The 113500-nt window shown below is 70.8% G+C and carries 107 protein-coding genes and 2 tRNA genes (2 of these 109 cut by a window edge); 50 read left to right on the top strand and 59 right to left on the bottom strand.

Annotation, left to right across the window (positions count from 1 at the left end):
* The 4 genes from BAY60_RS06300 to BAY60_RS06285 form a co-directional block, all read right to left on the bottom strand.
* Positions 1 to 447 carry the 5' portion of a hypothetical protein gene (locus BAY60_RS06300; protein WP_112279832.1) on the bottom strand. It extends 390 nt beyond the left edge of the window, so 447 of the gene's 837 nt are visible here — the first part of the coding sequence; the start codon lies at positions 445 to 447; its stop codon lies beyond the left edge, outside the window.
* Positions 444 to 995: a SigE family RNA polymerase sigma factor gene (locus BAY60_RS06295; protein ID WP_112279831.1), complete on the bottom strand. Its 552-nt coding sequence runs from the start codon at positions 993 to 995 to the stop codon at positions 444 to 446. Before BAY60_RS06295 ends, BAY60_RS06300 begins: the two co-directional genes overlap by 4 nt.
* A 114-nt stretch (positions 996 to 1109) precedes the next feature.
* Positions 1110 to 1469, bottom strand: a complete 360-nt coding sequence (locus tag BAY60_RS06290) for a DUF952 domain-containing protein (RefSeq protein ID WP_112279830.1) — start codon at positions 1467 to 1469, stop codon at positions 1110 to 1112.
* Positions 1470 to 1482: 13 nt separating this feature from the next.
* Complete coding sequence (locus BAY60_RS06285) at positions 1483 to 2358, bottom strand: DUF5926 family protein (protein ID WP_112279829.1); 876 nt, start codon at positions 2356 to 2358, stop codon at positions 1483 to 1485.
* 209 nt (positions 2359 to 2567) lie between these two features.
* Between BAY60_RS06285 and BAY60_RS06280 the strand changes: the two genes are divergently transcribed.
* Positions 2568 to 3746 carry a cytochrome P450 gene (locus BAY60_RS06280; RefSeq protein WP_112280754.1) on the top strand — a complete coding sequence of 393 codons (1179 nt, stop codon included), beginning with the start codon at positions 2568 to 2570 and terminating at the stop codon, positions 3744 to 3746.
* Here the strand turns inward: BAY60_RS06280 and BAY60_RS06275 are convergent.
* The 10 genes from BAY60_RS06275 to BAY60_RS06230 form a co-directional block, all read right to left on the bottom strand.
* Positions 3727 to 4608: a DUF4328 domain-containing protein gene (locus tag BAY60_RS06275; RefSeq protein WP_211330271.1), complete on the bottom strand. Its 882-nt coding sequence runs from the start codon at positions 4606 to 4608 to the stop codon at positions 3727 to 3729. The two genes, BAY60_RS06280 and BAY60_RS06275, sit on opposite strands and share 20 nt — an antisense overlap.
* A 30-nt stretch (positions 4609 to 4638) precedes the next feature.
* Complete coding sequence (locus BAY60_RS06270) at positions 4639 to 4992, bottom strand: rhodanese-like domain-containing protein (protein WP_112280752.1); 354 nt, start codon at positions 4990 to 4992, stop codon at positions 4639 to 4641.
* Between the two features lie 41 nt (positions 4993 to 5033).
* Positions 5034 to 6809, bottom strand: a complete 1776-nt coding sequence (locus BAY60_RS06265; protein WP_112279828.1) for a sodium/solute symporter — start codon at positions 6807 to 6809, stop codon at positions 5034 to 5036.
* On the bottom strand, positions 6810 to 7313 hold the full coding sequence (locus BAY60_RS06260) for a hypothetical protein (protein ID WP_112279827.1): 504 nt from the start codon (positions 7311 to 7313) through the stop codon (positions 6810 to 6812). It lies immediately after the preceding gene.
* Between the two features lie 6 nt (positions 7314 to 7319).
* On the bottom strand, positions 7320 to 8150 hold the full coding sequence (locus BAY60_RS06255; protein WP_112279826.1) for a LytR/AlgR family response regulator transcription factor: 831 nt from the start codon (positions 8148 to 8150) through the stop codon (positions 7320 to 7322).
* A gap of 62 nt (positions 8151 to 8212) precedes the next feature.
* Positions 8213 to 9061 (bottom strand): S49 family peptidase, encoded by an 849-nt coding sequence (locus BAY60_RS06250; RefSeq protein ID WP_112279825.1) that lies wholly within the window; start codon positions 9059 to 9061, stop codon positions 8213 to 8215.
* 9 nt (positions 9062 to 9070) lie between these two features.
* Entirely contained in the window at positions 9071 to 10363 is a 1293-nt protein-coding gene (locus tag BAY60_RS06245; protein WP_112279824.1) for a sensor histidine kinase, read from the bottom strand.
* Positions 10364 to 10452: 89 nt separating this feature from the next.
* Complete coding sequence (locus BAY60_RS06240) at positions 10453 to 11307, bottom strand: Fpg/Nei family DNA glycosylase (protein WP_112279823.1); 855 nt, start codon at positions 11305 to 11307, stop codon at positions 10453 to 10455.
* Positions 11308 to 11318: 11 nt separating this feature from the next.
* Entirely contained in the window at positions 11319 to 11759 is a 441-nt protein-coding gene (locus BAY60_RS06235) for a DUF983 domain-containing protein (protein WP_112279822.1), read from the bottom strand.
* A gap of 55 nt (positions 11760 to 11814) precedes the next feature.
* Positions 11815 to 13569 carry a sigma-70 family RNA polymerase sigma factor gene (locus BAY60_RS06230; RefSeq protein ID WP_112279821.1) on the bottom strand — a complete coding sequence of 585 codons (1755 nt, stop codon included), beginning with the start codon at positions 13567 to 13569 and terminating at the stop codon, positions 11815 to 11817.
* 185 nt (positions 13570 to 13754) lie between these two features.
* On the opposite strand from BAY60_RS06230, the gene BAY60_RS06225 reads away from it, so the two are divergent.
* Positions 13755 to 13827: transfer RNA gene (locus tag BAY60_RS06225), tRNA-Gly, on the top strand.
* Between the two features lie 209 nt (positions 13828 to 14036).
* The gene (locus BAY60_RS06220; RefSeq protein ID WP_112279820.1) at positions 14037 to 14642 is read left to right on the top strand and encodes a lytic polysaccharide monooxygenase auxiliary activity family 9 protein; all 606 of its coding nucleotides are present in this window, start codon (positions 14037 to 14039) and stop codon (positions 14640 to 14642) included.
* 16 nt (positions 14643 to 14658) lie between these two features.
* Here the strand turns inward: BAY60_RS06220 and BAY60_RS06215 are convergent, their stop codons facing one another.
* The 3 genes from BAY60_RS06215 to msrA all read right to left on the bottom strand — a co-directional run bounded on the left by BAY60_RS06215 (position 14659) and on the right by msrA (position 16517).
* Entirely contained in the window at positions 14659 to 14955 is a 297-nt protein-coding gene (locus tag BAY60_RS06215; protein ID WP_112279819.1) for a YiaA/YiaB family inner membrane protein, read from the bottom strand.
* An 84-nt stretch (positions 14956 to 15039) separates the two neighbouring features.
* Positions 15040 to 15600 (bottom strand): hypothetical protein, encoded by a 561-nt coding sequence (locus BAY60_RS06210; protein WP_146770976.1) that lies wholly within the window; start codon positions 15598 to 15600, stop codon positions 15040 to 15042.
* 257 nt (positions 15601 to 15857) lie between these two features.
* Positions 15858 to 16517, bottom strand: a complete 660-nt coding sequence (msrA, locus tag BAY60_RS06205; protein ID WP_112279817.1) for a peptide-methionine (S)-S-oxide reductase MsrA — start codon at positions 16515 to 16517, stop codon at positions 15858 to 15860.
* Between the two features lie 81 nt (positions 16518 to 16598).
* Here msrA and BAY60_RS06200 point away from each other — a divergent pair, with 81 nt between their 5' ends.
* The 3 genes from BAY60_RS06200 (at position 16599) to BAY60_RS06190 (ending at position 22910) form a co-directional block, all read left to right on the top strand.
* Complete coding sequence (locus tag BAY60_RS06200; RefSeq protein WP_146770975.1) at positions 16599 to 17777, top strand: hypothetical protein; 1179 nt, start codon at positions 16599 to 16601, stop codon at positions 17775 to 17777.
* A 152-nt stretch (positions 17778 to 17929) separates the two neighbouring features.
* Positions 17930 to 19213, top strand: coding sequence for a flagellar basal body protein FliL (locus tag BAY60_RS06195; RefSeq protein WP_112279815.1), 1284 nt, complete (start codon positions 17930 to 17932; stop codon positions 19211 to 19213).
* A complete protein-coding gene (locus tag BAY60_RS06190; RefSeq protein WP_245992347.1) occupies positions 19206 to 22910 on the top strand; it encodes an FkbM family methyltransferase in 3705 nt (1234 codons plus the stop codon). The genes BAY60_RS06195 and BAY60_RS06190 overlap by 8 nt, the downstream gene beginning before the upstream one ends.
* A 4-nt stretch (positions 22911 to 22914) precedes the next feature.
* On the opposite strand, the gene BAY60_RS06185 is transcribed toward BAY60_RS06190, so the two are convergent.
* Positions 22915 to 24060 (bottom strand): hypothetical protein, encoded by a 1146-nt coding sequence (locus tag BAY60_RS06185; RefSeq protein ID WP_112279813.1) that lies wholly within the window; start codon positions 24058 to 24060, stop codon positions 22915 to 22917.
* A 102-nt stretch (positions 24061 to 24162) separates the two neighbouring features.
* On the opposite strand from BAY60_RS06185, the gene BAY60_RS06180 reads away from it, so the two are divergent.
* Positions 24163 to 25635, top strand: a complete 1473-nt coding sequence (locus tag BAY60_RS06180) for an acyltransferase family protein (protein ID WP_112279812.1) — start codon at positions 24163 to 24165, stop codon at positions 25633 to 25635.
* 181 nt (positions 25636 to 25816) lie between these two features.
* Here BAY60_RS06180 and BAY60_RS06175 read toward each other — a convergent pair whose 3' ends face one another.
* The 4 genes from BAY60_RS06175 to BAY60_RS06160 all read right to left on the bottom strand — a co-directional run bounded on the left by BAY60_RS06175 (position 25817) and on the right by BAY60_RS06160 (position 30780).
* Positions 25817 to 26482 carry a response regulator gene (locus tag BAY60_RS06175; protein WP_112279811.1) on the bottom strand — a complete coding sequence of 222 codons (666 nt, stop codon included), beginning with the start codon at positions 26480 to 26482 and terminating at the stop codon, positions 25817 to 25819.
* Positions 26483 to 27595 (bottom strand): sensor histidine kinase, encoded by a 1113-nt coding sequence (locus tag BAY60_RS06170; RefSeq protein WP_112279810.1) that lies wholly within the window; start codon positions 27593 to 27595, stop codon positions 26483 to 26485.
* A gap of 9 nt (positions 27596 to 27604) precedes the next feature.
* Positions 27605 to 28498: a hypothetical protein gene (locus BAY60_RS06165; RefSeq protein ID WP_146770974.1), complete on the bottom strand. Its 894-nt coding sequence runs from the start codon at positions 28496 to 28498 to the stop codon at positions 27605 to 27607.
* A 161-nt stretch (positions 28499 to 28659) separates the two neighbouring features.
* A complete protein-coding gene (locus tag BAY60_RS06160; RefSeq protein WP_112279808.1) occupies positions 28660 to 30780 on the bottom strand; it encodes a molybdopterin oxidoreductase family protein in 2121 nt (706 codons plus the stop codon).
* Between the two features lie 74 nt (positions 30781 to 30854).
* On the opposite strand from BAY60_RS06160, the gene BAY60_RS06155 reads away from it, so the two are divergent.
* From BAY60_RS06155 to BAY60_RS06145, 3 genes are read left to right on the top strand one after another with little or no spacing between them, the layout of a single operon-like run.
* Positions 30855 to 31391: an RNA polymerase sigma factor gene (locus BAY60_RS06155; protein ID WP_112279807.1), complete on the top strand. Its 537-nt coding sequence runs from the start codon at positions 30855 to 30857 to the stop codon at positions 31389 to 31391.
* Complete coding sequence (locus tag BAY60_RS06150; protein ID WP_112279806.1) at positions 31384 to 32265, top strand: VOC family protein; 882 nt, start codon at positions 31384 to 31386, stop codon at positions 32263 to 32265. Before BAY60_RS06155 ends, BAY60_RS06150 begins: the two co-directional genes overlap by 8 nt.
* Positions 32266 to 32643 carry an ester cyclase gene (locus BAY60_RS06145; protein WP_112279805.1) on the top strand — a complete coding sequence of 126 codons (378 nt, stop codon included), beginning with the start codon at positions 32266 to 32268 and terminating at the stop codon, positions 32641 to 32643. It abuts the gene before it with no gap.
* On the opposite strand, the gene BAY60_RS06140 is transcribed toward BAY60_RS06145, so the two are convergent.
* Entirely contained in the window at positions 32625 to 34406 is a 1782-nt protein-coding gene (locus tag BAY60_RS06140) for a gamma-glutamyltransferase family protein (RefSeq protein WP_112279804.1), read from the bottom strand. The genes BAY60_RS06145 and BAY60_RS06140 overlap by 19 nt on opposite strands.
* 33 nt (positions 34407 to 34439) lie before the next feature.
* On the bottom strand, positions 34440 to 35762 hold the full coding sequence (locus BAY60_RS06135) for a UDP-glucose dehydrogenase family protein (RefSeq protein ID WP_112279803.1): 1323 nt from the start codon (positions 35760 to 35762) through the stop codon (positions 34440 to 34442).
* A 143-nt stretch (positions 35763 to 35905) separates the two neighbouring features.
* On the opposite strand from BAY60_RS06135, the gene BAY60_RS06130 reads away from it, so the two are divergent.
* Positions 35906 to 36664, top strand: a complete 759-nt coding sequence (locus BAY60_RS06130) for an SDR family NAD(P)-dependent oxidoreductase (RefSeq protein WP_112279802.1) — start codon at positions 35906 to 35908, stop codon at positions 36662 to 36664.
* Positions 36665 to 36698: 34 nt separating this feature from the next.
* Here BAY60_RS06130 and BAY60_RS06125 read toward each other — a convergent pair whose 3' ends face one another.
* Complete coding sequence (locus BAY60_RS06125) at positions 36699 to 38336, bottom strand: TM0106 family RecB-like putative nuclease (RefSeq protein WP_112279801.1); 1638 nt, start codon at positions 38334 to 38336, stop codon at positions 36699 to 36701.
* Positions 38337 to 38442: 106 nt separating this feature from the next.
* On the opposite strand from BAY60_RS06125, the gene BAY60_RS06120 reads away from it, so the two are divergent.
* Positions 38443 to 38934 (top strand): DUF6474 family protein, encoded by a 492-nt coding sequence (locus BAY60_RS06120; RefSeq protein ID WP_112279800.1) that lies wholly within the window; start codon positions 38443 to 38445, stop codon positions 38932 to 38934.
* A gap of 61 nt (positions 38935 to 38995) precedes the next feature.
* Here BAY60_RS06120 and BAY60_RS06115 read toward each other — a convergent pair whose 3' ends face one another.
* From BAY60_RS06115 to BAY60_RS06090, 6 genes are all read right to left on the bottom strand, one after another.
* Positions 38996 to 39928, bottom strand: a complete 933-nt coding sequence (locus tag BAY60_RS06115; RefSeq protein ID WP_112279799.1) for a TauD/TfdA dioxygenase family protein — start codon at positions 39926 to 39928, stop codon at positions 38996 to 38998.
* Positions 39929 to 40071: 143 nt separating this feature from the next.
* Positions 40072 to 41034, bottom strand: a complete 963-nt coding sequence (locus BAY60_RS06110; protein ID WP_112279798.1) for a glycine betaine ABC transporter substrate-binding protein — start codon at positions 41032 to 41034, stop codon at positions 40072 to 40074.
* Positions 41031 to 41747, bottom strand: coding sequence for an ABC transporter permease (locus tag BAY60_RS06105; RefSeq protein ID WP_112280751.1), 717 nt, complete (start codon positions 41745 to 41747; stop codon positions 41031 to 41033). The genes BAY60_RS06110 and BAY60_RS06105 overlap by 4 nt, the downstream gene beginning before the upstream one ends.
* A gap of 59 nt (positions 41748 to 41806) precedes the next feature.
* On the bottom strand, positions 41807 to 42973 hold the full coding sequence (locus BAY60_RS06100; RefSeq protein ID WP_112279797.1) for an ABC transporter ATP-binding protein: 1167 nt from the start codon (positions 42971 to 42973) through the stop codon (positions 41807 to 41809).
* Positions 42966 to 43613 carry an ABC transporter permease gene (locus tag BAY60_RS06095; RefSeq protein WP_112279796.1) on the bottom strand — a complete coding sequence of 216 codons (648 nt, stop codon included), beginning with the start codon at positions 43611 to 43613 and terminating at the stop codon, positions 42966 to 42968. The genes BAY60_RS06100 and BAY60_RS06095 overlap by 8 nt, the downstream gene beginning before the upstream one ends.
* On the bottom strand, positions 43610 to 45352 hold the full coding sequence (locus BAY60_RS06090) for a BCCT family transporter (RefSeq protein ID WP_112279795.1): 1743 nt from the start codon (positions 45350 to 45352) through the stop codon (positions 43610 to 43612). Before BAY60_RS06090 ends, BAY60_RS06095 begins: the two co-directional genes overlap by 4 nt.
* 247 nt (positions 45353 to 45599) lie before the next feature.
* Between BAY60_RS06090 and BAY60_RS06085 the strand changes: the two genes are divergently transcribed.
* The 5 genes from BAY60_RS06085 (at position 45600) to BAY60_RS06065 (ending at position 50688) form a co-directional block, all read left to right on the top strand.
* The gene (locus BAY60_RS06085; protein ID WP_245992346.1) at positions 45600 to 46124 is read left to right on the top strand and encodes a hypothetical protein; all 525 of its coding nucleotides are present in this window, start codon (positions 45600 to 45602) and stop codon (positions 46122 to 46124) included.
* Between the two features lie 47 nt (positions 46125 to 46171).
* On the top strand, positions 46172 to 46867 hold the full coding sequence (locus tag BAY60_RS06080; protein ID WP_112279794.1) for a YcnI family copper-binding membrane protein: 696 nt from the start codon (positions 46172 to 46174) through the stop codon (positions 46865 to 46867).
* Positions 46864 to 47448: a copper resistance CopC family protein gene (locus BAY60_RS06075; protein WP_112279793.1), complete on the top strand. Its 585-nt coding sequence runs from the start codon at positions 46864 to 46866 to the stop codon at positions 47446 to 47448. The genes BAY60_RS06080 and BAY60_RS06075 overlap by 4 nt, the downstream gene beginning before the upstream one ends.
* A complete protein-coding gene (locus tag BAY60_RS06070) occupies positions 47445 to 48467 on the top strand; it encodes a copper resistance D family protein (protein WP_112279792.1) in 1023 nt (340 codons plus the stop codon). Before BAY60_RS06075 ends, BAY60_RS06070 begins: the two co-directional genes overlap by 4 nt.
* A gap of 121 nt (positions 48468 to 48588) precedes the next feature.
* Entirely contained in the window at positions 48589 to 50688 is a 2100-nt protein-coding gene (locus tag BAY60_RS06065; protein WP_245992345.1) for an ATP-binding protein, read from the top strand.
* Positions 50689 to 50901: 213 nt separating this feature from the next.
* Here BAY60_RS06065 and BAY60_RS06060 read toward each other — a convergent pair whose 3' ends face one another.
* Both BAY60_RS06060 and BAY60_RS06055 read right to left on the bottom strand, forming a co-directional pair.
* The gene (locus tag BAY60_RS06060; RefSeq protein WP_112279791.1) at positions 50902 to 51789 is read right to left on the bottom strand and encodes a phosphotransferase enzyme family protein; all 888 of its coding nucleotides are present in this window, start codon (positions 51787 to 51789) and stop codon (positions 50902 to 50904) included.
* Positions 51790 to 51850: 61 nt separating this feature from the next.
* Positions 51851 to 53218 carry a helix-turn-helix transcriptional regulator gene (locus BAY60_RS06055; protein ID WP_112279790.1) on the bottom strand — a complete coding sequence of 456 codons (1368 nt, stop codon included), beginning with the start codon at positions 53216 to 53218 and terminating at the stop codon, positions 51851 to 51853.
* A 321-nt stretch (positions 53219 to 53539) separates the two neighbouring features.
* Between BAY60_RS06055 and BAY60_RS06050 the strand changes: the two genes are divergently transcribed.
* From BAY60_RS06050 to BAY60_RS06040, 3 genes are all read left to right on the top strand, one after another.
* Complete coding sequence (locus BAY60_RS06050; protein ID WP_112279789.1) at positions 53540 to 53875, top strand: hypothetical protein; 336 nt, start codon at positions 53540 to 53542, stop codon at positions 53873 to 53875.
* A 13-nt stretch (positions 53876 to 53888) separates the two neighbouring features.
* Entirely contained in the window at positions 53889 to 54317 is a 429-nt protein-coding gene (locus tag BAY60_RS06045) for a hypothetical protein (protein WP_112279788.1), read from the top strand.
* Positions 54318 to 54746: 429 nt separating this feature from the next.
* Positions 54747 to 55385, top strand: coding sequence for a TetR/AcrR family transcriptional regulator (locus BAY60_RS06040; RefSeq protein ID WP_112279787.1), 639 nt, complete (start codon positions 54747 to 54749; stop codon positions 55383 to 55385).
* Between the two features lie 73 nt (positions 55386 to 55458).
* Here BAY60_RS06040 and BAY60_RS06035 read toward each other — a convergent pair whose 3' ends face one another.
* Positions 55459 to 56646, bottom strand: coding sequence for an amino acid deaminase/aldolase (locus BAY60_RS06035; RefSeq protein ID WP_170160311.1), 1188 nt, complete (start codon positions 56644 to 56646; stop codon positions 55459 to 55461).
* 85 nt (positions 56647 to 56731) lie between these two features.
* Between BAY60_RS06035 and BAY60_RS06030 the strand changes: the two genes are divergently transcribed.
* Complete coding sequence (locus tag BAY60_RS06030; protein ID WP_112279786.1) at positions 56732 to 58042, top strand: D-arabinono-1,4-lactone oxidase; 1311 nt, start codon at positions 56732 to 56734, stop codon at positions 58040 to 58042.
* On the opposite strand, the gene BAY60_RS06025 is transcribed toward BAY60_RS06030, so the two are convergent.
* Positions 58039 to 58692, bottom strand: coding sequence for an NAD(P)H-binding protein (locus BAY60_RS06025; RefSeq protein ID WP_112279785.1), 654 nt, complete (start codon positions 58690 to 58692; stop codon positions 58039 to 58041). The genes BAY60_RS06030 and BAY60_RS06025 overlap by 4 nt on opposite strands.
* A gap of 20 nt (positions 58693 to 58712) precedes the next feature.
* On the bottom strand, positions 58713 to 59354 hold the full coding sequence (locus BAY60_RS06020) for a hypothetical protein (protein ID WP_112279784.1): 642 nt from the start codon (positions 59352 to 59354) through the stop codon (positions 58713 to 58715).
* Positions 59355 to 59667: 313 nt separating this feature from the next.
* Here BAY60_RS06020 and BAY60_RS06015 point away from each other — a divergent pair, with 313 nt between their 5' ends.
* From BAY60_RS06015 to BAY60_RS05995, 4 genes are all read left to right on the top strand, one after another.
* On the top strand, positions 59668 to 60738 hold the full coding sequence (locus BAY60_RS06015; RefSeq protein WP_112279783.1) for an HpcH/HpaI aldolase/citrate lyase family protein: 1071 nt from the start codon (positions 59668 to 59670) through the stop codon (positions 60736 to 60738).
* Positions 60735 to 61592, top strand: coding sequence for an HpcH/HpaI aldolase/citrate lyase family protein (locus BAY60_RS06010; protein ID WP_170160310.1), 858 nt, complete (start codon positions 60735 to 60737; stop codon positions 61590 to 61592). The genes BAY60_RS06015 and BAY60_RS06010 overlap by 4 nt, the downstream gene beginning before the upstream one ends.
* A 54-nt stretch (positions 61593 to 61646) precedes the next feature.
* Positions 61647 to 62879 carry an MFS transporter gene (locus BAY60_RS06005; protein ID WP_112279782.1) on the top strand — a complete coding sequence of 411 codons (1233 nt, stop codon included), beginning with the start codon at positions 61647 to 61649 and terminating at the stop codon, positions 62877 to 62879.
* A 304-nt stretch (positions 62880 to 63183) separates the two neighbouring features.
* Positions 63184 to 64221 carry an LLM class flavin-dependent oxidoreductase gene (locus BAY60_RS05995; RefSeq protein ID WP_112279781.1) on the top strand — a complete coding sequence of 346 codons (1038 nt, stop codon included), beginning with the start codon at positions 63184 to 63186 and terminating at the stop codon, positions 64219 to 64221.
* A 37-nt stretch (positions 64222 to 64258) separates the two neighbouring features.
* Here BAY60_RS05995 and BAY60_RS05990 read toward each other — a convergent pair whose 3' ends face one another.
* The 7 genes from BAY60_RS05990 to BAY60_RS05960 form a co-directional block, all read right to left on the bottom strand.
* On the bottom strand, positions 64259 to 65641 hold the full coding sequence (locus tag BAY60_RS05990) for an amidase (protein WP_112279780.1): 1383 nt from the start codon (positions 65639 to 65641) through the stop codon (positions 64259 to 64261).
* A gap of 13 nt (positions 65642 to 65654) precedes the next feature.
* Entirely contained in the window at positions 65655 to 66428 is a 774-nt protein-coding gene (locus BAY60_RS05985; protein WP_112279779.1) for an SDR family NAD(P)-dependent oxidoreductase, read from the bottom strand.
* Positions 66429 to 66431: 3 nt separating this feature from the next.
* Positions 66432 to 67223: an ABC transporter ATP-binding protein gene (locus BAY60_RS05980; RefSeq protein ID WP_112280746.1), complete on the bottom strand. Its 792-nt coding sequence runs from the start codon at positions 67221 to 67223 to the stop codon at positions 66432 to 66434.
* A gap of 98 nt (positions 67224 to 67321) precedes the next feature.
* Positions 67322 to 68098 carry an ATP-binding cassette domain-containing protein gene (locus BAY60_RS05975; protein ID WP_112279778.1) on the bottom strand — a complete coding sequence of 259 codons (777 nt, stop codon included), beginning with the start codon at positions 68096 to 68098 and terminating at the stop codon, positions 67322 to 67324.
* Positions 68095 to 68910, bottom strand: coding sequence for an ABC transporter permease (locus BAY60_RS05970; RefSeq protein ID WP_112279777.1), 816 nt, complete (start codon positions 68908 to 68910; stop codon positions 68095 to 68097). Before BAY60_RS05970 ends, BAY60_RS05975 begins: the two co-directional genes overlap by 4 nt.
* The gene (locus BAY60_RS05965) at positions 68910 to 69854 is read right to left on the bottom strand and encodes an ABC transporter permease (protein WP_112279776.1); all 945 of its coding nucleotides are present in this window, start codon (positions 69852 to 69854) and stop codon (positions 68910 to 68912) included. Before BAY60_RS05965 ends, BAY60_RS05970 begins: the two co-directional genes overlap by 1 nt.
* The gene (locus tag BAY60_RS05960; RefSeq protein WP_112279775.1) at positions 69851 to 71356 is read right to left on the bottom strand and encodes an ABC transporter substrate-binding protein; all 1506 of its coding nucleotides are present in this window, start codon (positions 71354 to 71356) and stop codon (positions 69851 to 69853) included. Before BAY60_RS05960 ends, BAY60_RS05965 begins: the two co-directional genes overlap by 4 nt.
* Positions 71357 to 71447: 91 nt before the next feature.
* On the opposite strand from BAY60_RS05960, the gene BAY60_RS05955 reads away from it, so the two are divergent.
* Positions 71448 to 72206, top strand: coding sequence for a FadR/GntR family transcriptional regulator (locus BAY60_RS05955; RefSeq protein ID WP_112279774.1), 759 nt, complete (start codon positions 71448 to 71450; stop codon positions 72204 to 72206).
* Positions 72207 to 72330: 124 nt separating this feature from the next.
* On the opposite strand, the gene BAY60_RS05950 is transcribed toward BAY60_RS05955, so the two are convergent.
* The 3 genes from BAY60_RS05950 to BAY60_RS05940 form a co-directional block, all read right to left on the bottom strand.
* Positions 72331 to 73545, bottom strand: coding sequence for a thioester domain-containing protein (locus BAY60_RS05950; protein ID WP_112279773.1), 1215 nt, complete (start codon positions 73543 to 73545; stop codon positions 72331 to 72333).
* A 154-nt stretch (positions 73546 to 73699) separates the two neighbouring features.
* Positions 73700 to 74677 carry a trans-sulfuration enzyme family protein gene (locus tag BAY60_RS05945; RefSeq protein ID WP_112280745.1) on the bottom strand — a complete coding sequence of 326 codons (978 nt, stop codon included), beginning with the start codon at positions 74675 to 74677 and terminating at the stop codon, positions 73700 to 73702.
* A gap of 243 nt (positions 74678 to 74920) precedes the next feature.
* A tRNA-Leu gene (locus tag BAY60_RS05940) sits at positions 74921 to 75003 on the bottom strand.
* 127 nt (positions 75004 to 75130) lie between these two features.
* On the opposite strand from BAY60_RS05940, the gene BAY60_RS05935 reads away from it, so the two are divergent.
* From BAY60_RS05935 to pknB, 7 genes are all read left to right on the top strand, one after another.
* Positions 75131 to 76339, top strand: a complete 1209-nt coding sequence (locus BAY60_RS05935) for an FHA domain-containing protein (RefSeq protein ID WP_112279772.1) — start codon at positions 75131 to 75133, stop codon at positions 76337 to 76339.
* Between the two features lie 191 nt (positions 76340 to 76530).
* On the top strand, positions 76531 to 76992 hold the full coding sequence (locus BAY60_RS05930) for an FHA domain-containing protein FhaB/FipA (RefSeq protein ID WP_112279771.1): 462 nt from the start codon (positions 76531 to 76533) through the stop codon (positions 76990 to 76992).
* Positions 76989 to 78371, top strand: a complete 1383-nt coding sequence (locus BAY60_RS05925; RefSeq protein WP_112279770.1) for a PP2C family protein-serine/threonine phosphatase — start codon at positions 76989 to 76991, stop codon at positions 78369 to 78371. Before BAY60_RS05930 ends, BAY60_RS05925 begins: the two co-directional genes overlap by 4 nt.
* Entirely contained in the window at positions 78371 to 79870 is a 1500-nt protein-coding gene (locus BAY60_RS05920; protein WP_112279769.1) for an FtsW/RodA/SpoVE family cell cycle protein, read from the top strand. The genes BAY60_RS05925 and BAY60_RS05920 overlap by 1 nt, the downstream gene beginning before the upstream one ends.
* Entirely contained in the window at positions 79867 to 81333 is a 1467-nt protein-coding gene (locus BAY60_RS05915; protein ID WP_112279768.1) for a peptidoglycan D,D-transpeptidase FtsI family protein, read from the top strand. The genes BAY60_RS05920 and BAY60_RS05915 overlap by 4 nt, the downstream gene beginning before the upstream one ends.
* 3 nt (positions 81334 to 81336) lie before the next feature.
* Positions 81337 to 82560 carry a protein kinase domain-containing protein gene (locus BAY60_RS05910; protein WP_112279767.1) on the top strand — a complete coding sequence of 408 codons (1224 nt, stop codon included), beginning with the start codon at positions 81337 to 81339 and terminating at the stop codon, positions 82558 to 82560.
* A gap of 88 nt (positions 82561 to 82648) precedes the next feature.
* Positions 82649 to 84643: a Stk1 family PASTA domain-containing Ser/Thr kinase gene (gene pknB, locus BAY60_RS05905; protein WP_112279766.1), complete on the top strand. Its 1995-nt coding sequence runs from the start codon at positions 82649 to 82651 to the stop codon at positions 84641 to 84643.
* 80 nt (positions 84644 to 84723) lie between these two features.
* On the opposite strand, the gene BAY60_RS05900 is transcribed toward pknB, so the two are convergent.
* From BAY60_RS05900 to BAY60_RS05890, 3 genes are read right to left on the bottom strand one after another with little or no spacing between them, the layout of a single operon-like run.
* Positions 84724 to 85365 (bottom strand): aminodeoxychorismate/anthranilate synthase component II, encoded by a 642-nt coding sequence (locus BAY60_RS05900; protein ID WP_112279765.1) that lies wholly within the window; start codon positions 85363 to 85365, stop codon positions 84724 to 84726.
* 17 nt (positions 85366 to 85382) lie between these two features.
* Positions 85383 to 85544, bottom strand: a complete 162-nt coding sequence (locus BAY60_RS05895; protein WP_112279764.1) for a hypothetical protein — start codon at positions 85542 to 85544, stop codon at positions 85383 to 85385.
* Positions 85545 to 86588 carry a class E sortase gene (locus tag BAY60_RS05890; RefSeq protein WP_112279763.1) on the bottom strand — a complete coding sequence of 348 codons (1044 nt, stop codon included), beginning with the start codon at positions 86586 to 86588 and terminating at the stop codon, positions 85545 to 85547.
* A 159-nt stretch (positions 86589 to 86747) separates the two neighbouring features.
* Here BAY60_RS05890 and crgA point away from each other — a divergent pair, with 159 nt between their 5' ends.
* On the top strand, positions 86748 to 87014 hold the full coding sequence (gene crgA / locus BAY60_RS05885) for a cell division protein CrgA (protein ID WP_112279762.1): 267 nt from the start codon (positions 86748 to 86750) through the stop codon (positions 87012 to 87014).
* A gap of 80 nt (positions 87015 to 87094) precedes the next feature.
* Positions 87095 to 87508, top strand: a complete 414-nt coding sequence (locus BAY60_RS05880; RefSeq protein ID WP_112279761.1) for a PH domain-containing protein — start codon at positions 87095 to 87097, stop codon at positions 87506 to 87508.
* On the opposite strand, the gene BAY60_RS05875 is transcribed toward BAY60_RS05880, so the two are convergent.
* Positions 87505 to 88449, bottom strand: a complete 945-nt coding sequence (locus BAY60_RS05875; RefSeq protein WP_112279760.1) for a rhomboid family intramembrane serine protease — start codon at positions 88447 to 88449, stop codon at positions 87505 to 87507. The genes BAY60_RS05880 and BAY60_RS05875 overlap by 4 nt on opposite strands.
* Before the next feature lie 32 nt (positions 88450 to 88481).
* On the bottom strand, positions 88482 to 89039 hold the full coding sequence (locus BAY60_RS05870; RefSeq protein WP_112279759.1) for a peptidylprolyl isomerase: 558 nt from the start codon (positions 89037 to 89039) through the stop codon (positions 88482 to 88484).
* A gap of 89 nt (positions 89040 to 89128) precedes the next feature.
* Here BAY60_RS05870 and BAY60_RS05865 point away from each other — a divergent pair, with 89 nt between their 5' ends.
* Positions 89129 to 89872, top strand: coding sequence for a hypothetical protein (locus BAY60_RS05865; RefSeq protein ID WP_245992344.1), 744 nt, complete (start codon positions 89129 to 89131; stop codon positions 89870 to 89872).
* 76 nt (positions 89873 to 89948) lie between these two features.
* Here BAY60_RS05865 and BAY60_RS05860 read toward each other — a convergent pair whose 3' ends face one another.
* Together BAY60_RS05860 and BAY60_RS05855 are read right to left on the bottom strand one after the other, a co-directional pair.
* Positions 89949 to 90395, bottom strand: coding sequence for a DUF6918 family protein (locus BAY60_RS05860; RefSeq protein ID WP_112279757.1), 447 nt, complete (start codon positions 90393 to 90395; stop codon positions 89949 to 89951).
* 186 nt (positions 90396 to 90581) lie between these two features.
* Positions 90582 to 91115 (bottom strand): DUF2020 domain-containing protein, encoded by a 534-nt coding sequence (locus tag BAY60_RS05855; protein WP_112279756.1) that lies wholly within the window; start codon positions 91113 to 91115, stop codon positions 90582 to 90584.
* Between the two features lie 83 nt (positions 91116 to 91198).
* On the opposite strand from BAY60_RS05855, the gene BAY60_RS05850 reads away from it, so the two are divergent.
* The 5 genes from BAY60_RS05850 to BAY60_RS05830 all read left to right on the top strand — a co-directional run bounded on the left by BAY60_RS05850 (position 91199) and on the right by BAY60_RS05830 (position 96233).
* The gene (locus BAY60_RS05850) at positions 91199 to 91981 is read left to right on the top strand and encodes a hypothetical protein (RefSeq protein WP_112279755.1); all 783 of its coding nucleotides are present in this window, start codon (positions 91199 to 91201) and stop codon (positions 91979 to 91981) included.
* Between the two features lie 122 nt (positions 91982 to 92103).
* Entirely contained in the window at positions 92104 to 92493 is a 390-nt protein-coding gene (locus BAY60_RS05845) for an STAS domain-containing protein (protein ID WP_170160309.1), read from the top strand.
* Between the two features lie 74 nt (positions 92494 to 92567).
* A complete protein-coding gene (locus BAY60_RS05840) occupies positions 92568 to 93584 on the top strand; it encodes a chemotaxis protein CheB (RefSeq protein WP_112279753.1) in 1017 nt (338 codons plus the stop codon).
* 2 nt (positions 93585 to 93586) lie between these two features.
* The gene (locus BAY60_RS05835; RefSeq protein ID WP_112279752.1) at positions 93587 to 94354 is read left to right on the top strand and encodes an STAS domain-containing protein; all 768 of its coding nucleotides are present in this window, start codon (positions 93587 to 93589) and stop codon (positions 94352 to 94354) included.
* Positions 94355 to 94364: 10 nt separating this feature from the next.
* Complete coding sequence (locus tag BAY60_RS05830; protein ID WP_112279751.1) at positions 94365 to 96233, top strand: CheR family methyltransferase; 1869 nt, start codon at positions 94365 to 94367, stop codon at positions 96231 to 96233.
* Here the strand turns inward: BAY60_RS05830 and BAY60_RS05825 are convergent.
* Positions 96208 to 97167, bottom strand: coding sequence for a helix-turn-helix transcriptional regulator (locus tag BAY60_RS05825; protein ID WP_112279750.1), 960 nt, complete (start codon positions 97165 to 97167; stop codon positions 96208 to 96210). The genes BAY60_RS05830 and BAY60_RS05825 overlap by 26 nt on opposite strands.
* Before the next feature lie 63 nt (positions 97168 to 97230).
* Here BAY60_RS05825 and BAY60_RS05820 point away from each other — a divergent pair, with 63 nt between their 5' ends.
* Positions 97231 to 98358 (top strand): epoxide hydrolase family protein, encoded by a 1128-nt coding sequence (locus BAY60_RS05820; protein ID WP_112279749.1) that lies wholly within the window; start codon positions 97231 to 97233, stop codon positions 98356 to 98358.
* 58 nt (positions 98359 to 98416) lie between these two features.
* Here BAY60_RS05820 and BAY60_RS38470 read toward each other — a convergent pair whose 3' ends face one another.
* A complete protein-coding gene (locus BAY60_RS38470; protein ID WP_112279748.1) occupies positions 98417 to 99574 on the bottom strand; it encodes a GyrI-like domain-containing protein in 1158 nt (385 codons plus the stop codon).
* A 307-nt stretch (positions 99575 to 99881) separates the two neighbouring features.
* Positions 99882 to 100172, bottom strand: coding sequence for a DinB family protein (locus BAY60_RS37785; protein ID WP_245992343.1), 291 nt, complete (start codon positions 100170 to 100172; stop codon positions 99882 to 99884).
* On the opposite strand from BAY60_RS37785, the gene BAY60_RS05810 reads away from it, so the two are divergent.
* The 3 genes from BAY60_RS05810 (at position 100155) to BAY60_RS05795 (ending at position 102122) form a co-directional block, all read left to right on the top strand.
* Complete coding sequence (locus tag BAY60_RS05810; protein ID WP_245992342.1) at positions 100155 to 100892, top strand: esterase/lipase family protein; 738 nt, start codon at positions 100155 to 100157, stop codon at positions 100890 to 100892. The genes BAY60_RS37785 and BAY60_RS05810 overlap by 18 nt on opposite strands.
* Before the next feature lie 310 nt (positions 100893 to 101202).
* Entirely contained in the window at positions 101203 to 101403 is a 201-nt protein-coding gene (locus BAY60_RS05800) for a hypothetical protein (protein WP_112279746.1), read from the top strand.
* On the top strand, positions 101400 to 102122 hold the full coding sequence (locus tag BAY60_RS05795) for a DUF2637 domain-containing protein (protein ID WP_112279745.1): 723 nt from the start codon (positions 101400 to 101402) through the stop codon (positions 102120 to 102122). Before BAY60_RS05800 ends, BAY60_RS05795 begins: the two co-directional genes overlap by 4 nt.
* Before the next feature lie 34 nt (positions 102123 to 102156).
* On the opposite strand, the gene BAY60_RS05790 is transcribed toward BAY60_RS05795, so the two are convergent.
* Positions 102157 to 102654, bottom strand: coding sequence for a DUF6933 domain-containing protein (locus BAY60_RS05790; protein WP_112279744.1), 498 nt, complete (start codon positions 102652 to 102654; stop codon positions 102157 to 102159).
* 100 nt (positions 102655 to 102754) lie between these two features.
* Positions 102755 to 104185, bottom strand: coding sequence for a Fis family transcriptional regulator (locus tag BAY60_RS05785; protein WP_112279743.1), 1431 nt, complete (start codon positions 104183 to 104185; stop codon positions 102755 to 102757).
* Between the two features lie 258 nt (positions 104186 to 104443).
* Between BAY60_RS05785 and BAY60_RS05780 the strand changes: the two genes are divergently transcribed.
* The 5 genes from BAY60_RS05780 to BAY60_RS05760 all read left to right on the top strand — a co-directional run bounded on the left by BAY60_RS05780 (position 104444) and on the right by BAY60_RS05760 (position 112884).
* On the top strand, positions 104444 to 106258 hold the full coding sequence (locus BAY60_RS05780; protein ID WP_112280743.1) for a hypothetical protein: 1815 nt from the start codon (positions 104444 to 104446) through the stop codon (positions 106256 to 106258).
* A 56-nt stretch (positions 106259 to 106314) separates the two neighbouring features.
* Positions 106315 to 107898 (top strand): class I SAM-dependent DNA methyltransferase, encoded by a 1584-nt coding sequence (locus BAY60_RS05775; RefSeq protein ID WP_245992341.1) that lies wholly within the window; start codon positions 106315 to 106317, stop codon positions 107896 to 107898.
* Positions 107840 to 109105, top strand: coding sequence for a restriction endonuclease subunit S (locus tag BAY60_RS05770; RefSeq protein WP_342769750.1), 1266 nt, complete (start codon positions 107840 to 107842; stop codon positions 109103 to 109105). Before BAY60_RS05775 ends, BAY60_RS05770 begins: the two co-directional genes overlap by 59 nt.
* Positions 109105 to 112323 (top strand): type I restriction endonuclease subunit R, encoded by a 3219-nt coding sequence (locus BAY60_RS05765; protein WP_112279740.1) that lies wholly within the window; start codon positions 109105 to 109107, stop codon positions 112321 to 112323. The genes BAY60_RS05770 and BAY60_RS05765 overlap by 1 nt, the downstream gene beginning before the upstream one ends.
* Positions 112324 to 112419: 96 nt before the next feature.
* A complete protein-coding gene (locus BAY60_RS05760; protein ID WP_112279739.1) occupies positions 112420 to 112884 on the top strand; it encodes an NUDIX domain-containing protein in 465 nt (154 codons plus the stop codon).
* Positions 112885 to 112891: 7 nt separating this feature from the next.
* Here the strand turns inward: BAY60_RS05760 and BAY60_RS05755 are convergent, their stop codons facing one another.
* Positions 112892 to 113500, bottom strand: the 3' portion of a protein-coding gene (locus BAY60_RS05755) for a TylF/MycF/NovP-related O-methyltransferase (RefSeq protein WP_112280742.1). Its footprint extends 159 nt past the window's final position; 609 of the gene's 768 nt are visible here — the last part of the coding sequence; the start codon falls outside the window, past its right edge; it ends in the stop codon at positions 112892 to 112894.

Below are 113500 nucleotides of genomic sequence, written 5' to 3'. Positions count from 1 at the left end.
CGGTGCCGCGCGCAGCGTGCTCGCGTCGGGCGGCAGCGAACTGGTGGTCCGCGCGGTGGACTGCCGGGACGACGTGGCCGGTGACTCGCTCTCGGACGAACTGTCCACGGGCGGCGTCCCCGGCAGGGAACGGACCTGCGGCGGGGAGGTCGGCTGGGCGGTGGTGGTCACGGACGAGGTGCCGCCGGTGCCGGCAGGTGGTGCGGCGATGTGCGCGTCGGGTGTTTCCATCGGCTGCCGCTGCCCGCCCAGCAGGAGGCCACCGCCGACCAGAGCCAGCACCACCAGCGCGCCTCCACTGCCCGCCATGGCCGCCCGGCGGCGCCGGATCCGCCGGGCCCCGGCAACCACGGACTGGGCCGCGTCGGGCTTGGGGAGCAGGCCGAGCCGCTCGTCGTCGAACAACCTCCGCAGCTCGGCGTCGAGCTGATCGTCGCGGTCGGTCACACCACTTCCCTCCCTTCGCGTTCCTCACCGCCGCGCAGCTTGCCGCGCAGCGAAGCGATCGCCTTGCTGGCCTGGCTCTTCACCGTCCCGGGGCTGACCCCGAGCGACGCGGCGATCTCGGCCTCGGACAATCCCTCGTAGTAACGCAGCACGATGACCGCACGTTGCCTCGGCGGTAACTCCCGCAGCGCCTGCCACAGCGGCTCGTGCTCGAACGGGTCGGCGTGCGTGAAGGCCCGCGACTCCGGGACGTCCGCGACCAGGTTCTCCTTGCGGCGCCGCCGCCACCTGCTGATGTGCGCGTTGGCCATCGAGCGGCGGATGTAGGCGAGGGGGTCGTCGGTCTTGCGCAGCACGTGGGCCCACCGCGAGCCGATCTTCTCCAGCACGGTCTGCACGAGGTCGGCGGCGTCGTGCGGGTTGCCGGTCAGCGCGTGGCCGTAGCGCAGCAGTCCGGGCAGGCTGGCCTCCACGAACTCGCCGAAGTCCGTGAGGTCGCCAGGCACGACCGATCCCCCTCTCGTGGCAGGCGGTGGCCGCCCGGCCATCTCCCGATGGATGGCAGGCACGAATGCGGTCACCGTAACGCCTCCAGCGGGGCTGCCCTTACCTGGCTGAGCGGTGGACGCGCGAGCGGTGGCCGGAGGTTGCCCCGCCGTTCGTCAGGTGCCGGGTTCGGCCAGCTCGGCAGGCAGCCGGAAGGAGCCGTCCGGCTCGGGAGGGAACCGGTGGACCGAGACCACCGCCGAGCGCGGGATCGGGCCGTAGACGTGCGGGAACCACGGCGCGCCGGGCTCCGGCGGCACCGCGGGCTCCCAGCGCAGCGGCACGTCCAGCAGGGCGGGATCGATGCGCAGTAACAGCAGGTCCCTACGGCCCGCGTAGAGCCTGCCCGCGGGAAGGTGCACGGTGCCGGGGTCGGAACAGTGCACGAATCCGGCGTCGTCGAGCGACGCCGCGCGGTATGCGCCGCCCTCGTCGACGGCGGCCCAGTCGGCCTCAGGGCAGATGTGCAGGATCATGCGCGCCTGCCGGTCAGCGCAGGGTCAGCTGGCGGCCGATCAGGCCGTCGCGCGAGCGACGCTCGGCGGCGTTGAGCGGCTCGTCGTCCAGCGACGTCAGGGCCGTCTGCAACCGCTCGCCGAGCTGCTCGGCGGGTTCGGCCCACTCGCGCGCGTGGGCCTCGGGGTCGAGGTCCCACACCGGGACGAGCAGACCGTGGGCCCGGAAGGATCCCGCGTACCGGGAGTCCTCGCCGAGGCCCAGCTCCCCCGCCGCCGACAGCCGCGCCAGCGCCTGCAGCAGGCGGTTCTCGTCGGCGGGCCACACCCAGCGCAGGTGCGCCTTCTCACCGGCGAGCACCCAGTAGGCACCGGTGCTGAGCCGCTCGGTCGGCATGATCGCGGCGTTGGCGCGTTCCAGGGACATCGCCACGTCGCCGGTGGCCTCGGTGTCCTCCGGCAGCCACCACGAGAAGTCCTCGTGCAGCTCGACCTCCAGCTCGGCGTCCGGCACGAGCAGGTCCTGCAGCCGCTCGCCCTCCTCGGGCGGGCTCGTGGTGTCGGGCACCGACAGCACGTCGCCGGGCTCGGCCCGCAGCGCCCAGCGCAGCGAGCGGCCCAGGTCGCGGCTGATGTCGGAGGAGCGGGTCTGCACCTGCATGCCGACGAAGACCTCGCCGTCGGAGCGCACGAAGGCGGCGGCCGCCATGGGCAGCACGGTGCCCAGGGTCACCGTCCTGCCGGTCTCGCCGGCCAGGGTCAGCCGGGCGGTGGCGGACGGCACGAACTCGCGCAACGCGATCAGCTCCGGCTCGGCGGCCAGCCCCTCGAACGGCCGGGCGACGAAGACGTCCCTGACCTTCGGCTTCCTGTCCTTCTTGGGGCCCTTCTTGCGCGCGCCCTTGCCCACGTTGTGCCTCCTGCGATCGGTTCGATTCGACGCTACTCGACTCTCGTCAAGGCTAGAGTCAGCGGGTTCCCGGGCTCTCGGCGCCGTGCCCGGCCTGCGATGCGGTTCGGACGCGTGGCGGACACGCGTCCGGCGCACGTGGAAGGGTCGACGTGGGCCGCGGTCCGAAGGATCGCCGGCGTGATCGCGTGCGGGCTAGGCTCACCGGCGTGTTCGACCCCGATGACCCCGCCTTCCTCGCCGATCCCTATCCCGCGTTCGCACGGTTGCGCGCACACGCGGAGGTGCACCGGCACGACGGCCTGGGGTTGCACATCGCGGTGTCGCACGCCGCCGCGTCGGCGGTGCTGCGGCACCGATCGCTCGGCCGGATCTGGAGCGACGCCACCCCGCTCGAGCAGTTCGCCTCGTTCAACCTGCTGCACCGCAACTCCCTGCTGGAGAACGAGCCGCCCGCCCACACGCGCCTGCGCAGGCTGGTCTCGTCGGCGTTCTCGCGCGGCCACGTCGAGCGGCTGCGACCGACGGTCGAGGCACTGGCGGCAGGCATGGTCGACCGGCTCGCCGACGCGATCGCCGCCGATGGCGAAGCCGACCTGCTGACCCACCTGGCCCAGCCGTTGCCGGTCGCCGTGATCGCCGAACTGCTGGGGGTGCCCACCGGAGACGGGCCGCAGCTGGTGGAGTGGAGCAACGCCATCGTCAAGATGTACGAGTACGGACTGCCGCAGGACCGGCAACGCGCCGCCGAGCAGGCCGCCGCGGCGTTCGCGGACTACCTGCGCTCGCTCGCCGCCGAACGGGCCCGCACACCCGGCGCCGACCTGCTGAGCCATCTCGTGGCGAGCGACCTCACGGGCGACGAGGTGGTGGCCACCGCCGTGCTGCTGCTCATGGCTGGCCACGAGGCGACGGTCAACGTCATCGGCAACGGCACCTACGCCCTGCTCACCCATCGCGACCAGTGGGATCGTCTGGTCGCCGACCGGGCACTGCTCGAACCGGCCACCGACGAGCTGATCCGCTACGACTCGCCGCTGCAGCTATTCGAGCGCACGGCCACGGCCGACGTCGAGATCGCCGGCGTCCGCATCCGGGAGGGCCAGAAGGTGGCCGCCCTGCTCGGGGCCGCCGCGCGCGACCCCGACGTGTTCGCCGATCCGGACGTGCTCGATGTGGGCCGAAGCCCCAACCCGCACCTCGGCTTCGGGGGCGGAATCCACTACTGCCTCGGTGCCCCGCTGGCTCGCATCGAGATCGCCGCCGCGCTCGGCGCGCTCACGGCCCGCCTGCCCGGGCTGCGCCTGGCGCGCGAACCACAGCGCCGCGGTGAGTTCGTGATCCGCGGGCTGCGCACCCTGCCGGTGGTCAGCGAGCGGCCGTCCTAGGCCGTGGCCTGCGGCCGACCGCGGGCGCGCCGCTCACCCGCACCACCCGCAGCATGCGGACCTCCGCGTCGTCGAGCGGCGCGACGAGCCTCGTGATGCGGCGCACGATCAGCGCGGTCAACCCGGCGACCGTGGCCGCCGCCAGGTCGGTCAGGCCGCTGAGCACCACACCGTCGGCGTCGGCCTGCACGCCGTCACGCATGCGCCACACCACGGTGAGCGCCAGGAGCACACCGTTGCCGACCCACGCGGCCCACCAGCCGAACACCAGCCGCGACGGCCGTGGCCGCACGTCCGCGGGGCGGCGTAGCGCCGCGTGTTCCAGCTCGGCCAGGATCGACCCGGCGAGCACCAGGTTCGGGCCCGGCACGAGCGTGCCCAGGACCACCTGCCACGCAGGGCGGGGCGGCTCGAGCCCGGAGTCCTCGGCCGCGGCCGAGCGGGCGACGAACAACCACCACAGGGTCACCGCGAACGCGAACAGCGCCAGCACGAACGTCAGCAGCGAGAACGACAGCACCAGCGCGTCGGAGGTGCCCACCACGCCGGGGCGCAGCGCCGAGTCGCGGCTGTCGACCAGCAGCGCGTACCGCCAGAACTCTCCGATGGCGGCGATGGTGGCCAGCACCGCGAGCGTCCACAGCACGGTCGTGGCGTTGCGGGCGATCATCCGCAGCCGCTGCGCCGGCGCCTGCGCGCCGGTGGGGGTGCCCGGCACCGCGGTCGGCCAGCGCCACGTCAGGTGCGGAAACCCCCAGCGCGGCGGTGCCGGATACGACGGCGGCCCCAGGTAGGGCCGGGGCTGGGCACGGCGGGGCCGCGGCGCGCCGGCCGGGGTCGTCGCCACCCAGCGCACCCTCATCCGCTCCCGCGGCTGCCCCGGCTGCACGGCTCAGAGCACCTCGGGCGGCGTGCGTTCGTCGTCACTGACCAGCGCGCGTCCTTCGGTCTGCCACGACTTCATGCCGCCGGCGACGTTCACGGCGTCGACCACACCGGCCGCGTTCAGCCAGGCGGCGGCTCTCGCGGAACGGCCGCCGGTGCGGCACACGACGTACACCGGCCGGTCGTCGGGCAGCTCGGCCAGCTCCGCGGCGCGCGAGGGCAGTTCACCGAGGGGGATGTGCAGCGCTTCGGGGGCGTGCCCCGCGGACCACTCGTCGGGCTCACGGACATCGAGCAGCACGAGCCCCTCCGACGGCAGGTCGGAGACGGAGGCCGTGGGCACTTCGGCAGGGTTCACCACGGCCACATCGTCGCATGTCGGACCGTGGAACGCGCGTGAACCTACTTGCGATGCCTGCCGCCGCCGCGCGAGGACCGGGGCCGCTCGTCGAGCCTTCCGAACCGGGCGACGGCCCTGTCCCGCATGAAGCCGAGCGGGTCGGGTGCGTGCAGGCGCAGCATCACGGCGTTGACGTCGTCGGGCACGCGGCGCGCCGTGCCCAGGCTGACGACGACGGTCACGAGGAACGCGGCCGGCACGGTGAACAGCGCGGGTTGCTGCAGAAACCACGGCGCCCAGCTGCCGGTGCGCTCGCTGATGGCGTTGAGCGCGACGGCGAGCAGCACCAGCCCGCCCCCGACGCACATGCCCAGCATCGCGCCTGTCCAGGTGAGCCGTCGCCACCAGATGCCGAGCACCAGCAGCGGGCAGAACGTCGACGCCGCGAGCGCGAAGGACATGCCGACGCTCAGCGACAGGTCCTCGACCGGCAGCGACAAGGCCAGCCCCGCGGGAACCAGGGCCGTGAGCACGGCGGCGAGGCGGAAGTCCCTGACCTTGCCCGCGAGCAGGTCCGTCGCGATCACGCCGGCCACGCTCACCAGCAGCCCCGACGAGGTGGACAGGAAGGCGGCGAAGGCGCCCGCCGCCGTGATGGCCACCAGGATCTGACCCGCCACGCCGGGCAGCATCTGCGAGGGCACGAGCAGCACCGCCGCGTCGGTGTTGCCGGTGACCAGCAGTTGCGGCACGTACATCCGCGAAAGGGCCCCGATCATCACGGGGAACAGGTAGAACAGCCCGAGCAGCAGCAGCACCTGCACGGTGGTACGGCGCGCCGCCTTGCCGTCGGGGTTGGTGTAGAAGCGCACGAGGACGTGCGGAAGGCCCATCGTGCCGAGGAACGTCGCGAGGATCAGCGAGTACGTGCCGAGCATGTCCTCGGCCGTCTTGGCCGGGCGCAGCCAGTCCGCGTTCTGCAGCGCGCCGTCGCTGACCACGGGCACGTCGGAGCGGGCGGGAAACCACAGGGTCGTGCCCTCGGCCACCGGGTACTCGGTGCCGGGGCTCCAGACGGTGACGTTCGGCGAGTCCGCAGGAACACGCACCGACGTCGGCTCGTCCACGCGCAGCAGCACGTCGGTCTCCACGGTGAGCGTGGTGTCGTCGGTGAACCGGGGCGGCGCCTCCTGGCTCAGCCCGCCCGCGGATCCGGCGCCGTTGCTGCCGAAGAACACCACGCACAGCACGAACGTCGGCACGGCCAGCGCGAACAGCTTGAGCCAGTACTGGAACGCCTGGACGAGGGTGATGGCGCGCATGCCGCCTGCCATGACGTTGAACGCGATGACCACCGTGACCGCGACGACGCCGACCCAGGCCGGTGCGGGCAGGATCGTCGCGAGCGCGATACCCGCGCCCTGCAGCTGCGGCAGCATGTAGAGCACGCCGATGAACACGACGAACCAGGTCGAGAGCGTGCGCAGCGACGTGGAGCCCAGCCGGGCCTCCATGAAGTCGGGCAGCGTGTAGGCGCCCGAGCGGCGCAGCGGCGCGGCGACGAACAGCATCAGCGCCAGGTAGCCCGCGGTGAAGCCGATCGGGAACCACAGCGCGTCGGCGCCCTCCTTGAGTACCAGACCCGCGATGCCGAGGAACGACGCGGCCGAGATGTACTCGCCGGAGATGGCGGCGGCGTTGCGCCGCGAGCGCACGGTGCGCCGGGCGACGAGGAAGTCGTGGGTGCTGCTGGCGAACCGGGACGAGCGCTGACCCAGGTAATAGGTCACCACCATGACCAACGCGATGCCGGTGAGGGCCCAGACGTTCAACTGCACTCAGTTCTCGATCATGTCGACGAAGTCGCGTTCGTGCCGCTCGGCCAGCCGGTTGTACCACAGGCCCGCGCCGAACAGCAGGGGAAACGGTGCGACCCCGAGCAACAGCCACGCCACCGGCAGACCGATGAGCCGCAGCTCGGCGAAGTCCGGAGACAGGAAGAAGGCCAGCGGCAACGCACCGAGCGGGAGCACCACGAGCGCGGTCAGCAGCAGCCCGGTACGCAGCTGCACCTTGATGAGGTCCTTGATGAGCAGCTCGCCCCAGCTGGTCTGCTGCTCGAGCTCCACCCGCGCGCGCAGGGAGCTGGGCGAGCGGCTCGGCTCGGCGAGCACCACCCGCTGCCTGCGGATCTTCGGCGGGGGCTGCGGTTCCGGCTGCGGCGAGGGTTGCTGGTCCTCGCCGGGCTGCGGGGCCGAGGGCTGCTTTCTGGGGACGTTCTTACCGAGGGTCGGGTCCGGTTCGCGGATGCCGCCGATCCTGCGGTAGAAGTCGTCGGTCATGGTCGGCTACCCGCTGCGGGACGCGCCGACCAGCCTGTCCTTGAGCTCCCGGGTGTGCCGCCTGCTGACCGGAAGGACCTTCTCGTCGTTGCCGATCACGACCTGGTAGCCGCCCTGCCCCATGCGCAGCTCGGTGATGAGCGGCAGGGCGACCAGGAACGACCGGTGGATGCGGACGAAGCCCGCCTTCTCCCAGCGCTCCTCCAGTTGCGCCAACGGGATGCGCACGAGGTGGCTGCCCTCCGTGGTGAACAGGCGTGCGTAGTCACCCTGCGCTTCCACCCAGCGCACCGAGGACCGCGGGATGAGCTTGGTGGTGCCCGCCAGCTCGACGGGGATGACCTCGTCGTCGGCCTTGATCGACTCCGGGCCCTGGCTGGGTTCACGAGCGGGCAGGCTCTGCAGCTTCTCGACGACCCTGGCCACCGCCTTGTCGATGCGCTCCTGCCGGGCAGGCTTGAGCACGTAGTCGACAGCGCCCAGGTCGAAGGCGTCGACGGCCTCGTTGGCGTGGCCGGTGACGAACACCAGCACCGGGGCCGGGTTCAGCGACGCGAACACGCGCGACATCTCCATGCCGGAAAGGCCGGGCATGTTGATGTCGGCGAACACCGCGTCCACGGGCGGCAGCCCGCGCTCCTTGCGCACCCTGATCTCGTCGTCCTCGGAGCCGAGCAGCCGCAGCGCCTCCGAGGCGTCGACGGCCGGGATCACGCGGCCGACGTGCGGGTTCGACTCCAGGCAATGCCGCAACTGGTCGAGCCCAGGGAGCTCGTCGTCCACGGCAAGGACGAGGAGCCTTCGGGTGTCATCGTGAGCACTCACAGTGACATGCATCCTGCCGTCCGGGACGTCCAATGTCTACACCGCTTGTGGGCGAAATCGCACCGCCGCCCAGGCTACAGACCGAATCGTGACCATGCCGTGCGGTCGGCCACCGCGTCGAGCAACGCCGCCGCGGGCGCACCGACCCCCAGCCTGGCGAGCAGCGGCTTCTTCGGCTCCGCGACCACGATCTCGGCGTCCGGGTAACGCTCGGCCAGCACGTCGCGCAGGTTGCCGACGCCGTCGACGAGGCCCAGCTCCAGAGCCTTGGCTCCCAGCCACACGTCGCCGCTGAACAGCTCTTCGGCGTCGCTGAGCCGATCGCCCCTGCGCTCGCGCACCCAGCCGACGAACATCTCGTGCAGCTGGCCGTGCAGCTTGCGCAGCCACTCGACGTCCTCGGGCTTCTCCGGGCTGAACGGGTCGAGCCGTGCCTTGTTCTCGCCGGCCGTGTAGAGCCTGCGCTCGATGCCGAAGCGCTCGAGCAGGCCGGTGAAGCCGAAGGTGCCGGTGATGACGCCGATCGAGCCGACCATGGAGGTGCGGTGCGCGTAGATCTCGTCGGCCGCGCAGGCCAGCCAGTAGCCGCCCGAGGCGGCCACGTCCTCGGCGAAGGCGAGCACCGGCTTGCCGTGCTTGTCGGCCAGCTGCCGGATGCGCTCGGCGATCAGCCCCGACTGCGTCGGCGCGCCACCCGGCGAGTTGATCTGCAGCGCGACCGCCTGCAGCCGGTCGTGGTCGAAGGCCCTGGTGAGGGCCGACTCCACCGCCGCGAGGTTGATGACGCCCCTGGCCAGCGGCGACGGCTGCGGGTTGATCACGCCGTGCAGCTTCACCACCGCGACGACATCCTTGCGGTCGGCCCGGTCGCCGAGCACGGGCAGGCGCGAGGTCAGCTTCTCCATGGGACGGTGCGAGCTCATGCCCCGAGGTTAGCTGGCATTCGGCGCGCCCGTCGGCAGCCCGGAGCGGGGGCCCGCGAGCGCCCGGCGTTCGGGCTGCTCGGGCACGTCGGTGGCGAACTTGAGCATGTCGGGCCGCACACCCCGCACGAACTTCGGCACGCGCATGGTGACCTTCATGCCCGCACCCGGTGCGGTCTCGACCATCAGCGAGTACTTGTTGCCGAACACCTGGCTCATCCGGCGGTTGATGCCGGTCAGCCCGATGTGGGCGCTGCTGGTGGAGTCGCGCATGCCGTCCAGCAGCGCGGGGTCCATGCCCACGCCGTCGTCCTCGACGCTGATCTCGGCCTCGGTGCCGTAGTCCTGCGCGGTGACCGTGACGGTGCCACCCCCCGGCTTGCGGGAGATGCCGTGCTTGACCGCGTTCTCCACCAACGGCTGGATCAGCAGGAACGGCACCACCACCGACTGCACCTCGGGGGCGATCTTGAGCCGCACGTTGAGCCTGCCGCCGTAGCGGGCGCTCTCGATCGTCAGGTAGCGGTCGATGTTGCGCAGCTCGTCGGACAGCGTCGTGAACACGCCGTCGGTGCGGAAGCAGTAGCGGGTGAAGTCGGCGAAGTCCTGCAGCAGCTCCCGCGCCTCCTCCGGGTCGGTCCGGATGAGCGAGGAGATGGTGTTGAGCGCGTTGTAGACGAAGTGGGGCGAGATCTGCGCCCGCAGCGCCTTGATCTCGGCCTGGTGCAGCTGGTTCTTCGTCTCCTCCAGCCGGGCGGCCTCCAGCTGAGTGCCGACGAAGCGGGCCACCGCGTCGGCCATCTGCACGATCCGCTTGCCGCGGGTGCGGCCGACCACGATGAGCACGGCGTCGGTCTTGCCCTCGACGATCAGCGGCACGATGACGGCGGTGCGCATGCGGCAGGTGCCGCGGTGGTTGCACGGCATCTTGTCGTGCGAGACGACCTCGCGCCGGTGCCTGCGGATAGCGGTGCCGATGGTGTCCACCAGGTCGACGTAGTGGTCGTTGGCCTCGCCGTCCCAGGACAGCAGCGTGCCCTCGCCGTCGGTGATGCCGACCGCGATGCACTTGAGCAACAGCAGCAGGCGCGACGCGACCTTGTCGGCGACAGCCTGGTCGAGACCCTCCCGCAGCTCCAGGGGCGCCTTCGACATGAGGTACACGGCCTCCAGGACGGCGTCGTCGACCGCACCGCTGGGCTTGCGGCTCCTGACCAGCAGCACGATGCAGACGACCGTGAGCACCCCGGCGACACCCCATGGGATGACTTGCGTGGTCAACAGGCCGGACACGGCGTCAATGCTCTGCGCTCACCGGCCAGGGTGCAAGGTCTGGCCGCGTACTTTGTGTGCGTAATTCGCGACAGCCCGTTGTGACGCAGCGTGTCGGCTCACTTGAGCAGGCGGGACATCCGCCGGTCGGCCAGCGGCTTGCCGCCGGTCTGGCAGGTGGCGCAGTACTGGAACGCCTTGTCGGCGAAGGACACCTCGCGCACGGTGTCGCCGCACACCGGGCACGGCAGGCCCGTGCGCGCGTGCACGCGCAGCCCCGAGCGCTTCTCGCCCTTCAGCCGGGCGGCGTCCTGGCCCACCGAGCGCTCGACCGCGCCGGTGAGCACCTCGTGCATGGCCTCGGCCAGCCGGTCCAGCGCCTCGGCGGTGAGCTTCGCCGGTGTCGCGTACGGCGAAAGGCGTGCCATGTGCAGGATCTCGTCGGAGTAGGCGTTGCCGATGCCCGCCATGACCCGCTGGTCGGTGAGCACCGTCTTGAGCCGGGCCGTCTGCCCGGCCAGCAGCGTCCCCAGCCGGTCCCGGTCGAGCTCGAGAGCGTCCGGCCCGAGCCGCGCGATGCTCGGCACCTCGGCCGGGTCCCGCACGATCCACACGGCGAGCCCCTTCTTGGTGCCCGCCTCGGTGAGGTCGAAGCCCGGCCCCGACAGGTGCACGCGCAGCGCGATGGGTCCCTTGCCGCCCGGCCGGGGCGGAGCAGGCGACAGCGAGTCGGACCAGCGCAGCCAGCCTGCCCTGGCCAGATGCACGATCAGGTGCAGGTCGCCGCACTCCAGGTCGAGGTGCTTGCCGTGCCTTCCCGCGCCGGTCACCTCCCGGCCGTGCAGCTCGGTCCACTGCGGCGTCACCGTCTTGAGCACGGACAATGAGACGACGTCCACCCGGCTCACCGTGCGGCCGACGGCGTGCTCACGCAGGTGGTAGGCGAGCGCCTCGACCTCCGGTAACTCGGGCATGGTTCACTCGCTCACTCGACGGGGTGCAACGGACCTTCGAAGTCCGGCAGGTCGTGCCTCTGGATCGACTTGGCGATGCGGTTGACCTCGCCGCGCACGGTGAAGATGCCGCGGATGGTGCCGACCCAGCGTTCGGAGGGCCGGTCGCCCATCGGATCGCCCTCGGTCTCGGCGACGACGGTCCACGGCCTGCGCAGTATCCAGCGCAGCGGGAAGAACAGGGCGACCAGCAACACCGCCAGCGGCACCCAGGCGGGCACCACCACGTCGTCGGGCATCCACACCACCAGGATGATGGCGAGGAAGAGGGCGACGAACATCATGACGACGCCGGGCGCGTAGCTGGCGGCGACGTCGTGCTCGAAGTCGTCGGCCGTCGCGGGCCTGCGCCACTCCATCTGGGCACGAATGACCCATTCCCGGCCGTCAGATCCCCGGACCAGCCGGTTCATCACTGCCCTCCGCAAGCCCGCCCGAGCAACTCTGGTGAAAACGGTACCGTGATCGTCAGCGTGGCGGGAAGCCCGCGTGCTCGTTCGGGCCGCACCCCCGCGCGGCGTGCTCGTGGTACTCGCGATCGTCGTGGTCGCGCGCGGGAGCCCAGGACGGTGGCCCGCCCCGGCGACAGGCGTCATCGTCGGCGTGCCCGTCGTCCTCGCCGGACTCCTCGAAGGACGAGGGCGCCGGTGTGGTCGAGGGTGCGGGCGACTTCTTGCTCTGCCCCGGTGGCTCATCCGGTTTGCCCGACGCCGAGCCGGACTGCGCCGGAGGCGACTCCGGCTTGCCGGGCGAGTGCACCGGTGTGCGGCCCGGCGACGAGGTCGCGGGCTCGCTGGTGCCCATGGGCGTCCCGGTGGGCGGGCTCTCGGCGGGCGGGTCGCTGCGCGGCCTGCCGTTGCCCTGTCCGTTGTCCTCGCCTGTGCCCCTGCCCGCGCCGTTGCCCTTCCCGGGGGCACCGCCCGCAGCCACGCCCGGCAGCTCGGTGCCGCCGGCCGGGGTCTGCGGTGGCTTGGCCTCGCCCGCGATCTGCACGCCCTCCGGAGCGGTGTACTCGGTGGCCGGCTGCTCGGCGGGTTCGGACTCCGCACCCGGCCGCGCGCCCGCGCGGTGCTGTTCGAGGTAGTCCTGCACGGTGTGGCCGGTGCCGGGCACCACGGCCGAACCCAGCCGCTCCGACGGGCGCGGCTCGGCGATGTGCAGTTCGGCGCTGTTGCCGTCGCTCGGCAGGCCGATCTGGTCCTGGGTGTGCGGATCGGAGGGACCCACCATGCCCACCACGCCCACGGCGGCGGTGGAGGCCAGCGCGAGGCCGACCTTGACGTTGGCGCCGACGGCCACCGCCGTTCCGCCGAAACCGCTCGTGGCGGCGAGGCCACCCGCGCTGCCCGCGCTCGCGGCCGTGACGCCGCCGGCCGAGGTGGTCGTGCCCGCCGAGGCCGTCGCCGAGCCGGCGGCGCCGCCGAGCCCGGCCGTGCCTGCCCCGGTGGCCATGCTCGCCAGCCCGGCGGCGGGAACGAACAGCACGATGACACCCGCGTGGGCGCGCAGGGAGGAACAGACCTCCCGCAGCTCGTCGTGAGTCGAGCGGCACGAGGCGCACGTGCCCAGGTGTGCCTTGATCTTGCGGGCCTCGGCGCCGGTGACGCTGCCCGCGGTGTAGCCGCCGAGCTTCTCCATCACGGTGCGGCAGCCGTCGGAGCTGCGGTCGACCGCGAGGTGGGCCTGCAGGTACGCGGCGCGCAGGCCGAGCCGGGCCCTGCGGGCCAGCGCGGCGGTGGCGTTGGCGCTGAGCCCGAAGTCCCGCGCCGCGTGGGCGGGCTGCACTCCCTCGACCTCGGTCTGCCACAGCACGGTGCGCCAGCGCTCCGGCAGGCTGGAGAACGCGCGGGTGATGAGGGTGCTTTCGGCCGTGCGGTTCTGCGAGTCCGCCCCCGCGCCGACCCGGTTGGTCAGCTCGTCGTCGGTGACCGGGACGTCGCGTCGCGCTCCGTGCCACTCCCAGCAGACGCGGCGCGCAACGGTCAGCAGGTACGCCCGTACGTTGTCGCGCGGGCCGTTGCCGCGGCGCACGGCCTGCAGGACGCGGAAGAACGTCTCGGCGGTGATGTCCTCGGCCTCGGAGCTGTCGGAGGCGAGACCGCGGGCAAGGCGCCGTACGGCGGCCGCGTGCTGCTCGAAGAGCTCCCCGAAGGCCGCGTCCTCGCCGACGCGCAGGCGTCCAAGCAGTGCCGGCTCATCGGATCCGGAAACGGCACGATCCATCCAGCCAGGCACCCCCTCCGGGCCGTAGCCCTTTCGGTTGAACGTTGAACACCATACGGAGCCGCGCCGGTGGCGTCACCCCTTGTACTACGGACGTGACCTAATGCCCCCACATCGGGTGCCTCGCGACCCCGGATCGCCATGGGTATAGACTGTGCCACGCACGCCTCGAGAGGGCAGCACAGGCGGACGTAGCGCAGCTGGTAGCGCATCACCTTGCCAAGGTGAGGGTCGCGGGTTCGAGTCCCGTCGTCCGCTCTCCGGTTTTTCAACGGCCTCCCCCGCTCGGGGGAGGCCGTTTTCCGTCGCAGGCCGTTGCGAAAAGCCGCAACGCGCTACTCCATTCGCCAAGTGGTATGGACCACTTTGGCGAGTCTTCTCCCGGGTGCGATTGGGCCGGTCAGTGGTCTACACCATTGGCGGGTCGGCCGAAAATCGTTGACACACCTGCATGAAGGGAGACGACGATGTTCGGCACACGTGCGCGTCGAGCACTGGGCATCGCCACGCTCGGGCTCATACCGCTGGCCGCCCCGGTGGTGCTCGCCGGCAGCGCCTCGGCCCACGGCTACACGCAGAACCCGCCGAGCCGGTCGCTGCACTGCCACCAGGGTGCGGTGAGCGACTGTGGTTCGATCCAATGGGAGCCGCAGAGCGTCGAAGGCCCCAAGGGCTTCCCCGAAGCCGGTCCCGCCGACGGCACACTCTGCGCGGGCGGCAACGCACGCTTCGCCCAGCTCGACGACCCGAGCAAGCCCTGGCCGCAGCAGCCCATGACGAGCGGGCAGGACTTCGAGTTCCGGTGGGAGCTGACGGCCGCGCACGCGACCACCTCGTTCCGGTACTTCGTCACGAAGGACGGCTGGAACCCCGGCGCCCCGCTCTCGCGCGCGCAGCTGGAGCCCGCGCCGTTCCTGACCGTGGACTTCGGCGGCAGGCGCCCGCCGTTCACGGTGACCCACACCGGCAGGCTGCCCTCCGGGAAGAGCGGCCATCACATGATCTTCGCGGTGTGGGACATCGCCGACACGGCCAACGCGTTCTACTCCTGCGCCGACGTCAACTTCCGCTAGCGGGTGGGTTCCTCGCTCAGGCGGCGTCGACCCGGAACGGATCGTGCTCGGCGAGCAGCTTGTCCAGCCTGGCCTGGTCGACCCTGCTGACCAGGTAGCTGTCCTCCTGCCGGTCGCGGACGCACTTGGCGAGCGTGAAGGCCGACGTGACGGTGTAGAGGATGCCGATGGCCAGAAAGGCTCGCACCCAGCCGTCCACGGGCAGGTACGCGATGCCGATGGCAACGGCGACGAGCGCGACCCCGAACGAGATCGCCGCCTGAGCGAAGAACGCCGCCGTGGTGGGCGGTGAGACCTTGGCCGAAGAAGTCATGGAACAAGGGTCGGCCGCCGGCCGGCGGATGTCTTGAGTACTGCTACTCACCTCGACCGCTCCCGGGTCTGACAGAGTTCCGGGCTACGACCCGGAATCCTGTTCGTGGTGCTCGCGGCCAAGTTGAAGCTTGGACCGGGTCAGGGCGTCCGTCTGCGCACCGTGCGCTACGGAATGGCGGATGCCGTTGTAAACGAGGTCCCAGAGGTCGCGGTTGGCGTACATTAGATCCAGGCCCGTATCCGCCTCGTGTCCATGCACGTCATACAGATGGATGTTGTACCCGCCGGCCGTCCCTTTGAGCTTGACGGCCGTCAGCTCGTAGATTCTGACGATCTCACCGCGCGTATTGAGCCAGTCGGCCCCTGCGGATATTTTGTGTCCTTTGGGAAGTATCCATGCGATCAGGCCAAATGCGGCCAAAACTGCCCAGACATACCACTCGCCAGCCCAAGCCCAGCCCGATTTGAAGACGGCAAGGAGCAGGCATGCTACAACAGTGACCCCCGAAAACCACCATTGCATCCTCCTGTCTCCGTAGTGCCACTCAAGGGGTGGACCACCGCCCTCGGGCCCGGGGAGCACCTTCTTGGAGTGGTAGGGCTGCTTGGGCGCCGGCTCGTCGTTCTCCTCTCTGGGGTTCACGGGCGCACGGGGTGGACGAGGCTCGCCCTTGTACGGGTCCGGCCCGGGGCGGGAGATCTGTCGTCACGGTGCCGTACTTTCGGTAGTCAGAGCGCGGGGCCAAGCGATATGCCGGCTGGAAGGTCCACGCCCTTTCTTGGGCTTCTTCCATGACCTCGATTGCGGCCTGGACATCAGGGCCCATGAATTCTTCGAGATCCCGGCACCGACCGGCGCGACCACACCGTGGCCGACGCCGCTACCCGTGGACGCCCGGCCTACTTCTCCACGCCGAGGCCGACCGGGCAGGACACGCCCGTGCCGCCGAGGCCGCAGTAGCCGTTCGGCACCTTGTACAGGTACTGCTGGTGGTAGTCCTCGGCGTAGTAGAACTCGCCGAGCGGCGCGATCTCGGTGGTGATCTCGCCGTGGCCCGCCGCGCGCAGCGCCGACTGGAACGTCTGGCGGGAGGCCTCGGCCTGCTCGCGCTGGCCGTCGTCGGCGTAGTAGATCGCCGAGCGGTACTGCGTGCCCACGTCGTTGCCCTGCCGCATGCCCTGCGTCGGGTCGTGGCCCTCCCAGAACACCTTCAGCAGGGTCTCGTACGACACCTGCGCCGGGTCGAACACCACCAGCACCGCCTCGGTGTGCCCGGTGCGGCCCGTGCACACCTCCTCGTACGTCGGGTTGGGCGTGTAGCCGCCCGCGTAGCCGACGGCCGTGGAGTACACGCCGGGCGTCTGCCAGAACAGGCGTTCGGCTCCCCAGAAGCAGCCGAGCCCGAACACGGCCGTGCGCAGGCCGTCCGGGAACGGCGGCTTGATCCGCCGGTCGGGATGCACCGCGTGCACGTCGGGCGTCACCAGGGGTTCGGCGTGCCCCGGCAGCGCCTCCTCGGCGGACACCGGACGGGTCTTGTCTCGACCGAACAGCGACATGCTCCCATCGTAGCGACACCATGTCGCACCAACAGGTGACGCGATAGTGTGCGAGACGTTCCGGGTGGTCAGGGGGTCGCGATGACTTGGCAGGAAGAGTTGCGTCGGCTCGACGCCGACCTCGCCGCCGGGCGCATCACCCATGACCAGCACCGTCGCCAGCGTGACGAGATCCTCGCCGAAGCCTCCGGCATCCCGCTGATGTCGCCCGTGCCGAGCCCGCGCAGGCGTTCGGCGGACAAGACAGGCCAGCCACGCTGGGAGGCGGCCAACCCCGCGCACCAGCAGCCGCCGCCACCACCGGCAGGCCCGCCACCGGCGCCACCCGGCCATCCCGCGCCGTCACCGCCGTCACCGCCGTCGCCTGGCCCGGCGCCGCAGACCCCGCAGGCCGGACCGGAACCCGTGACCCGCAAGCTCGACCCCACGGCGCTGCTGGCCAGCGACCGGCAGACCACCGCGCCGAGCCCGGCCGACGAGCGGCCCACGGACTCGATGCCCTACCCCGACCGCACGTCGGCACGGCCCGCCGAACTGACCATGCCCATCACCAGGGTCGGCGCCCGCCCGGAGCCGTTCGCGGGGCCACCGCCGCCCGGCGCACCACACCGGGAACCTCCGGCCAACCGCGGCGCGGCCCGGACGTGGCTGCTGATCGCGCTCGCCGTGCTCGTCGCCCTCGCCGCCGTCATCGGCGGTGCCTGGTGGCTCGGCCGCGGCGGCAGCGACCCCGGTGGCGGGCAGGCGGTGCAGGACACGACCGCCCGCACCGCGGAACCCGCGCTGGAGGACCGGCTGCCCCGGCTGCCGGGCAAGCCGAACCCCAACAGCTCGACGATGAGCGTGGACAAGGGCCTCGAGCTGGGCCTGTACTCCGCCGAGGACGCCGAGGCCATGCGCCGGGGCGGTGCCCGCGAGGTGGTCTACCGCTCGTCGTCGGACGGCGCCCACCTGACCGACGGCTACACCGTCATCGCCCTGCCCACACCGTCGGCCGCGCAGGCCGAAGCCCTGGCGGGCGAGCTGAACCGCAGCATCACCGCGCGGGGGTTCACCCGCGTCCCGCTCGACGGCGAGCAGGGCCTGGTCGCGCTCAACCGCACCGACTCGACGGGCCGCGTGAGCGTGGTCTGGTACGCCTCCGGTGACACCACCGTGGGCATCGGGGTGTCGCAGGCCGCCGACGGCGACGAGAACCAGCTCAGGGAACGGCTGGTCCGCACGATCGACTCCGTGTCGGCCGTGCTGCCACAGGACTGAACCAGACGGGCCCGGCAAACGGCGCAAACCGGGGAGGTCACAATTCGACCCGCGCCGCCACGCAGGACCGTGAGCGTGCAGAATGTGGCTCGTCCGAACGCATCGTGACGCGGGGCCGTGGCGAGCCGCCGCCAAGTGAGCAGGGGGTCCAGGTGTCCTGGCAGGAAGAGTTGCGCAAGCTGGACGAGGAGCTTGCATCAGGCAGACTCTCCGCGGACGACTACCGGGTTCGCCGGGACCAGGTGCTGTCGTCGGCGGTGGCCCACGGGGACGACTCGGCAGCCGGGACACCGCAGAGCCCCCAGACCCCGCAGCAGCCCGATCAGCAGCAGCCGAGCCAGCCGCAGAACCAGCAGGACCAGCAGGGCGGCGGCCAGAACGCCGACTCCACCCAGGTGATCCCGCCGGTCACGCCGCCCGCCGACTCGGGCGCCGAGCGCACGCAGGCCGTCCCGCCGTGGCAAGCCCAGCAGCCACAGCAGCACCCGCAAGCCCAGCCGCCACACACCGGCTACCCCCAGCAGCACCCGGCGGGGCCCGTCTCCCCCGCGGGTGGCTTCCAGCAGCCGGCCTCGCCCGCCGGTGGTTTCCAGCAGCCCGGCGCGCCGTCGCCCGCGGGCGGCTTCCAGCAGCCCCACCAGCCCCCGCAGCAGATGCCGTGGAACGCGCCCGACCCCGACCAGAGCCCGCCGTGGGGCGGCAGCGACTTCCCGCCGATCGCGCCCACCGGCTCCTCGGAGTGGGCCGCGCAGGGCCCCGAGGGCTTCGACGACAAGCCCGGCGGCGGCAAGGGCAAGCTGTTCGCCGGCATCGGTGCGGTGGTGCTGCTCGCCGCCATCGCCGTGGGCGCCTTCCTGATCTGGGGCACCGGCGGTGACGACAACGGCGGCGGCGACAACCAGGCCGGCGGGCAGCCCCCGGCCAGCTCCGCGGCGCCGTCGTCGTCGCAGCCGCCGCCGGACCCGTTGCCGCTGAACGACCTGCCCGGCAACGAGGAGGCGCACCCGGAGGTCAAGACCTTCGACGACGTGCCCGACCTCAACTACCTCAACGACCAGGAGCTCGAGTCCTACCAGCGGACCGAGCCGGGCGACGCCAAGTTCGCCGTGTACCGCATGGACAACGGCAACGTGGCCGCACTGCTGCTCACGCAGGTCGGCGACGCGGGCGCGGCCAGCGACGAGGTGTCGAACCTGACCTACATCCAGACCACCAACGGCGCCCAGCGCGTGCTCGACGGCGTTCCGGACAACGTCCGCCTCACCGCGTTCACCGACCCGAAGAACAAGCAGAAGGTGCAGCTGCGCGGCCACTACCTGGCAGGCGACGTGCTCGTGCGCATCGAGGTGAACTCCGAGTCCGGGCTCGACTCGGCGCGCAGCGACTTCGACAAGATCCTCGATGCCCAGCTGGAGGTGCTCCCGGCAGGTGCGTGAGCAAGCCGACGTGACGGCGTGCACGATCGTCGCACGGAACTACCTGCCCGCAGCGCGGGTGCTGGCCCGGTCCTACCTGGCACAGCACCCCGACCACGACTTCGTCATCGGGGTCATCGACGGCGACGCCACCGACGCCGGTGAACGCGACGGCTACCGCGTCGTCGACCCGTCGGCGTTCGGCATCGACACCGAGACGTACCTGCGGATGGCCACCGCCTACTCGGTGACCGAGCTCGCCACCGCCGTCAAGCCGTTCCTGCTGCGCGAGCTGCGCCGTGCCGCCACCGTGGCCATCTATCTCGACCCGGACATCCAGGTGTTCGCCCCGATGCCGGAGCTCGCGGAGCTGGCCGCCGAGCACGGCATCGTGCTCACCCCGCACTTCACCGCGCCGCTGCCGCGCGACGGCAAGGAGCCCGACGACGCGGTCATCATGGGCACCGGCATCTTCAACCTCGGCTTCGTCGCCGTGGGGCCGGGCTCGGGTGGCTTCCTCGACTTCTGGGCGGGCAGGCTGCGCCAGGACGCCATCGTGGCGCCCGAGCGGCAGCTGTTCACCGACCAGCGCTGGGTGGACCAGGTGCCCGCGCTGTTCCGGCACACGATCATCACCGACCCCGGCTTCAACGTGGCCTACTGGAACCTGCACGAGCGCGACATCGCGCGCGCCGCCGACGGCACCGTCACCGCGGGCGGAAGGCCGCTGCGGTTCTTCCACTTCAGCGGCTACCGGCCCGAGCGGCCGTGGCTGCTGACCTTCCACTGCGCCCGCAAGCCGCGCGTGCTGCTGTCGGAGAACCCCGAACTGCGGCGGCTGTGCGACGACTACGGCGCCGCGCTCAAGGCCGCCGGGTACGCCGAGACGCTCGACGCCGTGCCCTACGGCTTCGCCACCTTCGGTGACGGCACACCGCTGCCGCAGGGCTGCCGCAGGCTGTTCCGCGACGGCTGGATCGAGGCCGAGCGCAAGGGCAAGCCCGTGCCGCCGCACGCCTACGGCGCCGACGGCGGGGCCGCGCTGCGGTCCTGGCTCGCCTCGCCCGCCGACCACGCGCAGGCGGCCGCCGGGCTGAACCGGCTGGCCCTCGCCGTGTGGGCCTCCCGCACCGACCTGCAGCTGGCGTTCCCGCACCCGACGGGTTCGGACTCGCCCGCCTTCCGCGTGTGGTGCGAGAACTCCGGCGTGGCCGAGGACGTGCTGCCCGAGTGGGCCATGCCGGTGCCACCGCCGGTCCCGCAGGAGCCGGTGGAGGACTTCGGCGTCAACATCCTCGGCTACCTCACCGCCGAGCTCGGGCTCGGCGAGATGGGCCGGATCGTCCACGACGCCATCGTGCGGGGCGGCGTCGACGTCGTCTCGGTGCTGGAGGAGCGGGCGGTGTCCAACCGCACCGGGATCGAGCGGCCCGCCACGACGGGTACGCCGCGTTTCGGCGTGAGCCTGCTCGCGGTGAACGCCGACCAGACGCGGATCGCGCTCGCCAACCACCCGGACGTGGTCCACGACCGCTACCGCATCGGGCTGTGGGCGTGGGAGCTGGAGGACTTCCCCGAGTGGCAGCACGAGGCGTTCGAGATGGTCGACGAGGTGTGGACCATCAGCGAGTTCTGCCGCGAGGCGTTCGCCGCGCACGCGAGCGTGCCGGTGAAGACCATTCCGGTGCCGGTGCGCGACCCCGGCGCCACCGCGCGCCCGCGCAGGGCAGGCGAGCCGGTGCGCTTCCTCTTCGCGTTCGACTTCAACAGCGTCGCACAGCGCAAGAACCCGTGGGGCGCCGTCGAGGCGTTCCGCAGGGCGTTCGGCGAGCGGGACGACGTGCGGCTCGTGCTCAAGACGATCAACGGCGACCTGCACCCGCAGGCGGCCGAGCGGCTGCGGGTGGCCGTCGCCGGTGACGACCGGATCGAGCTGATCGAGCGCTATCTCAGCGTGGCGGAGCTGGCCGACCTGTACGCGACCAGTGACTGCTACGTGTCGCTGCACCGCAGCGAGGGCTTCGGGCTCACCGTGGCCGAGGCGATGGCGCGGGGCATGCCGGTGATCAGCACCGCCTACTCCAGCACCACCGAGTTCCTCGACGAGCGCACCGGCTGGCCGATCCCGTACTCGCTGGTGACCGTCGGCAAGGACTGCCACCCGTACCACCCCGAGGCGCTCTGGGCCGATCCCGACCTCCACGCGGCGGCCGAGGCGATGCGGCAGGTCGCCGACGAGCCGGAGGTGGCTGCCGCCCGCGGCGCCGCCGCACGGGAGCACATCCTGCGGACCCGCTCCATGGAGGCGGCCTCGGAGTGGCTGTGTACCGAGCTGCGCAGGGCCCACGAGACGTGGCTGGCCCGCAGGGCGCCGGTCGAGACCGAGCCGCCGGAGCACCCCCTGACCCCTGTACGGTCCGCACGGGAGGCACTGCGCTGGCGGCCCGACCCGGGCTCGGAGTCCCGCACGCCGCTCGCGCCCGCGGTCCGCAAGGCCGTGTTGCGCGCGATCGACCACTACGACGTGCACCAGCGTTCGGTGCTCGGAGCGCTGCTCGACGGCACCGAGGACACCCTGGGGAGGCTGCTGCAGCGCATCGAGTCGCTGGAAGCGGCGCTCGGCGACACCCACCGGATGGCGGCGGGGGCCGACCAGGCAGGCAAGCGGCGGGACGCCGCGCTGCGGGCGCACCAGGCCGACATCACCGAGCTGCGCCGCCGCCAGCCGGAGGCCGAGCGGTCCGTGCGCGAGGTCGAGCGGCGCGTCGACCGGGTGGAGCAGAGCCAGCAGGAGCTCTCGGGTGAGGTGGCGGCACGGCAGGACACGGTGCACGAGATGTTCCAGGCGCGCGACCAGCGGCTCGACAGCGACGAGCACTCGATCCAGCGGCTCAGCCGGGACGTCGAGGCGATGCTCAACGCGGCGCGGCTCGTACACGCGCCGGTTCCGCAGGGCGCGGACGTCGTCGTGTGCGACGCGGGCATCCTGCTGCTCCCCGACGACAAGGTCATGCTGCCGTGGATCCGGCACCACCGTTCGTGGGAGCACGACGAGGCCGCGCTGATGGCGCGGATCGCCGCGCGCAGGCCGGGCGGGTTCCTCGACATCGGCGCCCACGTCGGCTACCACACGCTGAGCCTGCTCCGGTCCTGCCCGGCCGTCACCTCGGTGGTGGCTGTGGAGGCCGATCCGGAGAACGCCGAGTTCCTGCGCCGCAACCTGGCCGTGAACCTGCCGAGGACCCAGGCCGGGCTGGTCACGGTGCTGCAGGCGGCGGCATGGGACGCCGACGGCAGCCTCGTGCTGGAGCATCGCGAGCTGGACAACAGCGGAGACCACCGGGCGCGTGAGGCCGACGGCTCCGCCGGGCCACTGGTCACGGCCGTGCGGCTGGACGGCAACCCCGACGTCGTCCGGCAGCCGGTGAGCCTCGTGAAGACCGACCTGCAGGGCAGGGACCACCGGGCGCTCGCCGGGCTGCAGGAGTCCCTGGAGCGCGACCGGCCCGACGTGCTGTGCGAGTTCTGCCCCGGCGCCATCGAGGAACTGGGCGACGACCCGGCCGCGGTGCTGGCCGCCTACCGCAAGTGGGGTTACCGCCCCGCCGTCCTGCTCGCCGGGGGCGGGCTCGCCGAGGAGGAGCCGGACGACTCGGTGATCCGTCAGGCGGAGGGCGACGAGCGCGGGTTCGTCACGCTCTGGCTGCGACCCGCCTGAGCGGTCACGGGTTGGTCTGCACCACGGTGAGCAGCAGCCCGCCGAACCACGCCCCGGCGACGGTCGCGGGCAGCAGCAGCACCGGCAGCAGCCAGGTGGGCAGGCGGGCCAGCAGCAACGCCAGCGGCACCCCGAGCACCACGGCGGGCAGCAGGAACCGGGGCCTGCTCTGCCAGAACGCGCTCGTGCCCAGCGCGGTCGCCACGATCAGCGTCGTGTAGACGTGCGCGGCCGGGCCCAGCCCCGGCACGGTGAAGGCCCACAGCAGGAACAGCACGGCGGCCACCACGACGGCCGCCACCAGCCTGGCCCACAGCGCCGCGTCCCCGCCGAAGGCGTCGGTGAGCCGCTGCCAGGTGAACGCACCGCCGTCGAAGCCCATGTACCAGGCCTCGTTCTGCAGCCAGAACCAGCCGTCGAGCCGGTCGGCGCGGGCGCCCACGTAGAGCAGGTAGGCCAGCAGGCCGAGCGGCGCGAGCCCCGCCGCGGCAACCGGGCGCCAGCCGTCGCGCCTGCGCACCACGGCCACCGCCGCCGCCACGACCACGGCGGCGATGAGGGCGACCGCCGTGCTGCGGGTGAGTCCGGCCAGCACGGTCAGCCCGGCCGCGGGCAGCCACTGCCGCCCGCGCAGCGCCACGAGCGTCCACACCGCCAGCGCCACGAACAGCGCCTCGGAGTAGCCCATGTGCAGCACCACCGAGCCGGGCGCCATCGCCCACAGCCCGGCGAGCAGGATGCCGGTGCGCCTGCCGCCGACGTCGGCGCCGAGGACGTACAGGCCCCACGCGGCGACGCCGCCCGCAGCCAGCGTGACCAGCAGTTCGGCGGCGAGCACGGGAACGCCCACCGTGGCGAAGACCGCCACCAGCCCCGGGTACAGCGGGAAGAACGCGAGGCTCACGGGGGCCGGCCGGCCTTCGGCGTCCACCACCACGTCCTGGGCGTAGCCGTGGCTGGCGATCTCGGCGAACCAGTTGCCGTCGTAGCGGCCGAGGACCTCGGCCAGGGACAGGTCCGCGCGGGCGCACATCACGGCGAGCACCGTCACCGAGACGGCCTGCACCGCGTAGTGCAGAGCCAGCGCGGGCCACACCTGGCGCAACGGCTGCCCGAGGAGGGTGCCGAGCCGGTGGATTGTGAGAGTCACAGCACCCGGCTTTCGGGTAGTGATTCGCCATCCGCCGCTTCGGCGATACCCTTCGATCGGTTCCGGCCGGGTCAGCGAGGTGGAGCTCGTCGTCGTCAGGGGGTGGTCACGCTGGCTGAACAGCCTGCGGGCACCCCGGAAAAGACGCGAATAGTCTTCATCGACATCGGCAGGTCGATCGCCGCGCTGCTGGTGTTCTACACCCATATCCCGGGTCCATGGGTTCGCGCCAAGGGCGAGCACGCGCCCTTCATCGACTTCATCGAGACCTTCACCAGCGACCCCATGCACATGGCGAGACAGGGTATCGGCCAGCTGTCGGTGCCCTTCTTCTTCCTGGTCAGCGGGTTCGTGGTGACGCCGCTGGCCATGCGGCAGGGCCACTTCCGGTTCGGCGTGAACCGGATCATCCGCATCTACCTCCCGCTCGGCTTCGTGCTGGCCCTCACGTCGCTCGCGCTGCTGGCCGGCCTCGAACCGCAGTCGACCTACCAGTCCCAGGAGCTGACCCCGGGGACGTTCCTGACCAACTGGTCACTGGCGAACTACCTGATCTACCCGCAGGTGGTGCTGCTGCCGGTCGCCTGGACGATGATCATCGAGGTCCTGTTCTACCTGCTGCTGTTCGTGCTCCTGCCCGTACTGCGGCGCTCGGTGTGGCTCGCCATCTGCATCGAGCTGACGTTGGTGTTCGTGGTCCTGCTCAGCCGCAGCGCGCTCAACGAGTCGTGGTCGCTGTTCGCGGTCAACGTCTCCTACCTGCCTATCATGATCATCGGTCAGACCATCTGGGCGGTCACGACCAAGCGGATCCCGCTGTGGGCCGGCAGCGTCTTCGGCGCGCTGGCCTGGATGCTGTACGTCTTCGCCGACATCGTCGACGTGGGCCGCATCGACACGTCGTACAACCTCGCGCTGGCCTTCGCCACCGTCTGCTTCCTGATGGGCATGTTCGCGGAGCCGCACCTCAAGCAGCGCCGGTTCTGGACGGAACTGTCCGAGCGCAGCTACTCGCTGTACCTGCTGCACGCGCTCGGCATCTTCGTGATCCTCGGCCTGCTGCGGCCCGCGGTGCCCTTCCCGATCGCGCTGGTGATCATGATCGCGGTGACGTTCGTGGTGGTCGAGGTGAGTTACCGCTTCGTCGAACGGCCGAGCCACGCGCTCGCGAGGAAGCTCTCGCGGCTGCGCGGCAGCAAGCCGGCTCCGCCGCGCGACGACGACCGTTCCGGCCGCGCCGACAGCTCGGCCTCGGCCATCGCCGCGGAGATCACCGTCGAGCTGCCCCGGGTGCAACGGCCACCCGACCGGCCACGGCAGCCGCCGCCACAGCCCGCGCCGTCACAGCCCGCGCCGCCCCGCGGCGGTGAGCCGAGACCCCGACCCCGCACGCCGAACCCGCCACCGCCCCAGCCCGGCAGGCACCGTGCGCCCCAGCCGCTGCCTCCGCGCGCGCCGATGCCGCCGAGAAACAGCGGCAGACCTGCGGCCAACGGCGTGCCGCGGGCGAACGGCGCCCCGCGCCCGGCGCCACCCCGCCCCACCGAGCGACGGACGCTACCGCCGAACGGGTGATATCGGCCGTGTCGGCCAACCTCCTCCCCGGGTGCCACGCCTACCGAGCGGACCATCGGCTCCCGAACCCGGCAGAGGAGGGCGCATGTGGCTCCACATCACACTCGTCGCGATCGTGGCGGCGGTGTTCCTGGTGCGCGTCACCCGGCAGGTGGCCCGCTCGCGGCGCTCGGCGCGCTGATCACCGGCCGGGTTTGACCAGCCCCGACTCGTAGGCGAGCACCACCAGCTGAGCGCGGTCGCGCGCGGCGAGCTTGGTCATGATCCGGCTGACGTGCGTGCGCGCCGTCGCGGTGGAGATCACCAGTTCGCCCGCGATCTCGTCATTGGAAAGGCCGCCCGCCACCAGGGCGAGGACCTCCCGCTCCCGGTCGGTGATCTCCCGGATGGCCGTGGGATCGATGCGCCGGTTCTCGGGCCGGTCGACGAACTCGGCGATCAGCCTGCGCGTGACGGTCGGCGCCAGCAGGGCCTCGCCGTCGGCCACCACCCGCAGCGCGCGCAGCAGCTCCACCGGGTCGGTGTCCTTGAGCAGGAAGCCGCTCGCCCCGCCCCGCAGCGCCTCGTAGACGTAGGAGTCGACGTCGAACGTGGTGAGCACCAGCACCTTCACCCCGGCCAGCTCCTCGTCGGCCGCGATCCGGCGGGTGGCCTCCAGCCCGTCCATGCCGGGCATGCGCACATCCATCACCACGACGTCCGGCCGGTGCTCGCGGGCCAGCGCCACCGCCTCACTGCCGTCGGCGGCCTCGCCGCACACCTCGAAGCCGTCCTCGGTGTCCAGCAGGACCCGAAAGCCCGCGCGCACGAGCGCCTGGTCGTCGGCGAGGACCACCCGGATCGTCATCTACTCCCCCTCGATCGGAAAGACGGCCTTGACCTCGAAGCCTGCCTCACCGGGCCCCGGCCCCGCCTCGACCCGGCCGCCGAGCGCCTCGGCGCGTTCCCGCATGCCGCGCAGCCCGTTGCCTGTCTTCGGTGTGGTGGCGTCGGCCCCGTCGTCGCGCACGGTGAGCTCCAGGTGGCCGTTGTCGCGGCCGAACCGGACGTCCACGGTCCTGGCCTGGTTGGCGTGCCGCACGACGTTGGTCAGCGACTCCTGCAGGATCCGGTAGGCGGCCGCGTCCACCGGCGCGGGCAGCTCACCCGCCGTCCCGCGTACCCGCACGGTGAGGCCCGCGTCCCTGGCGTGGCCGAGCAGTTCGTCCATCTGCCGCAGGCTGGGCGCGGGCGCGTGCAGGTCCCCGGAGCGCAGCACGGCCAGCGTGGCCCGCAGGTCCGTCAGCGCCGTCGCGCTGGCCTCCTTGATGTTGCGCAGTGCCTCCTTGGCCTGCTCGGGCCTGCGGTCGGCGACGTGTGCGGCGACCCCGGCCTGCACGTTGATCATGGCGAGGCTGTGTGCCACGACGTCGTGCACCTCCCTGGCGATGCGCAACCGCTCCTGCTCGGCGAGCCGCTGCCGGTGCTCCTCCTCGTGCTCCCTGGCCGCGGCGACCGCGGCCTTGCGGTTGCGCATCGCCGTGCCGATGCCGACGACGGCGGCGATGCCCGCGACCAGACCGGCGGAGGCGACGCCCGGCACCCAGCCCCGCCCGGACGCGACGAAGGCGATGTAGCCCGCCACGACGAGCGCACCGCCGGCGCTGCCGGCGATCAGCGGACCCCGGACGAGGGCCACCGTGTACAGGGCCAGCGCGGGCAGCAGGATCGCAGGCCCTCCCGGATAGCCGGACCAGTAGTACGTCAGCGCGCAGGCGATGGACACCACGAAAGCCGAGAGCGGGAAGCGGCTGCGCACGGCAAGCGGAAGCGCCGCGCCGACCAGCCACCCGTAGCCGAACACCCCCAGCGGCTCGGCTGCCGGCTGCTGCGACGCGGCGACCGTGGTGGTGGCGAGCACGAACGCGCCGAGAACCAGCGCGCCGAGCGCGTCACCCAGGTACTTCCTTGCCACGAGCATGCGACGAAGTTACTCCGGCACGGTCACGCGGCGCGTCGGCTGAAAAGCGCGTTCCCGCGTTACGCCCCGTGCGGTACCGGCCAGCGCCACCGCGAGCAGGACACCGGCCACGACCTGCGCGTAGTTCAGCAGCAGCTCGGCCGTGCCGCCTTCGCCGGTGGCCAGCGCCGAGGCCGCACCCCAGAAGCCCCACGAGAACAGCGCACCCGACCCGGCCCACGCCAGTACGAGCGGTGTCCGGAACCGGGTGCCTGGGCGGGTGAGCAGCACCGCTCCCGCCACCGCGGCGAGCCCCAGCACGCCGTAGACACCGTCGATGAACCGCACAGCCAGCGTGGCGTCGTCCCTGACCGGGGCGAACACCCACAGCCCGTGCACGGCAGCGGCGAACAGGGCCAGTGCGGCTCCGGTGCCCGCGAGCACACCGGCGCGCCCGGCGGCGGTGACGTGCCCGGTGAACTGCCGCTCCCAGCGCGCCCTGGCGTACAGCACGAACACGGTGAGCAGGGTGATGCCCTGCCACGCGAACCCCCCGTACACGAGCGGCCGGACCCACGGCTCCAGGCCGCCGCCGTCGTGGGCGGTGGTCAGGAAGTCGACGCCGATGGCCGGGCTCGCCAGCGCGATCGGCGCCAGGAACCCGGTGCCGACCCACATGGGGAAGAGCACGAGCCAGCCGGGCAGCCGCTCGCCCCAACGGTGGGTGAAGGCCAGCGCCACCGCGATGGCGACGAACTCCATGCCCGCGGTGAACGCGTTGGCCGCGACCATGACCGGTGAGTCGACGAGGCCGGGGTCGGCGAGCCCGAGCGAACCACCGGTCAGCCAGCTGATCTTGAGGGAAAGGTACGGGAGTGTGCCGAGGACGGCGGCGTAACCGGCCACGAGACGTGCGTTTCTCATACCCCTCAGCCTCGCGGTCCGGGCGCAGCCGCGGTTCCCGCAGGCGAGCGGACCGCCTCCCCCTCGGGAGGGAGCGGGCCGGTTGGCGACGGTCCGGCAGCGAGCCCACGGGCACCGTGGGTACCCGATGCGTGCCGAAGGTGACCTTGGGCGCGGGAACGTCAGGCTTGCGGTTCCCCAGCGGCCGTGAGGGTCACCGGCACTCCGGACACCGCCGCCGTGCCGGTCAGCGCGTCCACGCGCCGCTCGTCGGTGACGTCGTTCGCGCTGACGCCGGCGTGCCGGGTGGCCACCCGCAGCTGGACGCCGTCACGGTGGTGTCCCCAGCCGTGCGGCAGGCTGACGACGCCAGGCATCACCGCGTCGGTGACCTCCACCGGCACCTCGATCTCGCCCGTCGCCGAGGCCAGCCGGGCCGCGGCACCGTCGGTGAGGCCGCGCTCGCGGGCGTCGTCGGGGTGCACCAGCAGCGTGCAGCGCGGCTTGCCCTTCACCAGCCGCGTGCTGTTGTGCATCCACGAGTTGTTGCTGCGCAGCTGCCGCCTGCCGATCAGCACCAGCCCGTCCCGGGGCGGGGAGTCGAGCAGGCGGCGCAGGCGCGGCACGTCGTCGAGGTGGACGCGCGGGGCGAGGTTGACCTTCCGGCCGCGCGTGGCCAGGCGCCCCGGAAGGCGGGGTTCGAGCGGGCCGAGGTCCACACCTTCCGGGCGCCGCTTCAGCGCCCGCAGCGACAGGCCCCTGTGGAGCTTGCGAAGACCGTGCGGACCGGTGCGCAGGCCCAGCTCCAGCAGCACCTCGGGGCCGAACCCGCCGAGCAGGCGCGTGGCCGGGCCACCGCCGAGCACCCGGCTCGCCAGCTCCAGCACGATCTCCCAGTCGTGCCGCTGGTCGGCGCCGCGGCGAAACACCGGCGGCGAGTACCTCGCGGTGTTGCGTACCGCGTAGTGCGCCAGCGCGAGCTCGTAGTGCGACCGTTCCAGGTGGACGGTGGGCGGCAGGATCACGTCGGCGTGCCTGGTGGTCTCGTTGAGATACGGATCGATCGACACCATGAAGTCGAGGCCGTCCAGCGCACGCTCCAGCCGGGGCCCGTTGGGGGTGGACAGCACCGGGTTGCCCGCCGCGGTGATGAGCCCCCTGATCCGTGCCTCGCCGGGAGTGTCGATCTCCTCGGCCAGCGCGGCGACCGGCAGCTCGCCGCCGAACTCGGGCAGCCCACGCACGCGGCTGCGGTAGCGGCCGAAGCTGCCGCGCTGCCCGGCCAGCACCGTCATCGGGATCGTGTCGACGGCCGGGGTGGTGAACATCGCGCCTCCCGGCTCGTCCAGGTGACCGGTGAGCGCGTTGACCACCACCAGCAGCCACGCGGCGAGCCCGCCGAACTCCTGCGTGCACACCCCGACCCGGCCGTAGACGACGGCGCGGGGCGTGCCGGCCAGCTCCCTCGCCAGCTCGCGGATCCGGCCCGCGTCGACGCCGGTGACCGTGGCCGCGCGCTCCGGGGTGAAGTCCCGGCACACCTGACGCAGGATGTCCACGCCGATCAGGCGCGGCGTGAGCCTGCCCGTGCACACCAGGTCCTCGGCGAAGAGCACGTTGACCAGCGACAGCAACAGCACGGCGTCAGTGCCGGGCCGGATGAACAGGTGCTCGTCGGCCAGCCGCGCCGTCTCGGTGCGGCGCGGGTCGAACACCACGACCCTGCCGACCCTGCCGAGCCGGGCCCGCACGCCCGGAGCCGTCATGATGCTGCCGTTGGACACCGCCGGGTTGCCGCCGAGGCACACGAACAGGTCAGTGCGGTCCAGGTCGGGCACGGGCATGAGCAGCTGGTGGCCGAACATCTCGTAGGCCGCCAGCATGTGCGGCAATTGGTCGATCGACGTCGCCGAGTACAGATTGCGCGTGCCCAGCGCCCGGAAGAACGACTGGCCGTAGGTGATCAGCCCGAGGTTGTGCGCCGTCGGGTTGCCCTGGTAGACGGCCAGCGCGTCCTTGCCGTGGCGGTCGCGGACCTCGCGCAGGCCCGCCGCCACCAGTTCGAAGGCGGCCGACCAGCTCGTCTCGAACCACTCCTCGCCCACCCGCACCAGCGGGCGGCGCAGCCGGTCGGGGTCGTGGTGCACGTCGGCGAGCGCGGTCGCCTTCGGGCACAGGTAGCCCTTCGAGAGGGGATCGGCCTCGTCACCCCGGATGTCGACCACCCGATCGCCCTCCACGGTCACCGTGATGCCGCAGGTCGCCTCACAGAGCGTGCAGCTGTGGTGATGCTTCGTGGGCATGGCGCCCACCGTATCGGGGGGAAAACTTCGCGGGAAGGCGTCGGAGAAGGGGGCCGCCGGACGACGATGGGGATGTGACGGAACCACGGACGCGGCCGGATCCGGCGTTCGCGCTGCTCAGCCTCTACGAGCAGGCGTTGCCGGAGGTCTACGGCTACCTGTTGTCCCGTTGCGGAGATCGCACACTGGCCGAGGAACTGACCTCGGAGACGTTTCTCGGCGCTGTCGGTGCCTGCCGGAAGCCGGGTGCACCGCCGGTGAGCACGGCCTGGCTGGTCGGGATCGCCCGGCACAAGCTGGTCGACCACTGGCGCCGGCGAGAACGCGAGGAGCGGGGGCTGCGCCTGGTGCACGAGAGCGAGTCCGGCGAGCTCGACCCGTGGGACACCGAACTGGACGCCCTGCTCGCCAGGCAGGTGCTCGCCGGGCTCGGCGCGCAACACCGCGCGGCCCTGACGCTGCGCTACCTCGACGGGCTGCCCGTGCCCGAGGTGGCCGCCTGCCTCGGGCGGACGGTGCACGCCACGGAGGCACTGCTGGTGCGGGCGCGGGCCGCGTTCCGCCGCCACTACGAGGAGCACTACCGGGAGAAGGAGGGTGGCGATGACTGACGCGTTCGATGCCCTCCGCATGCCCTACGAACCCACCGACCCGGACCCGGCGTTCGCGGCGGAACTGCGCGACGCGCTGCGGGCCGCGGTCCTGACCCCAGGAGCCGACATGACCACCACCGAGGCGCCCGCGCGCGCCGAGACCCGTTCGCTGGCCCCGTACCTCGCGGTGTCCGACGCCCGCAGAGCGTTGGACTTCTACGTCGCGGTGTTCGGCGCCGAACGCAGGGGCGAGCCGATCGTGCTGGACGACGGCCGCGTCGGGCACGCCGAGCTGGCCATCGGCGACTCGGTGCTGATGCTGGCCGAGGAGTTTCCCGAGATCGACCATGTGCCGGCGGAGCGGGGCGGCCCGAGCGTGCGGGTGGAGGTGCCCGACGTGGACGCCGCAGTGGCGCTCGCGGTGGAGCTGGGCGCCGAGCAGCAGGGCCCGGTCGAGGAGAGCGGGCACGGGCGCACCGGCCGCATCCGCGACCCGTTCGGCCAGCGGTGGCTGCTCGCCCAGGCGCCGAGGCGCTCGTCGGCGGGCAGGCCGCGGCCCCGGCACGGCGAGGCCGCCTACTTCACGGTGACGGCGCCCGACGACGAGGCGGCGAAGGCGTTCTACGGTGCCGTGCTGGGCTGGCAGTTCGCCGAGGGCACGGTGCCGAGGGCGTGGCGCATCGAGGGCAGCGGCCTGCCCGACGCGGGCCTGTGGGGCGGGCAGCCCTACCCGGGCTGGAAGCTGATGTACGCGGTCGACGACCTCGACGCGGCCGTCGCCAGGGTCACCGCCCACGGCGGCGAGGTGCGCGAGCGCAGGCGGGAGCCCTACGGCCACACCGCCGACTGCGTGGACGACCAGGGCATCGAGTTCTGGCTGTGGGAGGCCTGAGTGACGGCGCGTGAGCTGTACGACCGCTGGCTGCACGAGCTGTGGAACGGCGAGCTCGACCGGCTGGAACGGCTGGCCGAGGGCGTGGTGGCCGGGGACTTCGTCGGCAACTGGCCCGGCAGGCCCGCACTGGTGCGCGGGCCCGGCCAGCTGGCCGCCGTCATCCGGCAGGGCCGGGAGCTATTCGACGAACTGCGGTTCGAGGTGGCCCTCGGCCCGGTCGGCGACGGTGACCTGATCGCCGCGCGCTGGGCCGCCCACGGCCGCCACGACGGCACGCCGGTGACCTTCCACGGCCACGACCTGCTGCGGCACGCCGACGGCCGGTTCACCGAGTACTGGGTGATCGCCGAGGACCCCTACCGGCCGACGGCGTAGCCCTGCATGCCCCTGGCGTTGGCGGCGGCGCGCAGGATGCCGGTGGCCGGGTCCCGCGACACGGCCGACAGCCTGCCGAGCGTCCACGGGCCGCCGTCCACCACGGCGTGCCCGCGCTCGCGCAGCTCCGCGATGGCGGCCTGCCCGATCCGCGACTCCACCACCAGCTCGCGCGGCGTCCACGCGCGCGGGTAGAAGGAACTCGGGAACGCCGTGGTGTGCCAGGCGGGCGCGTCGATCGACTCCTGCAGGTTCAGGCCGCCGTGCGTGTGCGCGAGCCAGAAGCACAGCTGCCACTGGTCCTGCTGGTCGCCGCCGGGCGTGCCGAACGCGATCACCGGCTCCCCGTCGCGCAGTGCCATCGACGGCGACAGGGTGATGCGGGGCCGCTTGCGTGGCGCCAGCGAGTTCGGCAGGCCCTCCTCCAGCCAGAACATCTGCGCGCGGGAGTCCAGGCAGAAGCCCAGCTCGGGGATGGTCGGCGACGACTGCAGCCAGCCTCCGGAGGGCGTCGCCGACACCATGTTGCCGTCGGCGTCCACGACGTCGATGTGCACGGTGTCGCCGCGGGTCTGGCCCTCGGGGCCCACGGTCGGTTCGCCCAGCGCGCCGGTGCCCGCCTGCCTGCCGCGGGTCTCGGCGAGGATCTTCGGCAGCCGCGGGTCCGGGCCTCCCGGCCGCAGTTCGTCGCCGGCCTGCTCGCCGACGAGGGCGCGGCGCTGCTCGGCGTACTCGCGCGACAGCAGCCACTCCAGGGCGATGCCGGTGTCGGCGCTGTCGCCGTAGTAGGCCTCGCGGTCGGCGAAGGCGAGCTTGGCGCACTCGGTGGCCAGGTGCACGGTGCGTGCCGTCGGCACACCGTCGACATAGGACAGCTCGTCGCGGAAGCCCTCCAGCAACCGCAGCTGCTGCGCCAGCACGGGCCCCTGCGTCCAGCCACCGCACTTGACGAGGCTCCACTCGCCGAAGTCGGTGAGCAGCGCGTCCTCGTAGGAGGCCTCCCAGCTCGCCAGGTCGTCGGCGGTGAGCAGGCCCGCGTGGTCGCGGCCGGAGTCGTCGCGGAAGGCGGTGCGGCTGAAGGCGTCCACCGCCTCGGCGACGAAGCCGTGCGACCACGCCCGCCTGGCCGCGTCGATCTGCGCCTCCCTGCCGGTGACGTGCTCGGCCTCGCCGAGCAGCCGCTGCCAGGTGCGGGCGAGCGTCCGGTTGCGGTGCAGCGAACCGGGCACGGGTGCCTCGCCGTCGGGCAGCCACAGCTCCGCCGACGTGGGCCAGTGGCGGGCGAACAGCTCGGCGACGGTGTCGATCGTCTCCGTGATGCGGCAGACCACCGGGATGCCGTTCCAGGCGTAGGAGATCGCATACGACAGCACGTCGCGCAGGCTCTTGGTGCCGTGGTCGCGCAACAGCAGCAACCAGGCGTCCCACGCTCCGGGCACGGTGGCGGCGAGCAGCCCGCTGCCGGGGATCAGGTCGAGCCCGAGGTCGGCGAAGTGCGCGGGCGTCGCCGCGGCGGGCGAGACTCCCTGGCCGCACAGCACCCGCGGCGTGCGGTCGGTGGCGGTCACGAAGAGGGCGGGCACCTGCCCACCGGGTCCGTTGAGGTGTGGCTCGGCGACCTGCAGCACGAACCCGGCGGCGACCGCCGCGTCGAAGGCGTTGCCGCCGTCCTCGAGCACGGCCATGCCTGCGGCCGAGGCCAGCCAGTGGGTCGACGCCACCATCCCGTGCGTGCCGGCGAGCTCCGGTCGAGTCGTGAACACGACCAGAACCCTACGGGTGAACGCTTTGTTCGCTCAACTAACTGAAGTGGCGCTCACCGCGCGCCGGGGCCTGCCGATGCCCTGCCAGCTCAGTCCCGCGTCGAGCACGACGCCGGGTTCCAGCAGGTTGCGGGTGTCCACGACGGCGTCGCCCCGCATCAGCGCGGCGAGATAGTGCCAGTCGAGGCGGCGGAACTCCGGCCACTCGGTGAGCACGACCACAACGTCGGCGCCCTTCGCCACGCGGTAGGCGTTGTCGGCCACGGTCATGCCGGGCAGGTCCCCCGCCACCGCGGGGTCGTATGCGGTGATCTCGGCACCGTGCGCGCACAGCACCGACGCCACGGACAGGGCGGGCGAGTCACGCAGGTCGTCGGTGCCCGCCTTGAACGCCAGCCCGAGCAGCCCGATCCGCGCCCCGGCGAGGTCGCCGCCCGCGGCGCCCGCGATGCGGGCGATGATCCGGTCGCGCTGGGCGATGTTCTCGTCCACCGCCGCGGCGAGCAGCCCGAAGTCGTAGCGCACCGACTCGGCGATGCGCAGCAGTGCGCTGGTGTCCTTGGGCAGGCACGACCCGCCCCAGCCGGGTCCTGGCTTGAGGAACGACCGGCCGATGCGCCGGTCGTGACCCATCCCCTCGGTGACCGCGTCGATGTCGGCGCCGAGCCGCTCGCACAGTTCGGCGATGGCGTTGACGTAGGAGAGCTTCATCGCGAGGAAGCAGTTGGCGGCGTACTTGACCAGTTCGGCGCTGGCCGCGTCGGTGACCACGGACGGCGCGCCGAGTGCCCGGTAGAGGTCCGCGACCCGCTCGGCGGCGCCCGGTGTGTCGGAACCCACGACGATCCGCTCCGGGCCGAGGAAGTCCTCCACCGCGGTGCCCTCCCGCAGGAACTCCGGGTTGGACACCACGGGCACGTCGTCCCGGCCGAGGAGTTCGCCGATGCGGCGGGCGGTGCCCACCGGCACGGTCGACTTGGTGACCAGCGCGCACCCGGACGGCAGCGCGTCGCCGATCTCGGCGACCACCACCTCCACGGCCCGCAGGTCCGCGGCGCCGCCCGCGCCCATGGGCGTCGGCACGCAGAGAAAAACCGCCGCGGCGTCGCGCACGGCGTCGCGCGCGCCACCCACGAACGCCAGGTTTCCCTTCGTCAGACCGCGGCCGACCAGCTCGGCCAGACCGGGTTCCATGATGTCGACACGGCCCGCGGCCAGGCGGGCGACCTTCGCGGCGTCCACGTCGACGCAGGTGACGTGATGTCCGAGGCTGGCGAGGCAGGCGCCGGTGGTGAGTCCCACGTAGCCGGTTCCGACGACGACAATCCGAGCTGCGACGGTTCGAGCTGCGCTCATGTACCGACGGTCACAGTCGCAGTTGACCTGCGAGCGAACGCGGAGGGAACCAGCAGACGGCTATTCGTCAACGATTCACGAGCCCACCCGGCGCGAACGAGCGTTAACCTGTGAGGGGTTTCGGCACGTGAGAAAGGACGACCATGCAGATTTCCGACACAGCGGCCATCGTCACCGGTGGCGCCTCCGGGCTGGGCGGCGCGACGGCGCAGGCGCTCGCGGCCAAGGGCGCCCGGGTGTTCGCGCTCGACCTCGCCTCCTCCATCGAGAAGGCGCCGAAGGTCGACGGCGTGACCTATGTCGAGGCCGACGTGACGGACCCGGAGCAGGTGCGCCGCGCTGTCGGCGAGGCGGCGAGCGCGGGTGTACCGCTGCGCATCGTCGTGAACTGCGCGGGCATCGGCCCCTCGGCGCGCATCCTGTCCAAGCGCGGGCCCCACGACCTCGACCTGTTCCGCAAGGTGGTGGAGGTCAACCTCATCGGCAGCTTCAACGTGATGACCGTCGCCGCCGAGGCCATGGCCAAGGTCGAGCCCCTCGCCGACGACCAGCGCGGCGTCATGATCAACACGGCGTCCGTCGCCGCGTTCGACGGCCAGATCGGCCAGGTCGCCTACTCGGCGTCGAAAGGCGGGATCGTCGGCCTCACCCTGCCCGCCGCCCGTGACCTCGCCTCCCACGGCATCCGCGTGATGACGATCGCACCCGGCATCATCGACACCCCGATGCTGGCGACGGTCAGCGACGACTTCCGCGCCGGTCTCGCCGCCGGGGTGCCCTTCCCGAAGCGCCTCGGCCGCCCCGACGAGTACGCCCAGCTGGCCGTCGACATCGTCGAGCACGACTACCTCAACGGCGACGTGATCCGGCTCGACGGTTCCCTGCGCATGGCCCCCCGGTAGCGGTCACCCCGAGCGGGCCCGGACCAGGCATGCGTTACAGGTCGCCCATGAACGGCACCGTGTGCATGGCGGGCCCGCTCATCCACTCGCGCAGCGCCCTGGTGGCCAGCACGTCGTCCTCGTTGTAGCGCAGCAGCCGCTCACGCTGCGCCGGGTCGGGAGCGCCGCCGTCCATGCCCACCGCCTCGCGGTACCAGCGCATCGACGCCTCACCGCCCGCCTCCGGGTCCCGCCACGTGAACCCGGCCACCGGCGCGACCACCTTGAGCCCCTTGCCGTGCGAGCACAGGAACTGCTCCGACACGCTGCGGAAGAGGTCCACCCACTCCTCGGAGTCGGCGAAGGCCTGCACCTCCTCGCGGGAGGGCACGCCGTCCATGCCGCCGAAGCGCTCCACCGAACCGAACAGCCAGCGGTTCTCGGCCAGCGCGTTGTAGCAGTAGGCGCGAAACGTCAGGCCCGCCGCCTCGGTGCGCGCCCGCACGTCCGAAAGCCACGCCCAGAACTCGGCGAAGGAGCGCGCCTCGTCGGGGGTGGGCAGCGGCTCCCACGTCGCGAACGCCCGGTAGCCGCGCTGGAGGCCGATGTCGGCGCCGCTGAGCAGGCAGCCCCACAGGTAGGCCCCCGAGTCGCCGAAACTCTCCATGTCGATGTCGACCTCGACATCGGCACGGGGCACGCTCACCTCGGCCACCCTGCGGACCACGGTGAGGTCGGCCAGCCACGCCCTCGCCAGCGCCACGGCGTCGGCGAACGTGGTGCCGGTCCACTGGATCGGCGACTCGTCGGCGGCATCGAGGGCCGCGAGCTTGTCGACGGTGGAGACGCCGATCCTGCGCAGCTCCATCGCGTCCTCGCCGCGCACCACCAGGCTGACGTCGCGCGTGCGGGTCAGCTCCGCCTCGCACACCGGCCACCAGGGACAGCGCCTGCACTCCAGGATGCGCGACGGTTCGGCCAGCGCGGGCCCCCCGCCCGCGGCGGCGCCCGCCACGGCGAGCCGGTCGGCGAAGCGCTCGTCGTACTCCTCGAGCGTGCTGCGCCCTCCCTGCCAGGTCCCCGCCGCGAGGTCGTGCCACAGCACGACGTCGACGTCGAGGCCGATGACCCCGCCGATCGGAGTGCCCGGCCTCGCCATGCCCGCCGCCTGCAGCAGCCGCCACAGGTGCGCCAGCCGCAACTGGTCGCGCGGGTGCGAGCGGACCTTGCGCTCCGGGTCGGCGGCGGCGCGCCGAGGGTCGAGCACCGTCAGCGGTGTCGTGCGCGCGCCCTCGCCGGGATCGGTGATGCGGTGCCGCACCACGAGCACCGGCACGTAGCCCCCGCCCGCGCGGACGAGGAGTTCGGCGCCCCCGCGCCGCCCGTGCTCCCGGTCGGTCGGCAGCACGGCGCCGGAGACGAACGCCACGCCCTCCTCCAGCGCCGTCGTGGTGAGCCCCTCCCGGTCGGCGAAGGGCAGCTCGGGAGGGATCACGGCCCACGAGCCGCCGATCTCGGCCCTCAGCCGCCGCGCGACCTCCGCACGATGCGCGGCCGCGTCGGCGATGCGCTGCTCGGCGGCCGGATCCGGCGGCGCGTGCGGCGCGTCGCGCATCGCCGGATCGTGGTCGAGGTGCACACGCCTGCGGCAGCGGGTCACCACAGCCGCGTCCAACAGCACCTCGTTCGCCATGCGTTCACTGTATGAGAAGGCACCGACACCGAGCCGACGTGCCCGCCGCGCGAGCGAGGCGTAAGTTCAACGCCGATCAGTCGAAACGCGGAGGTGAACAACGGCGATGGGGCGCAAAGCGGACAGGGCGGCCACGGCGGAGACGGCCGAACACGAGCCGGGACTGACGCCGAAGAAGGCCCGCAACGCCGTCCGCGTGGCCAAGATCATCGTCCCGGCGGCGGTGCCCGTGCTCGCCCCTCTCGCGGTGCGCGCGGCGGGCGTGGCGCGGGACGCCTACGACCGCTACCAGGCGCGCAGGATGGGCGTGAACGTCGAGCAGCTGTCCGAGTTCACCGGCCGCGGCGGGGCGCTGCTGGCACGCATCGCGGGCGCCTCCGACGGGCTCGCCGAGCTGCGCCGCTCACCGAAGGCAGGCGACGACGACCTCGGCTTCGCCGAGCGTTCCCAGGGCACCCTCGAACAGCTCACCGCCTCGGTGCGGGCGGCCGAGCGGATGCCGTCGTCGCGGCGCAAGGCCGCGCACAAGGCGGTGTCGGCCGAACTCGACCGCATCGAGACCGACCTGCTGCACCGCCTCGGCGTCGACAACGCGTGAGGTCCCAAGGCCGCCGGTGCGGGGGCCTCCGCGCGCCGGAGGCCCCCGTCACGCCGGCGGATCAGTACGGCCGGTCGCCCGCGATGGCCACGCGCTCGGCCACCCGCGGATGCGGCGCGTAGTCGTTCACCGCGTAGTGCTGCGTGGCCCGGTTGTCCCAGAACGCCACCGCATTGGGGGTCCAGCGGAAGCGCACCTGGTACTCGGGCACGTGGGCCTGCGTGAACAGGTAGTGCAGCAGCCGGTCGCTCTCGGCGCGGTCCATGCCGACGATGTGCGTGGTGAACGCCTGGTTCACGAACAGCGTCTTGCGGCCCGTCTCCGGGTGCGTGCGCACCACGGGGTGCTCCACCGGCGGGAACTGCTCCTGCCACCGGGCCAGCAGCTCCGGGTCGGAGAACCGGTCGAAGCCGGGGATGTAGTCGTGCACCGCGCGCAGCCCCTCGATGCGGGCCTTCACGTCGCCGGGCAGGTTGTCGTAGGCGGCGGCCATGTCCGCCCACATCGTGTCGCCGCCCACCGGCGGCACCTCTACCAGCCGCAGTACCGAGCCCAGTGCCGGGTTCGGCCGGAAGGTGACGTCGACGTGCCAGATGTTCTCGAACGCCGGCATCGAGCCGTCCCGGGCGAACCGGGTGACCTCGTCGCTGTCACCGGTCGGGATGAACGGGTTGGTCTCCAGCTCACCCCAGTGGCGCGCGAAGGCACGCTGCTGGGCGGGGGTGATGTCCTGGTCGCGGAAGAACAGCACCTTCCACTCCAGCAGCGCGCGGTTGAGCTCGGCACGCAGCTCCGGGGTCAGCGGCTCGCCGAGGTGCACGCCCTCGATCTCGGCACCGATCACGCGGCCGAGCGGTCGCACCGTGAACAGCTCGTACGGCCGGGCCTCGACGCCCTCCGGCAGCCGCCGCAGCAGCCTCGGTCCCTCCAGGATGCCGTCGGCGGGCGTCCGTGCCTTGCGCAGGGTGAAACGATCGGACAATTCCAGGGTCATCGGATTTCCTTGCTGTCGTGCGGGAAAAGGGTGCTACAGACCCTTCCTCGGCGGGGAGCCGAGGCGGCCGCGCCGCAGCAGCAGGGCAACGACACCGGAGTGATCCCAGACAGCAGGCATGTCCCTCATCATCGCAGCGATCGCTAGTTGATGAAACCCTTGTCCATCATCCAGTCCCTCGCCACCTTCGCCGGGTCCCGGCCGTCCACGTCGACCTGCCGGTTCAGCTCGATGATCTCCTTGTTGTTCAGCGCCTCCGACACCGGCGCCATGACGTCGGCGATCTGCGGGTGCGCGTCGAGGAACTCCTTGCGCACCGTCACCGAGGCGTTGTACTGCGGGAAGAACTGCTTGTCGTCCTCCAGCACCCGCAGGTTCAGCCCGGCGATCCGGCCGTCGGTGGTGAAGACCTCGCCGAAGTTGCAGGTGCCGCCCGCGACCGCGCTGTAGATCGCGCCGGTGCCGAACCGCTTCATGGTCGTCACCGGGAAGCCGTACGTCTTGCGCACGCCCGGCATGCCGTCCGGCCTGCTGGCGAACTCGGTCTCGACGCAGAACACCGCCTCGTTCGGGTTCTGCTTGAGAAACCGCGTCATGTCGGAGTTGGTCTTCAGGTTGTGTTTTTTGGCGTAGGCCTCGGTGGTCGCGAACGCGTAGGTGTTGTTGACCTCCGAGTACGGCAGCCACACCACACCGTTGCGCTCCAGGTCGGCCTTGCGCACCGCCTCGTACTGGGCCTTCTCCTCCGGGATCGGCTTGTCGTAGCCGAGGTAGGACAGCCAGCCGGTGCCCGTGTACTCCCATTGGACGTCGATCTGGCCGTCCAGCAGCGCGTAGCGCGAGCTGTTGGAGCCGTTGATGTTGGTCAGGTCGATGGCGTTGGCGCCCGCGGCCTCCAGTGCCAGCTCGGCGATGTAGCCGAGGATGATCTGCTCGGTGAAGTCCTTGGAGCCGACGGTGACGTCGACGCCCTCCAGCTCAGGCACTCGCTCGATGGAGCCCGGCTGCACCTCGAACGGCAGCGCGGCGTTGACGTTCAGCCCGCAGGCGGCGGTGGAGACCAGCAGCAGTGCGGCGCCCGCGACGGCCCGCAGGGTGCGTTTCATGAGAGTCCCTTCGGTCCGAGGTACTCCTCGAGTACGGCGCCGATCCAGTCCACGAGCAGCGCGAGGCCCACGGCCAGCACCGCTCCGACCACCAGCACCGGCACCCGGTTGAGCTTGTAGCCGGTGTCGATCAGCTCGCCGAGCCCGCCGCCGTTGACGAAGAAGGCGAGCGTCGCCGTGCCGACGGCCAGCACCAGCGAGGTGCGCAGGCCGGCGAGGATGAGCGGGATGGCCAGCGGCAGTTCGATCCGCAGCAGCACGCCCGACGACGACATGCCGATGCCCCTGCCCGCGTCGACCAGCGCCGGGTCGACCGACTCGATGCCGGTGATGGTGTTCCGCAGCACCGGCAGCAGCGAGTAGAACGCGATGGGCAGCGCCGCCGCCCACAGCCCCTCCCACTCCGTCCACAGGAAGAACAGCACCAGCACGCCGAGCACCGGCGCGGCCTGGCCGATGTTGGCGATGCCGATGAACGCGGGCGCGGCAGGCCTGGCCCACGTCCGGGTCAGCAGCATTCCGAGCGGCACGGCGATGCCGACGACCATGGCCGCCACGACCGCCGTGATCACCAGGTGCTCCCAGGTCTTGGTCAGCAGCACGCCCGCCTGGATGGACTGCGCCTCGATCTCGTCGTTGTCCCTGCTGAACGCCCACGCGAGCACGAGCCCCACGATGACGACGACCGCGGCGGGCTGCGCGAACAGCCGCATCCGGTCGGCGCGGCGGGAACCCGACTCCGTCGAGAAGCCGGTGACGTCCGTCGTCGTGGTCACGATGCCGCGCTCCCGGTCTCGTGCTCCTCGCGGATCTGCTGGATCGTGTCGGTGACCGTCCGGATGTCGATGGTGCCGACGTACTCGCCCCGCGTGCCGGTCACCACGGCGTTGCCGCCCTCGGCGAGGATCGCCTCCAGCGCGTCCTGCAGCGTCGACTGGGTGCTCACCAGGTCGCCGACCGGCCTGCCCACGGCGGCCAGCGACGCGGCCGTGGAGAGGTCGCGCACGTGCACCCAGCGCTGCGGGCGCCTGCGCCCGTCCAGCACGAGGGCGTACGTCTTGCCCGCCTCGGTCATCCGGCTGCGCAGCTGCGCGGGCGAGGTGTCCTCGCTCACCGCCGTGAGCGCGTCGTCGTTGTAGTTCACGTCGCGCACCCGCAGCAGGGTGAGCTGCTTGAGCGAGGCGCCCGCACCGACGAACCCGGCCACGGTGTCGTTGGCCGGGTTGGCCAGGATCGCCTCCGGCGTGTCGTACTGCATGATCGTCGACGCCTCGCCGAGCACGGCGATCTTGTCCCCGAGCTTGACGGCCTCGTCGAAGTCGTGGGTGACGAACACGATCGTCTTGCGCAGGTCGGTCTGCAGGCGCAGCAGCTCGTCCTGGAGGTTGCCGCGCGTGATCGGGTCGACCGCGCCGAACGGCTCGTCCATCAGGAGAACGGGCGGGTCCGCGGCCAGCGCCCTCGCCACGCCGACGCGCTGCTGCTGGCCGCCGGAGAGCTGGCGCGGGTACCGCGTGCGGAACTGCGCGGGGTCGAGTCCGACGAGGTCCATCATCTCGTCGACCCGCTGCTCGATCCGCTTGCGGTCCCAGCCGAGCAGTCCCGGCACCACGGCGATGTTCTGGGCCACCGTGAAGTGCGGGAACAGCCCGGCCTGCTGGATCGCGTAGCCGATCTTGCGGCGCAGCTCGTCGGCGTTGAGCCGCAGCGCGTCCTCACCGCCGATGGTGATCGTGCCCGACGTCGGCTCGATGAGGCGGTTGATCATGCGCATGGTGGTGGTCTTGCCGCAGCCGGACGGCCCCACCAGAATCACGATCTTGCCGGCCGGGATCGTCATCGTGACGTCTTTGACCGCGGGCTCCCTGCTGCCCGAGTAGCGCTTGGTGACGTGGTCCAGCTGGATCTCGACGCCACTCACGTTGTCGTTGTCAGCCACGGATACCCCTCGAGACGGTGAGACGAGCGATCAGGAAGTAGACCCCTTCGAGCAGCAACGCGAGCACCACGACGCCGAGCGTTCCGGCGAGGGCCTGGTTGGTGGCGTTGGCGCTGCCCGCCCGGGTGAGTCCAGAGAAGACCTCGCCGCCGAGACCGGGTCCCTTCGCGTAGGCGGCGATCACCGCGATACCCATGAGCATCTGCGTGGCCACCCGCATCCCGGCGAGGATGGCGGGCCAGGCCAGCCGGAGCTCCACCCTGGTCAGCACGCCGAGCCGGTTCATGCCGATGCCCTTCGCCGCGTCGGTGACGGCGGGATCGACGCCCGCGAGCCCGACGATCGTGTTGCGCGTGATCGGCAGCAGCGCGTACAGCACCAGCGCGATCACCGTCGGCGTCGCGCCGAGCCCGAAGACCGGGATCAGCAGGCCCAGCAGCGCGAACGAAGGGATGGTGAGGATCGTGCTGGCCAGGGCGGTCGCCACGGCCGAGCCGATCGGGCTCCGGTACACGGCGACGCCGATCAGCACGCCGGCGATCGCCGCGATGACAGTGGACTGCACCACCTCACTGACGTGCAGCAGGGCCTGCAGCGACAACCGGTCCCACCGGTCGGCGATGTACGCGAAGAGGTTCACGACCGACGGCCCCGCAGGCCACGCCGCTTCACTCGCGCGGCGGCATCCGTGCGTTCCTCGTGGATCTGTTCCAGCGAGCGCATCATCTCGTCCTCCCTGATCATCAGCGGATCATGGCGCAGGTCCCGCCACAGCGAGACGCACAGCGCCACCATCACGATCACGAACGGCACTGCCACGAGAATCGTCAGGTTCTGCAGGCCGGTCAGCGCGTCGTCTCCACCCACCATGAGCATCACGGCGGCCACGGCACCCATGACGACGCCCCAGAAGATGACGACGTTGCGGCGCGGCTCCACCGAGCCCCGCTGCGACAGCGTGCCCATCACCACCGACGCGGCATCGGCGCCGGAGACGAAGAAGATCGAGACGAGCAGCATCACGATGACCGCGATGGGCACGAACCACGGCAGCGTCTGCAACAGCTCGAACGTGGCGGCCTCGGGCCCGCCCGCGTCCGCGATGTTGGTCCCGTTGCGCTGCCGGTCGATCGCGGCACCGCCGAAGATCGCGAACCAGATCAGGCTCACCACGCTGGGCACGGCGATGACGCCGAGGATGAACTGGCGGATCGTGCGGCCGCGCGAGATCCGCGCGATGAACATGCCGACGAACGGCGTCCAGGAGATCCACCAGGCCCAGTAGAAGACGGTCCAGCCGCTCAGCCAGGTCTGCATCTGCTCGCCGCCCGTGACCCCGGCGCGCCCGGACATCTCGGCCAGTTCGCGGAAGTAGTCGCCGATCGCGTTCGGCACGAGGTTGAGGATCAGCACGGTCGGGCCGACCACCAGCACGAACACGGCGAGGATCGCGGCCAGCACCATGTTGATGTTGGACAGCCACTGGATGCCCTTGGCCACACCGGACACCGCGGAGGCGATGAACCCGACGGTGAGGATCGCGATGATCACGACGAGGAGCCCGGTGCCCGGGTTGTCGATCCAGCCGACCGAGCCCATGCCGCCGCCGACCTGCAGCGCGCCGAGGCCCAGCGACGCCGCCGAGCCGAACAGCGTGGCGAAGATCGCCATCACGTCGATGGCCTTGCCCAGTGGGCCCTCGCTGCGCCGCTTGCCGATCAGCGGCTCGAACACCGAGCTGATCAGCTGGCTGCGGCCCTTGCGGAAGGCGCTGTAGGCGATCGCGAGCCCGACCACGGCGTAGATCGCCCACGGGTGCAGCGTCCAGTGGAACAGGGTCGTGGCCATCGCCGTGTGCACGGCCTCGGCCGAGTTCGGCGCCGCGGTCCCCGGCGGCGGGCTGGCCAGGTGCGCCACGGGCTCGTAAACCCCGAAGAACATCAAACCGATGCCCATGCCTGCGCTGAACATCATGGCGATCCACGACGCGGTGCGAAACTCCGGCTTCTCCTTGTCGTGGCCGAGCCTGATGCGGCCGTAGCGGCTGATCGCCAGGCACAGCGCGAAAACGACGAACCCGCTGGCGGTGAGCACGAACGCCCAGCCGCCGTACGGGATGACCGCCTTGTTCAGCAGCGTGTCGGCCACCGTCGCGAGACTCGTCGGCGAGGCGACGCCCCAGGACACGATGGCGAGCGCGATGACCGCGGCGACGCCGAACACGGTGCGATCGGTCTCGGCGGGCCGGTCGGCCGCGATGGCGGGTGGCTCCTCTCTGTCCGGCACCACCTCGCCGGCGCCCGTCGTCTCGGGAGGGTTCGCCCGTTCGGGCTCCACGGCCCGGGCCGTCACCTGGTCTTCCTCGGACTCCGCAGACATACGCACGCGCCTGTCGGCGCGGCCTCCTTTCGTCAGCCGTAACCCGTTCGGGTCAGCACCCTAGGTCCTCCCCGACTCCGGAAGAGGGCATGGGAGGGAAGTTTCACCCTCAATCGTGCACATACCGTTACTGATTGCCCGGAAAACGGCAACCACGGCTGTCCGGGATGGTGGGAAATTCCGCATTCGGCCGGCGTCCCCACCCTCGGCCGTACCGGCCCCAGCCCGCCTCCCATACCCTTGCCGGGTGAGCAGGAGGCCCTCCGACCGCGGTGCGCTGCGCCAGGCCAGAGGCGTCCTGCTGTCCCTGGCCTCCGCCGCACTGGCGGTGAGCGCGCACGCGCTGGCCGACGGTGAGCTGCCACACCTGTCGACCACCGTGGTCCTCACCGCGTTGATCGGCTGGGTGTCGACGGCCGCGGCCGACAAGACGAGGGGGCTGCCCGGCATCCTGCTCGTCCTCGGCGGTGCCCAGCTGGTGACCCACCTCGTGCTGGCGGAGCTCTCCGGCCACGCGGCGGGCGGGCCTGCGATGACCGCCAGCCACGTCGCGGCGACCGCGTGCACGGCCCTGTTGCTCGCGCACGCCGAATCGATGCTGCTCACGGCCGTGTCGGCGCTGCGCCTGCTGCTCCCGGTCGCCTGGACTCCCGCGCCGGTCGGCGCACCGGCGGTGCGGCGGGCCGTGGTCCGGCCCGCCGGTGGCGAGCCGGTGGTCGACGTGCTGCTCCGACGCGTGCACCGCAGGCGTGGCCCGCCCGCGCTCTCCTGAACTCTCCCGCATTCCATTCACGACTCTTGTTCAGGAGAAATACTCATATGTCGACATCTCGACGAATTCGCCGTGCGCTCGTGCTCACGGCGGCGATCGCGGGAACCGGGCTCGCCGGTGCGGGGATCGCCTCGGCGCACGTCACCGCCAACGTCTACGGCAGCCAGCCGGAGAAGGGCGGCTACGGCGCCATCGTGCTGCGCGTGCCGAACGAGGAGGAGCAGGCGGGCACTACCAAGCTGAAGGTGACCTTTCCGGAGGGCACCGAGCTCACCTCCGCCCGCACCCGGCCGGTGCCCGGCTGGAACGCCGAGATCAGCACCAGGGGCGACGTCGTCACCGCGATCACCTGGACCGCGCGTCCCGGCAACGAGATCCCGGCCGGGCACACGTCGTACCAGGAGTTCGAGTTCGTGGCCGGGCCGATGCCGGAGAACACCGACACGCTGACGCTCGCCGCGGCGCAGACCTACTCCGACGGCACCGTGGTCAACTGGGACCAGCCGGCCACGGGTGGTGAGGAGCCCGAGCACCCGGCTCCCGTGGTGGAGCTGGCCGAGCCCTCCGGAGACGGCCACGGCGCCGGTGCCGCCGAACACAGCGAGGCCGAGCCCGGCACGCAGGCGAGCGGCAGTGACACCACGGCGCGCTGGCTCGGCGGCGCCGGGCTCGCCGTCGGAGCGCTCGGTCTCGGCGTCGGGGCGGGCGCCACCCTGCGTGCCCGGAAGCGGGCGTCGGCGTGAGGCGGCTCCTGCTCGTCGCCGGGGTGGCGGTGCTGGCGCTGTTCGGCGCCGCCGCCCCCGCCTCCGCGCACAACGTGCTGATCTCCTCCGACCCGGCCGAGGGCGCCCGCCTCGCCGAGTCGCCGCAGTCGGTGACCCTGACCTTCGACCAGCCGGTGCAGGACGCCGGTGTCAACCAGGTCGCGGTGACCGGGCCCGACGGCGGCCAGTGGGCCGGCGGCGGCATCGAGGTGAACCGCAACGTGGTCACCGCGCCGCTGCGCCCGCTCGGGCCCGCGGGCGAGTACGTCATCGGGTTCCGCATCCTGTCCGCCGACGGGCACCCGGTGTCGGAGGAGATCCGGTTCACCCTCACCAAGGCCGGGCCGGGCGCCGCTGCCGGCTCGCCGTCCTCCGCCGTGTCGGAGGCGGCCCCGCCCACAGGCACGGCCCAGGCCCCCGCCGCCGAGGACACGAGCGACGAGGGCTCCTCCGGCGGCGTGCCGGTGTGGGTGTGGATCGTCGGCGCGGTCGTCCTGCTGGGCATCGGCGTCACCGTGGCCCTGCGCATGGGCTCGGGACAGGACGACACCCGCTCATGACGCGGGCCGGGGCCACCTCGCCCGTCCCGATCGGCCCGCTGGTCAGCGTCGCCACCGCGGCGCTGGCCGGGGTGCTGCTCGGCCTCGCGCTCGGCGCGACCGCGCCGGTCAGCGGCGTGACGGACGCGGGCGAGGTGGTCTCGGTGGCGATCCCGGTCACCCGGGTCGTGCTCGACCTCGCCGCCGCCACCGCCATCGGGCTGGCCCTGCTGCCGGTGCTCACCGGCTACGACCGGCCCAGGCTCAGCGAGCCGGTGCTCGCCCGCGGCAGGCCGGTGGCGGTGGCGGCCGCTCTCGTGTGGGCGGTCGCGGCGCTCGTCTCGCTCGTGCTGCAGGCCGCCGAGTACCGGCCCGGCTCCGGCACGGTGTCCTTCGCCGATCTCGGCGAGTACGTCCGGACCGTGGCGGCGGGCAAGGCGCTGCTGATCGTGGCCGCACTCGCCCTCACGCTGGCGGCGCTGAACGTGCTGGCCGTGCGCCGCGGCGAGCGCGTGCCCGCCGAGGTGCGCGCCGGGCTCGGCCTGTTCACCCTGCTGCCGCTGCCGGTCACCGGGCACGCGGGAACCTGGTCGTTCAGCGACCTCACGATGGTCTCGATCGAGCTGCACGTGCTCGCCGCCGTGGCGTGGACGGGCGGGCTCGGCGCGATGGTGGTGCTGCTGGCCGCCAACCGCACCCTGCTCGCGCACGCCCTGCCCCGGTTCTCCCGCCTCGCGACGGTGAGCGTGCTGCTCACTGCGGCGACGGGGCTGTTCAACGCGCTGGTCCAGCTCGCGATCGACCCGGCGACGGACGTGTGGACGAGCCTGTTCGGCACCCCGTACGGGCGGCTGGTGCTCGGCAAACTCGCGTGCCTCGCGGCGATCGGCGCACTTGGTGCGTACCTGCGGTGGCGGCTGCTGCCGAGGATCGTGCGGCACGAGCGCACCGCGCTGGTGCAGTGGGCCACACTCGAACTCACCGCGATGGCGCTGGCGTTCGGCATCGCCGCCGTCCTCAGCCGCGCTCCCGCCGCGTGAGCACCGCCGTTCGCCGTCACCCACTGCTCTGGACGGCGTAATTCCCCCGCTTCCGCCGTATCGGCACCACCACGGTGAGCGATGATCACCGCGGTTTTCCTTTCGGGCAGGAGGCACGCGCGTGACCAGCAATCCGTCGGTGCCCCTTCAGCGGGGCGCCGGTGTCACCGTCGACGCGGGCGCGCAGCCGGATCGCGCGGGCCCGCCCGCGCCGCGGCAGCTCAAACGGCCGCCCGCCAGGTTCACCAACCGCGTCGGCGAGCTGGACACGCTGCGCCGGGTGCTCACCGCCGACGGCGGCGACCGGCCCTCCGTCCAGCTGATCACCGGACCGGGCGGGGTCGGCAAGACCGCGCTCGCGCTGCACTGGCTGCACGGCCTGCGGGACGACTTCCCCGGCGGGCACCTGCACGCCAGCCTCGGCGCGTTCGACCCGACCGGGCCCGTGGCCGTCGGCGAGCTGCTGGGCCAGTTCCTGCGGGCGCTCGGCGTGCCGGGCAGCAGGGTGCCGCTCGACGTCGAGGAGCAGGGCGCGCTGTACCGCACCCTCACCGCTCGTACGCCCCTGCTGGTGCTGCTGGACAACGCCGACTCCGAGGCGCAGGTGCGGCCGCTGATCCCGGCCGCGCCGGGCAGCCTGGTCGTGGTGACCAGCAGGCGCTCGCTGGGCGGGCTGACCGTGGCCGAGGGCGCCCGCCTGCTGTCGCTGGAGCCGTTCCAGGCCGAGCACGGAATCGCCCTGCTGCGCGCCGCGCTCGGCGAAGATCGGGTGGATACTGAGCGGGCACACGCCACGACGATCGTCCGGCTCACCGCGGGGCTGCCCATCGCGCTGTGCTCGGTGGCGGCGCGGCTCGCGACGAAGCCCCGTGCCTCGCTGGCCAGGACCGCCGCGGACCTCGGCGTGGGACGGCGCAGGCTCGCGGTGCTGTCGGCCCGGCACGAGGAGGACTCCGTGCAGGCCACGTTCGACCTCGCCTACGACGCGCTGCCGCCCGAGGCCGCCCGGCTGTACCGGCTGCTCGGTCTGCATCCCGGCGCCGAGGTCAGCACCGGCGCGGCGGCGGCAGCGGCGGGCCTGCCCGTGGCGGACACGGTGCCGCTGCTCGACGAGCTGGTCGAGGTGAGCATGCTCACGGAGCCGGACGAGGACCGTTACGTCTTCCACGACCTGCAGCGGCTGCACGCCGTCGAGAAGGCCGAGCGGCACGACAGCGCCGACGAGCGCGAGGCCGCGCAGCTGCGCATCCTCGAGTGGTACCTGCGCGCGGCCCGCTCCACCGAGCACCTGGTGACCCCCGACCAGGAACCGATTCGCTACGAGTACACCCAGCGCAGGCCGGACCCGTCGTCGCTGCCGGCCACCGGCGAGGCGCTGGACTGGCTCGAACGGGAGCGGACGAACCTGCTCTCGGCCATGCGGACGGCGGCCCAGCTGGGGCTGCCGCGACTGGCCTGGCAGCTCGGCGACGCGATGTGGCCGCTGTTCCTGCTCCGCAAGCACTACCGCGACTTCCTCACGGTCAGCCAGCTCGGCGCCCGCTGTGCGCGCGAGTGGGGCAACGCGTACGCGGAGGCCATCATGCGCAACCGCTGTGGCGCCGCGTGCCGGGGCGCAGGGCGGTTCGCCGAGGCGATCGAGCACTACCGCGGAGCACTGGAGACGCTGCCCGCCGATGGCGACCAGGCCGCCGCGATCAGGTCCGTCGAGGGCCTCGGCCTGGTGGCGCTGGCGGAGGGCAGGCTCGGCGACGCGCTGCGCGAGTTCACCGACGACCTGCGGCGCTCCCGGGAGCTGGGCCGCGAGCACGACGTCGCGCTCGCGCTGGTGAACCTCGGCGTCACCGAGACGAAAGCGGGACGTGCCGCCGAGGCGATCGGCCATCTGGAGGAGGCGAGGTCGCTGCTCACCGAGCAGGGCGACGCCTACAACGTGGCCAGGGCGCGCATCGATCTCGCGCGGGCCCTCGGCCATCAGGGGCGCTTCACCGAGGCGCGCGGCCACGTGACCGACGCCGAGGAGGCCATGCGGCGGCACGGTTCGGTGTTCGAGCAGGCCCGCGCCATGCAGGTGCTCGCCGAGGTCGCCGAGCTGGAGGGGCGGGCCGACGAGGCGAGGAGGCGGTACGAGCTGGTGCTGCCGATCTTCACCGAGCTGGGCAGGCCGGAGGCCGGTGAGGTGGCGCAACGGCTGCGCGACGTGGGCGGCACCAGCACCTGAGCGCCGGTCGTTAACACAGGGTGTCCGCAACTTGCACGTTGGACCAACGATTCGCTCGCCAGAGGTGATCGGTTCAACCGAAATTGTCACGCAGTGCCACCGGAATACCCGCAAACGACGAACGGTCAGTTCTTAGCGCTGAATGCGCCGAAAAATCGTTCCGGACCGTTGTTCACGCCGGACGAAACGGTCCCGCGGCACGCATTCCTCCGTTCAGCGGTACCGGACCCAGCGCGTGTGCTGGCGGCCCGCCCGAAGGTCGTCGAGCCTGCGGTGCAGCTCGTGCCGGACCGAAGGATGGCTGCGCAGGATTGGCAGGACGCTCGTGGTCAGCTTGAGCTCGCGGGCGGCGCGGAGCACCTCGAAGCCCTCCCAGCGGACCACGTCGAAGCCGTACGTCTCCGCCAGCCCCCGGTACCAGGCCGAGGGGTCACCGAAGCGCTCCCGGCCCACGGCGAGCGGCGTCAGGTCCCATTCCGGCGGGCCCGAGCAGGCCGAATCGAAGTCGCACAGCACCGGCCCGTCCGGGCCGACGATGACGTTGCCGGGGTGTGCGTCGCCGTGCACCAGCGCACGGGGCAGGGCGAACGTCACCGTCTCCAGGCGCTTCTGCACCTCGTCACAGCGCTGGAGCAGAAAGCGCCGGTCGTCGGTGTCCAGTTCCTCGGCGTCGGCGACCCTGGCCCGCACGTCGGCGAGCGGCGACCACGCGCCTACGCCGTCCGGAGCAGGCAGAGCATGCACCCGGCGCAGCAGCCGGGCCAGCTCCGCCGACGTCGCCCTCCGCCCGGTGTCGGGCACGCGTTCCCACACGGTCACGACGTGCTCGCCGACGTGCAGCGGCTGGGCGGCGCCGTCCAGCAGCCGGATGGCGGGCACGTCGTGAGCGGCGAAGTGCCGCGCCACCGCGACCACCTTGCGGGCGCGGTGGCGCAGCGCACGGGATCCCACGATGCGCACGACGACGGGGTCGCGGGCCAGCGAGTACACCGCGTTGTTGGTGAACCGCAGCAGCGCGGCGCCCCGGGCGTCGAGCCCGAGGCGGGCGCAGGTCTGCGCCAGCACCTCGTCGAGCTTGTCCCTGGTGAACCGGCCGTCCACAGCCGCCGCGCCCCTGAAGGGGACCCCTCCTCGCTCTCGGCCTTCCCGCCGCGCCGTCACCTCACGCGAAGAACGCGTTCATGCGATCCACGAAGTCGCGGGCGTCGGCGTTGTTGCTGCGCCGCACGGCCTCGTCCTTGAGCGGCCGCATGCGCTGCTCCACGCGGGCCGACTTGAGGCCCTCGGCGCAGTCCAGCGCCTTGCCGCCGACCTTGACGCCGTGGTCGATGTCGCCGTCAATCATGTGGTTGGTGGCGAGCATGCTCAGGTTGAACGTCTTGCTCCTCGCCATGTCGTCGCCGTAGGAGTCGATGGCCTTGCTCAGGGCCGGGATGGCATACCTGGTGTGCGCGTTGTCCGCCGACTGCGCGAGCGCGGTGTGCACCGTGCCGATCATCGCGTAGACGTCGGTCTCGTTGAAGAACCGCACCCACGACTCGGCGTTGGCCAGGTCGGCCCGCGAGAACTCGTCCCTGGTCCGGTTGAGCAGCTTCACCGCCTGCTCGGCGTTGCCCATCATCGCGTACGCCCACGCCTCGTTGGCGCACAGCACCGCCACCGCCAGCTCGGAACCGGACTCCTGCGCCGCGATCTGGCCGAGCTGGAACAGTTTCAGCGCGTCGTTCGGCGCCTCCTGGTGCAGGTACACCCGGCCCATCCGGTACAGGATGTTGGCCACGAGCGGGTGGTTCTCGCCCTGTTTGGCCAGGTCCAGCGCGTTGGCGAAGTGTCCGCGCGCGGAGTCGATGAGCCCGATGTCGAACGACGTCCAGCCCGCGAGACTGTGCAGGTCGGCCAGCGCCACGTAGAGCCGGGACTTCACCAGCTCCGTGCCGCTGGCCTGGAGCATCTGCTGTCCCCACGACAGCTGCGCGACGACGGCGTCGCGACAGAACCCTCCGCCGTACTGGTAGTCGAGCGCGCGCAGCGCCCTGGTTGCCGCTTCCACCTGCCGGACGTCGGTCATGCCGATCCGTCCAGGTGCGGGGGTCCTTGCGGGACTCGCCGCCCAGGCGTTGGAGGTCGGCCCGAAGACCGCGGCCCCCATCGTCACCTGTGCGGCGTGCGCGAGGAACTTCCGCCGTTTCACGGACTCGTCCTCCTCAGCCTGCTGCTCGTCGGCCGCGCCGACGACCTGAATCTCCGTGGCCTCGTCGTAGGCGAGGCCCATGAATCCACGAGGGATGCCCAGGCCTTCGGAGATCCGCGCGAGCACGTCATAGGCCATGACCTGCCTGCCCTTGAGGATCTCCGAGACCTCGGACTGTGACTGGCCGGTCATCGCGGCGATCTGCCGCTGCGAGATGCCGTGCTTGCGCAGTTGCCGATAGACCTCACTGACGTTGCGCGCCGCGAGGGCGTCGCGCATCTCCGGTGCTTCCCAGAGCTCCGGATTGATGCGACCCTGCTTCGCGTCGTTGGCATCCATCTGCGCGCCTCCACAGTCCTGTCGGGCGTCGGTATGCAGCGTAGGCACCCCCATTCAACCGCGCGAAACGCTGTTTGTGGGAGCTGATCGGCCGGGCCGAACTCCTTTGACCGTTTAACGTCGAACTCGCGCCGGTCGCCGCTATGACGCCCACCGAGGCTTCTTTCGCCGTTCTTTTCGTCGCAATGTAGTTCGCAGACCTTCGTGGCCGGACGAACACGGTCCGCAGTCACGGAGAGCGACCAACAACCGAAGACTCGAGCGTTGAGACAGCGTGAGACCCAGGGGCGCGGAGCCGCCCGGGAGAGAGCGGAGAAAGACGTGGAGTTCGTGCACTCGATCACAGCAGGCCGTGCTGCGACCGGCACGACCACCGTGCGCCGACCCCCGGTAGGCGAGAGGCCGCGCCAGCCCCTGTCGTCAGCGTCGGCGACGGACCCGCGCGCCGCGAGCGCCCGCCGGTACGAGGGCGGACAGGTCGTGTGGCGTGTGCAGTGCGGTGACCTCATCAGTCGCGAGCGCTGCGTGACGGTGTTCGTGGACGACGGTGAAGTGGTTCTCGTCGGTCCCCCCGGCGAGACGGCGCGACTGTCGGCAGGCCAGCTCGGCCAGCTGCGGGCCGCGCTCAACGAAGCCGCCAAACTGGCGGAAAGGTAACGGTGAGTTCCAGGTGGATCAGATCCTCGGGCAAGTACTCCGCAATGCGGTGTGGGAACGCCTCGACATGCTCTCCGACCTCGCGGACCGCGCGGACGCCCCGTCCCTGGTCTCCGTCGCTCGCTCCGAGCTGCCCCGGCTGACCGAGGGCTGGCGCGCGATGCTGCGGGCGCACGAGCCCGACGAGCGAGGCGACTGCCCCACGTGCTCCACCCGGTGGCACAGGTGCAAGGCGCCGTGCTCGGTGTGGCAGGTGGCGCACGAGCACCTCGTGGCAGGCGGGCTGGCTCCGCAGCAGGACTCGCGGGGCAGGGTGCGCCGCCGTTCCACGGAGCAGGTCCACGGCACGCAGGCCGAGTCCCAGCAGGTGCCGCGCCAGCAGCAGTCGGGCAGGCACGCGCTGGTCCCACCGCCGACTCCCCGGCACGCCATCGCCGGATGATCCCCGCCCGGTAGCGGCCCCGAAAGACGGCGAGTTCGCTCGCCGACCGGCGGCCGGTTCGTCCGTACCCCCGAGCGCGATGAGCCGGCCGCCGGTCTCCCCGGTCCCCCACTGTTCCCCGATTAATCGAAGGAATGTGACGTAACCCCTAGCCAACGGCGTAATCCGTCGTTAGGTTGATGATCAGATCGTCGCCGCACAATTGCATATCGCAAGCTGTGGACATCCCCGCCCCACCATCCCGCGCCCACAGCGCGGCCCCGAAGCTCCGCGGGCCGGTGCCGTTGCACTCCCCCTCCCCCGACCGGCACCGGCCCGCGGTTCCCATGTTCCGGCCCTGTGCCTCTGGTGAGTCCGAAGTGTTCACTCGACCGTGACGCGCGGTGTCGACACGATAAAGTCGCTGACCTGCACAGCGAGGAGCACGACGTGTCCGACAAGCAGGCCGCGACCCAGGCCGAGACGACGCCACTGCGTCGGCAACCCGTCCAGCAGCGCAGCGCGAAGCGTGTCGAGCGGATGCTGGACGCGAGCGCCGAACTGCTGGAGGAGATGGGCTACGAGGCCCTCACCACGACGCTGATCGCCAAGCGGGCGGGCGTCGCGGTGGGTTCGCTCTACCAGTTCTTCCCCGACAAGCGCGCCGTCGTCCAGGCGCTGACACAGCGGAATCTCGAACGGTTCGTTGCCGCCGTGAGCGAGCGGCTGAGCACGCTCGACCACCGGCACTGGTGGGACGTGGTCGACTCGCTGCTGGACATCTACCTGCAGATGCACCGCGAGGTTCCGGGATTTTCCAAGGTGCACTTCGGCGACGTGGTGGACCTGCGCCTGCTGGACGACCAGCGCACCAACAACCGCGTCATCACCGACTCCCTGGCCAACCTCGTGACACGGCATGTCGACTTGTCGCCAGAAGAGGTCACCCTGCCCATCTCGATCGCGGTCGAGGCGGCCGACGGCCTGCTGAACTTCGCCTTCCGGGTCGATCCACAGGGCGACCCCGAGGTCGTGACGGAGACGAAAGCCCTGATCAAGGGCTATTTGGCCAGCCGGTTCGGCGAGTAGTCCACAGGCTTTGTCCACAGCTGTCCCCAGGTGTGGACGAACCGCGTGTTGGGCCGGCACGCCGCCGACGGGCTCAGCCGAACGACTGGCCCTCGCCGCGATACGTCGGCACCGTGCTCTCCACCCGGTCACCGTTCACCAGGTGGTAGTGGCTGAAGCGCTCGGCGAGTTCGCCTGCCTTGGCGTGGCGGAACCACACGCGGTCACCGAGGCGCAGGTCTCGGGCGGCGGCCCCGGTCACCGGCGTCTGCACTTCACCTGCCCCCTCCACCCCGAGCAGCCGCAGGCCCGGGGGCAGGTACGGCGTCGGCAGCCGCGACGGCCCCGCCTGCCCGGAGGCGACGTAGCCGCCGGAGAACAGCGTGGCGATCGTCCGGTTGGGCCTGCGCACCACGGGAAGGGCGAACAGCGCGGCAGGGCGCGGGCTGAACCGCGTGTACCGCGAGAACAGCGCGGGCCCGATGAGCCCCGATCCGGCGGTGACCTCGGTGACGGCGCGCTCGGCGCTGGTGGTCTCCAGGCTGCCGGTGCCGCCGCCGTTGACGAACTCCAGGTCGGCAACCCGGCGTACGGCCGCCACCGCCGCCGCCCTGCGGCGGGCCAGTTCGGCCGCCGAGCGCCGCTGCATCCAGCGCACCACACCGCCACGCAGGCCGGGAGCACCGTCGGGCACGCCGGCGATCTGTCCCTCATAGGCCATCAGCCCCGCGAGCCGGAAGCCCGGCCGCGCGGTGATCTCACCGGCGAGGGCCGCCGCCTCGGCCGGGGTGAACACCGGCGAGCGGCGGGTGCCGACATGCACACCGGGCAGCGGCCGCCACGACGCGTCGAGTTCGAGACAGACCCGGATCTGCGGGTGATGCCCGCCCAGCGCGGCGTCGACGACGTCGAGGTGCTCGCTCGAGTCGACCATGATCGTGATCGCGGCGCGGGCACCGTCATCGGCGGCGAGCCTGCGCAGCGCGTCGTGGTCGACGGTGGGGTAGGCGACGACGAGGTCGTCGCTGGTGCCCTGCTCGTACAGCCACACCGCCTCGGACAGCGAGTAGCACAGCAGCCCGGCGAACCCGGGCCGCGCGAGCACACGGTCGAGTAGGTGCCTGCATCGCACCGACTTGCTCGCCACCCGCACCGGACGGCCCGCCGCGCGGTGCACGAGGTCGTCGGCGTTGGCGTCGAACGCGGCCAGGTCGACGATCGCCAGCGGCGGGTCCAGATCCTTCGTCGCGACGTCGTACGGCGCGGCGTTCACGGAGGTCACAGCCGTTACCGTACGTCAAGAACGGTTGAAACGCGAATGCTATTCACTTATGGTGGCGAAACGTCACCGATGGTGGGAGCCGGCCTTGACAACATGGACGAACTGGGCGGGAACGGAGAGCGCCCGGCCACGCCGGGTGCACCGGCCCCGCGACGCGGCGGAGCTGGCCGAGGTGGTGACCGGGGCCGCCGTCGACGGCCGCAGGGTGCGCCCGCTCGGCAGCGGGCACTCCTTCACCGGCATCGCCGTCGCGCCCTCCGATGCCATCGACCTGACCGCCTGGAAGGGCGTCATCTCGGCCGACGTGGAGGCGGGGCTGGTGACCGTCCGCTCGGGCACCACGTTGCGCGAGCTCAACGCCGCGCTCGACGTGCTCGGGCTGGCGATGACGAACCTCGGTGACATCGACGCCCAGACGATCGCCGGCGCCATCTCCACCGGCACGCACGGCACGGGTGCGCGCTTCGGAGGGCTGGCCACCCAGGTCGCCGCGCTGGAGATCGTCCTGGCCGACGGATCCATCGTGACGTGCTCCCCGCGGCTGCGGCCGGACTTGTTCGCCGCCGCCAGGGTGGGGCTCGGCGCGCTCGGCGTGCTCAGCACGGTGACGCTGCGCTGCGAACCGTCGTTCGTGCTGTCGGCCCAGGAGGGCCGCATGCCCACGGACCGGGTGCTCGCGGAGTTCGACGAGCTCGTCAAGACCAACGACCACGTCGACTTCTACTGGTTCCCCTACGGCAAGTACGCGCTGGTGAAGCGCAACAACCGGCTCCCGGCGGGCACGCGGCCCCAGCCGCTGTCGAACGCCAGGCGGTTCGTGGAGTACGCGGTGCTGGAGAACGTCGCGTTCGGCACGCTGTGCAGGCTCGGCAGGGCGGTGCCGCGGCTGGTGCGGCCGCTCGGGCGGCTGGCCTCGGCCGCCATCTCCACCCGCGAGTACAGCGACGCCTCCCACCGGGTGTTCGCCACGCACCGCGACGTGCGGTTCGTGGAGTCGGAGTACGCGGTGCCGCGGGAGGCTCTGCCCGGTGTGCTCGCCGAGCTGCGTGCGCTGGTGCCGACCCTGCCGCACCCGGTCGCGTTCCCGGCGGAGATCCGGGTGGCGGCGGCCGACGACGTCTGGCTCTCCACCGCGTACGGGCAGGACTCCGCCTACGTCGCCGTGCACCAGTACGTCGGCATGCCGTACGAGGAGTACTTCGCCGCGTTCGGCAGGATCGCCCGCGAGGCGGGCGGCAGGCCGCACTGGGGCAAGCTGCACGACATGGACGCGGCGGCACTGCGGGAGCGCTACCCGCGCTTCGACGACTTCCTGCGCGTGCGCGCCGAGGTGGATCCGAACGGCGTGTTCACCAACGACTACCTGGACCGCGTCCTCGGCCCGGTGAGCTCCTAGAGGCGAGCGATGGCTTCCTCGATGGGCGTGTTGCCACTGGTGAGTTCCAGCGTGCGCCCGGCGGTCACCGCGTCGGCGGCCAGCTCCAGCAGCACGGCGGCGACGTCGTCGCGCGGCACGTCGGCCCTGGGCACCGACTCGGCCAGATGCACCGAACCGGTGCCCGGCTCGTCGGTGAGCCTGCCCGGCCGCAGGATCGTCCAGTCGAGGTCGCGCGTGCGCAGGTCCTCCTCGGCGGCGGCCTTCGCCCGCAGGTAGGCGGCGAACACCTCACCGACCGCGGCCTCGTCGATGGGTCCCGCGGCGCCCATGGAGCTGACCTGCAGGTACCGGCGGACCCCGGCGCGCTCGGCGGCCTCGGCGAACAGCACGGCCGCGGCGCGGTCGACGGTGTCCTTGCGGGCGATGCCGCTGCCAGGACCGGCCCCGGCGGCGAAGACGGCGACGTCCGCGCCGGACAGCACGGCGGCGACCTCGTCGACGGTCGCGTTCTCCAGGTCCAGCACAGCGGGCTCGGCGCTCACCTCGCGCAGGTCGGTGGCGTGGTCGACGTTGCGGATGATGCCCACCGCCTCGTCACCGTTGGCCGCCAGCAGCTGCTCCAGCCGCAGCGCGATCTTCCCGTGCCCTCCGGCGATCACGACTCGCATGGCAAGCGACGGTACCGGTACTACTCGGCCCCGGCAGGAACGTCCAGGGACACCAGCTGCTCGTAGACCATCTCGTTGACCCAGCGGGACACGGCGTCCTCACCGAGCAGGATCCGTTCGGTGCGGCCCTCCAGGTCGAGGTTCACCACGGCGTTCTCGTCGGCCGTCACCACGGCGAGGCCGTACGCACGCGCCCGCGGCAGGCAGTTGTCCACGTAGTCGTGGGACAAGGTCGCCGAGGTGGGCAGCACCACGGCCGCCTCGCCGTAGCGGGCGAACGGCACGGTCGCGGCGAGGCCGGTGCGCCAGTGCCGGGCGACGGCGAGCACGCCGACGATCTGCGCGGCGGCGGGTGGCGCCGAGTCGGCCATCTCCGGCCAGACCCAGGTGGACACGCTCGCCCTGTCGGTCACCGGGCCGATGCCGGTGGCGATGCGCTCGGCGTGCGCCTCGGGCCGCAGCCGCGCGACGACGTACACCCGGCGGCCGAACAACGTCAGCCGGGGCAGCAGCGCGCCGCTCCAGCCGAGCTGCGCGACGGCCTCGGTCGCCAGCTCGTCGGCGCTCGCCGGCAGCTCGATCGGCGGGACCATGCGGGCCGGCGTCGACCGCGTCCCTTTCGAACCGCTCGTCAGCGCGGTCTGCCCAGGTGTTACCGCCACGAAGTCCGCCTCCCTCTGCTGCGTTGTGCGTGCACGTGCTCGCCGTGCCACTCGAAAGCGGCACATGACTTGAGTACCAGCGGGAACGGGCGGGGTCTGCGGGGTAACCGCGGACCTGCGATCGACGGCGCTGAACGGTCGGTGATCGGTCGGTGGGCGGTCATCGGACTTCGGCCCGGCAGTGCCGCCGGATGGGTGACAAGCGGCTGAGCGGCGCATCCGGCGAGGTGCGACCGTGGTGACATGCGCCGCAGCCACGGCCCGATCCCGCGGGATAGGGTCTGGCGGCGACTGACCCTGTTCTGGAGGATCGATGCGCTCGCCGAAGGACTTCTTCGCACCGCTCGCGGTCGGTGCACCGGAACCGGTCCGGCAGATCCCGGTGCTGCCGTCGAGGATGATTCACTTCTTCGACCCGGGCAACGAGAAGATGGCCGGCAAGGTTCCCGAGCTCGCGAAGAAGGTCGACGTCCTGCTCGGCAACCTGGAGGACGCCGTCAAGGCCGACCGCAAGGTCGCCGCCCGCGAGGGCCTCGTCCGGATCGCGAAGGCGAACGACTTCGGCGGCACCCAGCTGTGGACCAGGATCAACAGCCTCGACTCGCCGTGGGCGCTCGACGACCTCATCACGCTCGTCACCGAGATCGGCGACAGGCTCGACGTCGTCATGGTGCCCAAGGTGGAGGGCGCCCAGGACATCCACTACGTCGACCGCCTGCTCGCCCAGCTGGAGGCGCGCGCCGGGCTCGGCAGGCCGCTGCTGGTGCACGCGATCCTGGAGACGGCGAGCGGTGTGGCCAACGTCGAGGAGATCGCCGGCGCGAGCCCGCGCATGCAGGGCATCTCGCTCGGCCCCGCGGACCTGGCCGCCAGCCGCCGCATGAAGACCACGCGGGTGGGCGGCGGGCATCCGGGCTACCTGGTGCGCACCGACCCGGTCGGTGACGACCTGCACACCGGGCGCACCACCTACCAGCAGGACCTGTGGCACTACACGGTCGCGCGCATGGTCGACGCGTGCGTGCTGCACGGCATCCTGCCGTACTACGGGCCGTTCGGCGACATCCGCGACGTCGTCGCGTGCGAGGACCAGTTCCGCAACGCGTTCCTGCTCGGCTGCGTGGGTGCGTGGAGCCTGCACCCCGCGCAGATCGACATCGCCAGGAAGGTGTTCTCGCCCGCCCCGGAGGACGTGGCGTGGGCCCGTAAGGTCATCGCCGCGATGGGCGACGGCACGGGCGCGGTGATGATCGACGGGAAGATGCAGGACGACGCGTCCGTCAAGCAGTGCCGCGTCGTGGCGGAGCTGGCCGACGCGCTCGCCGCGAATGACCCCGAGCTGGCCGAGGCCTACGACGCGGCCACGAAGGAGGTGCTGTCGTGAAGCCGCGCCGCTCCGTGCTGTACATGCCCGGCGCGAACGAGCGGGCCCTGGAGAAGGCGAAGACGCTGCCCGCCGACGCGCTGATCCTCGATCTCGAGGATGCCGTGGCTCCGGACGCGAAGGAGGCGGCACGGGAGCGCGTGTGCGCGGCGGCGGCCTCCGGCGAGTACGGCTCCCGTGAGGTGACCATCCGGGTCAACGGGCTGGACACCGAGTGGCACGACGCCGACCTGCGCGCGGCCGCGCAGGCAGGACCCGCCGCCGTGGTGGTCCCGAAGGTCAACTCGGCGCGCGAGGTGCACAACATCGAGCGCGCGCTGGAACTCGGCGGCGCACCGGAGCACACGACGATCTGGGCGATGGTCGAGACGCCGGTGGCGATGCTGCACGCCGAGGAGATCGCGGCGGCGAGCGAGCGGCTCACCGCGCTGGTGATGGGCACCAACGACCTCGCCAAGGAACTGCACGCCGAGTTCGTGCCGGGCAGGGCGCCGCTGCTGGGCGGGTTGTCGCTGTGCCTGCTGGCCGCTCGCGCCACCGGCAAGGTGATCCTCGACGGCGTCTACAACGACGTGAAGGACATCGAGGGCTTCGAGGCCGAGTGCGTGCAGGGCAGGCAGTTCGGCTTCGACGGCAAGACGCTGATCCATCCCGCGCAGATCGAGCCGTGCAACCGGGTGTTCGCGCCCTCCGAGGGTGAGGTCGCCTACGCGCGCCGCATCATCTCGGCGTTCGAGGAGGCCACCCGGGCCGGGCAGGGCGTGGTGACCGTCGACGGCCGCATGATCGAGAACCTGCACGTCGAGAACGCGCGCCGCATCCTCGGCCTCGCCGAGGCCATCGGGCAGGCCTGAAACTCGGTTGCCCCGCAGGGTGGCGCTGGCTAGCGTCACCGGCTCGTGGGGGTCATGGGGGTTCGTGGTGGCTCGGCCGCGGCCCGGCCGCGGCTGGGCCGCGACTTCGCGACCCTGTGGAGCGCCAACGCGTTCACCAACGTCGCCGACGGGGTCGGCATCGCCGCCGGCCCGCTGCTGGTGGCCTCGCTCACCGACGACCCGACACTGGTCGGCGGCGCCGCGTTCGTGCAGTTCCTCCCGTGGCTGCTGTTCTCACTGGTCAGCGGTGCCTATGTGGACCGGCTGGACCGGCGGCGGCTGCTCGTGGCGGTCAACGTGCTGCGGGGGCTCGTCATCGGTGGGCTGGCCGTGGTGGTGTGGTCGGGCGCGGCCACGATCGCCGTGGTCTACGTGGCGTTCTTCCTGCTGGGCACGGCGGAGACACTGGCGGACAACGCCTCGACCACGCTGGTGCCGATGATCGTGGACGACGCGGCGCTGCCGAGGGCCAACGCGCGCCTGATCGCCCTGCACTCGGTGGTGAACCAGTTCGCGGCGCCGCCGTTGGGCGCGGCCCTGTTCACGGTCGCCGAGGCCGCGCCGTTCGGGCTGAACGCCGTGGCGTTCCTGCTGGCCGCGCCGATCCTGGCGATGGTGCGCCGGGTACCGCCGGTCAAGGCGGAGCGGCGGCCCCTGCGGGCCGAGATCGGGGAGGGCCTGCGCTGGCTGTGGCGGCATCAGGTGCTGCGGATGCTGGCGACCTCCATGTGCCTGATGAACGTCACGATGCTGGCGGCGTTCGCGATCCTGGTGCTCTATGCCCGGCAGCGGCTGGGCACGGACGCGGTGGGCTACGGCCTGCTGCTCGCGGCGATGGCGGCGGGCAGCCTGCTGGGCGCGATGGTGGCGAGCAGGCTGCAGGCGCGGTTCCCCGACTCGGTGCTGCTGCGCACCGGCCTGGTGATCGAGACGCTGACGCACGTCTTCCTCGCGCTCGCCGAGGTGCCGTGGGTCGCCGCCGTGACGCTCGTCGTCTTCGGCGTGCACGGCTCGCTCTGGGGCGTCGTGGCGACGACGTGGCGGCAGCGCGTGGTGCCCGACCACCTGCGCGGCCGGGTCAACAGCGTGTACCTGCTGTTCAGCGTGGGTGGCGCGGCGATCGGCAGCCTGGTCAGCGGGCCGCTGGCGGACACGTTCGGCATCACGGCTCCGTTCTGGTGCTCGGCGGCGGTAATGACAGTGCTGACGGTGTTCGCGTGGCGCTCGTTCGGGCGCAGGCTGCTGGAGCGCCCGGTGCGGGAGTGATGCGGCGGCCCGGGGAGTCAGCGGTGCCGTGGCCAGTGGGCGCCCAGGTACGGCCTTGGGTTCGCCCGGACCCAGCCATCGAGAAGTTCGCCAGCGCTTTGGCCTGCGCACCTCCCGCGGGCAGGTTCCGCTTCGGCACGAACACCAGGACCACGTCGCGCTCAGAGGCGAAGTCGGCCACATTCTCGGTGACCACCGCCCGGCCCTCGGCCCGGGCGCGATCGAAGCGCAATAGCGCTACACTCCTGCCTGCTCCCGAGTAGGTGGCCCGGAATTTCGGCTCCGTGGCCGCGTTGCACTGGACGTGAGCACGCAGCCGGTGCCGGTTCCGCTTTCCGTTCTCGACCGCTCGAGCACCCGGGTGGGCCAGGAGCCCGCCGCGGCGCTGCGCGACACCGTGCGCTTCGCCCGGCAGGCGGAGGAGCTCGGTTACCACCGGTTCTGGGTGTCGGAGCACCACAGCGTGCCGGGTGTCGCCGGATCGGCGCCGACCGTGCTCGCCTCCGCCGTCGCCGGTGCCACCTCCCGCATGCGCGTCGGCACCGGCGGCGTGATGCTGCCCAACCACCAGCCGCTCGTGGTCGCCGAGCAGTTCGGCGTGCTGGAGGCGCTCTACCCCGGCCGGATCGACCTGGGGCTCGGCCGTTCCGTCGGCTTCACCGCGGGTGTGCGGGGCGCGCTCGGGCACGACAAGGACGCCGCCGACCGGTTCGGCGACCAGATCCGCGAGCTGCTCGGCTACTTCACCGGCGAGCAGCGGGTGCATCCCGGCGTGCATGGCATCCCGGCCGAGGGCCTGCGGGTGCCCGCCTTCGTGCTCGCCACCGGCGCGGGCGCCGACCTCGCAGCCGAGCTGGGCCTGGCGCTGGTCATCGCCCCGATCGGCGGGCTCGGCAAGGCGGCCGAGCGGATCGCGGGCTACCGCGCCCGGTTCCGGCCGTCGGCACTGTGGCCCCGCCCGTACGTCGTGGTGTCCAGCGCCGTCGCCGTGGCGGACACGACAGCCGAGGCACGCGAGCTGCTGCTGCCCGAGGCGTGGTCGATGGTGCACGCCCGCACCAGGGGCGTGTTCCCACCGCTGCGCCCGCCCGGCGAGCTGCCCGAGCCCACGCCGCGCGAGGCCCGGCTGCTGCAGGAGTCGCTGCGGGGACAGATCCACGGCACCGCCAAGGAGGTGGCCGGCGAGCTGGCCACCCTGGTCTCCCGCACGGAGGCCGACGAGCTGCTGGTCACGATGAGCACCTACGACCGCGAGCGCATGCTCGACTCCTACACGCGGCTGGCCGAGCTGGCCACGCCAACGCAGAACTCGCGGGCCCGAATGCAGAACTCGCGGGCCTGAGCGCAGGACTCGCGGGCCTGAGCGCAGGACTCGCGGGTCAGAGCGGGCAGGGGCGCTGGGGAGGGCGGAGGCGTTCGAACGCCGCCGCCGCGCGCAGCACGGCGAGGTCGGCGAAGCGGCGGCCCGAGATCTGCAGGCCGATCGGCATGCCGTCGGCGGTGTAGCCGCAGTTCAGCGACACGGCGGGCTGGCCGGACATGTTGTACGGCACCGTGAACGCGATGTGCTCGAACGGCCGCGCCGGGTCCCCGGTCGGCGACGGCTGGTCGAACGCGGGCGCCCGCACGGGGCACGTCGGTGCGAGCACGACGTCGAAGCCGCCGGTGGCCCGCAGCGCGGCGACCGCCATCGCGTCGATCTGCGCGAAGCCCGAGTACACCTGCTCGCCGGTCAGCCCCGCTCCCCCGGCCACCCACTCGGCGATGTAGGGCAGGATCCGCGCGCGGCGCTCCGCCGGCAGCTCCGCGAACTCGACGGCGAAACGTGCCCGCCAGAACCGGTCGAGCCCGTCGAGCATCTCCCTGGTGAGAAACGGCGGCACGGGTTCCACGAACGCGCCCACGGCCTCGAACCGCCGCGCCGCGTCCTCCACCGCCGCGCGGATCTCCCCGTCGACGGCCAGCCCCACCCCCGCATCGAGCTGCACGCCCACGCGCAGCCCCGCGGGGTCGCGCTCCACGTCCAGCCAGGGAATCTCCTCGAACGGCAGGCACAGGTGGTCGCGCGCGTCGGGCAGCGCGAGCACGCTCATGAACAGCGCCGCGTCGGCGACGGTCCTGGTCATCGGCCCCGCCACCCGGCCGGGATAGGGCGGGAACACCGGCACGCGGCCGAAGCTCGGCTTGAACCCGACGATCCCGCACCAGCCCGCGGGCAGCCGGATGGAGCCGCCGATGTCGGTGCCCGCGTGCAGTGGCCCGTATCCGGCGACGGCCGCCGCGGCGGCGCCCGCACTCGATCCGCCGGGCGTGCACGCGCGGTCCCACGGGTTGCGGGTGGCGGTGTGGAAGCTCGAAAGGCCGGACGTGAGCATCCCGTAGTCGGGCATGGTCGTCTTGCCCAGCAGCACGCCGCCACACTCGCGTACCCGCGCCGCCGCGGGTGCGTCCTCCGCGGCAGGGGTGAGCTCGGTGGCCGCCGTGCCGAGCGGCGTCGGCGTGCCCCGGGTGGCGATGTTCTCCTTGAGCGTCACCGGGATGCCGTCGAGCGGCCCGAGCGGCTCCCCGGACTGCCACCGCCGCCGCGACGCGCGGGCCGCCGCCCTGGCGACCTCGGCGTCGGGCGCGTAGAGAGCGGACAGCATGGGTTCCAGCCGCTCGATCCTGGCGAGGACGGCCTCGGTAACCTCCACGGGGCACAGCGTGCCCGCGCGGTACCCGGCCACCAGCTCGGTCGCCGTCAGCTCCGTCAGCTCCGCCATGGCACTGCCGCCCTCACGCGCCGGGCGGTGAGTACCGGCCGTCCACCGCCGTCCAGCCGCCGTCGACGAACAGCACGGAGCCGGTGACGAAGCTCGCCGCGGGCGAGGACAGGTACACCACCGCACCGGCCAGCTCGCCGGCCTTCGCCCACCGGCCGAGCGCGCTCTTGTCCGCGTAGGCCTGGTACCACGCGGGGTCGGCCTTGATGGGTTCCGTCAGCGGCGTCTCCACCACACCGGGCGCGACGGCGTTCACCCGCACCCCCGACGGCCCGAACTCGGCCGCGGCCGTGCGCACGAGCTGCACGATGCCCGCCTTCGTCGCCGCGTACGGCCCCTGGCCCGGCTCCACGAGGAGACTGCGGATGGACGAGAACACCGTGATGCTGCCGCGCCCGCGCTCGGTCATGCCCTTGCCGAACGCGCGCAGCGTCTCGAACGTGGCCCCGAGGTTCAGCGCCAGCACGCGGTCGAACTCCTCGCGGCTGTAGTCGAGCAGCCGCTTGCGCACGTTCGCCGCCGCGGTGAGCACGACCGTGTCCAGCTCGCCCAGTTCCCGCGCTGCCCGGTGCACGGCGTCCTGGTCGAGCAGGTCGATCTCGTAGGCCTCGGCGGAGGCCCCTGCCAGGCTCGCCGTCTCCCCGGCGGCCGCGGTGTCGCGGTCCGCGCAGACGACGTGGGCCCCCTGCGCGGCGAGCGCCCGCGCGGCCTCCCTGCCGATTCCGCCGCCCGCGCCCAGCACGACGGCGCGCTGGCCGTCCAGGCGGAACAGCTTCTCGTAGTCCATGCCTCAGCCCTCCTCTGGTCCGGACAGCGCGGCGGACAGGCTCGGCGCCGCCGCGATCAACTCCCGCGTGTACGGGTGCCGGGGCTCGCCGTAGACGTCCCGCACCGGCCCCTGCTCGACGATCTCTCCCTGGCGCATCACGGCCACGGTGTCGCACACGTGCCGCACCACGGCCAGGTCGTGCGAGACGAACACCATCGTCAGCGCGTACCGCTCGACGAGATCGGCCAGCAGGTCGAGGATCTGCGCGCGCACGAGCACGTCCAGCGCGCTCACCGGCTCGTCCGCGACGAGCACCCCTGGCCGCGGAGCCAGGGCCCTGGCGATGGAGATGCGCTGCCGCTGGCCGCCGGAGAACTGGTGCGGATAGCGCCGTCCCGCGTCGGCGGGCAGGTCCACCGCCTCCAGCAGCTCCCGCACGCGCTCGAAGCGACCCGGTTGCCTGCCGAGGGGCTCGCTGATGATGTCGCGGACCCGCATCCTCGGGTCGAGCGAACCCATCGGGTCCTGGAACACGACCTGCAGCCGCGAACGCAGGAAGCCGAGCCGCCGTTCGGGCAGCGTGTCGATTCGCCTGCCGTCGAAGGAGATCTCGCCCGCGCTCGGCCGGTCGAGTCCCGCCAGCAGCCGGACCAGAGTGGACTTTCCCGAGCCGGACTCGCCGACGATGCCGAACCGGCTGCCCCGTGCGACGTCGAACGAGACGCCCCGCAGCGCGTGCACCTCGGGCCGCGGCCCGAACAGCGAGGTGCGCGGCCGCCGGTAGGTGCGCCACAGGTCCCGAACCGAGACCACCGATTCGCTTCGCGGATTGTCGCTCACGACGCCTCCAGTGTTCTGCGGGACACCCGCACCCGGTCGGCTCTCGTGAGCATGGCTTCGCGGATTGTCGCTCACGACGCCTCCAGTGTGGACGCCGCGAGCAGCCGCTTCGTGTACTCGTGCCGCGGCGCACCGAGCACCTGCCGCACCGGGCCGGACTCGACGATGCGCCCCTGTTCGAGCACGAGCACGCGCTCGCACACCGACGCCACCACGGCCAGATCGTGGGTGATGAACAACAGCGCGCCGCCCTGCTCGCCCACTCCGGCGAGGATGAGGTCCAGGATGCGGGCCTGCACCGTGACGTCCAGCGCCGTGGTCGGCTCGTCGCAGATGAGCAGCGCCGGGTCGTTCGCCAGCGCGATGGCGAGCACGACCCGCTGCCGCTGCCCGCCGGAGAGCTGGTGCGGATAGGCCCGCGCGATGCGCTCCGGCTCGGGCAGCCGCACCCGGTCGAGCAACTCGACCGCGGCGGCCAGGGCGGCCCCGCGGTCGATGCGGCGGTGCAGCCGCATGGCCTCCGCCACCTGCCTGCCGACGCGCATCGCCGGGTTCAGCGCCGTCATGGGCTCCTGGAACACCATCGCGATGTCCTTGCCACGCAGCCGGGAGAGCTGCCGCTCCGGCGCGCCGAGCAGTTGCCGCCCATCGAGCCGCACGGAGCCGGACGCGGTGATCTCCTCGGGCAGCAGCCCCATGATCGCCGAGGCGGTGAGCGACTTGCCCGAGCCCGACGCGCCGATGAGGCCCACCCGCTCGCCTGGTCCGATGTGGAACGACACGTCGTCCACGAGCGTGCTCGGCCCTGTCGTCAGGCGCAGACCGTCCACAGTGAGCAGAGCACTCATCGGCGCACCTCCAGCCGGGGGTCGAAGCGGTCGCGCAGGCCGTCGCCGAGCAGGTTGAAGCCCAGCACGGCCAGCGCGATGGCCGCGCCGGGGATCAGCGCGAGCCTCGGCTCCACGGCGAGCAGTTCCTGCGACTCCTGCAGCATCCGGCCCCACGACGGCGTGGGTGGCGCGGTGCCGAAGCCGAGGAACGACAGCGCCGCCTCCGCCAGCACGGCGATCGCGAACGACACCGACGACTGCACCAGCACGAGCCCGGAGATGTTCGGCAGCACGTGCCGCCCCGCGATCCACGCGCGCGAACGCCCGCCCGCCCGCGCGGCGAGCACGTACTCGGTGCTCATCACCTGCAGGGTCCCTGCGCGGGCGACCCGCGCGAACGACGGCACCGTCGCCACCCCGATCGCCACCATCGCGGTGAGCGTGCTCGCGCCGTAGACCGCGCCGAGCATGATCGCCAGCAGCAGCGCGGGAAACGCGAGCACGAGATCGTTGACCCGCATGATGAGCTCGTCGAGCCAGCCGCCGCGCATACCGGCGACGATGCCGAGCGGTGTGCCTGCGAGTGCGGCGATGCCCACCGCCACCACCCCGACGTAGAGCGTGGTCCGCGCCCCGACCATGAGCTGGCTCGCGACGTCGCGGCCGAACCGGTCGGTGCCCAGCACGTACTCGGCGGTGGGTCCCGACAGCCGCAGGCTCGCGTCCACCAGCAGCGGATCGTGCGGCGTCCACGCGAACGACACGAGCGCCACCAGCACGACGAGCCCGACGAGCACGGCCCCCGCGACGAGATTGACGGTGCGGGCCATCACGACCTCCGCAGGCGTGGGTCGAGCAGCGTGTACAACACGTCCACCACGAAGTTCACCAGGAGCACGCCGACCACGAGCACCAGCACGATGCCCTGCACGGTGAGCAGGTCCCGCGCGGCGACGGCGTCGACGAGCATGCTGCCAAGGCCGGGCAGCACGAACACGCGCTCCACCACCACGGCGCCGACGAGCAGCGTCGCCAGCTGGAGGCCGAGCACCGTCACCACCGGCACCGCGGCGTTGCGCAGGCCGTGCCGCAACAGCGCCGGATACGGCCGCAGCCCCTTGGCGCGGGCGGTGCGCAGGTAGTCCTCGCGCTGGACGTCGAGCACGGCGGTGCGCACGTACCGGGTGAGCACCGCGCCCTGGACGAGGCCGAGCGAGGCGGCGGGCAGGATCAGCCCGCGCAGCCACTCCACCGGATCGTGCGCGGGCGGCGTCCACCCGCCGGAGGGCAGCCAGCCCAGCCGCACCGCGAACACCTGCACGAGGATCATCCCGGCCAGAAACGCCGGAACCGCGACGCCGAGCTGCGCCAGGCCGGACACGAGCGCGCCGCTGGGTTTGCGGTGCCGCACCGCCGCGACCGTGCCCAGCGGCACGGCGATGACGAGTGCCACGAGCATGCCCGCGCCGACGAGCCACAGCGTGACACCCAGGCGGTCGAGCAGCTGCGGGCCGATCGGCTCCCGGGTCACGTACGAGACGCCGAAGTCGCCGTGCAGGACCCCGCCCATCCAGTCGAGGTACTGGGCGACGAGTGGACGGTCGAGGCCGAACTCCTGCCGGGTGCGTTCGACCAGCTCCGGTGTGGCGTTGACGCCGAGCGCGACCTGCGCCGAGTCGCCGGGCAACACGGCGAGGAAGGCGAACACGACGATCGAGGCGGCGAGCACCCCGGCGAGCAGGATGGCCGTGCGGCGCACGATCGCGAGCGTCATCCCTCGGCCCTCCGCAGGCCTGTCAGATCGAACGACTCGCTGACCTGGTTGCGGACGAAGCCGGTGACCTCGGTGCGCGCGACCACGATGTTCGGAGCGAGGAACAGCCAGTTGGCGGCGGCGTCCGCGGTGAGGGTGCGGGCGACGGCACGCATGTCGGCGAGCTGCTGCTCCCGCGTGCCGACGTCGGCACGCTCCAGCAGGCGGCGCACCCGCGCGCTGTCGTAGCCCCAGTAGTAGTCCGGGTCGCCGAACGTCGTGATGTCGCGCGCCTCGACGTGGGAGACGATCGAGAGGTCGTAGTCGTGGTCGGTGAACACCTGCTGCAGCCACACGGCCGGGAAGTCGAGCGGCTGGATGGTGACGCGCACGCCGATGCGGCTCAGGTCGGAGGCCACCACCTGGGCCGCCGACACGGCGTAGGGCAGGTTGGGCACCCGTAGCCGCAGGTTCAGCTCCCGCACGCCCGCCTCGGCCAGCAGCGCGCGGGCCCGCTCGGGGTCGTGGGGGTAGTAGCCGGAGAGGTCCTCGTACCAGGGGTCGGTGGGCGGCACCATGCTGCCGATGAGCGTGCCGCGACCGGCCCAGGTGGCCTCCAGGAGTGCCCTGCGGTCGATGGCCAGCGTCAGCGCCCTGCGCACCCGAGCGTCCCGCAGAGCGGGCCGGTCGTTGTTGTAGGCGAGCACGACCTCGCCGTTGGTGGTGCCCTGGACGACGTGGAACCGCGTGTCCGCCTCGAACTGCGGAACCGAGTCCGGTGCGGTGATCTGGGAGATGACGTCGATGCCGTTGCTGAGCAGGGCGTTGTTGAGCGCGGTGGCGTCGTCGTAGTACTTGAGCACCACCGTGCGGTAGTCGGGCCTGCGGCCCCAGTAGCCCGGGTTCTCGGTGAGCACGATCGAGTCGCCCCTGCGGCGGCTCGCCACCTCGTACGGCCCGGTGCCGATCGGCTCGTTGGCCAGGTCGGCGACGCCGCTGCGGCTGAACATCGCGCCCACCCGGCCGGTCATGCTGAACAGCCACGAGTTGCTGGGCCTGCTCAGCACCACCCGCACCCGTGCGGGATCGACGACCTCGACACGTTCCACGACGTCCATCGCCGACTTCAGCGAGATCGTCCAGTCGGTCTTGACCCGCTCGATCGAGAACTTCACGTCCTCGGCGGTGAACGGCGCGCCGTTGCTGAATCGCACGCCGGTCCGCAGCCGGAAGTCGTAGCTGGTGCGGTCGGGGCTGACCGTCCAGGACTCCGCGAGCAGCGGCACGATCTCACCGCGCCCGTCGAGCTTCACCAGACCCTCGTAGACGTTGTAGAGCAGCGCCTGCGGGATCGCGGCACCGTCGGTGGTGGTGAAGTCGAAGTTCTGCGGCTCGGCGGTGAAGCCGACGGCGAGGGTGGACTCGTCGGCAGCCCCACCACCGACGCTCGCGGTGGAGCCCGCCGAGCAGGCCGGCACCGTGAGGATCATCGCGATCGCCGCCGCGAGCCACCGTGCCCTCATGCCACACTCCGGGTATGCTGGTCGGACCAGTAGCCTAGGCTGGCACTCGGTGCCCGCTCCGTCAAGAGGTTCCGCGGTGGACGAAGACCCTGTGAAGTTCGAACCGGTGACCGCGGTCCGGGCCTACGAACGGGTTGTGGAGCAGGTGGAGCACGCCGTGCTCACCGGACGACTGGTGCCGGGCGAGCGGCTGCCGAGCGAACGCGAGCTGATGACGCAGTTCGGGGTCAGCCGTTCGACGGTGCGGGAGGCCCTGCGCGTGTTGCAGGCAGGTGGCGTGGTCCGCTCGCGGCCCGGCGATCCGCGCGGCCCCGAGGTGCTGGCTCCCTCGCCCGCGACGCTGCGCAAGTCGATCCACCGGCTCGCGCGCGCCGAGCACATGGGGCTGGCCGAGCTGCTGCAGTTCCGGATGCTGCTGGAGGGTTCGGCGTATCTGCTGGCCGCGCACCTGCGCACGGCCGAGCAGCTGGAGCGGATGACCGACGCGCTGGAGGCGATGCGCAGGCACGTCGACGGCGGCGAGGGTGACGATGCCGCCTTCGGCGAGGCCGACCTGGCCTTCCACGACGCGGTCGCCCACGCCACCCAGAACCCGCTCGTGGTGGCCTGCGCCGAGGTCGTACGGGACGTGGCGCTGGAGCTCATCGAGGACAAGCTCGCCCACGCGGACGACCGCAGGGCGGTGAAACGCAAGACCGTGGCTCATCACGCGGAGATGCTGGCCGCGGTGCGCGACGGCGAGGGCGAGCGCGCGTGCCTGCTCGCCCGGCGCGCGCTCCACGACTACTACGCCGAGTACGTGCCCGCCGAGCGCCGCGCGATGCTGGAGCCGTTCCTCGGCTCGCCGTGAGCCACCCGACCGCGAACGGCAGCGGGAGAACAGCGAGAGACAGCGAAAGGCACAGCCCCCGGGGCCCGTTGTGGGCGCCCCGGGGGCTGTGCTCGTGTGCGCTGCCCGACTCGCTTGTGGCGCGTCAGGCGTTCTTCCGGCGGCGCTGGAGCAGCAGCGCGCCGATGCCGGCCCCGAGCAGCACGGCGCCGATGACGATCGGCGTCATGATCGAGACACCGGTCTGGGCGAGTTCGCCGGAGTCGGCCTGCGGTGCCACCGGGGTTTCGGTGGTCGGCGGAGCGGCGACGACCTCGGAGCTGGGCGCGGTGGTGGTCGTCGGCGGCGCGGTCGTGGTGGTCTCCTCCGGCGGCGTGGTGGCCTCGGGGGCGGCCTTCCACGTCATCGTCGCGCCGGTCGAGAGGTTGGTCTTCTCCGACTGCGCGACGATCAGCGACTGCGCGGCCTTCTTGGCGTAGCCGTGGGCGACGAAGAGGCGTCCGGTGTCGACGTGCGCGACGCCCTTCAGCTCGATGCTGCCCTGGCCGTCCTCGGCGTCCTCCGGCACGTTCACGTACAGCTCGGTGCCGTCGGCGATGTCGGCGGCGGTGACCTCGGCACCGTCGGCGCCGGTGAGCGTGACGCCCTCCGGCAGGTCGGCGGTCAGCTCGGCGATGTCCCCGGTCGTCGACACGGTGAAGGGACCGATGCGCCCGCCCGCGTCACCGGCGGCGGCATCGGGGGTGATGTCCAGGGTGGGCCTCGGCTGCTCACCGGTGCCCACGTTGGCCTCGCCGGTCAGGAAGTCGTAGAGCGCGAGCACGTCGGCCGCGGCAGCGGGGTTCTTCGGCGTGGGGTTGTCGCGCTGCAGGTCCTTGCCGTCACTGAAGTGCCAGACGGCGGCCTGCGTCGCGGTGATCGCCTCGCGGGTGCTCAGCCCGTCGTGGAACTCGACGCCCTCGGGGCTCAGCGCGTCCTCGATCGTGTCCGTGTCCTCGGCGGGATAACCGTGCTGGAGTACCCAGCTGATCTTGTCGCGGTTTTCGTGGAATGGCGATTCCGGATTCGGGAACCCGTCCCACGGGGTTTCCTGAAGTCCGCGGTCAGGGTCGATCCGGACGTCGATTTCGACGCAGTACGCCTTGAGCGAGTTACCGCTGTCGATGTCGAGTCCGAACAACGTGGTGGACATGTTGGCGTAACCGTCGCCGAGATTGACGCGGTAGCCCGGCGTGTGCGCGCCGGAGTCGAGGTGCGCCTCGGTTTCGTTGGCCGACACGGGAAGAGCGCCGAGCAGCACGGTGGCCGAGGCGCCGAGCAACGCCGCGCCGGCTCTGGCAAGGCCGGTTCTGCTGTGCATGAGTCTCCTAACCCCAGATTCAGACTTCCCCAGTTCGAGTGAAGATCACTCTTTCCAGTGAGGGCGGAGCATACACAGGGCATCAAATTGGTGTGAACCGGCCACTCGTTAGAGCAGAAAGTGCCTTTTCAGGACACGACCACGACGCCGCGTCTCATGTAGACAGAGCCGCCGACAGGTCGTGCCAGAGGTCGTCCGGGTCCTCGAGGCCGACGCTGAGCCGCAGCAGCCCGGGCGCCACCTGGGCGTCGCCGGGCCGCGCCGCCCGGCGCTCGACGGTGGTCTCCACACCGCCGAGGCTCGTGGCGTGCCGGATCAGCCGCAGGCGGTGGCAGACCTGGTCGGCGGTGTCGGCGCCGGCGAGCTCGAACGCGATCATCGTGCCGGTGCCCGGATACCGCACGCGGGTCACGGCGGCGTGCGCGGTGAGCCGGTCGGCCAGGAGGGCGGCCGTCCGCGACGCCTCGGTGTAGCGGACGGGCAGGGTGCGCAGGCCCCGCAGCGCGAGCCAGGCCTCGAGCGCGCCAGGGGTGGCGCCGCCGAGGGTCCGCGCCTCGCGCAGCCGGGCGGCGAGCGTCTCGTCGGCGGTGACGGCGAGGCCGAGCAGGAGGTCGCTGTGCCCGCCGATGAGCTTGGTGGCGCTGTGCACGACGACGTCGGCGCCCTGCGACAGGGGGCGGCTGCCGAGCGGGGTGGCGAATGTGTTGTCCACCACGACCGTGGGCCGCCGGGCCGACGCGGCGGCCGCCTCGGCCACCGCCGGGACGTCGACGAGGTCGAGGCTCGGGTTGGTGGGTGACTCCAGCCACAGCAGGTCCGCTTCGGCCGCCGCCTTCGCCCAGGCGCCGGTGTCGGCGGGCTCCACCTGCCGCACGCTGATGCGCCCGGCCCGCTCGGCGCGGCCGAACAGGGCTCGCGTGCCCGCGTAGCTGTCGGTGGGCACGGCCACACCGGCGCCGACGGGCAGCAGGTCCAGCACGGCGGAGACGGTGGCGATGCCGGAGGCGAACGCCGTCGCCGTGCCGCCTTCGAGGTCGCCGATGGCGGTTTCCAGCGCCTCCCACGTCGGCGTGCCCTGCTCGCGCGAGTAGTCGAGCCCCAGCGTGCTCGCGGGCACGATCGGAACGTTCATCGGCTGCCCCTGGCCGGAAGGCCGTCCGGCCACGATCGCCCGAGTCCGCGCCGACCACGACCCCACCTGCTGCTCCACCAAAGCCTCCTCACGAAACCGATGCTGGTCCGTACGCAACGAAACCACGCCGGGTGGTGAGGAGCTCGCACCGTGGGGGTCCGGGGGCTCGGCCCCCGGGTACGACGACGAAGAGGCCAGACAGCGAAGCGCCCTCCGGCGCGAGCAGGAGGGCACGAACTCGAGTGGGCGAGGAGGGAGTTGAACCCTCACGTCCTTTCGGACACACGGACCTGAACCGTGCGCGTCTGCCATTCCGCCACTCGCCCGAGTAACTGCGACAGCCCGGATAGCGTAGCAGGGGCGTCAGCCGGGTTTCACCGGCCCCGGTGTTCAACGCTCCAAACCCGGATACGATCTATTCGGAGGTACACGTGGAGGAGGGAGGTTGTCCTGGTGGGCCGCGTACAGCGCTTCGATCGGCGTCTCGAGAGCCTCGTGGGCAACACCTTCGCGCGGATGTTCGGTGGCAACGTCGTCACGCAGGAAGTGGCGCTGGCTCTGGAGCGCGAGAGTGAGGACAACGTCCGTGAGCTCGCCGGTGGGCGCAGGCTCGCTCCGAACCACTACATCGTGTCCCTCGGCGCCGCTGATCACGACCGGATGGCGGAGGATGAGCACCGGGTCACCCGGCTGCTCGCCGATGCCGTGGCACAGCACCTCGCCGAGCGGGGCTTGGACACCTATGGTGACGTCGTAGTCTCGCTAGAGCGCAACGAGGCGCTGCATACTGGACAGTTCAAGACCCGCTCGACCGTCGATCCCGACGTCACAGCACACGACGCCGGCGGTCAGGCACGGCCAGCACGAACCAGCGACGCAGGAGACCGACCAATGAGCCAGCCCGGCGGCTACGGCCAATACGACCAGGGTGACCCGTACGGCCAGCAGGGTCAGTACGGCTACGGACAGGGGCAGCCCGGCTACGACCAGGGTTACGGCCAGCCCCCGGCTCCCGGCTACGAGCAGGGTTACGGCCAGCCGGGCGGGTACGACCAGGGCTACGGCCAGCCCGGCGGCTATGACCAGGGCTACGGCCAGCCCGGCGGCTATGACCAGGGCTACGGCCAGCCCGGCGGCTATGACCAGGGCTATGGCCAGCCCGGCGGCTATGACCAGGGCTACGGGCAGCCCCCGGCCCCGGGCTACGACCAGGGCTACGGCCAGCCGCCCGCTCCCGGCTACGACCAGGGCTACGCCGCTCCGCCGAGCCCTCCCGGCGGCTACCCCGCGCAGGCTCCGCCGCCTCCGCAGGGCGACCCGTACGCCCAGCAGGGCTACGCGCCTCCCGGGATGCCCCCCGGTGGCGCCCGGCAGCTGGCGGCGACGCTGCAGCTCGACGACGGCTCCAACCGGACGTACTCGCTCAAGCAGGGCGGCAACGTCGTGGGCCGCGGTCAGGACGCCGACTTCCGGCTCCCGGACACCGGCGTGTCCCGCAGGCACCTGGAGATCACCTGGGACGGCCAGAGCGCGACGCTGGCGGACATCGGGTCCACCAACGGCACGACGGTCAACGGCACTCCCGTGCAGACCTGGCAGCTCGCCGATGGCGACGTGATCCGGGTCGGGCACTCGTCGTTGGTGTTCCGTACGCAGGGCTGATCCGGCACCCGGCTTGGGCTGTCAGGACTTTTCGGCCATCCCGCATGGCCCGCACGGGCCTGTCGCGCATAATGGCGGCCATGCGGGGGACCCGTGACGTATCCACGGCCGGGGCGGGGGACTCGGTCAGTGGATCGGACAGAGCACGGCGTCACGGGCTGGGCGCGAAAAGGCGGGAGCTGACACAACAGGTGCCAGAGCTGGTCGTTCAACTGACCAGAGCGGGTTTTCTCATCCTGCTCTGGTTGTTCGTGTTCGCCGCGCTGCGTGTGGTGCGGTCGGACCTCTATGCCGCCTCCGGACTGCGGGTGAACATGCCCAGCTTCCGGCGGGGCAAGGAGAAGAAGCCGCGGGGCGGCAAGACCCCCCGGCAACTCGTCGTCACACACGGTGCGCTGGCGGGGACCAGGATCGCCCTCGACGGGAGGCCGATCCTCATCGGCAGGGCGGACGACTCGACGCTCGTGCTCGACGACGACTACGCGTCGACCCGGCACGCGCGCGTGTCGCTGCGGGGCGACGAATGGTATGTCGAAGACCTGGGCTCGACGAACGGCACCTACCTCGACCGGGCTAAGGTCACTGCACCCCTCCGAGTTCCGCTCGGCGTCCCCATCCGGATAGGCAAGACGGTGATCGAGCTTCGCCCATGACTCTCGTCCTTCGCTACGCGGCCCGCAGTGACCGTGGCCTGGTTCGCTCCAGCAACCAGGACTCCGTCTACGCCGGCCCACGCCTGCTCGCACTGGCAGACGGCATGGGCGGCCACGCCGCCGGAGAGGTGGCCAGCAAGGTCGTCATCGCGTCGCTGGCACACCTCGACGACGACGAGCCGGGTGACGACCTGGTCTCCCAGCTGAGGGAGGCCGTGACCCAGGGCAACCAGGCCATTTCCGAGCTGGTGGCGAACGACCCCGATCTCGACGGCATGGGCACCACGCTGACGGCCGTGCTGTTCTCCGGTTCCCGGCTCGGCATGGTGCACGTCGGCGACTCCAGGGCCTACCTGCTGCGCAACGGGCAGTTCTCGCAGATCACGCGCGACGACAGCTTCGTCAACGAACTGCTGGAGCAGGGCCGCATCACCGAGGACGAGGCCGCGACGCACCCGCAGCGGTCGCTGCTGCTCAAGGCGCTGACCGGGCACGAGGTGGAACCCAGCTTCACCGTGCGCGAGGCCCGTGCTGGCGACCGTTACCTGCTGTGCTCGGACGGCCTTTCCGGCATGGTCAGCAACGAGACGCTCGCCGAGGCCATGCAGATCCCCGACCCGCAGGAGTGCGCCGACCGGATGATCGAGCTGGCGCTCAAGGGCGGCGGCACCGACAACGTCACCGTCGTGGTGGCCGACGTCGTGGACATCGACTTCGGCGAGGACGCCCCGATCGTGGGCGGCGCGGCAGGCGACGGCAGCGACGAGGGCCACCAGGGCGACTCCCCGGCCGCGCGGGCGCGGGCGCTGACGGCGCCACCACCGCCCCAGCCGCAGCGGTACGAGGCGACGGAGCCGCCACCCGACCCAAAAGCGAAGCGCCGTAAGCGGATTCGCCTGCTGGTCGCCTTCGGGCTGGCGCTGATCCTGCTCGCGGCCGCCGCGATCGCCACCCGGTACTTCGTGCTGCGGCAGTACTACGTCGGGGTCGGGGCCAACTCGGAGGTCGTGATCTTCCAGGGCGTTCCCGGCAGCATCCTCGGCTTCGACCTGCACAAGCAGGCGGAGGGCTCGTGCCCGCCGGAGGCGTCGCTGTGCGAGCGGCTGCACCTGCAGGACCTGCAGCAGGATGCCCGCGTCGCCGTGCGCAACGGCGTGAAGCGCGACAACCTCGCCGAGTCCCGCGACTACATCGACACGCTCCGGCGCAACAACATGCTGGAGATCTGCGACGAGGATCAGCCGCAAGGTGGCGGCCTGATCGGCGGCATCGGTCAGGGCGGCTCGGGGCAGCAGCCATCCGAGACCACGACGCCGCAGGAGCGGGGCCAGCAGCCGGGCGTCGACTGCCGCCCTGCGCCCAGCCCAGGCGGTAACTAATGGCTCAGCCCGCAGGGAATCCGGGGGCGGCAGGCCAGCAGTACACGACCAACCCGCCACGTGAGCTGCCCACCCGGCGGGGCACGGAGCTGGGGCTGCTCGCCTTCGCCGCGTTCATCGTCACCTCGGCGTTCGTGCTGGTCCAGGCCAACCAGGAACAGGAACTGTCCTGGTCGATCGTCTGGTACGGCCTTGCCTACCTCGCGATCTTCGCGGTCGCGCACGCCGCGGTGCGGCGCTGGGCGCCGTACGCCGACCCGCTGATCCTGCCGTGCGTGGCGCTGCTGAACGGCCTTGGCCTGGTGATGATCTATCGCATCGACCTGGCCACCCAGCAGGAGGCACTGGCCGTGGGCGAGGAGGCCAGCTCGAACGCGCCACGGCAGGTGCTGTTCACGGTGCTGGCGCTGGCGTTGTTCCTCGCGGTGCTGAAGGTGGTCTCCGACCACCGCACGCTCACCCGCTACGCCTACACCTTCGGGCTCATCGGCATCACCGCGCTGGCACTGCCCGCCGTGCTGCCGAGTTCGCTGTCGGAGGTCAACGGCGCGAAGGTCTGGCTCAAGCTGCCCGGCTTCTCCATCCAGCCAGGCGAGTTCGCCAAGATCCTGCTGATGATCTTCTTCGCCGCGTTCCTGGTGGCGAAGCGCGACCTGTTCATGACGGCGGGCAAGCGCGTGCTGGGCATCGAGCTGCCCCGCGCCCGCGACCTGGGCCCGATCATCATCGCCGCGGTCGCCTGCCTCGGCATCCTGGTGTTCGAGAAGGACCTGGGCACGGCGCTGCTGTTCTTCGGCATCGTGCTCGTCATGCTCTACGTCGCCACCGAGCGCATCATCTGGGTGGTCGTCGGCTTGAGCATGTTCTTCGTCGGCGCGCTGATCGCCTACCAGCTGTTCACGCACGTGCAGCAGCGCGTGGCGAACTGGATCGACCCGCTCGCCACCTACGACGACCCGGGTGGCGGCTACCAGATCGCGCAGGGCCTGTTCGGGCTCGGCACGGGCGGCATGTTCGGTACCGGGCTGGGCGCGGGCAGGCCGGAGACGGTGCCGGAGGCCAACACCGACTTCATCAGCGCGGCGCTCGGCGAGGAACTCGGCTTCGTGGGGCTCGCCGCGGTCCTCATGCTGTACCTGCTGCTGGCGATGCGTGGCATGCGCAGCGCGCTCGCGGTGCGCGACACGTTCGGCAAGCTGCTGGGCGGCGGCCTGTCGTTCGCCGTCGTCATGCAGGTCTTCGTGATCGTCGGCGGCGTCACCAAGCTGATCCCGATGACCGGTGTCACCACGCCGTTCCTCTCGGCGGGTGGCTCGTCGCTGCTGGCGAACTACATGCTCATCGCACTGCTGCTGCGGATCTCCGACGCGGCCCGCCGCCCGCAGCAGCAGGCGAGGCCACGACCGCAGGCACAACAGGCCCCGCTGGCGGAGGCGCACACCGTGATGGTGCAGCGACCGCAGCAGGGACAGGCAGCCGACGGAGGGCCGACGCAGTGAACAAGCCGCTACGCAAGGTCGGCATGGCCATGCTGGTCATGGTGGCGCTGCTGCTCGCCAACGCCACCTACATCCAGGTCGTGCAGGCCGACGACTACCGCAGCGACGGGCGCAACCGGCGGGTGCTGCTCGAGGAGTACTCCCGCGAGCGCGGCAAGATCGTGGCCGACGAGACGGGACAGGTCCTCGCCGGCGTCAGGCCCACCGACGACACGCTGAAGTTCCGGCGGACCTACCGCAACGGGCCGATGTACGCGCCGGTCACCGGGTACTACTCGGTGCTCTACGGCGCGGGCGGGCTGGAGCGCTCCTACGACGAGTTCCTCAACGGCTCGGACCCGCGCCTGTTCGTGCGCAGGCTGTCGGACATGATCACCGGCCGCGACCCCCGGGGTGGCAACGTCCGGCTGACCGTGCGGCCCGAGGTGCAGGAAGCGGCCTACCGGGCCATGGTCGACAACGGCTACACGGGCTCGGTGGTGGCCATGGACCCGAAGACGGGCGACATCCTGGCCATGGTGTCCACGCCGTCCTACGACCCGAACAAGCTCGCCTCGCACGACAGCGAGGAACAGCAGCAGGCCTGGCAGAACTTCACCGACGACCCGGCCAACCCGATGCTGAACAGGGCCATCAGGGAGACCTACCCGCCGGGCTCCACGTTCAAGATCGTCACCACGGCCGCGGCGCTCGAGAACGGTGCGACCGCCGACACGCAGGTGACCAACGCCTCCGAGGTGACCCTGCCCGGCACGAGCACCACGCTGGAGAACTACGGCGGTGCCACCTGCCCTGGCAGCACGCTCGCCGACGCGCTCAAGTACTCGTGCAACACCGCCTTCGCCGAACTGGCCGGCCAGCTCGGCAAGCAGAAGCTGGAGGAGACCGCCGCCAACTTCGGTATCGGCGGCGACCTGCAGATCCCGATGAACGTCGTGCCGTCGGGCCTCGGCGACCTGGAGAGCGAGGCGGCCCTGTACCAGAGCGGCATCGGCCAGCGGGACGTGCGGCTCACGCCGCTGCAGGACGCCCTGCTGGCCGCCACCGTCGCCAACGGCGGGGTGGCCATGAAGCCGCAGCTGGTCAAGGCGCTGCTGGCTCCCGACCTGTCGACGATCGAGGAGTTCACGCCCGAGGAGCTCACCGGCGAACCCGCGTTGTCGGCCGCCAACGCCGAGGTGCTGAAGAACATGATGATCGCCTCGGAGGAGAACACGAGCGGCGGCGGCAAGGACCCGGACCTCAAGATCGCCTCGAAGACGGGCACCGCGGAGCACGGCACCGACCCGAAGGCCACGCCGCCACACGCCTGGTACACCGCGTTCGCCCCGTACGACGATCCGAAGATCGCGGTCTCCGTGATCGTCGAGTCGGGCGGCAACCGCGGCCTCGCGGCCACCGGCGGCACCGTCGCCGCCGAGATCGCCAGGTCGACGATCGCCGCCGCCCTCGGGGGTGGATAGGTCATGCTCTCGTCGGGGCAACTCATCGCCGAGCGATACCGCCTCGCCAAGCGGATCGCCGTCGGAGGCATGGGCGAGGTCTGGGAGGCCAGCGACACCCGGCTCGACCGCACGGTCGCGGTGAAGATCCTCAAGGCGGAGTTGTCCGGCGACGCCGAGTTCCTGCACCGGTTCCGCACGGAGGCGCGCACCACCGCCTCGCTGAACCATCACGGCATCGCCGCCGTGCACGACTACGGCGAGACCGAGGCCGGCGAGCACTCGATCGCGTTCCTGGTGATGGAGTACGTCGCGGGCGAGCCGCTCGCGGCGATCCTGGCCAGGCAGGGCCGCATCTCCGCGGAGTACACCATGGACATCCTCGAACAGGCGGGGCACGCGCTGCAGGCCGCCCACGAGCGAGGACTGGTGCACCGGGACGTGAAGCCGGGGAACATCCTGGTCACCGCGACGGGAGCGGTGAAGATCACCGACTTCGGCATCGCCAAGGCGGCGCACGCCGCCCCGGTGACCCGCTCCGGCATGGTGATGGGCACCGCCCACTACATCGCCCCGGAGCAGGCGCTCGGCCACGACGCCGAGCCGGCCAGTGACGTCTACTCGCTCGCCGTCTGCGGCTACGAGTGCCTCGCGGGGCGCAGGCCGTTCCTGTCCGAGAACGCGGTGACGGTCGCCATGATGCACATCCGCGACCTGCCGCCGCCGCTGCCACCCGACGTGCCGCCCGGTGCGCGGGCCGTCATCGAGGCGACGCTGGTGAAGGACCCGAGGCAGCGCTACGCGAGCGGCGGCGAGTTCGCCGCGGCCGTGGCGGCCGTGCGGGCGGGCCACCCGCTGCCCGCGCCGTCCGGCCTCGTCGGTGCCGGGTACGGGCCGGTGCCGCCGAACCAGCCGAACCCGATGGCGCCGGTGGGTCCGGGCTCCCACCCGACGATGCAGCCGGTGGCCCCACCGAGTGGAGGTGTGCCGCTGCCGTTCCCGCCACAGCAGCGGCGCAGACCGGCGGCATTGTGGATACTGCTGGGGCTGGCCGTGGCGCTGGCGATCGCGGTGACCGCGGTGTTACTCGCCGTGGTCCTGCGGGACGACGCGGTCCGGTCACCAGGCGGAGCCGAGACCCGATCCACCGGCGTCCGGGACAACTCGCCGAACACCGCCAAGCGTTCACCCATTGAAGACGGCGGACAAGGCATGATGGGCACACTGCCGATGGAGAACCGCAGGTGATAGTGGACGGCATGCTGGCAGCGCCCCGTCGACGTGATTGCGTTCGCGCGCTGGAGAAGGCACTGACGGAATGGAACGGCACCGAGCAATGAGCGCACCCCGACTGCTCTCGAACCGCTACGAGCTGGGCGACACGCTCGGCTACGGTGGCATGTCCGAGGTCCACCATGGGCACGACGTGCGCCTCGGCCGTGAGGTGGCCGTCAAGATCCTGCGTGCCGACCTCGCGCGCGACCCCCAGTTCCAGGAGCGGTTCCGCAGGGAGGCGCAGAACGCCGCCGCGTTGAACCACCCTGCCATCGTGGCGGTGTACGACACGGGTGAGGCCGACACCGAGTACGGCCCGCTGCCCTACATCGTGATGGAGTACGTCGAGGGCCGCACGCTGCGTGACATCGTCAAGACCGAGGGTCCGATGTCGCAGAAGCGCGCCATGGAGGTCATGGCCGACGTCTGCGCGGCGCTGGACTTCTCGCACCGCCACGGCATCGTCCACCGCGACGTCAAGCCCGCGAACGTGATGATCACCCGCAATGGCGCCGTGAAGGTGATGGACTTCGGCATCGCCAGGGCCGTGCACGACGGCCAGGCGGCGATGACGCAGACGGCGGCGGTCATCGGCACGGCGCAGTACCTCTCCCCGGAGCAGGCGCGCGGTGAGCAGGTGGACGCGCGCAGCGACGTCTACGCGGCCGGCTGCGTGCTGTACGAGCTGGTGACGGGCGAGCCGCCGTTCACGGGCGACTCGCCGGTGGCGGTCGCCTACCAGCACGTCAGGGAGGATCCGAAGCCGCCGTCGGCCGTGAACCCCGCGGTCTCGCCCGAGCTGGACGCCGTCGTGCTCAAGGCACTGGCCAAGGGCGTGGCCAACCGCTACCAGTCGGCGGCCGAGATGCGCTCCGACCTGGTGCGCACGCTGTCCGGCCAGCGTCCGTCGGCCCCGATGGTGCTGTCGGACGAGGAGCGCACGGAGGTGCTCGGCGCCACGCGGGCTCAGCCGGGGGTGTACGACTACGACGACTACGGGCCGGACGACTACGACCCCGAGGAGGAGGCGCGCCGCAAACGGCGCAAGCGCGGCCTCATCGCCGCGCTGCTCGTGGCCCTCGGTCTGGCGGCCGTGGCGTTCGTGATGTGGATCGCGGGTGCCTTCGAGAGCGAGCAGCAGCTCGTCCCGGTGCCGGACGTGCGCGGCCAGACGGTGGAGCAGGCCAAGCAGACGCTGCGGCAGGCCGGGTTCACCAACTTCGGTCCGCAGGAGAACGTCGAGTGCCGCGACCAGGCCAACGGTGAGGCGGCGTGTTCCCCCGACGAGATCGGCAAGGTGATCGGCACGCTCCCGCAGACCTCGGAGCAGGTCCCGGTCACCGAGGAGATCCGGCTGCGGGTCGGGGTGGGCCCGGAGAAGGTGCAGGTGCCCGACCTCACCGGTCTCGACCGCACGGCGGCCGAGGAGGAACTGCGCAAGGCGGGCCTCGTGCTCGACCAGAACGTCGCCCAGGTCGAGGTGGAGGACGAGAGCTCGTACGGCAAGGTCGTCGAACAGAATCCGGCCGCGGGCTCCCAGCTGGAGAAGGGCCAGTCGGTGCGGATCACCATCGGCACCGAGCCGGACACCATCGAGGTGACCAACTACACCGGCAAGAGCTTCGAGGAGGCCAAGGCCGGGTTGGAAGGCTCGGGCTTCAAGGTCAGCCGCACGGACGTCGACTCCGACCAGCCCGCGGGCACGGTGGTCAACCAGACACCGAACGCGGGCAGCTTCCCCGAGGGCACGGTCATCGAGCTGCAGGTGTCCAACGGCGCGAACCAGCAGATCCAGATGCCGGACCTGCGGGGCATGACGCAGGACCAGGCGCTGGCCGAGCTGCGCAATGCGGGCTGGAGCGGTGACGTCGACATCCAGACCGAGGAGGTCCGTGACTCCGACGACGTGGGCAAGGTGACCAACACCAGCCCGTCGCCGGGCAGCTCCATCACCAAGGACCAGACGGTGACGCTCTACATCGGCGAGGAGGACGGCTCCACGGAGACCTCCTCCTCGGATCCGCCGATCCCGGGTCTGCCGGGCGGCTCCAGCTAGCGCGGCCCCGGCGAGCCGAAGGGCACCGCGGGCACGCATCGTGTACCGAAGGTGCCCTTGGGCTCGCTTCGGGAACGGCGTCAGGCGGCGGCGGCCTTCTGCAGTGCGCGGGTGGCGCGTTCCAGCTCGGTGACGATGCCCTCGGGCACCGGGTGCCCCGCGGTGGCCATCCAGTTGGCGAGCATCCGGTGGCCGCCCTCGGTGAGCACCGACTCGGGGTGGAACTGCACGCCCTCGATGGGCAGCTCGCAGTGCCGCATGCCCATGACCACACCCGACTCGGTGCGGCCGGTCACCTCGAACGCGTCCGGGATGGTCTCCGGCAGCACGGTGAGCGAGTGGTAGCGGGTCGCGGTGAACGGATCCGGCAGCCCGGCGAGCACGCCCGCGCCGGAGTGCCGCACCTGGCTGGTCTTGCCGTGCAGCAACTCGTGCGCGCGATCCACGGTCGCGCCCCACGCCACACCGATCGCCTGGTGGCCGAGGCAGACGCCGAGCATGGGCACCCGCTCCTCGGCGCAGCGGCGCACGACGTCGATGCTCTGCCCCGCACGCTCGGGTGTTCCGGGCCCCGGCGAGACGAGCACGCCGTCGAAGCCGGCGACCTGGTCGAGATCCACGACGTCGTTGCGCCACACCGTGCAGTCGGCGCCGAGCTGTGCCAGGTACTGCACCAGGTTGTAGACGAAGCTGTCGTAGTTGTCGACGACGAGGACGCGCATGGTCGACAGCCTAACCGCTACTGCCCTTCGACGGAGACGTCGTTGAACGGCAGCATCGGCTCCGCCCACGGGAACACCACGAACATGAGCAGTGCCACGGCACCCAGCACCAGCACGGCGGCGAGCGCGACGCGCACGGCGAGCGGGCCGGGCAGGTGCCGCCAGATCCAGCCGTACATCTAGAGCTCCCCGATCTCGCGCAGCAGGTCCTCGTAGTTCGCGCCCTGCGCCTTCTGGAACTGGTTGGTGAGCACCGAGTGGATGATCATGCGCTCCCGGTCGGAGAACTGCGGGTGGCACGTGGTGAGCGTGAGCAGCGCCGCCTGCGACGCCTTGGGCAGGACGTCCTCGGGCCGGTACGGCACGGGCGCCACCGCGTCGCCGCGGTCGGGGGTGACGATGACGCGGCCGAACGTGTCGGCGTAGGCGCCCTGCTTGTCCTGCAGCGGTGCGACGTTGGCGCACTGGGGGTCCTTCGCCCTGCCGCCTGCCCAGCCCGCGACCTCGTCGCGCATCGGCAGCACGCGGTAGACGTAGAAGCTGTCGGCCGTCTCGATCACCACGGCGTCACACGAGTTCAGCAGGTCGAGGTCGTTGAAGGGTGCGCCCTTGCCGACACGGTGTCCGGCCACGCCCATGTTGCCGGGCTCGCCCGGCATGGCCGTCTCCTTGTAGTGACCGGGGCCGATCTCCAGCGTCGCCGTGTCGACGCCCTGCTGGACGGTGAAGTTCCAGTCGGCCCCGAACGACGGGATGTAGATCCGCGCGAACGCCTTGCCGTCGAGCGGCTCGGCGTGCAGCTGCCTGCCCTGCTCCCACTGCGACTCCAGGTCGGCGCTGGCCCGGCGCTGCAGCTGCGCCGACATCAGGTTGGTGACGTACAGCTCGTAGACGACGAACAGCAGCACCACGAGGCCGAGCGTGATGAGCACCTCGCCGAACGTGCGCACGACGGCACGGCCTGCCCCGCCTCCCCCGCCTCCCCCGGCTCGCTCGGGAGCGGGTGGCCTCGTCGGCGGCTTCGGCGGCTTCGGCGGTGTGGTGCCCCTGGGCGGCTGCGTGGCGGGCACGGTGGGCGGGTCCGCGCGTGGATCCGCCTGCGGGCGCCCGCGGGGCCCGGTCCGCGGCGCCTGAGGGCCCCCGGGACGCCGGGCCTGCTGCGGGCGCCGGGTGAAGTCCGGGACCGGGATTTCCCTGGTCTCCGGCTCGTCGTACCTCGACAAGCGAGCTCCTCCCGGGCGCGGCACGGCGCCCGTCTGTCACGATCTGCTGGTCCGGCGCTCGCTCCCCGGTTCTAGCGCCTGCCCGATTACGTTAACGTGTTCAGAGGACGGCGGTTGCGCACTGCCGTGGATTTTGCCCGACAGCACGCGAGGACTCCGATGCCCAAGTCCAAGGTCCGCAAGAAGACGGCGTACACGCCGCCGGCCGATCGTCGTACCCCGGTGAAGGTGCGCGCCGCCGGTCCTTCGCATCCGGTCTACAAGATCGTGATGTTCGGACTGATGCTGCTCGGTCTGATCTGGCTGGTGGTCAACTACCTGGCCGGCGACAAGATCCCGTTCATGCTGGAGCTCGGCAACTGGAACTTCGCCATCGGCTTCGCCCTGATGATCACCGGCCTGCTGATGACGATGCGGTGGCGCTGACCGGCGGTGGCCGGTCGTCCGAACGGCGGCTTGACAACGAATTACAACAGTGTGACTAATCCCCAGTGTGGACAACCCCTGTGGATAACTTCGTAGCGCGCTGGGCGCCGAGCACCGGCCTGGTCGCCGTCGGCTGGTTGCTCGCCGCGGCGGCCGCCGCCGGCCTGGTGCTCTCCGCGTCCTCGGCGGACCGCCCCGGCGCCGTGCTGTTCGGGGTGGCGACACTGGCGCTGGCCGCCGCGGCTTCGCACGGCACGTTCGTCCGGCCGAGGCTGACCGCCGACGGTGACGGTGTGCGGGTCCGGACGCTGTCGGGCAGCAGGCGGCTCTTCTGGGACGAGGTGACGATCCGGGTGGCCACGACGCGGCGGCTGGGCCGCGATGTCGCCGTGCTGGAGATCGAGTCCGACCAGCTGCAGGTCTTCGGCTGGATCGAGCTGGGCGCCGACCCCCGGGACGTGCACGAGCAGCTGCTGGCGCTGCGGGCCGGTTAGGCGCAGAGGCCGGTTCCGCACAGCTGGGCCGCCAACTGCGCGTCGCGGTACACCACGAGCCCTGCGAGCGCGGCGGTCAGCACCAGCACGGTGCCCGCCTGGTAGACCACCCGCTGCTTCTCCGGCGCGTAGACCATCGCGGCCATCGCCAGTGCGCCCACGACGAGACCACCGAGGTGACCGAGCAGCGAGATCCCCGGGATGGACACACTGAGAATGAGGTTGAGCACGATGATGCCGATGGCCGCGCCCGGGTTGAGCCGCAGGCGCAGGACGGCCACCAGCAGCGCGCCCATCAGCCCGTAGATGGCGCCGGACGCGCCCGCCGTGCCCGTTCGGATGTCCTCGAAGACGAACACGGCCGCCGCCCCGCCGAGCAGGGACACGGCGTACACGGCGAGAAAGCGCACCTTGCCGAGCAGGATCTCCAGGTCCCGGCCGAGGATCCACAGCGCGAGCATGTTCATGCCGATGTGGATCAGGCCGTAGTGCAGGAAGCCGGACGTGACCAGCCGCCACCACTCGTCGCGCACCACGATGCCCGCGGGCCACAGCACCCCGTCGGCGAACAGCTGCGAGCTGTCGTTGTTCATCGGGCTGCGGGCCTGCACGGCCGTGACGACGTAGACCAGGACGTTGACCGCGATGAGCGCGGGTGTCACCACGGCGCGCTGCGACAGGCGCGCGCCTGCGACCGTCCGCGCGCCGTAGCCTGCCCTGCGGTACTGGACGGCCTGTACGCGCTGCTGCTGCCGTCCGGCCTGCACACAGTCGACGCACTGGTAGCCCACGGACGCTTCGCGCAGGCAGTCCGGGCAGGCAGGCCGGTCGCACCGGACGCAGCGCAGACCGGTCTGCCGGTTCGGATGCCACCAGCATCCGGGCAGCGCTTCCTGCTGGTAGGGCTGCCCGGACTGCGGCGGGTAAGGCGGCTGGCTCACGATGCTTCCAACCTACCCGTTTCCCGCCCCGGTCAGCCGCGCTCGATGCTCACCTGCTCGATGACGACGTCCTCGAGCGGCTTGTCGGCAGGCCCGGTGGCCGTGCGCGCGATCGTGTCGACGACGTTGCGCGACTCCTGGTCAGCCACCTCACCGAAGATGGTGTGCTTGAAGTTCAGGTGCGTGGTGGGTCCGACCGTGATGAAGAACTGCGAGCCGTTGGTGCCCGGACCCGCGTTGGCCATCGCGAGCAGGTACGGCTTGTTGAACTGCAGTTCCGGGTGGAACTCGTCGTCGAACTGGTAGCCGGGCCCGCCGCGACCGGTGCCGGTCGGGTCGCCACCCTGGATCATGAACCCGTCGATGACGCGGTGGAAGATCGACCCGTCGTAGAACGGGCCGGACCGCTCGCCGCGGGCGTTAGGCTGGGTGTATTCCTTGCTGCCTTCCGCCAGGCCGACGAAGTTCGCGACCGTTTTGGGGGCGTGATCAGGGAAAAGGTTGAGGTGAATGTCGCCTCGGTTGGTGTGCAGCGTGGCGTTCAACTTCGCTCCACCGAGGGATCCGTTGCTCTCAGTCACGCGATTCATCGTGCCATCTGCGGCGAGATCGCCCTGAAAGGGGCAGGATGGGTAACGAGCGCAAGACGGAAAATCCAACGATTGACGAGGTGAAGGCGATGGCTCGAACCGCGGACACGGCGGGTGAGTCGGTGCGGAACGGCACGCGCAACCTGCGACAACGGGCACGGGAGGCCGGCAAGGCAGGCGCCGACGTGGCGGCGCACGCCGCCCAGGTCGCCGAGCACAGGTTGGCCGAGGGGACCGAGGCCGCGCGCAAGGAGTTCTCGAAGACCTCTCGCCGTACCCGCAAGAAGCTGGCCGCCCAGGCGAAGCGGACCCGCAAGGACGTCGCCAAGAACGCCGCGCACGCGCGCAAGGTGGCCGCCGAGCGCCGGGAGGAGCTGCGCGCCCCCGGCCGCAAGGCCAAGAAGGCGGCCATCAAGGCCGCGAAGTCGGCGGGCCAGTCCAAGCGCAGGGCCAAGCGCGACTTCAAGCAGGCCAAGAAGGAGTTCCGCGCCGCGATGGCCGAGGCTCAGGTGGCCGCGAAGGGCGAGAAGCGCAAGCGCAGGAAGCTGCCGTGGTTGCTGGCGCTCGGTGCGCTGGCCGCCGCCGTCGCCTACGCGCTGCGTTCGAAGCAGGAGCCGCCGGTGGCGCCCGCTCCCCCGCGCAGCACGGACGCTCCGAAGCTGGCGGAGGCCACGCAGAACAAGCCCGCGCCGAGCGCTGCCGACAAGGCGGAGCCGAAGACCGAGTCGAAGCCCGCGCCGTCGGGACAGTCCGGGCAGTCGGCCGCGAAGACGCAGAAGGCTCAGAGCAACGGGCAGCAGCAGGCCAGGAGCGGCCAGCAGAAGAAGAGCTGACCGGGCACCGCAACGACCGAGGCCACCCGGCCGCGCTGGACGCGGCGGGGTGGCCTCGTGTGGATCCGGTGCCGGATCAGGCGGTGTGCTTGTCGATCAGCGCACCGAGCCGCGGCAGGGCCTCGACGACGTTCTCCTTACCCTTCGGGCGGAGCTTGTTGTAGACCTTCTTGATGCTGTCGCGGCTGCTCTTCTCCGCGCGGGCGTCGGTGACCGACAGCAGCGCGTCGGCGGCCTCGTCGCCACGGGTGGGCAGGTAGGAGGCGAAGCTGCCGCCGCCGTTCGCCTTGAAGTCGGCGAAGATCGGCTCGAGCTGCGCGACGAAGTCGTCGAGCAGGCTGTCGACGGCGGAGCCGATGATGCCCGGCTTGATCTTCTTCACGGCGCCGTAGCCGGTCTTGATGACGGTGCCCGAGACGCCGCCCTTGCCCGCGACCTCCTCGTCGATCAGGTTCTGCAGGTCGGTCACGACCGTCGGGCGGCGGCTGGAGTCGAGCAGCGATTCCTTGAGGGTGTCAGCCACGGATTCCTATCCTTCGTCACTTCGAGATCAACGATTGCGGGGGTTTGCAGGAGGGTCGTTCGCCGCTCCCGTAGCCCCGATTGAGGGACACCGGAAGAGGCGCCGGTTCCTCGATGCCTGCGGTGTGCGCGTCAGACTAGTACAAGATCAACTTGGCCTGCACGCAGTGGTATCCGACGGTCACGCTCAGATCCCGAGCCCGGAGATCGCCTGCGTGGCCACGGTGCGCGCCTTCACGCTCTGTTGCTGGTTGGTGGTCACGATGACCGCTTTGCCCTCTTTGGCCACCGCGTACACAGCACCGTCGCCGGTCGACTCGTAACCGCCTGTCCACCCCGCGGGCTGCTCGGTCGGGTTCGACGTGTCGACGGGGGCGGCCTTGTCGACGAGTCCGGTCGCCACCTCGGGGTCGCCGACGTAGACCCGCACGGTGAGCTGGACGTCGCCGTCCGGCCGGTAGAAGAAGCAGGCCGGATGCGGCTCGTCCGCGGAGAGCCGGACCTCACCGACGTGCTGGCCGTTGGCTCGCGCGACGAAGTCGGTGTCCAGGTACGGGCACGGACCCGCCGCTGCCGGCTTCGGATCCGGCGGGAGTACCGCCGAGGACGGGGCCTGACCCGACGAGGCGGTGGAGGGGGCAGGTCCGGGGGTCTGCGTCCCTGTCGAGCAACCGGCGAGCAGCGCGGCGGCCGCCGCGCCCAGAACAACGAGTCGTCGCATAGGTCGGACAGTGAAGCAGAACGGCCCCGTACTCCCGTCGCGGGAGGTACTGTCTCCCTCTGCCGACTGGGGAGGACGAGCCCATGTGCGCCGCGACGTCTGATCCGCTGATCGCCTACGCCACCTTCGGCTGGCTGCCCGAACAGTTCACCGGTGTCAGCTACCAGGTCGGCTCGTACGGAGACGGGGCACTGGCCAGGGGTCCTGGCGAGCTTCCGCCGACGATGTGGCTCACCGTGCACGACGCCGAACCCGGCCTCAACGGGCGGCAACGTCAGCTGTTCGGCCACATCGAGCCGCACCGGCTCGGCGTGCGGGTCGGCGACAAGCAGGGCTACTGGCTGACGCGCGACCCGCGCGACCCCCTCAACGGCGGCGACGCCTACCTGCGGTGGCGGTTTCCGGACGGGAAGTGGGCCGAGTTGAACGCCTACTATCTGGACGTCGCCGATCCTCAGGCCGTGCTGCTCCGCGTGGCCGACAACGTGGCCGCCGTCGAGCGGCCGGTGCCGTTGCCCGTGCGCATCCGCGACCTGCCGGAGAACTACCTGCTTGCCGACGTCGAACTGTCCCGGCCGCCGGCGCAGAGCGCCGGCGCCTGGGAGCTGCAACTGCGCTTCACGGTCAACGGTGCCACCGTGACCATCGACGTGTTTCCCGAGGGCACCCGCCCGGACGGGTTCGGGTTGGGGCTCGGTGTCGTCCAGTCGGCCCGTACGACGGCAAACGGACTCGAGGCGTGGGTCAGTGTGGACCGGCCGACGGCGGCGGGGCTGGATCGGCTTGGCGGGCCGGAAGGCCTGCTGGACCGCCTCGATCTCCTCGGCCCGGACGAGAACGCCTGGACGACGAGCGTGTTCGGCTGAGGTGGGCCGACAGGCATGCGTACCACGTGGCCAGCGTGCATCTTGCAGTCGCCAGCGATACGATGTGCACACGGTTGAGCAGGCAGCCGCGTCCTGTGTCACACGTTCGCCGGGGGAATCGCGTGGCTCCCGCACCTTCGCACCCGCACCTGCAGTTGCACGTCCGCGTCGACGGTCGGCATCCCGGCTGCGTCGTGGTCGTGCTGGACGGCGAGGTCGACCTGCAGACCGTCGACCAGCTCTCGGCCGCGCTGGAGACCCAGCTCGCACGCAAGCCTGCGCTCCTGATCGTCGATCTGTCCGCCGTCGGCTTCCTCGGCGCGGCCGGGCTCAGTGCCCTGCTGGATGCCAGCCGGGCCGGGCTCGATCATGGGACCGAGCTGAGACTGGTGGCCGGCAGGCGGCGGGTCGTCCGGCGCATTGTCGATCTCTGTGGCCTGACCACGGCGCTGCCGGTGTACCGGGACGTCACCGAAGCCGTGGTGCCGTCGCCGACGGACACGGCCGGTTGAGCACCGTGCGGCCGGGTACTCGGAGCGTGGCGACATCGGTCGGCGCGACGTGACGCGGTCGGGGTGAAGAGACGATGGCGATGCCTGACCCACCGGTGCCCCACCGGGACCTGGTGGTCATGGGGGCGTCCGCGGGAGGCGTGGAGGCCTTGCGGGACCTCGTCGGCGCATTTCCGCGCGACCTGCCGATGGCAGTGCTCGTCGTGCTCCACCTGCCCTCCGGGGGCACCAGCGCTCTCGCCACCATCCTCGACCGCGCCGGGCCGCTGCCCGCGAGGCCGGCCGAACACGACGTGCCGCTGAAGCCCGGAATGGTCACCGTGGCCCCGCCCGACCATCACCTGCTCGTCGGGGGCAGCCGGACGCTGCTGGCGATCGGGCCGGCCGAGAACGGCCACCGCCCTGCGATCAACGCGCTGTTCCGTTCCGCAGCGCTCGACGCGGGTACCCGGGCCGTCGGCGTGATCCTGTCCGGGACGCTCGACGATGGCGTGGGCGGCCTGGCCGCCATCGCCGACCGCGGCGGCGTGACCGTCGTGCAGGACCCCGACGAGGCCCTGTACCGCGGGATGCCGGACAACGCGCTCGCCCGCGTCGACGTGGACCACGTGCTGCCCGCCGCCGGGATCGGCGCGCTCCTGGGCGAAGTGGCCACCAGAAAGGTCAGTGACGTTGCCGTGAACCAGCCCGATCCCGCTCTGCTCCTCGAGAACGAGATCGCCCGCGGCTTCGACCGGCTTTCCGAGCAGGATCAGTCGCGGCTGGGCGGTCCCTCCGGCTACCTGTGCCCTGACTGCGGCGGATCGCTCGCCGAGGTCGCCGAAGAGCGATTCCGGTGCCGCGTGGGACATGCCTGGACCGGCCAGGCGTTGCTCCAGGCCCAGGGCACCAACCTGCAGCACGCGCTGGCGACCGCGGTGCGAACACTGGAGGAGAAGGCCCACCTGGCCCGCAAGCTGGCACGCGACCTGCCGGCCAGAGGAACGCTCGCCGAGCGGCACGCGAGGCGCGCGGCCGAGGCGGACGAGGCTGCCGACGCGCTCCGCGCTCACCTGCTGGCCGTCTACACCGAGGTGACGGTGGAGGATTGACGGTGGTGTCGTACAAGGAGCTCACGGTGGAGATCGCTCCGCATGACGGGTGCCTCGTCGTCCGGCCCACCGGTGAGCTGAACGCGCTCACCTACCGCTCCTTGCGAGACACGCTGCTCAAATGCGCGGCGGACACACCGGCGGCCGTCATCGTCGACATCGAGCACCTCGCCATCGCCACCACGTCCGCGCTGACGGTGTTCACCAGTGCCCAGGTGAGCACCGCCGCGGAATGGCCCGCGGTGCCCGTTCTGCTGGTGGCCCACGACGACGCCCGCCTCGCCTGGCTGCGGAGCACGGCGGTCGGCAGGTTCGTCGGCTGCCACCCCGACCTCGGCTCTGCCGTGGCCGCCGCGGGCAGTCCGCCGCCCCGGTTGCGCACCGTGCGCTCGCTGCCGAGACACCGGCCGGGAATCGTGGCGCGACGATTCGTCACCGAGGTACTCGAGCAATGGCAGGTGGCCACGCTGGTCGACGACGCCGTGGTCATCGCCACCGAGCTGGCGGAGAACGCCTGTGTGCACGCGGGAACCGACATCGAGATCCGCCTCGAGCTGCGCCGGGGAGTGCTGACCGTCGCCATCGCCGACGGCAGCTCGGCTCCCGCAATGCTGCGGGAGCAGCCCACCGGGCCGCGGTCGGTCTCCGGGCTCCAGCTCGTCAGCCGCCTCGCCACGACGTGGGGCAGCACGCCGTCACCCTCCGGAGGCAAGATCGTCTGGGCGACGCTGCACCGGCCGTCGCCTGCCGTCGGCGTGCGGGGCCGGTAGCCTGCCGGGAGTGAATGGCGTCCGCGACAAGAACTTCGAGGCACTCCTCGCCTATCTCAAGGAGTCCCGCGGCTTCGACTTCACCGGATACAAGCGCACCAGCCTGATGCGCCGCGTCCGCCGCCGCATGGACCAGGTGGGCGTGGGTGACTTCGGTGACTACGCCGACCTGCTGCAGGTCGACGCCGACGAGTTCGTCGCGCTGTTCAACACGATCCTGATCAACGTGACCACGTTCTTCCGGGACCGCGACGCGTGGGACTACCTGGGCAACAAGGTGGTGCCCGCGCTGCTGGCCGAGCGGTCCGCGGAGGAACCGCTGCGGCTGTGGAGTGCGGGCTGCGCCTCGGGCGAGGAGGCCTACAGCCTCGCGATCCTGATGACGGAGGCGCTCGGGCCGGAGGAGTTCCGGCGGCGGGTCAAGATCTACGCCACGGACGTGGACGGCGAAGCGCTCACCCAGGCCAGGCATGCCGCCTACGATCCGAGCGCGCTGGAGGAGCTCCCGCCGGACCTGGTCACGAAGTACTTCGAGCGGCAGGGCGACAAGTACCTCTTCCGCAAGGACCTGCGGCGGTCGGTGATCTTCGGGCGCAACGACCTGGTCCAGGACGCCCCGATCTCCCGGATCGACCTGCTCGTCTGCCGGAACACGCTGATGTACTTCAACGTGGAAACCCAGGCCAAGATCCTCGACCGGTTCCATTTTGCCCTGAAACCCCAGGGCGTCCTGTTTCTCGGTCAGGCGGAGATGCTGCTCCACCACAGCAAGCTGTTCGACCCGGTGGACCTCAGGCTGCGCGTGTTCCGTAAGGCTGCGGCCGCGCGCAGCGTGCTGAACCGCCTCGTGACGGACCAGCCCGGCGGCGACCGGATCGGGGACGTCTCCGACCTCGGTGAGCTGCGTGACCTTGCCTTCGCCTCGGGCCCGGTAGCGCAGGTCGTCGTGACGGCCGACGACGTCGTCGCCCTGGTCAACCACCAGGCCGAGCAGCTCATGGGGGTGTCGAGCCGCGAGGTCGGCCGCCTGCTGCGCGACCTGGAACTGTCCTACCGGCCGCTCGAGCTGCGGGGATTCATCGACCAGGCCAGACTGGAGCGGCGGGCGATCCGGATCAAGGACGTCGAGTGGCGGCACCGCGCCACCGAGTCGAAGTGGCTCGAGGTCGACGTCAACCCGCTGATCGGCAGCGACAACGGGCTGCTCGGGGTGTCCATTGTGTTCCACGATGTCACCGCCACCCGTAACCTGCTGGACGAGCTGGAGCAGGCCAACCGGCAGCTGGAGCAGACCTATGGCGAGCTGCAGTCGACCAACGAGGAACTCGAGACGACCAACGAGGAACTCCAGTCCACCAACGAGGAACTCGAGACGACCAACGAGGAACTCCAGTCCACCAACGAAGAGCTCGAGACGATGAACGAGGAGCTGCAGTCCACCAACGAAGAGCTGCAGGTCATCAACGAAACCCTGCGCGGGCGTACCCTGAAGCTCGACGAGCTGAACATCTTCCTGGAGTCCATCCTCACCTCGGTGAAGGCCGGGGTCGTGGTCGTCGACAAGGACATGCACGTCACGGTGTGGAACGCGGGCGCCGAGGACCTGTGGGGCATCCGCCGCGACGAGGCCGAGGGCCAGCACCTGCTCAACCTCGACATCGGCCTGCCGATGGAGCAGGTCAGGCCGATCGTCGGCAGCACGCTGGCCGACCCGCAGTACACCGCGGAACTGCAGCTGACGGCGGTCAACCGGCGCGGCCGTACCATCGAGCTGCGCCTGTCCTGTGGTGCCCTCCGCAAGCCGGAGGGCAGCGCGCAGGGAGCCATTCTGCTCATGGAGTCGCTGGGAGCGCTCAACCAGCCGGAGACCGGCGACTGACCGCACGTCCGTAGCGCTCGGCGAGCTTGGCGAACTCGGCGACGAGCTCGGGCGGCTCCGTGACCTCGAAGTCGGCATCCAGTAGTCCGATGTAGACGGCCAGCATGTGCGGCGTGTCGGAGCCGGCCGCCACCACGCAGCCGTGCTCGGTGACCTCGACGACGTCCACCCCGGGCGGCAGCCGCGGGACGAGCTCGCCTGCGGGTGCGTGGACGGTGACCCTGGCCCGGTAGCGCCAGGTCGCCGTGCCGAGCCCCCGCGCGACGAAGTCGGCCACGTCGTCCGGTGGTTGGCGCGGGGTGAAGCGGGGCCCGGTGGGCACTTTCGGCGTCATCCGGTCCACCCGGAACAGCCGCCAGCCAGCTCTGTCCACATCGAACGCGACCAGGTACCAGCGGCCACGGGCGTGGGCGAGCCGGTGCGGTTCCACGGTCCGCCGCGACTCGGCGCCGCCGTGGCCGGTGTAGTCGAAGCGCAGCCGTTCCCGGTCGCGGCACACCGCGGCCAGCGTGGTGAGCACGTCCGCGTCGATCCGCGGCTGGGTGCCGGGCACGGCGACGGTCGCGGCGCTGAGCGCCTGTACGCGGTGCCGCAGCCGGGACGGCAGGACCTGCTCGAGCTTGGCGAGCGCGCGGACCGACGTCTCCTCGATGCCGGTGACCGTGTTGGCGGTCCGCAGGCCGACCGCGACGGCGACCGCCTCCTCGTCGTCGAGCAGCAGCGGCGGCAACGAGGTACCCGCACCGAGGCGGTAGCCGCCGGACACGCCGGGCGTGGCGTGCACCGGGTAGCCGAGGCCGCGCAGCCGCTCGATGTCGTTGCGGACGGTCCTCGCCGTCACACCGAGTCGCTCCGCGAGCGCGGGCCCCGTCCAGTCACGCCGGGCCTGCAGCAGGGACAGCAGCCGGAGCAGCCGCGCCGAGGTGTCGCGCATGGGCACAGTGTGCCAGCGAATTGAGGAACGATGTCTTCCGCGATCGGTTCTAACGTCGGGGCCATGACCGAGACCAAGCCTTTCCGCATCCACGTTCCCCAGACCGACCTCGACGACCTCCACCGCAGGCTCACCGACGTGCGCTGGCCGGACGAACCGCCCGGCATCGGATCGAGCCGCGGGATCCCGCTCGCCGACATGCGGTCTCTCGTGCGGCGCTGGCGCGACGGCTTCGACTGGCGGGCACAGGAGGAGCGGCTCAACGCGTTCCCGCAGTTCGTCACCGAGATCGACGGCCAGACGATTCACTACGTGCACGTCCGCTGCGGCGCACCGGGTGCGCTGCCGCTGCTGCTGACCCACGGCTGGCCCGGCTCGTTCGCCGAGTTCCTCGGCATCGTGGAGCCGTTGACCGCCGACGGCTACGACGTGGTGATCCCGTCCCTGCCCGGATTCGCCTTCTCCACTCCCGTGGCGGAGACGGGGTGGGGCAACCTGTTCCGGGTCGCGTCGGCGTTCGCCGAGCTGATGACCAGGCTGGGCTACGAGCGCTTCGCCGCGCACGGCAGTGACGTCGGCGCGGGTGTCACCGGCATGCTGCCGATGGTGGCGCCGGGCCGGGTGGTCGCGACGCACATCAACGGGCCGGGGCCGTTTCCGTTCGGCCCGGCGCTGGAGGTCGGCGGACTCGGCGAGGCGGACCGGGTGCGTGCCGAGCGGTTCAACGAGTTCCAGCGCGACGGGCTGGGCTACCTGCACCTGCAGTCGACCAGGCCGTCGACACTGGCGTACTCGCTCACCGACTCGCCGGCAGGGCAGCTGGCGTGGATCGCGGAGAAGTACGCCGAGTGGACCGACGTGGACCTGCCCGCCGAGGACCTGCTGACCGTGGCGAGCCTCTACTGGTTCACCCGCTCCGGCGCGTCGGCGGCGCACTTCACCTACGAGGGCATGCAGGCGTTCCGCGCCTTCGCGGAGCAGACCGGTGAGACCGGAGGGACACTCTCGTCGGGTGGTGTCCCGGTGGGGGTCGCCGTGTTCGCGACCGACCACACGATCCGCTCGCTGGTCGATCCCACGGGCCTGGCCGCGCACTGGTCGGAGTACGACCGCGGCGGGCACTTCCCGGCGCTGGAGGTGCCCGGCCTGCTGGCCGGCGAGCTGCGTGCGTTCTTCGGCGCGTACCGGTAGTCAGGGGGTGGTGCGAGCAGAAGCCCACCAGGTCGGCGACACCCCGTCGTCGTCGTGGCTATGCGGATCTGACGGGCTGCCTCAGGATCGTCCTGAGCTTCGCGGGCGCGGTTCTCCTCGGATCGCTGAGGTAGATCTCGTGGTGGTCGCCGTTGAACGTGAGGCCGTGCTCGGGCAGGTAGTGGTGGTGCAGGCGGTGCAGGGTCGGGGCCTCGTCGTCGTAGGAGCCGATGTGCAGGATCTGCACGCAGGTTCCTTCGTTGAGGGTCAGCAGCCGCAGGTTCGCGAGGGCGGGGTTGTCCTTTTTCTTCTTCGCGACGGTGCCGACGGCCGCGTCCACCATGTCCTCGGTGATCCAGTCCGGCTGGCTGATCAGCATGGTCCAGTCCCAGCTGTCCTTGAGCCGGGCCGTGAACACAGCGGGATCGTCCGCGCGCCACAGTCCCTCCAGCGGAGCGATCACGAAGTCCCGGCCGAGGGTCTTCTTGCTGGCGAACTTCAGCGTGTACGCCACCCCGTACAGAGCTTCGAGCGCGTGCGCATACGCGGCCGAGGTGTTCGGATCACCGCGGCCGTCGACGGCGAGATACCGGAACTCGGGAACGTCGACGACCGCGAACTCCGTCGACGACGGTGAGTAGAGCTCCTTGTGGCGCTTCTTGACGTCGTAGGTGTCCACGGCGGCCTCCTGCGTGAGCGCGCTCAGTGTGGTTTCGGTCCAGCCGGCATCGGCCGTGAGCATGGCTTCGCTGTAGTCGAAGATCGCGGAGGCCGCCGTCGGCAGGGGTTCCTGCCGAGCTCGCACCCTGCGGACCTCGGCGAGCTGTTGCCGTAGCGCGTCGCGGCGGCGGGCCAGCCCGGCCACGACCTCCGCGTCCGGCAAGCCCGGGCTGTTCGCCAGCCCGAGCAGCACGCGCGCCCGCACCGGAGTCAGCTCCGCCAGCGCCTCCCGCGTCGCCGCGGCACACAGGTCCCGGCCCCGGTCCGTGACCCGGAAGGTCACCCGTGACTTCGCCGACGAGCCGGCGCCGGTCGCTTCGATCAAGCCACGTTTGGCGAGCTTGTCGAGCACGTAGTAGATGGAGGAGAAGCCGAGCGCCGTCCACGCGCGTATGCCTCGTTCCTCGATGACCCGCTCCAGCTCATACCCGTGCCGCGGCTGCTCGGTCAGCAGCCCGAGCACCGTCAACTCACCGTCGGTCAGAGCTGAGGACACGATTCTATTCTAGCACTAGAATACAGGTCACTCGTGCCCGACAGAGTTCGTACTTGTGTTCGTGTCCGGCGCGGGCGTGCACCCCGCCTCGGGGACCCGGCGTGGCGTGGGGACGAACTGGGCGGCCACCGCACCGGCAAACGCCAACCGAGCTGCGTGAACGCACGATCGTCACCTGTTCTCGCCGCGGCCAACAGTTCCATGGCGCACCCATTCCCCCGGGGTAAGACCCCGTGGGGGCCGCGAACTCATCGCACCGGGCGGGTCGCCGGAGGCGCGCCGGAACACCTCGACCAACGCGCCGGCGTCACCTCCCCGGTTGCCAGGCGGGGTCGCGGCCGATGAAGGCCATCAGCCTGTCCTGGGCGGCGGCTCCGTCGGCAACGGGCACCGCCGAACCGAACTGGCCGCTGTCGCGCAACAGCTGCTCCATCGGCTTCATCGCGGCCAGTGCGGCCTCGCACCGCTGCTGGCCCAGGTCGGGTTCGCGGCCGAGGGCCTTGGCGAGATCCCAGGAGTGCATCCAGATGTCCGCGGTGTAGAACTCGTCGATCGCCTCGTCGACGGGTTTGTCGCCGGTGTGCGGGTTGCTGAGCATGCGTTCACCCGGGTCGTCGACGCCCAGGTCTCCGCCGAGTACGTGGTGCACGCCGTCCGGCACATTCACCAGACCAGCGGTCGCAAGGTGGACATCCTCGGGCACAGCCAGGGCGGGCTGGTTCCCCGCTTCGCGATGCGCTTCTGGCCCGACATCCGCCCGATGATCGACGACTACGTCGGGTTCGGCGCAACCAACCACGGGTCGTTCCTGGTGAACACCCTGTGCCCGCCGGCGCTCGGCTGTTCGCCGTCACTGTGGCAGCAGACTGCCGAGTCGAACTTCGCCCGGGCCACGAACTCGCACCAGGAGACCTTCAAGGGCATCTCGTACACCAACATCTACACGCACACCGACGAGTTCGTGCAGCCCGCCCTCGACGACACCGGCACCAGTTCGCTGCACACCGGTGACGGCCGGATGACCAACGTCGCGATCCAGGACGTCTGCCCGCTCGACCTCGCCTCCGAGCACATCGCGGTCGGCACGTACGACCCGGTGGCCTACGCACTGGCCATGGACGCGCTGAACCACGACGGTCCGGCTGAGCCGGGCCGGGTGTCCCGCACCGTGTGCACCAGGCTGTTCATGCCCGGCGTGGAGACGTTGCAGTTCGCGACCGAGTACGTGAACTCCATGACGGCCATTGCCAAGGAGCTCGTGCTGCACGCCCGCACGCCCGCCGAGCCGCCGCTCAAGCCGTACGTCTTCGCAGGCTGAGAAAGGCCGCCGTTTCAGGTAAGCCGCAGGTGCAAGGTGTCGGCGGGTTGTCCCTCACGATCGAGTGGGGCACGGTCGGGGTCCGGGCTGAGCAGGGTGGCAGCCTGGGCCACGAACCGCACCGTGGGAGGTTTAGGGCTCGGCCCCCAACGTCAATGGCGAAACGCACAAGGCGAGCGCTCTCCGCGAGCGCTCGCCTCTCTTACGTGGGCCTAACGCATCAGCATACGAACCGCGAAGTGTTGATCGAAGGGCCCGAGATCACGATCCGCCCGGTCGGCACCCGTCGTCTGGTGGCGGGTGGTTCCCGATGAGTGGCGACACGATCATCACTGGGCTGGCCGCGCCGCAGGCCGACGGGCTGGCCTGCGTGGTGTGCGGAGCTGACTACCTCCGCATCCGTGTTCCGCATGTGCCAGTGGGCCGGTCGGTGACTGGCTCGCAGGTGTTCGCCTGCGTCGGCTGCTGCCCGGACGACGCGCGGCGCACGGCGGGAGGTGTGCAGCGGTGAGCGCCACGGCATCCCCGACTCGGCAGGACCGGGCGCTGTGGGTGCAGTGCGCCTGCACTGCACTGGTCGCGCTCGGCGCGGCGTACGCCTCCTACCGGCACGGCCGCGAGTTCGCCTTGCACTTCGGTGCCGACGAAGCGACGGCGGCGATCTGGCCATTGATCGTGGACGGCATCCTGACCACGGCCACAGTCGAGTTGTGGAAGACGACCGGGCGCCATGCGGGTGGCCGGTGGGCTGCCTGGTTGTCCTTCGTGTTCGGAATCTGCCTCTCGCTGTGCGCGAACGTGGCGGCGGCCCCGGAGCTGAGCGTGTTCGCCGTGGCGGTGGCGGCGTGCCCGCCGCTGGCGCTGCTGCTGGCGGTCGAGCTGCTCAACCGCGCACTCAAGCGTCACCGCGCCGAGACTACAGGCGAGACCAGCACCGAGACCGGCGAGACTGGCGACGAGACCCGGTCGGTGGTGCGTCTCGCCGTCGGCTCGGACGAGACTCGCCCGCCAGCGGAGCCGACCGCGGAGCAGAGGATGTGGGCGTACTACATGACTGTCCGGGCCAAGGGCCGAATGCCGACCGGCGCGGAGCTGGACCGGATCGCGGGAACGAACAACTACGGCCGTCGCCTTCTGCGGGAGTGGCGGCGGCAGGGCCGCATCACGGATGACGCGGCGGTTGATCATCAGCGCACCAGATCGGTGCGCGGGGCCTTCGAGCTCAAGTGAATGTTGTCGAACTTGCCTGGTGGCGTGTTCGGTGTCAGGCAGTGATTGATTGCAAGGTGGCAGCGAGTTCACGGTCCGGGCTGACGTTTCTGCTGTACAGCGGGCTGCAAGGGGTCGCAGCCAGCCGGACCGCGAGTTCGACGAGGTCCACGGTGGGATCGTCGTGGCGGTGGATCTCGGCGAGGCGGGCGAACTCGGTCATGACGCCCACCACGCTGCGGTTCGCGGTAACACCGAGCTGAGCGGTCTGCATGTGCTGCCGTTCCTGGTCCACGAACGCGGCGGGAGCCTGGCGGACGGTCAGCGCCGTGCTGATCTGCTCGGCGATCCTGCTGCTCAGGGTCGCCTTAGGTGCCAAGGGCAGTAGCACGGGCAGCAACGTCGTCTCGTTGACCAGCAGCACGATCCGTAGCCGCCAGAACAGGACAGTGGCATACCACGGACCCAGCAACGTCGTGCCCCGATCGTCGTCCCGCGCGATTGACGGACCTGCCAGACGCAGCAATTTCTTGGTCGCACGCACGATCAGCACCCGTCCATCCTCCCCCACCTACGAATGCACAGGCCAGGCACCGGCTACGGGTGAGGGCGACGTTGCCGGGCATTGCGGCAACGTCGCCCTTCACCGTGAGTCACGCGGCACCGTGGGACTCGGCCGTGCTGACGAGTTCGGGACCGGTCGCGTGAGCGCCGGCCAGTGCGACAAGCGCCTCGTCGAGCAGGCGCCGGACGGCGGAGTGCAGGGCGGTGCACTCGCTGTCGATCTTCGTCGCTGACTTTTGGATCGTGGCGGACAGCTTCTTGACCGAGTCGATCTTCACCAGATGGTTGAGTGCTTCGGCGATCTTTTCCTCGGCCGTGGCGACCTGGTGGACGCCCTTACGGCTTGCCGTCGCGATGGCGGTCGTGCGCAGGAGCATGATCACGGTGCGCAGGAGGTCAGGGCTGTCTTTGTCGGGGTCGAAGGCCAGTACGAGCCGCTGCGCGCCGATCACACGGAGGGTCTGCCCGCCGTTCTGGTCGGTGGTGCGGACGAGGCCCAGCGAGGCGACGGCATCGCGGTTGCGCTCGGCTTCGGCGAAGTAGTCGGTCCAGCCGGTGCGCGACGAGTCGGTCATCTCGATGACGACGCGGGCGGCGCCGTCGTTCAGGCTCAGCACACCGTCGCCCTTCTTGCAGCGGGGCAGGCGGCCCGTGGTGGTGCTGGTGTCCGCGTAGTCGTCGCCGAGGCCGGCGGCGATGCCCACCAGCACGGTGTGCGCTGAGCTGGCGTAGGACTCGCCCTTGATCGGCGTCACCTTGGCGAGGGCGGTCGTGGCCTCGTGGACGCGCAGTACCGTCGACACCTCCTCGATCTTGCTCGTCAACTCGGCGTGCTGCTTGGCCAATTGCTGAGTGAGCTGCTCCTGCCGGGCGGTGAGTTCGGCAGCGTGCTTGGCCATTGGCGAAGTAGGGTCGGACGGGTCGAACTGCCTAGCGGCCTTGGCCAGCAGTTCGGCTGTTCCAGCGCTCACCTTCGCGTCGAGATCGCCGCTGAACTTGTCGAGCGCCGGCTGGAGGCGCTCAACAAGTTCAGGGTTCTCACCAGTGAAGATTCGACGCAGCTCGGAGTTGAGGTCCTGCTTCGCCGTCATTACCGCCGTGGTGAGCTCCTTGCGGCTCTGGGTGTCCGCGTCCGTGATGGTCGTCTTGGCATCACGGGCCGCCGCCATGACTGCTTCAGACGCTTCCTTCACTGCTCGCGCCGTGAGTTCGGCTGCCTGGGCGGTGGAGTGGGCGGTCTTGTCTCCGACGTCCTTCAGTAGTCGTTCGAGTGCCTGAGCTTCTTGGGCCTGTCCGGTCACGCTCAGTGCATGCGCGCCGATGCGTACGGCCTCGGTGACGTAGTTGGTCAGGTCGGCACTCGTGAGGGTGTCGAGGTTCTCCACGAGCGGGCCGCGCTCGCCGGAGACCCAGCGCTGAGCCTCTCGTGCGACCTCGCGGTCGTGGATCGTCAGTCGCTCGATGACGACCGCTGTGGCGTCGTTGTCGAAGTGGGCTGGGTGCTTGATGTGCTGGGTCATCGCGTTCTCCTGCGGGAAGCGCTGCCGATGATCGACAGCGGGCCCACACAGGTTGAGCCGAGCCGGGCAATTTGTCGCACATGAACATGGATAAGTGGGGTTATCAGTTCTCCTACCCGCGAGGTGGGCCGTTCTCGATACTCTCTGTGTCGTGAATCGGCGGATAGACCGAGGAGGTGTGTCGTGGCAGGTGGGGGGCCTACGTTGACGTTGCAGGATGTCGCGGATCTCGCTCGTGTCCGTCGTCCGGTCGTGAGCATGTGGCGCAACCGGCCGCGCGTCCGCGGTCTGCATGTGCCCTTCCCCGCCCCTGTCGAGGTCTCGGGCGGGATGGAGCGCTTCCGCCGCGAAGACGTCGTCGAGTGGCTGGAGCGCACTGGCCGAGGTAACAACCCCGAGGCGAATCTCGACGCACCAGCGTTGAGCGTGCCCGATGACGTGCCCCTGGATGAACTCGTCACGTGGCTCTGCCTCGCAGTATTGACAGGGGAGGAACTGGCGGACACGACAGCGGAGAACCGCATCACCCTGGCGCGCGGTGTCGATCCCGACGACCGGGTGCTGTTCCGCGAGGTGGAGGCTTCCGTGCCGGCCGTCTGCACGCTGCGGTTCATCGATGACCTGGTTGAGGCGTCGTACGGCCCGCGCGAGGCACTCGACCGGCTGGAACAAGGAAGGGCCGCGCGGACGCTGGGCACTCGTGATCTCACCTCCGACGCAGTCGACCTCATCCACGCCGTCGCCGAAGCCTGCGCCCTCCACCTCGACCCCGAGGGTGTGCCGCTCGTGCACATCGGTCCGGCGGCGAGCGTGACGCTCGCGCTTGCCGACACCTTCACCCATCTCGTGGTGCCCGGCGACATCTCGGAGTTGCGGGACATCAGACGCAGGGCGGCGATTCGCGAGATCGAGACCGTCGACGACGCGGCAGGCCCTGGCGTCCGAGTGCTGTCGGCCATCGGCAGGCCCGCCGACGAGGTGCTCGACCTGGTCGACAACCTCGTGCTCGATCTCGGCGAGGGTGAACTCGGGATCATCATCGGCCCGGCTGGCGTTCTGTGTGACGAGCTACAGGGCGAGCAGGAGCGGCACCGAGCGCAGACTCTCCGCTCGGAGAGCCTCGCCGTCGCGTTGCGTCTTCCTCGGGGCATGTGGCGTGAGGCGCACCGGCAGGCGCTGGGCCTGTGGGTCTGTGCGACCGGAGGGTCCATGCAAGGGCCGCTGGTCGCCGACCTAGCCGCGTTCACCCGAGACGAGCTGGACCTCGGCGACCTCGCCTCCGACGTGACCGGCGCGCTGGCCGCCGCGCGAGGTCGTGCCTTCCGCTACCTTCGCCCGCACGACCTCCCGCCGATCCTGAGTGCCCGCACTGTCGTCGTACCCCGTGGGGTGCGAGCACTGCGGCTCGCGACGACGGAAATCGAGCGGCACCTCGCTGTCATCAACGCGGCCACCCTGGTGACGAGCGAGCCGATCCAGCCCTTCGACGTGCTGGCCGAACGTGCCCCCGGCGCGATGCTGCTGCGCAGGCGGTCACTGGGCGAATTGAAAGACCTGGGGCACGTGCGCGTGCTCCGCGGCAGCCGGATCGACCACAGTCACGACAATCCTGCTGGCTCCGTCACGGTCCTGTCCGCGACCGACTCACACGGCACTGCACGTCTCGACCCGTTCGATGCTGCGCGGCTGTACCCGCGCGCCGTTCGAACAGATCCGGGGGATGTGGTGTTCGCGGAACGGCCACGCCCGATCGCGAGGGTCGACGACCACGGAGGATCGCTGGTGGCCTCCCCATCGAAGATCCTTCGGATCAGTTCGCAAGCAGGGATCGGCCCCCACGCGGTGGCGGCGATCATCAACCGGCTGCCGAACGAGCCCACCGAGTGGCAGACCTGGAGCGTGCCGATCCTCGACACCTCCGAGGTGGAGCGGCTGGAAGAGGCGCTTCTCGCCGCGGTGGACCACGAGACCACCCTGTGGCGGCACCTGGACGCAACACGGGATCTCGTCACCGCCATGATCGACGGAGTCGCCGCCGGCGCGGTGACTCTCACCACGCGGACAAAGCAGTAGGAAGGACGGGCAGCATGCCTCCCCGCACGAAGAAGGAACCGTCGGCACCATCGACGATGAAGGAGCTGAAGGACACCCTCTGGAAGGCCGCCGACCGGCTCCGCGGCTCGCTGTCCGCGAACCAGTACAAGGACGTCATCCTCGGCCTGGTGTTCCTCAAGTACGTCTCCGACGCCTATGACGAACGCCGCGAAGCCATCCGTGCCGACCTGACGGCACAGGACTACGACGAAGAGCAGATCGCTGACCTGATCGACGACCCCGAGGAGTACCAGGGGTACGGGGTCTTCGTCGTACCGCCCACCGGCCGGTGGTCCTACCTCGCCCAGTACGCAAAGGGCAAGCCCGCCGAAGGCTCCGAGCCCGCCAAGAACATCGGCCAGCTCATCGACGAGGCGATGGATCTCGTCATGAAGGCCAACCCGTCGTTGCAGGGCACGCTGCCGCGCCTCTACAACAAGGACAACATCGACCAGCGACGCCTCGGCGAGTTGATCGACCTGTTCAACAGCACCAAGTTCAGCCGCCAGGGCGAGCACCGCGCCCGCGACCTCATGGGCGAAGTCTATGAGTACTTCCTCGGCAACTTCGCGCGATCGGAAGGCAAGCGGGGCGGCGAGTTCTTTACCCCGCCCAGCGTTGTGCGAGTGATCGTCGAGGTGTTGGAGCCCTCGCGCGGCCGTGTGTACGACCCGTGCTGTGGCTCGGGCGGCATGTTCGTGCAGACCGAGAAGTTCATCTACGAACACAACGGCGACCCCAAGGACATCGCCATCTACGGCCAGGAGAGCTTGGAGGAGACGTGGCGGATGGCGAAGATGAACCTCGCCATCCACGGCATCGATAACAAGGGCCTCGGGGCGCGGTGGGGCGACACCTTCGCCCGCGACCAGCACGCGGACGTCCAGATGGACTACGTGATGGCCAACCCGCCGTTCAACATCAAACACTGGTCGCGCAACACCGAAGACCCCCGCTGGAAGTTCGGCGTACCACCCGCCAACAACGCCAACTACGCCTGGATTCAGCACATCCTCTACAAGCTCGCTCCTGGGGGGAGCGCCGGCGTAGTCATGGCCAACGGGTCGATGTCGTCGAACTCCAACGGCGAGGGCGCCATCCGCGCCCAGATCGTCGAAGCCGACCTCGTCTCCTGCATGGTCGCGCTGCCGACACAACTGTTCCGCAGCACAGGTATCCCGGTCTGCGTCTGGTTCTTCGCCAAGGACAAGCGCGCAGGGCAGTACGGAGCGGTGGACCGCTCTAGGCAAGTGCTGTTCATCGATGCCCGCGAACTCGGGTACATGGTGGACCGCGCCGAACGCGCCCTAGCGAACGAGGACATCGCCAAGATCGCCGACACTTACCACGCCTGGCGCGGAACCCGCTCTGCCGCACAGAAAAATTTGGTTTACGAAGACATTCCTGGCTTTTGCAAGTCAGTCGGTCTACCCGACATCAAGGCCGCTGATTACGCCCTCACTCCAGGTCGCTACGTCGGCGCCGCCGAAATCGACGATGACGGCGAGCCCATCGATGACAAGATCTCTCGTCTCACTAAAGAACTGCTGACCGCCTTCGATGAGTCGGCACGCCTGGAAAAGGTCGTTCGCAAGCAATTGGGGCAACTCGATGCATAATTGGGAGAGGATTACTCTCGGTGTCATATGCGAGTCAAGTGGTGGCGGAATCCAAACTGGGCCGTTCGGGTCGCAATTGCACGCGAGCGACTACGTCCAGGATGGCACACCGAGCGTTATGCCGCAGAACATCGGTGACAACCGTATAGACCCAACCGGGATCGCCCGGGTTTCGGCCAGCGACATCGCACGACTGTCGCGATACACGCTGCGCGCGGGCGACATCGTGTATTCGCGTCGAGGCGATGTCGAACGACGAGCGTTGGTCCGGACCGAAAATGAAGGATGGCTGTGCGGGACTGGTTGCCTGCGAGTGCGCATTGGGGATCAAAGCCGCTATGACTCTCGATTTGTTTCATACGCGCTAGGCCTTCCGGAGTCGCGCAAATGGATCAAGCGACATGCAGTCGGTGCAACCATGCTCAATCTAAACACTTCGATCCTATCTGCCGTTCCACTTCTGGTTCCCTCGCTTTCCGAGCAGCGTGCTATTGCAGAGGCTCTGGAGGCACTCGACAACAAGATCGCCGCTAATGAGAAGGTCAGCAGTATCTCCCAAGAACTGGCTCGATCCATATTTGCCCGTGCCACTAGATTGGGCGGCAAGGCAACGATTCGCAGCATTGTCAAACTGGTTGCGCGAGGCATCACGCCGAAGTATGTTGAATCCGACGGAGTAGTTGTCCTAAACCAGAAGTGCGTGCGTGATCAACGAATCAATCTCACCCCTTCGCGGATGACACAGGAATCTTCCGTTCGCACTGAAAAGCTGCTTCGGCGAGACGATGTGCTGGTCAACTCTACTGGCGCGGGCACGCTAGGGCGAATCGCACGATGGGCACAGGACATCCGTGCAACCGTTGACTCGCATATCACCATAGTTCGCTTTGATTCAGACTTGGTTGATCCAGTCTGCGCAGGATTTGGCCTGCTTCAGATTGAGAAGGAAGTCGAAGGGCTGGCCGAAGGTAGCACCGGCCAGACGGAACTTCGACGCGATTTGCTTGCTGGACTTGAAATCGACGTACCAGACAAGGCGCAGCAAGGTGCTGTTGGGGCCGAGCTTTCCGCACTCGACGAGCTGAGCTTGGGCCTTCAGCAGGAATCAGACAGGCTGGCTGCTGCGCGCGATGAGCTGCTGCCCCTGCTGATGTCCGGAAAGATTTGTGTGCGCGAAGCCGAGAAGGCTGTGGAGGGGGTTGTGTGATGGTGGGGCAGCCGGGGTTTAGTGAGGCGGATTGGGAGGGCGTCGCGCTTGAGACGCTCGCCGAGCAGGAGTGGCAGTCGCTTCCGGGGATCGCCGTCGCGCCAGGCGTTGAAAACGGTCGGGCGTCGTGGGACGACATCGTGCTTCCAGGGCGGGTGCTGGCCAAGATGCGAGAGTTGAACCCGCATGTGCCGGCGGAGTACCTGGAGCAGGCACTTGCTGAGATCATTCAACCGACCTCGCAGGACGCGATCACCGAGAACTACCGGCTGCACCAGATCTGCACCCAGGGCTACCGCGGGATCAGCTACATCGACGCCGACGGCGTCGAACAGAATCCGACCATCCGGCTAGTCAGCCACCAGGTCGGCGACAACGAGCTGCTCGCGGTCAACCAAGTCACCGTTCGCACGGCGGAGGTCGAGCGCCGCTTCGATGTCGTGCTCTACCTCAACGGCATGCCGGTCGCGATCTTCGAGCTGAAGCAGGCAGGTGCGGCCAAGGCCGACCTCGACGCCGCGCATGCCCAGTTGGCGACCTACCTGCGTGAGTTTCCGATGGCGTTCCGGTTCGCGGTGGTGACCGTGATCAGCGACGGCATCACCGCCCGGTATGGCACGCCCTTCACGCCGCTGAACCACTACTCGCCCTGGAACGTCGATGACGACGGCAAGCCGGTGAAGCTCGGTGAACCGCTCGATGACGTGCACCTCGGCACCGAGTTGGAGTTCCTTATTGAAGGGGTGTTCAACCCGGAGCGGTTCCTCCAGTTGCAGCGGAACTTCACCGCGTTCGACGGCGGGGCCGAGGGTTACGCGAAGCGGATCGCCAAGCCTCACCAGTACTTCGCGGTCACCAAAGCGGTGGGTTCGACCGTGGCTGCGGTGGAGAGTAACGGCAAGGCCGGGGTCGTGTGGCACACCCAGGGGTCGGGCAAGTCGATGGAGATGGAGCTGTACGCCCACTTGGTGGCCGCGCAGCCGAAGCTCAAGAACCCGACCATCATCGTCGTGACCGACCGCAAGGAACTTGATGGACAGCTGTACGAAGCGTTCAACCGGTCCCGTCTGCTGAGCGAGTCCCCGATCAAGGTGACGACCCGCGCGGAACTGCGTGAGGAACTGACCAGCCGCGCAACGGGCGGCATCTACTTCACCACGCTCCAGAAGTTCGGTCTCAGCAAGGCTGAGAAGGACGCCGGGCTGGATCATCCGTTGCTGTCGGACCGCCGCAACGTCATCGTCATCGCCGACGAGGCCCACCGCAGCCACTACGACGACCTAGATGGCTACGCCCGCCACCTCAAGGACGCCCTGCCCAACGCCGCGTTGATCGCGTTCACCGGGACACCGATCTCCTTCGACGACCGCAACACCCGAGAGGTGTTCGGCGATTACATCGACATCTACGACCTCACCCGCGCGGTCGATGACGGCGCCACGGTCCCGGTCTACTTCGAGCCACGCCTGATCAAGGTCGGGTTGATCAAGGACGTCAGCGAAGAAGACCTCGACCGGGCTGCGGACGAGGCCACCCTCGGGCTTGATGAGGTGGAACGCGCCAAGATCGAGAAGTCTGTCGCTGTGATCAACGCCGTGTACGGGGCTCCCGCACGGCTGGAGGCATTGGCCGCCGACATAGTCCAGCACTGGGAGACCCGCTCGGAACAGATGCGCAAGTTCATCGGTTCCCCCGGCAAGGCGTTCATCGTCGGAGCGACCCGCGAGATCTGCGCTCACCTCTACGACGAGATCATCAAGCTCAAGCCGGAATGGCACCACGACGCCGTTGACAAGGGCATGATTAAGGTCGTCTACTCCGGCTCGGCTCAGGACGTCATGCCGGTGGCCAAGCACGTCCGCCGTGACGGGCAGAACAAGGTCATCCAGAAGCGGCTCCGTGACGCCGACGACGAGCTTCAGATCGTCCTGGTCAAGGACATGATGCTCACCGGTTTCGACGCGCCACCCCTGCACACACTGTACCTCGACCGCCCTCTCAAGGGCGCGTTGCTGATGCAGACCCTGGCGCGGGTGAACCGCACCTTCCGCGGCAAGCCGGACGGCCTGCTCGTCGCCTACGCGCCGCTGGCGGACAACTTGAGCAGGGCGCTCGCCGAGTACACCGACACCGACAGAGCCAAGAAGCCGGTCGGCAAGCACGTCGACGAGGCCGTCGACCTCACCACCACGCTCATCGCCTCCCTCGACGAACTGTGCGCCGGCTACCCCTGGAGGGCGAAGCTGGACGGAGGCCCGAAGAGCTGGGTCAAGGCCGCCTACGGGCTCACCAACTACCTGCGCTCACCCACCACCCCCGGTAACCAGGTGCCGGAAGGCGAGGAAACGCTCGGCGACCGCTTCCGGAAGCTGGCCAACCAACTGGCCCGTGCGTGGGCGCTGTGTTCGGGCAACCAGACCCTCGAACACCTCCGCGTCACGGCGAAGTTCTACGAAGAAGTCCGCGTGTGGATGGGCAAGTTCGACGCCCAACAGCGGCAGGCCGAGGGTAAGCCCGTGCCGGAGGAGATCCAGCAGATGCTCTCCGCACTGGTGGCCACCTCAACCGCGTCCGGTGAGATCATCGACATCTACGACGCCGCTGGCTTGCCGAAGCCGTCGCTGTCCGACCTGGGTCCGGAGTTCCAGCTCAAGGCCCAATCGGCGTCGAACCCGCACCTCGCCATCGAGGCGTTGCGCGCGCTGCTGATTGAGGAGTCGGATCAAGTCACGCGGCACAACCTCGTGCGCCAGAGGGCGTTCTCCGAGCGAATCGCCGAGCTGATGCGCAAGTACACCAACCAGCAGCTCACCTCGGCAGAGGTAATCGCTGAGCTCATCGAACTGGCCAAGGAAGTCGCCGCAGAGGGCAACCGCGGCCAGCGCTTCGATCCGCCCCTGTCCCACGACGAGTTGGCGTTCTACGACGCGGTCAGCACCAACGAGTCCGCCGTTGAACTCCAGGGCGACGACGTGCTTGCCCAGATCGCACGTGAGTTGGTGGCGGTCATGCGACGCGACGTCAAGACCGACTGGACGGTGCGAGACGATGTACGGGCCAAGCTCCGATCGTCGATCAAGCGGCTGCTCGTGAAGTACAAGTACCCGCCGGACAAGCAGCCCGAAGCCATCAGGCTCGTGATCGAGCAGATGGAGGCAATGGCACCTCGCTACGTCTCGAACGGCAACGGAACCCGAGCAAACGCGTCGTCAGACTGAGACGCGCGCTGTGGCAGGCAGTGGCAACAGCGCGGCCCTGAGTAACCGGGCCGCGCTGCCAGCCGTAGGCTCACCAACGTGACAGAACGGTCCAAGATGACGGTGGCAGTGGGACGGCGTGCAGCACGGGCGATCTTGATCGACGATCTCGGCCGGTTGGTGTTGATCAAACGGACCAAGCCGGGGCAGGCGCCGTACTGGACCGCGCCCGGTGGCGGTGTCGAGGACACCGACGCCTCGGTGGAGGAGGCTCTGTACCGGGAGCTGGCGGAGGAGCTGGGTGCGAAGGCCACGGATGCCTCGCAGGTGTTTCTGTTCAGCTCGCCGTCGGACGGTGGGGTCGCAGTGCAGCACTTCTTTGTGGCGCGGCTGGCCGGCCTGGACGAGTCGGCCCGGAGTGGCCCCGAGTTCAGCGACCCGTCGCGTGGCGGGTATGACCTGGACCGGGTTGACCTTCGGGGAGACGATCTCGCGTCGATCGATTTGAAGCCGACCGCGTTGAAGGAGTTCATCCTGGCCAACCGGGAGGCTCTGCTGGTCGAGGCGGGCGCAGCCGCCTGAGCTGCGACTACAAACCCCACCGTAGGTAGGTCGGGGTGGCGCGGCCGGGCAGCGTGCTCAGGGCGCCGTGGTCGGTGCCGAGGGTGTCGCGCAGGGCCGCGGTTTCTCCTGGCCACTTGGCGTGGGCGAGTTCGTCGAAGGCGAGCACGCTGCCTTTGGTGAGGTACGGCCGGACGGCGTCGATGGTGTCGCGGGTGGGCTCGTAGAGGTCGAGGTCGAAGTAGACCAGTGCGATGACGGTGTGCGGGTTGTCCGTCAGGTAGCGCGGGAGGGTTTCGCGCACGTCGCCCTGGACGATCAGGGTTCGTCGGATGTGGCCGAGGTGTTCGCCCTGCTCGTGTGCGTCGAGCACGTCACGCAGGTGGTGGGGGTAGCCGTCGGCGAGCGCGAACCGGCCGGCGACGGCGCTGGGGCTGGTCGTGTCGATGTCGGTCACGTCGGGGAAGCCGGTGAAGGTGTCGAAGCCGATGATCCGGCGGTGCGGGTTGTACGGCTCGTACACGCCGCGCAACGCGGTGAGGGCGGCGAGGTGACGTCCGCGGTGCACGCCGAACTCCATGATCACGCCGGGCACGTTGAGGATCATCCGGTAGAGCGCGTCCAGGGACAGCAGGTC

Source organism: Prauserella muralis (assembly GCF_003202285.1).
GTDB lineage: Bacteria > Actinomycetota > Actinomycetes > Mycobacteriales > Pseudonocardiaceae > Prauserella_B > Prauserella_B muralis.
This window is presented reverse-complemented; position numbering and strand designations above follow the sequence as displayed.

Bases quoted from the DNA above. Each gene is read 5' to 3' on its own strand.
- BAY60_RS05855 (WP_112279756.1), bottom strand. From the start codon at position 91,115: ATGCGACGACTCGTTGTTCTGGGCGCGGCGGCCGCCGCGCTGCTCGCC.
- BAY60_RS06200 (WP_146770975.1), top strand. From the start codon at position 16,599: ATGACTTGGCAGGAAGAGTTGCGTCGGCTCGACGCCGACCTCGCCGCC.
- crgA (WP_112279762.1), top strand. From the start codon at position 86,748: ATGCCCAAGTCCAAGGTCCGCAAGAAGACGGCGTACACGCCGCCGGCC.
- BAY60_RS06235 (WP_112279822.1), bottom strand. From the start codon at position 11,759: ATGAACCGGCTGGTCCGGGGATCTGACGGCCGGGAATGGGTCATTCGT.
- BAY60_RS06125 (WP_112279801.1), bottom strand. From the start codon at position 38,336: ATGGCGAACGAGGTGCTGTTGGACGCGGCTGTGGTGACCCGCTGCCGC.
- BAY60_RS05800 (WP_112279746.1), top strand. From the start codon at position 101,203: ATGAGTGGCGACACGATCATCACTGGGCTGGCCGCGCCGCAGGCCGAC.
- BAY60_RS05770 (WP_342769750.1), top strand. From the start codon at position 107,840: ATGAGTCGGCACGCCTGGAAAAGGTCGTTCGCAAGCAATTGGGGCAAC.
- BAY60_RS05960 (WP_112279775.1), bottom strand. From the start codon at position 71,356: ATGAGGGCACGGTGGCTCGCGGCGGCGATCGCGATGATCCTCACGGTG.
- BAY60_RS06170 (WP_112279810.1), bottom strand. From the start codon at position 27,595: ATGCTCGTGGCAAGGAAGTACCTGGGTGACGCGCTCGGCGCGCTGGTT.
- BAY60_RS05870 (WP_112279759.1), bottom strand. From the start codon at position 89,039: ATGAATCGCGTGACTGAGAGCAACGGATCCCTCGGTGGAGCGAAGTTG.
- BAY60_RS05840 (WP_112279753.1), top strand. From the start codon at position 92,568: ATGGCGATGCCTGACCCACCGGTGCCCCACCGGGACCTGGTGGTCATG.
- BAY60_RS06275 (WP_211330271.1), bottom strand. From the start codon at position 4,608: ATGAGGGTGCGCTGGGTGGCGACGACCCCGGCCGGCGCGCCGCGGCCC.
- BAY60_RS06070 (WP_112279792.1), top strand. From the start codon at position 47,445: ATGACGCGGGCCGGGGCCACCTCGCCCGTCCCGATCGGCCCGCTGGTC.
- BAY60_RS05970 (WP_112279777.1), bottom strand. From the start codon at position 68,910: ATGGCCCGCACCGTCAATCTCGTCGCGGGGGCCGTGCTCGTCGGGCTC.
- BAY60_RS05760 (WP_112279739.1), top strand. From the start codon at position 112,420: ATGACGGTGGCAGTGGGACGGCGTGCAGCACGGGCGATCTTGATCGAC.
- BAY60_RS06215 (WP_112279819.1), bottom strand. From the start codon at position 14,955: ATGACTTCTTCGGCCAAGGTCTCACCGCCCACCACGGCGGCGTTCTTC.
- BAY60_RS05925 (WP_112279770.1), top strand. From the start codon at position 76,989: ATGACTCTCGTCCTTCGCTACGCGGCCCGCAGTGACCGTGGCCTGGTT.
- BAY60_RS06150 (WP_112279806.1), top strand. From the start codon at position 31,384: ATGACTGACGCGTTCGATGCCCTCCGCATGCCCTACGAACCCACCGAC.
- BAY60_RS06025 (WP_112279785.1), bottom strand. From the start codon at position 58,692: ATGCGAGTCGTGATCGCCGGAGGGCACGGGAAGATCGCGCTGCGGCTG.
- BAY60_RS06110 (WP_112279798.1), bottom strand. From the start codon at position 41,034: ATGAAACGCACCCTGCGGGCCGTCGCGGGCGCCGCACTGCTGCTGGTC.
- BAY60_RS05825 (WP_112279750.1), bottom strand. From the start codon at position 97,167: ATGCGCGACACCTCGGCGCGGCTGCTCCGGCTGCTGTCCCTGCTGCAG.
- BAY60_RS06005 (WP_112279782.1), top strand. From the start codon at position 61,647: ATGGGGGTTCGTGGTGGCTCGGCCGCGGCCCGGCCGCGGCTGGGCCGC.
- BAY60_RS06295 (WP_112279831.1), bottom strand. From the start codon at position 995: ATGGCCGGGCGGCCACCGCCTGCCACGAGAGGGGGATCGGTCGTGCCT.
- BAY60_RS05820 (WP_112279749.1), top strand. From the start codon at position 97,231: ATGACCGAGACCAAGCCTTTCCGCATCCACGTTCCCCAGACCGACCTC.
- BAY60_RS06055 (WP_112279790.1), bottom strand. From the start codon at position 53,218: ATGGATGCCAACGACGCGAAGCAGGGTCGCATCAATCCGGAGCTCTGG.
- BAY60_RS05865 (WP_245992344.1), top strand. From the start codon at position 89,129: ATGGCTCGAACCGCGGACACGGCGGGTGAGTCGGTGCGGAACGGCACG.
- BAY60_RS05780 (WP_112280743.1), top strand. From the start codon at position 104,444: ATGTGGCGCAACCGGCCGCGCGTCCGCGGTCTGCATGTGCCCTTCCCC.
- BAY60_RS05900 (WP_112279765.1), bottom strand. From the start codon at position 85,365: ATGCGCGTCCTCGTCGTCGACAACTACGACAGCTTCGTCTACAACCTG.
- BAY60_RS05785 (WP_112279743.1), bottom strand. From the start codon at position 104,185: ATGACCCAGCACATCAAGCACCCAGCCCACTTCGACAACGACGCCACA.
- BAY60_RS06135 (WP_112279803.1), bottom strand. From the start codon at position 35,762: ATGAGCGCAGCTCGAACCGTCGCAGCTCGGATTGTCGTCGTCGGAACC.
- BAY60_RS05920 (WP_112279769.1), top strand. From the start codon at position 78,371: ATGGCTCAGCCCGCAGGGAATCCGGGGGCGGCAGGCCAGCAGTACACG.
- BAY60_RS06165 (WP_146770974.1), bottom strand. From the start codon at position 28,498: ATGAGAAACGCACGTCTCGTGGCCGGTTACGCCGCCGTCCTCGGCACA.
- BAY60_RS06220 (WP_112279820.1), top strand. From the start codon at position 14,037: ATGTTCGGCACACGTGCGCGTCGAGCACTGGGCATCGCCACGCTCGGG.
- BAY60_RS06105 (WP_112280751.1), bottom strand. From the start codon at position 41,747: ATGCGGCTGTTCGCGCAGCCCGCCGCGGTCGTCGTCATCGTGGGGCTC.
- BAY60_RS05775 (WP_245992341.1), top strand. From the start codon at position 106,315: ATGAAGGAGCTGAAGGACACCCTCTGGAAGGCCGCCGACCGGCTCCGC.
- BAY60_RS06115 (WP_112279799.1), bottom strand. From the start codon at position 39,928: ATGACCCTGGAATTGTCCGATCGTTTCACCCTGCGCAAGGCACGGACG.
- BAY60_RS05985 (WP_112279779.1), bottom strand. From the start codon at position 66,428: ATGGACTACGAGAAGCTGTTCCGCCTGGACGGCCAGCGCGCCGTCGTG.
- BAY60_RS06120 (WP_112279800.1), top strand. From the start codon at position 38,443: ATGGGGCGCAAAGCGGACAGGGCGGCCACGGCGGAGACGGCCGAACAC.
- BAY60_RS06250 (WP_112279825.1), bottom strand. From the start codon at position 9,061: ATGAGCTCGCACCGTCCCATGGAGAAGCTGACCTCGCGCCTGCCCGTG.
- BAY60_RS06090 (WP_112279795.1), bottom strand. From the start codon at position 45,352: ATGTCTGCGGAGTCCGAGGAAGACCAGGTGACGGCCCGGGCCGTGGAG.
- BAY60_RS06230 (WP_112279821.1), bottom strand. From the start codon at position 13,569: ATGGATCGTGCCGTTTCCGGATCCGATGAGCCGGCACTGCTTGGACGC.
- BAY60_RS06080 (WP_112279794.1), top strand. From the start codon at position 46,172: ATGTCGACATCTCGACGAATTCGCCGTGCGCTCGTGCTCACGGCGGCG.
- BAY60_RS06015 (WP_112279783.1), top strand. From the start codon at position 59,668: ATGCGCTCGCCGAAGGACTTCTTCGCACCGCTCGCGGTCGGTGCACCG.
- BAY60_RS06130 (WP_112279802.1), top strand. From the start codon at position 35,906: ATGCAGATTTCCGACACAGCGGCCATCGTCACCGGTGGCGCCTCCGGG.
- BAY60_RS05765 (WP_112279740.1), top strand. From the start codon at position 109,105: ATGGTGGGGCAGCCGGGGTTTAGTGAGGCGGATTGGGAGGGCGTCGCG.
- BAY60_RS06290 (WP_112279830.1), bottom strand. From the start codon at position 1,469: ATGATCCTGCACATCTGCCCTGAGGCCGACTGGGCCGCCGTCGACGAG.
- msrA (WP_112279817.1), bottom strand. From the start codon at position 16,517: ATGTCGCTGTTCGGTCGAGACAAGACCCGTCCGGTGTCCGCCGAGGAG.
- BAY60_RS06240 (WP_112279823.1), bottom strand. From the start codon at position 11,307: ATGCCCGAGTTACCGGAGGTCGAGGCGCTCGCCTACCACCTGCGTGAG.
- BAY60_RS05950 (WP_112279773.1), bottom strand. From the start codon at position 73,545: ATGCACAGCAGAACCGGCCTTGCCAGAGCCGGCGCGGCGTTGCTCGGC.
- BAY60_RS06175 (WP_112279811.1), bottom strand. From the start codon at position 26,482: ATGACGATCCGGGTGGTCCTCGCCGACGACCAGGCGCTCGTGCGCGCG.
- BAY60_RS05975 (WP_112279778.1), bottom strand. From the start codon at position 68,098: ATGAGTGCTCTGCTCACTGTGGACGGTCTGCGCCTGACGACAGGGCCG.
- BAY60_RS06160 (WP_112279808.1), bottom strand. From the start codon at position 30,780: ATGCCCACGAAGCATCACCACAGCTGCACGCTCTGTGAGGCGACCTGC.
- BAY60_RS37785 (WP_245992343.1), bottom strand. From the start codon at position 100,172: ATGCTCAGCAACCCGCACACCGGCGACAAACCCGTCGACGAGGCGATC.
- BAY60_RS05895 (WP_112279764.1), bottom strand. From the start codon at position 85,544: ATGTACGGCTGGATCTGGCGGCACCTGCCCGGCCCGCTCGCCGTGCGC.
- pknB (WP_112279766.1), top strand. From the start codon at position 82,649: ATGAGCGCACCCCGACTGCTCTCGAACCGCTACGAGCTGGGCGACACG.
- BAY60_RS06255 (WP_112279826.1), bottom strand. From the start codon at position 8,150: ATGCATGTCACTGTGAGTGCTCACGATGACACCCGAAGGCTCCTCGTC.
- BAY60_RS05990 (WP_112279780.1), bottom strand. From the start codon at position 65,641: ATGGCGGAGCTGACGGAGCTGACGGCGACCGAGCTGGTGGCCGGGTAC.
- BAY60_RS06260 (WP_112279827.1), bottom strand. From the start codon at position 7,313: ATGACCGACGACTTCTACCGCAGGATCGGCGGCATCCGCGAACCGGAC.
- BAY60_RS05850 (WP_112279755.1), top strand. From the start codon at position 91,199: ATGTGCGCCGCGACGTCTGATCCGCTGATCGCCTACGCCACCTTCGGC.
- BAY60_RS05910 (WP_112279767.1), top strand. From the start codon at position 81,337: ATGCTCTCGTCGGGGCAACTCATCGCCGAGCGATACCGCCTCGCCAAG.
- BAY60_RS05965 (WP_112279776.1), bottom strand. From the start codon at position 69,854: ATGACGCTCGCGATCGTGCGCCGCACGGCCATCCTGCTCGCCGGGGTG.
- BAY60_RS05945 (WP_112280745.1), bottom strand. From the start codon at position 74,677: ATGAACGTTCCGATCGTGCCCGCGAGCACGCTGGGGCTCGACTACTCG.